The sequence below is a fragment of the Roseobacter sp. HKCC-CH-9208 genome (assembly GCF_037805125.1).
Lineage (GTDB): Bacteria > Pseudomonadota > Alphaproteobacteria > Rhodobacterales > Rhodobacteraceae > M30B80.
Genome location: NZ_JBBLYK010000001.1, coordinates 1,334,183 through 1,448,084, shown reverse-complemented (window position 1 = coordinate 1,448,084; position 113,902 = coordinate 1,334,183). Strand labels below are relative to the sequence as shown.

Annotated in this window: 108 protein-coding genes, 1 tRNA gene and 1 pseudogene (2 of these 110 cut by a window edge); 55 read left to right on the top strand and 55 right to left on the bottom strand. The window is 55.9% G+C overall.

Going from position 1 to position 113,902, the window contains the following annotated elements; translation table 11 throughout:
- Positions 1-268: the 5' portion of a hypothetical protein gene (locus AAC621_RS07225; protein ID WP_340253769.1), read on the bottom strand. The gene continues 77 nt to the left of window position 1, outside the view; only the first 268 of its 345 coding nucleotides appear in the window; its start codon is at positions 266-268; its stop codon lies beyond the left edge, outside the window.
- A 9-nt stretch (positions 269-277) separates the two neighbouring features.
- Positions 278-1,618: a glycosyltransferase gene (locus AAC621_RS07220; RefSeq protein ID WP_340253766.1), complete on the bottom strand. Its 1,341-nt coding sequence runs from the start codon at positions 1,616-1,618 to the stop codon at positions 278-280.
- A 189-nt stretch (positions 1,619-1,807) separates the two neighbouring features.
- On the opposite strand from AAC621_RS07220, the gene AAC621_RS07215 reads away from it, so the two are divergent.
- Both AAC621_RS07215 and AAC621_RS12265 read left to right on the top strand, forming a co-directional pair.
- Positions 1,808-3,208, top strand: coding sequence for an amidase (locus AAC621_RS07215; RefSeq protein ID WP_340253763.1), 1,401 nt, complete (start codon positions 1,808-1,810; stop codon positions 3,206-3,208).
- Positions 3,209-3,450: 242 nt separating this feature from the next.
- A pseudogene (locus tag AAC621_RS12265) lies at positions 3,451-3,867 on the top strand (MarR family transcriptional regulator); the annotation flags it as partial.
- Between the two features lie 191 nt (positions 3,868-4,058).
- Here the strand turns inward: AAC621_RS12265 and AAC621_RS07210 are convergent.
- The 4 genes from AAC621_RS07210 to AAC621_RS07195 form a co-directional block, all read right to left on the bottom strand.
- Positions 4,059-4,134, bottom strand: a tRNA-Thr gene (locus AAC621_RS07210).
- Positions 4,135-4,192: 58 nt separating this feature from the next.
- Positions 4,193-5,764 (bottom strand): heme biosynthesis protein HemY, encoded by a 1,572-nt coding sequence (locus AAC621_RS07205; RefSeq protein WP_340253760.1) that lies wholly within the window; start codon positions 5,762-5,764, stop codon positions 4,193-4,195.
- A gap of 13 nt (positions 5,765-5,777) precedes the next feature.
- Positions 5,778-7,037: a COG4223 family protein gene (locus AAC621_RS07200; protein WP_340253757.1), complete on the bottom strand. Its 1,260-nt coding sequence runs from the start codon at positions 7,035-7,037 to the stop codon at positions 5,778-5,780.
- Between the two features lie 113 nt (positions 7,038-7,150).
- Entirely contained in the window at positions 7,151-7,879 is a 729-nt protein-coding gene (locus AAC621_RS07195) for a uroporphyrinogen-III synthase (RefSeq protein ID WP_340253754.1), read from the bottom strand.
- A 91-nt stretch (positions 7,880-7,970) separates the two neighbouring features.
- Between AAC621_RS07195 and tsaD the strand changes: the two genes are divergently transcribed.
- Genes tsaD through AAC621_RS07175 form a run of 4 tightly spaced genes read left to right on the top strand, consistent with a single transcriptional unit; the run spans position 7,971 to position 10,691 of the window.
- Entirely contained in the window at positions 7,971-9,062 is a 1,092-nt protein-coding gene (gene tsaD, locus AAC621_RS07190) for a tRNA (adenosine(37)-N6)-threonylcarbamoyltransferase complex transferase subunit TsaD (protein ID WP_340256391.1), read from the top strand.
- Positions 9,059-9,997, top strand: a complete 939-nt coding sequence (locus AAC621_RS07185) for an NAD(P)H-dependent glycerol-3-phosphate dehydrogenase (protein ID WP_340253751.1) — start codon at positions 9,059-9,061, stop codon at positions 9,995-9,997. The genes tsaD and AAC621_RS07185 overlap by 4 nt, the downstream gene beginning before the upstream one ends.
- Before the next feature lie 5 nt (positions 9,998-10,002).
- Complete coding sequence (locus AAC621_RS07180; RefSeq protein WP_317657184.1) at positions 10,003-10,275, top strand: YciI family protein; 273 nt, start codon at positions 10,003-10,005, stop codon at positions 10,273-10,275.
- Positions 10,275-10,691 (top strand): EVE domain-containing protein, encoded by a 417-nt coding sequence (locus tag AAC621_RS07175; RefSeq protein WP_317657183.1) that lies wholly within the window; start codon positions 10,275-10,277, stop codon positions 10,689-10,691. The genes AAC621_RS07180 and AAC621_RS07175 overlap by 1 nt, the downstream gene beginning before the upstream one ends.
- A gap of 225 nt (positions 10,692-10,916) precedes the next feature.
- On the opposite strand, the gene AAC621_RS07170 is transcribed toward AAC621_RS07175, so the two are convergent.
- On the bottom strand, positions 10,917-11,261 hold the full coding sequence (locus tag AAC621_RS07170; protein ID WP_340253748.1) for a DUF2853 family protein: 345 nt from the start codon (positions 11,259-11,261) through the stop codon (positions 10,917-10,919).
- 155 nt (positions 11,262-11,416) lie between these two features.
- A complete protein-coding gene (gene ahcY, locus AAC621_RS07165; protein WP_340253745.1) occupies positions 11,417-12,802 on the bottom strand; it encodes an adenosylhomocysteinase in 1,386 nt (461 codons plus the stop codon).
- Positions 12,803-12,965: 163 nt separating this feature from the next.
- On the opposite strand from ahcY, the gene AAC621_RS07160 reads away from it, so the two are divergent.
- Positions 12,966-13,565, top strand: a complete 600-nt coding sequence (locus tag AAC621_RS07160) for an HD family hydrolase (protein WP_340253742.1) — start codon at positions 12,966-12,968, stop codon at positions 13,563-13,565.
- A 3-nt stretch (positions 13,566-13,568) separates the two neighbouring features.
- Here AAC621_RS07160 and AAC621_RS07155 read toward each other — a convergent pair whose 3' ends face one another.
- Both AAC621_RS07155 and AAC621_RS07150 read right to left on the bottom strand, forming a co-directional pair.
- Entirely contained in the window at positions 13,569-14,126 is a 558-nt protein-coding gene (locus AAC621_RS07155; protein WP_340243822.1) for an ActR/PrrA/RegA family redox response regulator transcription factor, read from the bottom strand.
- A 139-nt stretch (positions 14,127-14,265) separates the two neighbouring features.
- Positions 14,266-14,949, bottom strand: coding sequence for an SCO family protein (locus AAC621_RS07150; protein ID WP_340253739.1), 684 nt, complete (start codon positions 14,947-14,949; stop codon positions 14,266-14,268).
- Positions 14,950-15,042: 93 nt separating this feature from the next.
- Here AAC621_RS07150 and regB point away from each other — a divergent pair, with 93 nt between their 5' ends.
- The 7 genes from regB to trxA all read left to right on the top strand — a co-directional run bounded on the left by regB (position 15,043) and on the right by trxA (position 26,028).
- Positions 15,043-16,467 carry a sensor histidine kinase RegB gene (gene regB, locus AAC621_RS07145; RefSeq protein ID WP_340253736.1) on the top strand — a complete coding sequence of 475 codons (1,425 nt, stop codon included), beginning with the start codon at positions 15,043-15,045 and terminating at the stop codon, positions 16,465-16,467.
- Positions 16,468-16,750: 283 nt separating this feature from the next.
- Positions 16,751-16,918, top strand: coding sequence for a hypothetical protein (locus AAC621_RS07140; protein ID WP_340253733.1), 168 nt, complete (start codon positions 16,751-16,753; stop codon positions 16,916-16,918).
- A 93-nt stretch (positions 16,919-17,011) separates the two neighbouring features.
- A complete protein-coding gene (gene tsaE, locus AAC621_RS07135; protein WP_340253730.1) occupies positions 17,012-17,542 on the top strand; it encodes a tRNA (adenosine(37)-N6)-threonylcarbamoyltransferase complex ATPase subunit type 1 TsaE in 531 nt (176 codons plus the stop codon).
- Positions 17,539-19,218, top strand: coding sequence for a phosphotransferase (locus tag AAC621_RS07130; RefSeq protein ID WP_340253727.1), 1,680 nt, complete (start codon positions 17,539-17,541; stop codon positions 19,216-19,218). Before tsaE ends, AAC621_RS07130 begins: the two co-directional genes overlap by 4 nt.
- Complete coding sequence (addB, locus tag AAC621_RS07125) at positions 19,215-22,193, top strand: double-strand break repair protein AddB (protein WP_340253724.1); 2,979 nt, start codon at positions 19,215-19,217, stop codon at positions 22,191-22,193. Before AAC621_RS07130 ends, addB begins: the two co-directional genes overlap by 4 nt.
- Positions 22,190-25,645, top strand: coding sequence for a double-strand break repair helicase AddA (gene addA, locus AAC621_RS07120; protein ID WP_340253721.1), 3,456 nt, complete (start codon positions 22,190-22,192; stop codon positions 25,643-25,645). Before addB ends, addA begins: the two co-directional genes overlap by 4 nt.
- Positions 25,646-25,707: 62 nt before the next feature.
- Entirely contained in the window at positions 25,708-26,028 is a 321-nt protein-coding gene (gene trxA / locus AAC621_RS07115; RefSeq protein ID WP_340253718.1) for a thioredoxin, read from the top strand.
- Between the two features lie 107 nt (positions 26,029-26,135).
- Here trxA and AAC621_RS07110 read toward each other — a convergent pair whose 3' ends face one another.
- Both AAC621_RS07110 and AAC621_RS07105 read right to left on the bottom strand, forming a co-directional pair.
- Positions 26,136-27,464, bottom strand: coding sequence for an ammonium transporter (locus AAC621_RS07110; RefSeq protein WP_340253715.1), 1,329 nt, complete (start codon positions 27,462-27,464; stop codon positions 26,136-26,138).
- A gap of 31 nt (positions 27,465-27,495) precedes the next feature.
- The gene (locus AAC621_RS07105; RefSeq protein ID WP_317657167.1) at positions 27,496-27,834 is read right to left on the bottom strand and encodes a P-II family nitrogen regulator; all 339 of its coding nucleotides are present in this window, start codon (positions 27,832-27,834) and stop codon (positions 27,496-27,498) included.
- Between the two features lie 246 nt (positions 27,835-28,080).
- Between AAC621_RS07105 and AAC621_RS07100 the strand changes: the two genes are divergently transcribed.
- Entirely contained in the window at positions 28,081-30,255 is a 2,175-nt protein-coding gene (locus AAC621_RS07100) for a transglycosylase domain-containing protein (protein WP_340253712.1), read from the top strand.
- On the opposite strand, the gene AAC621_RS07095 is transcribed toward AAC621_RS07100, so the two are convergent.
- On the bottom strand, positions 30,256-30,858 hold the full coding sequence (locus AAC621_RS07095) for an MlaC/ttg2D family ABC transporter substrate-binding protein (RefSeq protein WP_340253709.1): 603 nt from the start codon (positions 30,856-30,858) through the stop codon (positions 30,256-30,258).
- 14 nt (positions 30,859-30,872) lie between these two features.
- Positions 30,873-31,709, bottom strand: coding sequence for an MlaA family lipoprotein (locus tag AAC621_RS07090; protein ID WP_340253706.1), 837 nt, complete (start codon positions 31,707-31,709; stop codon positions 30,873-30,875).
- 215 nt (positions 31,710-31,924) lie between these two features.
- Between AAC621_RS07090 and AAC621_RS07085 the strand changes: the two genes are divergently transcribed.
- From AAC621_RS07085 to AAC621_RS07075, 3 genes are all read left to right on the top strand, one after another.
- On the top strand, positions 31,925-32,392 hold the full coding sequence (locus tag AAC621_RS07085; protein ID WP_340253703.1) for a RidA family protein: 468 nt from the start codon (positions 31,925-31,927) through the stop codon (positions 32,390-32,392).
- An 88-nt stretch (positions 32,393-32,480) separates the two neighbouring features.
- Positions 32,481-33,668 carry a GNAT family N-acetyltransferase gene (locus tag AAC621_RS07080; protein ID WP_340253700.1) on the top strand — a complete coding sequence of 396 codons (1,188 nt, stop codon included), beginning with the start codon at positions 32,481-32,483 and terminating at the stop codon, positions 33,666-33,668.
- On the top strand, positions 33,665-33,964 hold the full coding sequence (locus AAC621_RS07075) for a 4a-hydroxytetrahydrobiopterin dehydratase (protein WP_340253697.1): 300 nt from the start codon (positions 33,665-33,667) through the stop codon (positions 33,962-33,964). The genes AAC621_RS07080 and AAC621_RS07075 overlap by 4 nt, the downstream gene beginning before the upstream one ends.
- Before the next feature lie 37 nt (positions 33,965-34,001).
- Here AAC621_RS07075 and AAC621_RS07070 read toward each other — a convergent pair whose 3' ends face one another.
- Entirely contained in the window at positions 34,002-34,490 is a 489-nt protein-coding gene (locus AAC621_RS07070) for a peroxiredoxin (protein WP_340253693.1), read from the bottom strand.
- A gap of 92 nt (positions 34,491-34,582) precedes the next feature.
- Here AAC621_RS07070 and AAC621_RS07065 point away from each other — a divergent pair, with 92 nt between their 5' ends.
- The 5 genes from AAC621_RS07065 (at position 34,583) to yaaA (ending at position 39,943) form a co-directional block, all read left to right on the top strand.
- Positions 34,583-35,791, top strand: a complete 1,209-nt coding sequence (locus AAC621_RS07065; protein ID WP_340253690.1) for an NAD(P)/FAD-dependent oxidoreductase — start codon at positions 34,583-34,585, stop codon at positions 35,789-35,791.
- Positions 35,791-36,351: a 16S rRNA (guanine(966)-N(2))-methyltransferase RsmD gene (rsmD, locus tag AAC621_RS07060; protein WP_340253687.1), complete on the top strand. Its 561-nt coding sequence runs from the start codon at positions 35,791-35,793 to the stop codon at positions 36,349-36,351. The genes AAC621_RS07065 and rsmD overlap by 1 nt, the downstream gene beginning before the upstream one ends.
- A 2-nt stretch (positions 36,352-36,353) precedes the next feature.
- Entirely contained in the window at positions 36,354-37,013 is a 660-nt protein-coding gene (locus tag AAC621_RS07055; protein WP_340253684.1) for an HAD family hydrolase, read from the top strand.
- Positions 37,014-37,074: 61 nt separating this feature from the next.
- On the top strand, positions 37,075-39,117 hold the full coding sequence (gene recQ / locus AAC621_RS07050; protein ID WP_340253681.1) for a DNA helicase RecQ: 2,043 nt from the start codon (positions 37,075-37,077) through the stop codon (positions 39,115-39,117).
- A 52-nt stretch (positions 39,118-39,169) separates the two neighbouring features.
- Complete coding sequence (gene yaaA / locus AAC621_RS07045; protein WP_340253678.1) at positions 39,170-39,943, top strand: peroxide stress protein YaaA; 774 nt, start codon at positions 39,170-39,172, stop codon at positions 39,941-39,943.
- Here the strand turns inward: yaaA and AAC621_RS07040 are convergent.
- Positions 39,940-40,236: a DUF1244 domain-containing protein gene (locus AAC621_RS07040; RefSeq protein ID WP_340253675.1), complete on the bottom strand. Its 297-nt coding sequence runs from the start codon at positions 40,234-40,236 to the stop codon at positions 39,940-39,942. The genes yaaA and AAC621_RS07040 overlap by 4 nt on opposite strands.
- Positions 40,237-40,259: 23 nt before the next feature.
- Positions 40,260-41,030 carry an N-formylglutamate amidohydrolase gene (locus AAC621_RS07035; protein ID WP_340253672.1) on the bottom strand — a complete coding sequence of 257 codons (771 nt, stop codon included), beginning with the start codon at positions 41,028-41,030 and terminating at the stop codon, positions 40,260-40,262.
- Positions 41,031-41,225: 195 nt separating this feature from the next.
- Here AAC621_RS07035 and pyk point away from each other — a divergent pair, with 195 nt between their 5' ends.
- From pyk to pheT, 6 genes are all read left to right on the top strand, one after another.
- Positions 41,226-42,674, top strand: a complete 1,449-nt coding sequence (gene pyk / locus AAC621_RS07030; RefSeq protein ID WP_340253669.1) for a pyruvate kinase — start codon at positions 41,226-41,228, stop codon at positions 42,672-42,674.
- 15 nt (positions 42,675-42,689) lie between these two features.
- Positions 42,690-42,908, top strand: coding sequence for a hypothetical protein (locus tag AAC621_RS07025; protein WP_340253666.1), 219 nt, complete (start codon positions 42,690-42,692; stop codon positions 42,906-42,908).
- 112 nt (positions 42,909-43,020) lie between these two features.
- Positions 43,021-43,221: a 50S ribosomal protein L35 gene (rpmI, locus tag AAC621_RS07020; protein ID WP_317657150.1), complete on the top strand. Its 201-nt coding sequence runs from the start codon at positions 43,021-43,023 to the stop codon at positions 43,219-43,221.
- Between the two features lie 12 nt (positions 43,222-43,233).
- On the top strand, positions 43,234-43,593 hold the full coding sequence (rplT, locus tag AAC621_RS07015) for a 50S ribosomal protein L20 (RefSeq protein ID WP_340253663.1): 360 nt from the start codon (positions 43,234-43,236) through the stop codon (positions 43,591-43,593).
- 155 nt (positions 43,594-43,748) lie between these two features.
- The gene (gene pheS, locus AAC621_RS07010; protein WP_340253660.1) at positions 43,749-44,819 is read left to right on the top strand and encodes a phenylalanine--tRNA ligase subunit alpha; all 1,071 of its coding nucleotides are present in this window, start codon (positions 43,749-43,751) and stop codon (positions 44,817-44,819) included.
- Positions 44,820-44,974: 155 nt separating this feature from the next.
- Entirely contained in the window at positions 44,975-47,383 is a 2,409-nt protein-coding gene (gene pheT, locus AAC621_RS07005; RefSeq protein WP_340253657.1) for a phenylalanine--tRNA ligase subunit beta, read from the top strand.
- Here pheT and AAC621_RS07000 read toward each other — a convergent pair.
- From AAC621_RS07000 to ilvD, 5 genes are all read right to left on the bottom strand, one after another.
- Positions 47,380-47,592, bottom strand: coding sequence for a hypothetical protein (locus AAC621_RS07000; protein ID WP_340253654.1), 213 nt, complete (start codon positions 47,590-47,592; stop codon positions 47,380-47,382). The genes pheT and AAC621_RS07000 overlap by 4 nt on opposite strands.
- A 9-nt stretch (positions 47,593-47,601) precedes the next feature.
- Entirely contained in the window at positions 47,602-47,751 is a 150-nt protein-coding gene (locus tag AAC621_RS06995) for a hypothetical protein (protein ID WP_340253651.1), read from the bottom strand.
- A gap of 16 nt (positions 47,752-47,767) precedes the next feature.
- Positions 47,768-48,544, bottom strand: a complete 777-nt coding sequence (locus tag AAC621_RS06990) for a DUF6478 family protein (RefSeq protein WP_340253648.1) — start codon at positions 48,542-48,544, stop codon at positions 47,768-47,770.
- Positions 48,545-48,630: 86 nt separating this feature from the next.
- Positions 48,631-49,491 (bottom strand): hypothetical protein, encoded by an 861-nt coding sequence (locus AAC621_RS06985; protein WP_340253645.1) that lies wholly within the window; start codon positions 49,489-49,491, stop codon positions 48,631-48,633.
- On the bottom strand, positions 49,472-51,205 hold the full coding sequence (gene ilvD / locus AAC621_RS06980) for a dihydroxy-acid dehydratase (protein WP_340253642.1): 1,734 nt from the start codon (positions 51,203-51,205) through the stop codon (positions 49,472-49,474). The genes AAC621_RS06985 and ilvD overlap by 20 nt, the downstream gene beginning before the upstream one ends.
- A 155-nt stretch (positions 51,206-51,360) precedes the next feature.
- On the opposite strand from ilvD, the gene AAC621_RS06975 reads away from it, so the two are divergent.
- The 6 genes from AAC621_RS06975 to AAC621_RS06950 all read left to right on the top strand — a co-directional run bounded on the left by AAC621_RS06975 (position 51,361) and on the right by AAC621_RS06950 (position 57,080).
- Complete coding sequence (locus AAC621_RS06975; protein WP_340253639.1) at positions 51,361-52,275, top strand: CPBP family intramembrane glutamic endopeptidase; 915 nt, start codon at positions 51,361-51,363, stop codon at positions 52,273-52,275.
- A gap of 61 nt (positions 52,276-52,336) precedes the next feature.
- Positions 52,337-53,251 (top strand): acetyl-CoA carboxylase, carboxyltransferase subunit beta, encoded by a 915-nt coding sequence (gene accD / locus AAC621_RS06970; protein ID WP_340253636.1) that lies wholly within the window; start codon positions 52,337-52,339, stop codon positions 53,249-53,251.
- A gap of 2 nt (positions 53,252-53,253) precedes the next feature.
- Entirely contained in the window at positions 53,254-54,528 is a 1,275-nt protein-coding gene (locus AAC621_RS06965; protein WP_340253633.1) for a bifunctional folylpolyglutamate synthase/dihydrofolate synthase, read from the top strand.
- Between the two features lie 40 nt (positions 54,529-54,568).
- Positions 54,569-55,516: an AEC family transporter gene (locus AAC621_RS06960; RefSeq protein WP_340253630.1), complete on the top strand. Its 948-nt coding sequence runs from the start codon at positions 54,569-54,571 to the stop codon at positions 55,514-55,516.
- Positions 55,517-55,533: 17 nt separating this feature from the next.
- Positions 55,534-56,160, top strand: coding sequence for an HAD family hydrolase (locus tag AAC621_RS06955; RefSeq protein WP_340253627.1), 627 nt, complete (start codon positions 55,534-55,536; stop codon positions 56,158-56,160).
- Positions 56,157-57,080 (top strand): ornithine cyclodeaminase family protein, encoded by a 924-nt coding sequence (locus AAC621_RS06950; protein ID WP_340253624.1) that lies wholly within the window; start codon positions 56,157-56,159, stop codon positions 57,078-57,080. Before AAC621_RS06955 ends, AAC621_RS06950 begins: the two co-directional genes overlap by 4 nt.
- Here the strand turns inward: AAC621_RS06950 and AAC621_RS06945 are convergent.
- Entirely contained in the window at positions 57,077-58,324 is a 1,248-nt protein-coding gene (locus AAC621_RS06945) for an MFS transporter (RefSeq protein WP_445322515.1), read from the bottom strand. The genes AAC621_RS06950 and AAC621_RS06945 overlap by 4 nt on opposite strands.
- A gap of 81 nt (positions 58,325-58,405) precedes the next feature.
- On the opposite strand from AAC621_RS06945, the gene zapE reads away from it, so the two are divergent.
- Together zapE and AAC621_RS06935 are read left to right on the top strand one after the other, a co-directional pair.
- Positions 58,406-59,536 (top strand): cell division protein ZapE, encoded by a 1,131-nt coding sequence (zapE, locus tag AAC621_RS06940; protein ID WP_445322495.1) that lies wholly within the window; start codon positions 58,406-58,408, stop codon positions 59,534-59,536.
- A 63-nt stretch (positions 59,537-59,599) separates the two neighbouring features.
- Complete coding sequence (locus AAC621_RS06935; protein WP_340253618.1) at positions 59,600-60,217, top strand: TetR/AcrR family transcriptional regulator; 618 nt, start codon at positions 59,600-59,602, stop codon at positions 60,215-60,217.
- Here the strand turns inward: AAC621_RS06935 and AAC621_RS06930 are convergent.
- On the bottom strand, positions 60,214-60,720 hold the full coding sequence (locus AAC621_RS06930; RefSeq protein WP_340253615.1) for a GNAT family N-acetyltransferase: 507 nt from the start codon (positions 60,718-60,720) through the stop codon (positions 60,214-60,216). The two genes, AAC621_RS06935 and AAC621_RS06930, sit on opposite strands and share 4 nt — an antisense overlap.
- A gap of 168 nt (positions 60,721-60,888) precedes the next feature.
- Here AAC621_RS06930 and rimP point away from each other — a divergent pair, with 168 nt between their 5' ends.
- From rimP to infB, 4 genes are read left to right on the top strand one after another with little or no spacing between them, the layout of a single operon-like run.
- Positions 60,889-61,473, top strand: a complete 585-nt coding sequence (gene rimP / locus AAC621_RS06925; RefSeq protein WP_340243892.1) for a ribosome maturation factor RimP — start codon at positions 60,889-60,891, stop codon at positions 61,471-61,473.
- A 6-nt stretch (positions 61,474-61,479) separates the two neighbouring features.
- On the top strand, positions 61,480-63,075 hold the full coding sequence (nusA, locus tag AAC621_RS06920; protein WP_340253612.1) for a transcription termination factor NusA: 1,596 nt from the start codon (positions 61,480-61,482) through the stop codon (positions 63,073-63,075).
- Between the two features lie 23 nt (positions 63,076-63,098).
- Positions 63,099-63,737: an RNA-binding protein gene (locus AAC621_RS06915; RefSeq protein ID WP_317657129.1), complete on the top strand. Its 639-nt coding sequence runs from the start codon at positions 63,099-63,101 to the stop codon at positions 63,735-63,737.
- Positions 63,734-66,223: a translation initiation factor IF-2 gene (infB, locus tag AAC621_RS06910; protein WP_340253608.1), complete on the top strand. Its 2,490-nt coding sequence runs from the start codon at positions 63,734-63,736 to the stop codon at positions 66,221-66,223. The genes AAC621_RS06915 and infB overlap by 4 nt, the downstream gene beginning before the upstream one ends.
- A 47-nt stretch (positions 66,224-66,270) precedes the next feature.
- On the opposite strand, the gene tspO is transcribed toward infB, so the two are convergent.
- Genes tspO through AAC621_RS06895 form a run of 3 tightly spaced genes read right to left on the bottom strand, consistent with a single transcriptional unit; the run spans position 66,271 to position 69,368 of the window.
- Complete coding sequence (gene tspO / locus AAC621_RS06905; RefSeq protein WP_340253605.1) at positions 66,271-66,741, bottom strand: tryptophan-rich sensory protein TspO; 471 nt, start codon at positions 66,739-66,741, stop codon at positions 66,271-66,273.
- Positions 66,742-66,759: 18 nt separating this feature from the next.
- Positions 66,760-67,782, bottom strand: coding sequence for a 15-cis-phytoene synthase (gene crtB / locus AAC621_RS06900; protein ID WP_340253602.1), 1,023 nt, complete (start codon positions 67,780-67,782; stop codon positions 66,760-66,762).
- Positions 67,779-69,368 (bottom strand): phytoene desaturase, encoded by a 1,590-nt coding sequence (locus AAC621_RS06895; protein WP_340253599.1) that lies wholly within the window; start codon positions 69,366-69,368, stop codon positions 67,779-67,781. Before AAC621_RS06895 ends, crtB begins: the two co-directional genes overlap by 4 nt.
- Positions 69,369-69,538: 170 nt before the next feature.
- On the opposite strand from AAC621_RS06895, the gene crtA reads away from it, so the two are divergent.
- Genes crtA through bchO form a run of 4 tightly spaced genes read left to right on the top strand, consistent with a single transcriptional unit; the run spans position 69,539 to position 73,834 of the window.
- Positions 69,539-70,261, top strand: coding sequence for a spheroidene monooxygenase (gene crtA / locus AAC621_RS06890; RefSeq protein WP_340253596.1), 723 nt, complete (start codon positions 69,539-69,541; stop codon positions 70,259-70,261).
- Positions 70,258-71,262 carry a magnesium chelatase ATPase subunit I gene (gene bchI, locus AAC621_RS06885; protein ID WP_340253593.1) on the top strand — a complete coding sequence of 335 codons (1,005 nt, stop codon included), beginning with the start codon at positions 70,258-70,260 and terminating at the stop codon, positions 71,260-71,262. The genes crtA and bchI overlap by 4 nt, the downstream gene beginning before the upstream one ends.
- On the top strand, positions 71,259-72,968 hold the full coding sequence (locus AAC621_RS06880) for a magnesium chelatase subunit D (protein ID WP_340253590.1): 1,710 nt from the start codon (positions 71,259-71,261) through the stop codon (positions 72,966-72,968). The genes bchI and AAC621_RS06880 overlap by 4 nt, the downstream gene beginning before the upstream one ends.
- Entirely contained in the window at positions 72,965-73,834 is an 870-nt protein-coding gene (bchO, locus tag AAC621_RS06875) for an alpha/beta fold hydrolase BchO (protein WP_340253587.1), read from the top strand. Before AAC621_RS06880 ends, bchO begins: the two co-directional genes overlap by 4 nt.
- A 52-nt stretch (positions 73,835-73,886) precedes the next feature.
- Here bchO and AAC621_RS06870 read toward each other — a convergent pair whose 3' ends face one another.
- From AAC621_RS06870 to bchF, 15 genes are all read right to left on the bottom strand, one after another.
- Positions 73,887-74,330: a c-type cytochrome gene (locus AAC621_RS06870; protein ID WP_340253584.1), complete on the bottom strand. Its 444-nt coding sequence runs from the start codon at positions 74,328-74,330 to the stop codon at positions 73,887-73,889.
- Between the two features lie 91 nt (positions 74,331-74,421).
- Complete coding sequence (gene hemA, locus AAC621_RS06865; RefSeq protein WP_340253581.1) at positions 74,422-75,633, bottom strand: 5-aminolevulinate synthase; 1,212 nt, start codon at positions 75,631-75,633, stop codon at positions 74,422-74,424.
- The gene (puhE, locus tag AAC621_RS06860) at positions 75,630-76,469 is read right to left on the bottom strand and encodes a putative photosynthetic complex assembly protein PuhE (protein WP_340253578.1); all 840 of its coding nucleotides are present in this window, start codon (positions 76,467-76,469) and stop codon (positions 75,630-75,632) included. The genes hemA and puhE overlap by 4 nt, the downstream gene beginning before the upstream one ends.
- Positions 76,466-77,584, bottom strand: coding sequence for a magnesium-protoporphyrin IX monomethyl ester (oxidative) cyclase (gene acsF / locus AAC621_RS06855; protein WP_340253575.1), 1,119 nt, complete (start codon positions 77,582-77,584; stop codon positions 76,466-76,468). Before acsF ends, puhE begins: the two co-directional genes overlap by 4 nt.
- Complete coding sequence (locus AAC621_RS06850) at positions 77,581-77,877, bottom strand: hypothetical protein (protein WP_317657116.1); 297 nt, start codon at positions 77,875-77,877, stop codon at positions 77,581-77,583. Before AAC621_RS06850 ends, acsF begins: the two co-directional genes overlap by 4 nt.
- 3 nt (positions 77,878-77,880) lie before the next feature.
- On the bottom strand, positions 77,881-78,354 hold the full coding sequence (gene puhC / locus AAC621_RS06845) for a photosynthetic complex assembly protein PuhC (RefSeq protein ID WP_340253572.1): 474 nt from the start codon (positions 78,352-78,354) through the stop codon (positions 77,881-77,883).
- A gap of 13 nt (positions 78,355-78,367) precedes the next feature.
- Entirely contained in the window at positions 78,368-79,006 is a 639-nt protein-coding gene (gene puhB, locus AAC621_RS06840; protein ID WP_340253569.1) for a photosynthetic complex putative assembly protein PuhB, read from the bottom strand.
- 30 nt (positions 79,007-79,036) lie between these two features.
- Positions 79,037-79,798, bottom strand: coding sequence for a photosynthetic reaction center subunit H (gene puhA, locus AAC621_RS06835; protein WP_340253566.1), 762 nt, complete (start codon positions 79,796-79,798; stop codon positions 79,037-79,039).
- A gap of 26 nt (positions 79,799-79,824) precedes the next feature.
- Positions 79,825-81,246, bottom strand: a complete 1,422-nt coding sequence (locus AAC621_RS06830) for a PucC family protein (RefSeq protein ID WP_340253563.1) — start codon at positions 81,244-81,246, stop codon at positions 79,825-79,827.
- The gene (gene bchM, locus AAC621_RS06825; protein ID WP_340253560.1) at positions 81,243-81,935 is read right to left on the bottom strand and encodes a magnesium protoporphyrin IX methyltransferase; all 693 of its coding nucleotides are present in this window, start codon (positions 81,933-81,935) and stop codon (positions 81,243-81,245) included. Before bchM ends, AAC621_RS06830 begins: the two co-directional genes overlap by 4 nt.
- A complete protein-coding gene (gene bchL / locus AAC621_RS06820; RefSeq protein ID WP_340256384.1) occupies positions 81,935-82,777 on the bottom strand; it encodes a ferredoxin:protochlorophyllide reductase (ATP-dependent) iron-sulfur ATP-binding protein in 843 nt (280 codons plus the stop codon). Before bchL ends, bchM begins: the two co-directional genes overlap by 1 nt.
- A gap of 131 nt (positions 82,778-82,908) precedes the next feature.
- On the bottom strand, positions 82,909-86,469 hold the full coding sequence (locus AAC621_RS06815) for a magnesium chelatase subunit H (RefSeq protein WP_340253557.1): 3,561 nt from the start codon (positions 86,467-86,469) through the stop codon (positions 82,909-82,911).
- The gene (gene bchB, locus AAC621_RS06810) at positions 86,459-87,991 is read right to left on the bottom strand and encodes a ferredoxin:protochlorophyllide reductase (ATP-dependent) subunit B (protein WP_340253554.1); all 1,533 of its coding nucleotides are present in this window, start codon (positions 87,989-87,991) and stop codon (positions 86,459-86,461) included. The genes AAC621_RS06815 and bchB overlap by 11 nt, the downstream gene beginning before the upstream one ends.
- Positions 87,988-89,271, bottom strand: a complete 1,284-nt coding sequence (locus tag AAC621_RS06805) for a ferredoxin:protochlorophyllide reductase (ATP-dependent) subunit N (protein WP_340253551.1) — start codon at positions 89,269-89,271, stop codon at positions 87,988-87,990. Before AAC621_RS06805 ends, bchB begins: the two co-directional genes overlap by 4 nt.
- Positions 89,268-89,747: a 2-vinyl bacteriochlorophyllide hydratase gene (gene bchF, locus AAC621_RS06800; protein WP_340253548.1), complete on the bottom strand. Its 480-nt coding sequence runs from the start codon at positions 89,745-89,747 to the stop codon at positions 89,268-89,270. The genes AAC621_RS06805 and bchF overlap by 4 nt, the downstream gene beginning before the upstream one ends.
- A 210-nt stretch (positions 89,748-89,957) precedes the next feature.
- Between bchF and AAC621_RS06795 the strand changes: the two genes are divergently transcribed.
- The 6 genes from AAC621_RS06795 (at position 89,958) to idi (ending at position 96,466) form a co-directional block, all read left to right on the top strand.
- Positions 89,958-90,977 carry a cobalamin B12-binding domain-containing protein gene (locus AAC621_RS06795; protein ID WP_340253545.1) on the top strand — a complete coding sequence of 340 codons (1,020 nt, stop codon included), beginning with the start codon at positions 89,958-89,960 and terminating at the stop codon, positions 90,975-90,977.
- Positions 90,978-90,998: 21 nt separating this feature from the next.
- Positions 90,999-92,435: a transcriptional regulator PpsR gene (gene ppsR, locus AAC621_RS06790; RefSeq protein WP_340253542.1), complete on the top strand. Its 1,437-nt coding sequence runs from the start codon at positions 90,999-91,001 to the stop codon at positions 92,433-92,435.
- Between the two features lie 97 nt (positions 92,436-92,532).
- Positions 92,533-93,447, top strand: a complete 915-nt coding sequence (gene chlG / locus AAC621_RS06785; protein WP_340253538.1) for a chlorophyll synthase ChlG — start codon at positions 92,533-92,535, stop codon at positions 93,445-93,447.
- Positions 93,448-93,451: 4 nt separating this feature from the next.
- Positions 93,452-94,744: a BCD family MFS transporter gene (locus tag AAC621_RS06780; protein WP_340253535.1), complete on the top strand. Its 1,293-nt coding sequence runs from the start codon at positions 93,452-93,454 to the stop codon at positions 94,742-94,744.
- A 1-nt stretch (position 94,745) separates the two neighbouring features.
- Complete coding sequence (locus tag AAC621_RS06775) at positions 94,746-95,930, top strand: geranylgeranyl diphosphate reductase (RefSeq protein ID WP_340253532.1); 1,185 nt, start codon at positions 94,746-94,748, stop codon at positions 95,928-95,930.
- A 14-nt stretch (positions 95,931-95,944) separates the two neighbouring features.
- Positions 95,945-96,466, top strand: coding sequence for an isopentenyl-diphosphate Delta-isomerase (gene idi, locus AAC621_RS06770; protein WP_317657098.1), 522 nt, complete (start codon positions 95,945-95,947; stop codon positions 96,464-96,466).
- On the opposite strand, the gene dxs is transcribed toward idi, so the two are convergent.
- The 13 genes from dxs to AAC621_RS06705 form a co-directional block, all read right to left on the bottom strand.
- Positions 96,463-98,412 (bottom strand): 1-deoxy-D-xylulose-5-phosphate synthase, encoded by a 1,950-nt coding sequence (gene dxs, locus AAC621_RS06765; protein ID WP_340253529.1) that lies wholly within the window; start codon positions 98,410-98,412, stop codon positions 96,463-96,465. The genes idi and dxs overlap by 4 nt on opposite strands.
- Before the next feature lie 165 nt (positions 98,413-98,577).
- Positions 98,578-99,678 (bottom strand): photosynthetic reaction center cytochrome PufC, encoded by a 1,101-nt coding sequence (gene pufC, locus AAC621_RS06760; RefSeq protein ID WP_340253526.1) that lies wholly within the window; start codon positions 99,676-99,678, stop codon positions 98,578-98,580.
- A 1-nt stretch (position 99,679) separates the two neighbouring features.
- Positions 99,680-100,681 (bottom strand): photosynthetic reaction center subunit M, encoded by a 1,002-nt coding sequence (gene pufM / locus AAC621_RS06755; protein ID WP_317657096.1) that lies wholly within the window; start codon positions 100,679-100,681, stop codon positions 99,680-99,682.
- Positions 100,682-100,684: 3 nt separating this feature from the next.
- Positions 100,685-101,545, bottom strand: a complete 861-nt coding sequence (gene pufL, locus AAC621_RS06750; protein WP_340253523.1) for a photosynthetic reaction center subunit L — start codon at positions 101,543-101,545, stop codon at positions 100,685-100,687.
- 139 nt (positions 101,546-101,684) lie between these two features.
- Positions 101,685-101,840 carry a light-harvesting antenna LH1, alpha subunit gene (gene pufA / locus AAC621_RS06745; protein ID WP_340253520.1) on the bottom strand — a complete coding sequence of 52 codons (156 nt, stop codon included), beginning with the start codon at positions 101,838-101,840 and terminating at the stop codon, positions 101,685-101,687.
- Between the two features lie 10 nt (positions 101,841-101,850).
- Positions 101,851-102,003 carry a light-harvesting antenna LH1, beta subunit gene (pufB, locus tag AAC621_RS06740; RefSeq protein WP_213674587.1) on the bottom strand — a complete coding sequence of 51 codons (153 nt, stop codon included), beginning with the start codon at positions 102,001-102,003 and terminating at the stop codon, positions 101,851-101,853.
- Positions 102,004-102,216: 213 nt separating this feature from the next.
- Positions 102,217-102,435, bottom strand: coding sequence for a cytochrome PufQ (gene pufQ / locus AAC621_RS06735; protein ID WP_317657094.1), 219 nt, complete (start codon positions 102,433-102,435; stop codon positions 102,217-102,219).
- Positions 102,435-103,913: a chlorophyllide a reductase subunit Z gene (gene bchZ, locus AAC621_RS06730; RefSeq protein ID WP_340243944.1), complete on the bottom strand. Its 1,479-nt coding sequence runs from the start codon at positions 103,911-103,913 to the stop codon at positions 102,435-102,437. Before bchZ ends, pufQ begins: the two co-directional genes overlap by 1 nt.
- Positions 103,913-105,499 carry a chlorophyllide a reductase subunit Y gene (gene bchY, locus AAC621_RS06725; RefSeq protein ID WP_340253514.1) on the bottom strand — a complete coding sequence of 529 codons (1,587 nt, stop codon included), beginning with the start codon at positions 105,497-105,499 and terminating at the stop codon, positions 103,913-103,915. The genes bchZ and bchY overlap by 1 nt, the downstream gene beginning before the upstream one ends.
- Positions 105,500-105,505: 6 nt before the next feature.
- Positions 105,506-106,510: a chlorophyllide a reductase iron protein subunit X gene (locus AAC621_RS06720; RefSeq protein ID WP_340253512.1), complete on the bottom strand. Its 1,005-nt coding sequence runs from the start codon at positions 106,508-106,510 to the stop codon at positions 105,506-105,508.
- Complete coding sequence (gene bchC / locus AAC621_RS06715; protein ID WP_340253509.1) at positions 106,507-107,442, bottom strand: chlorophyll synthesis pathway protein BchC; 936 nt, start codon at positions 107,440-107,442, stop codon at positions 106,507-106,509. Before bchC ends, AAC621_RS06720 begins: the two co-directional genes overlap by 4 nt.
- Before the next feature lie 133 nt (positions 107,443-107,575).
- Positions 107,576-108,727, bottom strand: a complete 1,152-nt coding sequence (locus AAC621_RS06710; RefSeq protein WP_340253506.1) for a methyltransferase — start codon at positions 108,725-108,727, stop codon at positions 107,576-107,578.
- Between the two features lie 3 nt (positions 108,728-108,730).
- Positions 108,731-109,603 carry a polyprenyl synthetase family protein gene (locus AAC621_RS06705; RefSeq protein ID WP_340253503.1) on the bottom strand — a complete coding sequence of 291 codons (873 nt, stop codon included), beginning with the start codon at positions 109,601-109,603 and terminating at the stop codon, positions 108,731-108,733.
- Positions 109,604-109,735: 132 nt separating this feature from the next.
- Here AAC621_RS06705 and crtD point away from each other — a divergent pair, with 132 nt between their 5' ends.
- The 4 genes in view from crtD to hslU are tightly spaced (at most 46 nt apart) and all read left to right on the top strand, a layout consistent with a single transcriptional unit that may run on beyond the window.
- Positions 109,736-111,277, top strand: coding sequence for a 1-hydroxycarotenoid 3,4-desaturase CrtD (gene crtD, locus AAC621_RS06700; protein WP_340253500.1), 1,542 nt, complete (start codon positions 109,736-109,738; stop codon positions 111,275-111,277).
- A complete protein-coding gene (crtC, locus tag AAC621_RS06695) occupies positions 111,274-112,149 on the top strand; it encodes a carotenoid 1,2-hydratase (RefSeq protein ID WP_340256381.1) in 876 nt (291 codons plus the stop codon). Before crtD ends, crtC begins: the two co-directional genes overlap by 4 nt.
- Positions 112,150-112,195: 46 nt before the next feature.
- On the top strand, positions 112,196-112,750 hold the full coding sequence (hslV, locus tag AAC621_RS06690) for an ATP-dependent protease subunit HslV (RefSeq protein WP_340253497.1): 555 nt from the start codon (positions 112,196-112,198) through the stop codon (positions 112,748-112,750).
- Positions 112,747-113,902 carry the 5' portion of an ATP-dependent protease ATPase subunit HslU gene (hslU, locus tag AAC621_RS06685; protein WP_340253495.1) on the top strand. The gene runs 158 nt beyond the window's last position, so 1,156 of the gene's 1,314 nt are visible here — the first part of the coding sequence; it begins with the start codon at positions 112,747-112,749; the stop codon falls past the right edge of the window. Before hslV ends, hslU begins: the two co-directional genes overlap by 4 nt.

The window sequence follows — 113,902 nt, the reverse complement described above, 5'->3', positions numbered from 1 at the left end:
ACAAATCTGACTGCTTGTCCCCTGTTGGCGCTGTTTCAATCAACTCAAGCTGGCCATTCTCATGTTCGGCAATCGCGTGATGCGGCCCGTCACGGCGCACCCATGAGCCACAATTGGCGAACACACCCCCGCCGGCTTGGCTCAATTCAGGCATATGACTGTGGCCGCAAATGATGCCGTCCAACCCGTCACGCGCAGCGCGCTCAAGCGCGAGCCGTTTGAAGGACTGACCCAAAAGCGGCATCCCCCCTTCAATGGATTTGCGCAAAATCAATGGTCAGAGAACCGTGGGTAAAATCTCGCGCAACTTTTCGTCATGATTGCCCGTGATGACCGTCACCCGCACACGTTCATCGCGGCGCAGGCGTAATATCTCGCTCAACACGTTCTGACAATCGTCATTCCAGAACCAACGCTTTTCTAATTTCCAGCCATCAATCACATCGCCAACCAAAAACAGGTTGCGGAATTCATAGCGCGCCAAGAGCCGCCGAACGGCCGCAAGATCAGCCGCTTTGTGGCCCATATGCATATCAGAGAGAAACAAACTTCTGATCTTGATTGGCTGACGGCGCGGATCAACCATGGCTCTCGCAGACAAGGTTCTTGTGGAACACATCGGCCACTTCTGGCCATGAATAGCGTGCCTTGGTTTTTTCATGCCGTTCTTGCGGGCTACCTTTGGCAGCAATAGCGCGGCGCACAGCATCCTCAAGATCAGTGTCACTGATCGCCCCAAGGGTCGGATCGTGACCCACAATGTCGGATGGCCTGGTTCGTCAAAGGCCGCAATTGGCAGGCCTGAGGCCAACGCCTCAATCAAAACAATTCCAAACGTGTCAGTGCGCGAAGGAAATACGAAAACATCCGCATCCCGATAGGCATCTGCCAAAGCGCGCCCTGTTAAGCTGCCTGTAAACCGCACGCTGCCATAGTCTTTGCGGAGATGTGGCAAAAGCGGGCCATCCCCCACAACGATTTTTTCCGCTGCAATGGGAAGATCGAGGAAAGCTTCGATATTCTTCTCTTTCGATACGCGCCCCACATAGAGAAGCCTCAGAGGCTCGGCGCGCTTTGGATGGGGGGCGGGATAGAACAGATCATAATCTACACCACGCAACAACCGCACCATCGGCGCGGTAAACCCGCTATCTCGCAACTGCTGCTCAATCCGCGCAGTCGCAACAAATACGCAGGTCGAGGCATTGTGAAATTTACTTAGAACGGCCATGATACTCCGCTCAGCGAAACTGCTCAAAAATTTGGGAACGCACAGCGCAATATATCGGGCAAAATCGGTGTGGAAGGCCGTGGTGAATGGAACGCCGCGCGCCGTGCAATAGCGCCAAGCCGCCCAACCCAGTGGGCCTTCAACCGCGATATGGATTGCATCTGGCGCATAGTCTTCAATCAATCGGCGCAAAAGGCGCGCAGGTAAGATTGCCAGTTCTATCTCTTTGTAAAACGGCAGCGCGATCCGCCGAAAATCTTCTGGGCCAATGACCCGAACATCCACATTGCGCGCTTCAAGCGCAGCGATGATATTTTGGTAAGTGCGCACCACGCCATTGATCTGGCCGCCCCATGCGTCCGAAATGATCAAAACACGTTTTGGCATTGGCGCTGTTGAGGTGCCGCCCATAGTCGCCCCGCTGATCCGCCATCAAACTTCGTCCCAGATGGCGCGTCTTTGTGACAGGTGCGCGTCAAATTGTGCAAAAAGCCAAAAATTTCTGAGATTTGCTATATCTTCACAACAGCGCAAGCTTCGGTCTTTATGGGGCAACCACATTTTGCGAGATGGATCATGACGACAGCTTATCGCCCCGCCCATGAATTGATGGATGAAATCGCCAAAGGCAGTCTTTCTCCAAGCGCGCTGATGGAAGAAAGCTTGGCGCGCATCGCGGCGATCAATCCCAAGATCAATGCCATCGTAGCGCTCCGTGATGAAGCTGCCTTGATGGACGAGGCCCGCGCCATGGACGCGGCCCCTCAAAAAGGGCCACTGCATGGCCTGCCCTTTGCTGTGAAAGATTTGGTTGCCACCAAAGGGATCACAAGCAGCTGGGGATCACCGATTTTCAAAGATTTCGTACCAAGCAAAGACGACCTTGTTGCAGCGCGCCTCAGGGCCGCTGGTGCGATTTTAATCGGCAAGACGAATGTGCCTGAGTTCGGTTTAGGATCGCACAGCTTTAATCCCATCTACGGCATAACCAAAAACCCGTATGATTTAGAAAAATCGGCAGGCGGGTCATCGGGCGGCGCAGGTGCGGCTTTGGCGGCGGGTTTGGTCGGTCTTGCCGATGGATCAGACATGATGGGCAGCCTGCGCAATCCGGCCGCATGGAATAATCTATATAGCCTAAGACCCACGCATGGTCTGGTGCCCGGCGAACCCCAAGGCGAAATGTTCATGCATCCCTTGTCTACCGATGGACCAATGGCACGCAACCCACAAGATTTGGCGCTTTTGTTGAATGTCCTTGCAGGGCCTGATCCGCGCGTCCCGTATCATTGGCCCAAATGTGACTTTCAAAACCTGCCGCATTTCTCTGGCGCCAAAATTGCATGGCTTGGCGATTGGGGTGGATCCTTAGCTTTGGAGCCTAGCCTGATCACCCATCTCGAGGCATCTTTGGCAGTTCTGTCCGAAGCAGGTGCCACAGTTGCGCCAGACAAACCACCTTTCCCATTCGAGAAGATTTGGGCCTCATGGTGCAGGCTTCGGCATTTTGCAATCTTGGGAAAATTGGGGGGCTATGCGTCCAATCCTCTTCAACGCGACCTGCTAAAACCCGAAGCGATTTGGGAGATTGAGGGAGGTCAATCTCTAACCCCTGCCGATATTCTCGCCGCAAGTGCGGATCGATCTGACTGGCTACGGGCCGCTGCGCGCAGCTTTGAAACCGTTGATTTCCTAGCCCTCCCCGCAACGCAGACATGGCCCTTTGCGGCAGAGCTACGCTATCCCGAGGCGATCAATGGGCGCGCAATGGATACCTATCACCACTGGATGGCGGTCGTCACACCCGCAAGCCTTGGCGGCTTACCCGCCCTAACCCTGCCAGCTGGTTTTGGTGAAACAGGCCTTCCCGCGGGCATTCAAATCATCGGGCCAAAAGGATCAGACGCGCAGCTTCTGGCGCTTGCCAATGCCTATCACAGCGTCAATCCGTGGAAGGACAAACGCCCCACCCTGTAACCGCCGCCACTCGATCAAGATCCGCGGCAAGCGATGAAGGCAATATCTAACGCCGCCTTCCAACCCGTCCAACTGGGGCTTTGGATTGGGGGTGGCGAATATGTGGGCCATATCACTTTCAGGCCGCCGTAAACCGAAGTTATAAATTCAAAGTTTGGATCAAACATAGGGGGCTTGACACTATCCGCCACGCCAGCTTGTCAGAAAAAAACTATGAGGAGACAGAGGCTGAATTTGCCCCTATGCGGCGGCTAGCACACGATTTGGACCTCGCCCTCATGGTTGTTCACCACACACGCAAAGATAGCGGCAATCCGTCAACACCGATCGAGCGCATAATGGGCTCCCAAGGGATTGGTGCCACGATTGAAACCGCTATTGTTTTAGAACAGCGGCCTGGGTCCAAAGACATAATCGCCCATGTTGTAGGCAAGGAAGTTGAAGGCGGTGAGTTTGCATACCGCTGGGACAGCCCTGGCTTCAGTTTCCAAGGCACTCCAGATGTTGCAACGCTCGGGTCGTTTCAAGAGAAATGCTACGCCTTCATAAAGCAGCATCCAAGATGCATGCAAAAGGCAATCGTTGACGCCCTGGACACAGATAAAGGATCGGTCTCTCGGGCGGTCGCCAAGCTAATCGAACGAGGATTGGTGGAGAAAGATCAGCGTGACGCGTTGATGGCAAGTCAAAATAGCGCAACCATTAAAACATGTTCGGCTTGTGCGCGAGCAAAAGCAAACACGCAGCCACGCGCGCCTGGGACGCACAACAAAAAGGTGGATAAAAGGGTAGATGTAAGTCTACGGATCTTACATAAAGATATGTTAAATAATGATTTTTTTTCTTGGAGTGGTGCCGCTGAAGGGACTCGAACCCCCGACCCCATCATTACGAATGACGTGCTCTACCAGCTGAGCTACAGCGGCCACGGGCGCGCTCATAGCAAGGTTGTGCGCGCTTGTGTAGACATAATGTAATCCGTGTTTAATTTACGCCACGGGCGGCCTGCACCGCGTCTGCTCCCTTACTGGCGTCCTCCTCATCATCAATTCGGAATTCAGGACCCAAAGTTAACGTATCCTCGTCCGATACGGGCTCGACCATAGGCTCAAATGGGGCTGTCTGCTGCGGGGTTGCAACTGTTTCAGGCGTTTCTACCGCAGCAGGGCTTGGGCCATCCAAGGCACCCACGATCAAAGGCAGCATTTGTTCAGGCCCTTGGAGCGCGGCTTCACTTTGCGGTGGCACCGCCCAATGCAATGTATCGAACCCATCACAATGGGTGCAGGTTGGGCGCCATTCGGCATGAACATGGCCACAGGCCTCGCACAACCATTGCGGCCCACGCGATGCTGTAACTGCTTTTGCAAGCCAAGCCCGCACCAGACGATCTTCACCGCCTTCGCCGCGCTCAATGGCAGCCATAACAGTCAGGCTGCGCGCATCTGGCTCATCCTGTGCCAAACTGCCAAGGGCCTTGCGGGCCTCATCAAATTCCTTGGCGGCGATTTGCAATTCCGCCTCCAAAAGGCGCGCCTCACGGTGGCCTTGATGCTGCTTTAACAAAGGACGGAAGCGTTTGATCCGCGCCTCTGGCGTTTCTTCGGGAACGATTTCGGCAAAAGCCGCGGCTAGATCAGGGTGCGGCGCAAGACCCCATGCTTTTTGGATCACCGATGCGGCCTGCTTTGCCTTACCCTCGGCAATCGACATGCGCGCCGCCATCACTGCGGCGGGCACAAGGCTTGGAGATTGCCGATTGGCGGATTTTGCCAGCTCTGTCGCGCGGGCAATTTGGCCATCTGCCAAAGCCTCACGCGCATCGGCAAGGGCCAAGACAGCGTCACGGCGCTTATGCACATCGCGCGGCAAAGTGCCTGACCGCAGTTTTGCATTCAATGTGGCCCGTGCCCCTGCCCAATCTTCATATTGCGCCTGAAGACGCAGCAAGGTGTCCTGCATATCCGCATTTTTGGGTCGCAGGGCGAGGGCCTTTTCGGCGAGTTTCAAAGCGGTGTCGGTGTCTCCTGCGGCCAGTTTCTGCTGCAACAAGCCCCGAACACCGACAAAGCGGGTGCGCTCATCTTGAACCAAGGCTTTGAATGCTTCGGTCGCGCGGGCCTTGTCGCCCGCCATTTCCGCCCCTTGGGCAATCAATAAATTCGTCACCTCTGGCCGCGCCAGCAGCTTCGCCGCGCGCTCTGCTTTACGGATGGCCAAATGCCCTTCACCCGCTGCAAGGGCGAGGATCGAGTCGGACAATGCCTCAAACCCACGTTTTTCGCTGCGGCGATTGAAATAACGGGTCAATGCAGTTTCATCGCCATTGAGGAAACGGATACCCGCCACGATCAAGCCCGTGAGGCGCATCAAGATCCACACCAAAACCAAAGCGGCCAGCGCCAACAGCACCGACACAAAAGGTGTCAGAACAAATTCGCGCCCTGCCACCGTGATTAGCGCCACATCACCGATCTCGAGCAGATAGGTGGCCCCAATCGCCAAAAGGGCGGTGGCAGCTACGAAAATCAGCGCCTTGAGCATGGACCACAACATCACATCGCCCCCCTTAACCCGCTTGACCGATTGCGGCGCGATAGGTTTCGAAGGCCTCAGTCACAGAGAGACGCGCCTCAACCTGAGCGACCCAATCCGAAAATACGGCTTGGGCAGGGGCAGGCAGGGCCGAAAGTTCAGCCAAAGCCAAAGACAAATCGCCTTGATCAACGGCCCCTTGGGCACGGGACAAGATTGCATCTGGGTCATCCCCATCACGCGGGCTGAGCGACCGACCACCAATTTGGCCTTGCAGGAACGCCCCCACGCGCGCGCTCACCTTATCGCCTGCCGTTTCGCGCAAGGCAATTGGCAGCGCATTGCGCGCCAAGGGCGCAAATTCCGTGCGAAGCTGCGACAGGCGCACCAGTCCCGTCTCGGCCGCAGCGTGCAACAGAGCGGGGGCGGAGATGCCTGATCCTGCCTCCGCATCAGATAGCGCCGCTGCAAATGGCGCACCGCTTTCCATCGCCAATGTCAGGCGTACAATCGCGCTGCTGGCCTGCAGGCGTGCCACTTCACTGGTGATCGTCTCACGTAACGCGGCGAGTTCGGTTTCAGCATCTTGTGAAACGGCCTCAAGCGCGCCCCGCTGGCTGTCTACTAGGGCCTGCAATGTGGCAATCTGCTGATCCAACGCGACACCATTTGCCCCTAAAAGTGAAACATCTGTACCTTCAGGGCGGGCTTCAAGCATGGCAATGCGCGATTGCAGATCGGAGAGCGCATTGGCTTGCGCCGCAAGATCGGCGTCAAGCGCATCAAGCTTGGCGGTCATCGGGGTCAAATCAACCTGCGGCACCGAGACTGAATCAAGATCCGTACGAAGATCGGCCAAACTCGCCTCAAGCGGCGCAAGATCGACTGTGGCTGCCCCTTGGCCTGCGAGGCCTGCGCGCAGTTCATCCTGTGTTGCCTCAATAGCAGAGAGACGCGCAGCAATATCATTGGAGGGCTCCGCGCTTGGCAAAAGACTGGCCGCAACGAAGCCAAGCCCTGCAGCAAGACCACCCCCTAAAACCATCGGCCAGACCGAATTGCGCGGCTTTGGTAAAGGCGGGGCAGCAGGCGCTGTATCGGATTGGCTTGGAACAGCATCCGTTGCGGGCTTTGTTGCCGCTTTCGGCGCAGGTTTTGCAGTGGCCTTTGTGGTGGTCTTTACAGCCGCTTTGGGTGTCACCTTCGCTGAGGTCGATTTGTGCGCCTGTGATGGTGTTCGCTTTGAACGCGACCCTGTCGAAGCCTGCGAAGATGTTGATTTTTTTTCCGCCATACAGACCTCTTACCCGTCAGAATCATGCTGTCCAGTTACATTGACAGCGTTTTTCAGCAGCTTAGAGCAGCCATCCCATGCGCTCAAGCCTTGCAGGCGACCCGATCGCGCCTTTAGCGAAGATATCTCACTAGCGCATCAATCATCGCGCCTGCATTAGGGGATTGCGCCACAGATACCCGCGCGTGAAACGCGGCAGGGATGGCGTCAGCAGTTGCTGCACTGATCGCAACAAACCGCAAATCCGCACGCATGTTCTCTGGCAAGGCCGCAAAAAACAAGGCTGCAGAGCGGGGTGAAAACAGCGGGACGACAACCGACCTATCACTTTGAAAAATTGAGGTAAATTCACTATCAGGCGCCAGTGCAACCTGCTCGTATATCGCCAAGTGATCAGCAGTCTGGCCTGCAGCTTGCAAGACCGCGCACAGATCGCCCGCTTGGTGGTGCCCATGCAGATGGATCACCCGCGCCGAGCGCGGCAGATCGGCCAAGATCAACGCTGAAAGATCGGTGACATCACCCTCCGCAGATCGCGCCATGAAACCCAAAGCCTGCGCCGCTTGCGCAGTTTTTTGCCCAACACAATAGGCTGTGACCCGCAAAGCTGCGTCAGGTTCCTTTGACAATTTAGCAAAGGCAGAAACCCCGTTTTCCGAGGTGAACACGACCGCATCATAGCGCGAGATATCCACATCCACTGGGATCACAGACATCGTCATCAGCGGATGGATCGAAAGCGCGGGACGCTGACCCAAAGCCGCCGTCATATCATCAGCAAACCGCTGCGATTGCGCAGCAGAACGGGTCAGAAGGATCAAAGGGCAAGCATTGTCAGCCATAGTCTGCAATGATACCTGCCTTGCGAAGCGCTTACAATTGGCTTCCATCGCAGATATCTTTGGTCTGCAATGGGCGAAGGATCCACTGGGCATGACCGCAGGGCAAAGACTAACCATCTTGGGGCTGGAATCGAGCTGCGATGATACAGCCGCTGCGGTGCTGCGCCGCGAGGCTTCGGGGGATCTTGTTCTTCTGTCTTCTGTTGTGACAGGTCAAACATCCCTGCACGCCGAATTCGGTGGCGTGGTTCCCGAACTGGCCGCGCGCGCCCATGCTGAAAAATTGGATCACATGGTCGAAGAGGCTTTGGCGCAGGCAGATATTCCCTTAGCCGACATAGACGCCATCGCGGTCACTGCGGGCCCTGGTCTCATTGGCGGCGTTTTGTCAGGCGTCATGGCCGCCAAAGGATTGGCTTATGGTCTCGGCAAGCCACTGATTGGGGTCAATCATTTGGCAGGCCACGCCCTGACCCCACGCCTGACAGATGAGATGCGTTACCCCTATCTGATGCTCTTGGTTTCAGGAGGGCATTGCCAGTTTTTACATGTCAAAGGCCCTGACAATTTCACGCGCCTCGGGGGCACAATTGACGATGCCCCAGGCGAAGCCTTCGATAAGGTTGCACGGATCATGGGATTGCCCCAGCCCGGCGGGCCATCAGTGGAAAAGGCGGCACAATCTGGGGATGCCCACCGATTTTCACTTCCCCGTCCGCTCTTGGATCGCGAGGGCTGCGATATGTCATTCTCAGGCCTAAAAACGGCTGTGCTGCGCCAACGTGATCAATTGGTTGCCGCCCAAAATGGGCTTTTTGAACAAGACCGCGCGGATATTTGTGCCAGTTTCCAAGCTGCAATGCGTGATGTTTTGGCCGAGAAATCACGCCGCGCCTTGGCCTTGGCAGACGGGATCACGGGCTTCGCTGTGGCGGGTGGGGTGGCCGCAAATCAAACCCTGCGCAAGGCGCTTGAGGCTGTCTCGGATGAGGCCAATACGCCATTTGTCGCGCCACCATTGGCCCTATGCACAGACAATGCTGCTATGATCGCTATGGCGGGGCTAGAACTCTATCTCGAAGGGGCGCGGGATGACATGACGTTATTCGCACGCCCACGCTGGCCCTTGGATCAAAGCGCCGATGCCATGCTTGGCTCGGGAAAAAAGGGGGCGAAGGCATGATTGATATCGCAGGCGCCGGCGCCTTTGGCACAAGCCTTGCCATAGCATTGGCCCGTGCGGGTCGGCCCGTACGCCTTTGGGCTCGCGATGGTGCCGAATACATGCGCCAATCCCGCGAAAATACGAAACGTCTGCCCGATATCCGCTTGCCTGACCAAATAGAAGTCACGGATGATTTAGACGCGCTGAGAAGCGATATTTTGCTACTGGCCATTCCCACGCAAAAGCTTGGGTCATTTTTAGATGGCTATAAGCCGCACGCGGGTCATCTTGTCTCCTGCGCGAAGGGGATTGATTTGACCACGGGTCTTGGCCCTGCATCACTGCTGAGCGCGCGATTTCCAGACAAAGTCGCGGCACAGCTCACGGGTCCCAGTTTCGCGGTCGATATCGCGCGCGGCCTGCCAACTGCCCTGACCTTGGCGTGTCAGGATGCGACCGCCGTGACTACGCTGCAAAAGGCGCTATCCACGTCCAATCTACGCCTTTACGGAAGCACCGATATTATCGGGGCAGAGATGGGGGGCGCCCTAAAAAATGTAATCGCAATTGGGGCAGGTGCAGTCATGGGGCGGGGCTTGGGCGAGAGCGCGCGCGCCGCTCTTATGGCCCGCGGCTTTGCCGAAATGCGCAGGATCGCACGCGGGTTTGGCGCGATAGATGAAACGCTTTCAGGACTGTCGGGACTTGGCGACTTGATCCTGACCTGCACTTCGGAAAAATCGCGCAATATGCGCTTTGGCCTCTCCCTGACCCAAGGCACAGCTTGGTCGGAGGACAGCACAGTTGAGGGGGTTGCGACCGCGCGGGGCTTGGCCGCGCGGGCCGAAATTGACACACCCCTTGTCGATGCCGTGGCCAAGCTGAGCGCAGGTGAAGTAGAGTTTGACGAAATAACAGAGGCGCTTTTGGCGCGCCCTTTGACCATGGAGTAAAGAAAATGCGTTACGCGTTGATGTGCACAGACAAGGCCGAAGCCCTACAAACCCGCCTTGATAACCGCGAGGCCCATTTGGCCTATATCGCCGAGACAGGCGTGGTTGAAATGGCAGGCCCACTTTTGGATGAGGCAGGCAAGATGATCGGATCGCTCGTCATCATCGAGGTTGAAACCCGCGCAGACGCCGAAGCTTGGGCCACAAATGATCCTTACGCAAAAGCAGGGCTTTTTGCGAAAACCCGCATCGAAGCATGGAAAAAGGTCATCGGCTGATGGCGTATTGGCTGTTCAAATCCGAACCCGACACGTGGAGTTGGGCGCAGCAATCTGCCCGCGGGGATCAGGGAGAGGAATGGAACGGCGTGCGCAATTATCAGGCGCGTAACTTCATGCGGCAAATGGAAATCGGGGATCAGGGGTTTTTCTATCATTCCCAGACCGAAAAGGCCGTGGTGGGCCTTGTCGAAGTCATCGCCACAAGCCACCCCGACAGCACCACGGACGACCCGCGTTGGGACTGCGTGGACATAAAAGCCCTCCGCCCCATGCCCCGCCCTGTGAGTTTGGAAATGGTTAAGGCCGAGCCTCGTCTTGCCGAAATGGCCTTGCTGCGCCAATCGCGCCTCTCGGTGCAACCCGTGACACCAGAGGCCTGGGATATCATCTGTAAAATGGGTGGGCTGGAATAAAGAAGGAGGGCCCCGATCAGATCGGAACCCTCCGCCACCCACGCGCTCTTCTCGCTTCGCACGTGTTCGAATGAGGGCCCGCCATACTGATCAGGCAGGGTGTGGATAACATAAACCCCTGCGAGCAATCAAAAAAAAGCACGTCGAATTTTATCGATCACATAAGAAGGCCCCGAACACCGCCGTGGCAGTTGGGGGCCTGTTTGACTGATAAAGCGGTCAGGTTCAGCGATAGACGCTTTCTTTACCGAAATGCTTGACCAGCATGTAATAGATCACCGCGCGGTATTTGTTCCGCTCTGAGCGACCATAGGTTTCGATGACGCTATTGATCGCATCCATCAACTGAGGGCCATCGGCCAGACCCAGTTTCTTGATCAGAAAATTATTCTTCACCGTTTCCAATTCTGACGGTTGGCTGCCTGCCACTGTTGAGGCATCTGCATTATAAATGGACGGCCCTAGACCAATCGTCACCTTGGTCAGAAGATCCATATCCGCATCCATGCCGCATTTGTTTTTCAAATCGCCCGCATATGTGGCGATTAAATCATCACGTTTGCCCGTCACAAACTCCCCCTAAAGACACATTGGCCCGAAGGGTAATCCCATCGGGCTAAGGGCAGACTGGCAAGTCAAAGATAAAAAATAAACCTAAAAATAAAAGATCGGGCGCTTTTGCCCGATCTTTCAATCTTTTCAGCCATATCGCGCAGGGTCGCGCGTCAGTAGCGGTAATGCTCTGGCTTGAATGGGCCTTCAGGCTGAACACCGATATAATCCGCTTGGGATTTATCCAGCTTGGTCAGCTTCACGCCAATCCGATCCAAATGCAGACGGGCCACTTTCTCGTCCAAATGCTTGGGCAGAATGTAAACCTCGTTCTTATAATTTCCGCCATTCTTCCACAGTTCAATCTGCGCAAGCACCTGATTGGTGAAGGAAGCGGACATCACGAAAGAAGGATGGCCTGTGGCATTGCCAAGGTTCAACAAGCGGCCTTCAGACAAAAGAATGATGCGGCTGCCCGAGGGCATTTCGATCATATCCACCTGCTCTTTGATATTCGTCCATTTGTGGTTTTTCAAAGCCGCAACTTGGATCTCATTGTCGAAATGGCCGATATTGCCCACGATGGCCATATCCTTCATTTCGCGCATATGTTCGATGCGGATGACGTCCTTGTTGCCCGTGGTGGTGATGAAGATATCCGCGCTTGCGACCACATCTTCCAACAGCACCACTTCGTACCCGTCCATCGCGGCCTGAAGCGCGCAAATCGGGTCAACCTCGGTGACTTTAACGCGCGCGCCCGCGCCGCGCAAACTCGCGGCGGAACCTTTGCCCACATCGCCATAACCACAGACGACAGCAACTTTACCTGCCATCATCATATCAGTCGCGCGGCGGATACCGTCAACGAGCGATTCTTTACAACCGTATTTATTGTCGAATTTCGACTTGGTGACGCTGTCATTGACGTTGATCGCAGGGAAGGGCAACTGACCCTCACGCACCAATTGATAAAGGCGGTTCACGCCTGTGGTGGTTTCCTCAGAAACGCCCTTGATCTGGTCGCGCACTTTGGTGAACCAGCCCGGGCTTTGCGCCATGCGCTTTTTGATCTGCGCTTTGATCACTTCTTCTTCTTCAGATTGCGGGACGGGGATGATGTCCTCACCCGCTTCGGCGCGCGCGCCCAAAAGAACATAAAGCGTGGCATCACCGCCATCATCCAAGATCATGTTGGGGCCATCCTCAAAGAGGAAGGATTTATCAAGATAATCCCAATGCTCTTCCAAGGTTTGGCCTTTGATGGCGAAAACGGGGATGCTGGCCTTGGCAATCGCGGCAGCCGCGTGATCTTGGGTCGAGAAGATATTGCAGCTTGCCCAACGCACATCGGCACCCAAAGCCGCCAATGTTTCAATCAGAACGGCAGTCTGAATGGTCATATGCAAAGAGCCAACAATGCGCGCGCCTTTGAGGGGCTTTTCGGCGCCATATTCCGCACGCAATGCCATCAGGCCTGGCATTTCCGTTTCAGCAATGTCCAATTCTTTGCGGCCATAATCGGCAAGGGCGATATCTTTGACGATGTAATCGTTCACGAGTGCAGCCTCCTTGAGGGCGGATAATCATGTCTCTAATTTGGCGTGGCCATAGCAGCCTTGCGGCCCCACAGCAATGGCGCTGCGTCCATTCGCGCGGGATGCGTTGCATCTGAAGCGAAGGGCTATATGGTTTCGCAAAACGTGAAGGACAAAAGAACCTATGCCGCGCTCAACACCCATCCGTGCTTGGCAACGAATGTTATCGGGTCGAAGGCTAGACCTGCTTGACCCCACACCCGTTGATATCGAGATCGAGGACATCGCCCATGGCCTCGCATTCGTAGCGCGTTGGAACGGTCAAACGCGCGGCGATTATCCGTATTCCGTGGCTGAGCATTCGCTCTTGGTTGAACAGATTTACGACCTGCAACATCCCAACGGCCCCTTGAAATGGAATCTGGCTGCGCTTTTGCACGATGCGCCCGAATATGTGATTGGCGATATGATCAGCCCCGTTAAATCCGCCGTGGGGCCTGGATATGCGGAGTTGGACGCGCGCTTAACCGCTGCAATTCATCTGCGGTTTGGCCTGCCTGCAGAATTGCCCAAAACGGTCAAAACACGGATCAAGCAAGCGGATCGCATCAGCGCGTGGATCGAAGCCGTGCAAATCGCGGGCTTTTCAGAAACTGAAGCAGATCAATTTTTTGGCAGGCCCGAAGCCAAGCTTCTGGCGCAAATCACCCTTGCGCTGCGCCCGCCCGCAGAGGTGCGCGCAGATTTCACAGCACGGCACAACGCGCTCATCGCTCGGATTTAAGACTTACTTAGGGCTGCGCTTCGCCAAAATCCGTTGCAACGTGCGGCGATGCATATTCAAGCGCCGTGCCGTCTCAGACACATTGCGATCACATAGCTCATAAACGCGTTGAATATGTTCCCAACGCACGCGGTCAGCACTCATCGGGTTTTCGGGCGGTGGGGGGAGATCATCATCACTGGCCAAAAGCGCGGCGGTGATGTCATTTGCATCCGCTGGTTTCGACAGATAATCAGTCGCGCCAATCTTTACCGCAGCAACCGCAGTTGCAATCGCGCCATAACCGGTCAAAACGACAATTCGCGCATCGGGCCGTTTCGCGCGGAGTGTTTCCACAACATCCAAGCCATTGCCATCTTCAAGCCGCAAATCGACAACCGCGTAAGCAGGCGGGCGGGCCATCGCGATGGCTTTCCCCGCTGTCACAGTTTCGGCGGCTTCGACCTCAAAGCCACGCTTTTCCATGGCGCGCTGCAATCGGCGCAGAAACGGCTCGTCATCATCCACCAAGAGAAGTGACTTATCAGGCCCGATATCCCGTAAACTGCGCTCTTGCGACATTGGTGTTCCTCCCATGGAGCCAGTCTGCCCAAGGCTCTGGCGGCCAAAATTGGTCTGTATAGCTTAATTAGGGAGAAAATCTGCGCGGGTCAAATGCACGATGTCCGTGACCCACGCAAAGTGATTTGCAAGCAAAGGTTTAGCTGCTTGCATCGAGGAAACACTGCACCGCATCTGCCATCTCTGCAGGGGCGGTATCGCGGCGGAAGAATTCGACAAACCCTGCATCAGGCAACACCAAATAGGTAAAAGTCGAATGATCCACCAAATAATATGGATCGCTTCCATCGTCATGGCTGTTGTAATAGGTGCGATACGCACGGCTTGCAGCGGCAACTTGTGCGTCACTCCCCGTCAGGCCGATCATATCGGGGTGAATGTTTTCGGTAAATTCGCGCAACCGTTCGGGCGTGTCGCGCTTGGGATCAATTGAAATAAAAACCGGCAAGACGGCTTCACCGCGTGCGGCGAGAATATCCACCACTTCTGCATTGCGCACCGTGTCCAGCGGGCAAACATCAGGACAAAACGTGTAGCCAAAATAAAGCAAGGTTGGCTCGGTGATCAGCGCCTCGCTTGTGACCAACGCGTCGTCCTCGGTGATCAATTCAAACGGACCGCCAATGGTATCAGACCCGCCCGCGATAACGGTTGAGCGGCATTGCGCATAGGCATCCTCGTTTTGAACAAGCCCCGTGCCGCCAAGCGCGCTTGGTTGTTGAAACAATGTCAAAGGCGAGCGCCCTTGCAAGATCAATGCCGTTGTCCCGCCCAAAACCAGAACGAGAATTGCAAAGGCACCAATTGCAAAATACCGTGTCATGAAGCAGCCTTTCACCGCGTTAGTCCCATGTGGGGCAATCTATTGCGAGACCCGCAGAAATTCATCCCCACCTGACTGTGACAGAAAGCCCCAATGACCAAAGACCCCGCTCAAAGATTATTTGCCGATGATGCGCGCAGCGATTGGGTGCGATTAGAGACGCTGTTGCTATTGCGCTGGTTGGCGATCATTGGCCAGACGATCACTGTCGCCATTGCCGCCTATTTCATCGGCCTTCGGGTGGAATTGGGCCTGTGCTTTTTGGCCATTGGCGCGAGTGTCATCTCCAATCTTGTCGCGATGGCTATTTTCCCACGCAGCCAGAGATTATCTGATCGCGATGCGATGCTTACCCTTCTTTTTGACCTCACACAGCTGGGGTTTTTGCTGTTTCTAACAGGGGGGTTAAACAATCCTTTCGCCTTGTTGATCTTGGCACCTGTAACCATTTCGGCCACCGCGCTGACGCTAGGTTCAACTGTCATGCTTGGCGGGATTGCCATTGGTCTGATTACAGTTTTGGCCTTTTACCATGTGCCACTGCGCAGTTTGGACGGATCAGTTCTACAAATCCCCCCGCTTTTCTTGCTCGGGTTTTGGACTGCGATTGTCATCGGAATCGTCTTTCTATCCTCCTATGCGCGGCGCGTGACCAAAGAAACGCATTCGATGAATCAGGCGCTCTTGGCCACGCAAATGGCCCTCGCGCGGGAACAAAAGCTCACTGATCTTGGGGGCGTGGTCGCCGCAGCGGCCCATGAACTGGGCACACCCTTAGCCACGATAAAACTTGTCTCGAGCGAATTGGCCGATGAACTGGCCGAGGCGCTATCAAGCCGACCAGATTTGTTTGAGGATGCAAAATTGATCCGTGACCAAGCGGATCGGTGCCGTGATATCCTTCATTCCATGGGGCGTGCGGGCAAGGATGATTTGCAAATGCGTTCCGCCCCCTTTGGCGAGGTGCTCCGCGAAGCTGCGGAACCCCATGCTGATCGGGGTATTGACCTGCTCTATGATCTCGCGCCCGCCCTACCCGATGTCGCCGATGAGGACAGTGCCCCGCCTGTGATCTATCGCAAGCCTGAAATCATCCACGGCCTGCGCAATCTTGTCCAAAACGCCGTAGACTTTGCCAATGCGACAGTCTGGATTGAGGCAACTTGGGATTTGGCCGAAATCCGTCTTTGCGTCATTGACGATGGCATGGGCTTTCCCCCTGAGGTGTTAAGCAGGCTGGGCGATCCATTTTTACGCCGCCGCTCCAGACAATCGAACAGCCCGCAACGTGTCGGGTATGAAGGCATGGGACTTGGCCTATTTATCGCCAAAACCCTATTAGAGCGTTCGGGCGCGCGGGTTAGCTTTCGCAATTCCAGCGACCCATTCCTAACGGCTGCGGAAAAAGGCGCCAAGAGCGGCGCGGTGGTTGAGGTTGTTTGGCCAAAGTCGCGGATTTGTTTGTCTGAAGAGGAACGAAATACGCCCCTAGGACAAAACAAACCTTTTTCTCCGTGAAAAACCCTCAAAATTTACGATAATTACCAGAATATTAAGATTTAATCCCCAGTGTTATCCCCAAGGGGTGTTTATGCCCTTCACGCAGCGCGCGTTCATTCTGCACAGTGAGCGCGCCAATATTAATTGGACGATGCACATCTCTGGGGGGTAAGGGTATGGCCGCAATCGGCGCAAACCCGCTATTCATTGTCGGTGGTGTCAGCTTCTTGGCGGCTTTGGTGGCTAGCCTGATGGTTCAGTTTGTCATTTTGCAACAAGGCCGCAAACTGGGGGGGGGCGGATGGATCGCATCCCGCAAGATGCGATGCGGAAATATGTGTTTCGCGAAAATTACCTGATTTCAGATGTCGAAGGGACTGATTGGTATTTGGCCGATCCCGAGGATCGCGCAGGCGCTTGGCGCAATCTTGCCCTAGGCTTAGAGCATCTGCACCAATCACAATGCTGATGAATTACGCCACATCACAAAACGGGTAAATATCGAAGGCCGATCCCTTCTCTATGGCTTGCGCCCCGTCTGATCCCTTGTAAACTTGGCGCAATGTCTGATGGATCCGCTGCACCCCTCTCTGATTTGCCACCTTGCCATGCACATCTGCGCTTGGCTTCGCCGGAAGCCATGTCAGAATTTACAGAGGCCCTCGCGCCGCTTTTGGAGCCAGGTGATGTTTTGGCGCTTTCTGGTGATCTTGGCGCAGGTAAAACCCATTTCGCGCGTGGGGTGATCCGAACCCGACTCGCGCAAATCGGACGCGTGGAGGACATCCCCTCCCCAAGTTTTACGCTGGTGCAAATCTACGAGGCCCGCCCCTGTGATATTTGGCATGTTGATCTGTATCGCCTCGGTGATCCGCGTGATGTGGATGAGTTGGGCCTTATAGATGCGTTTGAAACGGAAATATGCCTGATCGAATGGCCCGAACGGATGATGGCCGATCTCCCAATGCGCACAATCTGGCTTTCGTTTATATATGACCAAAGCGCCCCTGATCAGCGTCATATCAGGCTCTGTGCGTCCCAAGATCATCCCAAACTTCCGCAACTTTGCGCCTTGGCTGAGAGGTATCCATGACCACGCTCTCACCAGAGGCTTGCGCTTTTCTCGACCGCATGGGATGGGGCATGGCCAAGCCAAGCCCAGTTGCAGGCGATGCTTCGGCGCGCAGCTATACCCGCCTGCATCTCTCAGACGACTATAGTGCGGTTCTGATGCAGACGCCTAAAAGCGAAATCAAAAGCCAAGCGGCGTTTCGCTATGTGGCCGCCTATTTGCGCGGCTTGGGCTTGTCGGCGCCCACAGTTTTTGGCGCAGATGTTGATGCAGGCTTCCTCTTGGTTGAGGATTTTGGCGATCAAACCTACAGCGCAATTTTGGATCAAGGCCTGACCCATGAGGTTGAGCTTTATCACACCGCGCATGATCTTTTGGCGGTTTTGGCGCGGACGGGCGCAATGGGTGGGCTACCCATTTTGGCCGCCGCTGAATTGGCGCGATTGACCGCAGTCACCTTTGAAGAATTGCCCGAAGACCATGCGCTGAAATCTGAACAAGCCGCCTTTCAAAACGAGCTACAAGGCCTTGCAACATGGATCTTGCGGGGCGTGCCTGTGACGGTGTTGCGCGATTTCCATGCGGGAAATCTGATTTGGCTGCCTGACCGCACAGGGTTGCAACGTGCGGGCGTTATTGATTTTCAAGACGCACTCTGCGGCCCCAAAGGCTATGACCTCGTCTCGCTGATTGATGATGCACGGCGCGATCTGTCGCTTGAATTGCGCACCACATTGATCCGCGATCATGCGCATATTTTGAACATCAGCGAAGATGATATAATCCTGAGGACAAGCCTGCTCTCGCTGCAACGCAACTTCCGTATTTTGGGGCTGTTCCGCCGCCTCGCGCGGACTGGAAAACCAGAGTATCTGCGGCATATGCCACGGGTTGCCGCCCATATTCTTCGCGCTTTAGACCATCCAACGCTTGCGCCCTTGGCCACAACAGCGCGTGCGATCTGCGCGCATTATCTGCAATCCACCGCCGATCACGCCCCCCGCGGTGCAATGATCATGGCCGCAGGGTTTGGCACGCGTATGGGGGCGTTAACCAAAACCACGCCAAAGCCATTGCTGCGGGTGGCGGGACGGGCCTTGATTGACCATGCGCTTGATGTTACGCGCGTGGGGCATGCCGCGCCATGCGTGATCAACACCCATTATCACGCCAATCAAATGCGCCACCATCTACGCAACGCAGAGGTCATCCTCAGCGAAGAGCAGCCAGAGATTTTGGAGTCAGGCGGCGGTATTCGCCATGCCCTGCGCTACTTCTCGGATACTGCGATTTTTACACTGAATTCTGACAATGTTTGGACGGGCCCAAATCCCTTTGCCACGCTGTCTGCTGCTTGGCGGCCTACAGAAATGGATGCGCTGATGCTGCTTGTCCCACGGGACAAGGCCACAGGCCGTCAGGGGGATGGTGACTTGGGCCTTGATGCCACAGGGCGGGTTTTGTTTGACGATCCCCAAAAGCCCTATGTGTTCACAGGCGCACAAATCCTAAAGACCGCACCAATCGCCGCCATGGATATCCCCAAATTCGCCCTTCGGATGCTGTGGGAAACCCTTGCGCAAGAGGGGCGGCTGTTTGGTGTCATCCATCAGGGCGGATGGGCCGATGTGGGGCATCCAGAGGGGATCGCGTCAGCAGAAGAATTGCTTGCCACCGAAAAGGTCGCCGTCACATGAGCGGGCGAAACCTCTTTGCCACCCCCATTGGGGTAGAGTTTACCTCAGCATTGATTGCAGGGCTGGACGCGCGGCTTGCAGGGCAGCCACCCGAGGCGATTGCGCGCGTGGAAATTTGGGTGAACTCCGCCCGAATGGAACGAAATCTGCGCGCCCAATATCTGCGCAAAGAGGCGGCATTTTTGCCCCGCATTCGGCCATTCGAGGCCATGGCGCATCTACCTGATTTGGGTGGTATGGCACAACCTGCCTCAGATTTGCGGCTGCGTTTGCATCTGGCGCAACTGGTCGGGCGGCTTTTGGATGCAGCCCCTGATTTGGCACCGCGTGCCTCGATCTGGTCGCTTGCCGATAGCCTTGCCAATCTATTGTCGGAAATGCACGAAGAACGGGTCGCGCCCGAGGTGCTACAGCGTCTGAATGTCGAAGGACATTCAGAACATTGGCAGCGCAATCTAGAGTTCATCAAAATCCTACGGCACTATTTTGAGGACAACCCCGACCTGCTCACCCAAGCTGCACGCCAAAGCAGTTTGATTGATCGTTTAGCGCAACATTGGCAGGACAACCCACCTGACCATCCCGTTATTATTGCGGGCTCAACAGGGTCACGCGGGGCCACCGCGCGCCTTATGAAGGCGGTTGCAGGGCTTAATCACGGCGCGGTGGTTCTGCCAGGATTGGATTATGATCTACCGCATGACATTTGGCAGGCGCTTTTGTCGGGCGATGGCCCCACGGGCGGCCTGACGGGGCAAGACCATCCGCAATACCGATTGGCAAAATTTGCGCATGACTTGAATGTGAACCCTTGGGAAATCCCCCGTTGGATTGAAACCACGCCCCATAATGAAAACCGCAATCGCCTTGTATCCCTTGCCCTAAGACCTGCCCCACAAACGGATCAATGGCTTGAGGAAGGGCCAAAACTTAGCGATCCCCAAGGCGCTCTGCGCGATGTGACCTTGATTGAAGCTGAAACCCAGCGCGAGGAGGCGATGAGCATCGCACTCGGACTGCGCCACGCCATCGAGGCGGACAAACGGGTCGCGTTAATATGCCCAGATAGGATTTTGGTGCGTCAGGCCTGTGCCATCCTTGCCAGATGGTCGCTCTATCCTGACGATTCTGCAGGCGTGCCCTTGGGGGAAACGGCAACGGGGCGCTTCTTGCGCCATGTCAGTGATCTGATGCTTGCGCCTTTGACGGGCGAGCAGTTGTTGATCATGCTCAAACACCCCCTTTGTCACTCTGGCGGCGAAGATCGGGGCGCGCATCTGCGCCGCACCCGCAAGCTAGAACAAAAGATGCGGCGGTGTCTGTGGGCGTTCCCAAAACGATCTCAGATTATGGATTGGGCGGCTGAGCAAACCGATGATCCAGACCTGATGATCTGGGCGGACTGGGTTTGCCGCGAATTGATAGATCGGCCCGTCTTGCCACAATCAGGTGCGATGGCTGAGTTCGTGCGCGCCCATATCGCTTGGGCCGAGCGTTTGGCAGCGGGCCCTCAGGCCACTACCGAGGCCGAAGCATCGGGCGCACTTTGGCGCCAAAATGCGGGCGAGGAGGCGCTACGCCTGATGAACCGCTTAGGCGAAGAAGCCGATGCCGCAGGCGCAGTGAGCTTGCGTGATTATCGTGACCTCTTTTCTGGCATCCTCAGCGAGGCCCTTTTGCGCAACCCCGTCCGACCACATGCAGATCTGTTGATCTGGGGGCCGATGGAGGCGCGGGTGCAAGGCGCAGATCTTGTAATACTTGCAGGCCTGAACGAAGGGGTTTGGCCCAATTCAAGCGGCGCTGATCCATGGCTTAATCGCGCCATGCGGGCTGAGGCGGGGTTGCGCCTCCCAGATCGGCGCATCGGCCTTGCCGCGCATGATTTCCAACAGGCACTCGGCGCGCAAGAAGTTTGGCTCACCCGCGCCAAACGCGATGCAGAGTCCGCCACCATCCCGTCCCGATGGCTCAACCGCTTGGTGAACCTCCTTCGTGGCAGCAGCGATGCAAGCCGCGCGGCCTTGAGTGAAATGACCGAACGAGGCGCGTTTTGGTTAAGCCTTGCCGCAGAGATCGACAGACCAGAGGCGCAAGACCTAAAGCCACGCGCCAAACGACCTGCACCGAAGCCCCCCGCCGATGCGCGACCAAAATCCCTTTCGGTGACGCGCATAGAGACCCTCGTGCGCGACCCTTATGCAATTTACGCCCGCTATGTATTGGGTCTGTATAAATTGGGCGAATTAAACGCCCTGCCCAATGCCGCAGATCGGGGAACCGCGCTGCACCGCGTGTTGGAGCGCTTCGTCGACCAATGCCGCAGCGCCGAAGACTTCGGCGACCTGACATCCGCCCGAACAAAACTTTTGACCATGGCCGATGAGGTATTTGCCACAGATGTCCCATGGCCCTCGGCCCAACGGATGTGGCGCGCCAAGGTCGTTAAATTCGCCGATTGGTTCGTTATAGGGGAATTGCAACGGCGCCAAACCCAAACCCCAGAATTGCTTGAGGCCAAAGGATCTTGGCCGATTGCCGAAATTGATTTCACCCTCACAGGCAGTGCAGATCGAATTGACCGCGATCAAAACGGGAATTTATGGATTTACGACTATAAGACAGGATCCGCTCCAACGCCCAAGCAAGAAGCGAACTTTACGAAGCAACTTTGGCTTGAGGCGTTGATGGCCGAAGCGGGCGCGTTTACGGGCAAACCTGAAACCGTTACAGGTCATGGCTATCTTGCACTTGGGAAACAATCGGATGGCAGCAATTACATCACTGCAGATGATCTGCGCGGCATGTATGAAAGCTTCCTGACACTCATCCGCGCCTATCAGTCGCCCGACAAAGGCTATATCTCGCGGCGTGCCGTGTTTGATCAGAATTTTGACGGCGATTATGATCACCTCGCGCGCTACGGGGAATGGGACGAAACAGAGCTTCCACCACAGGAGGCTGACCCAGAATGACCCTGACGCCCCCAAAATTTGACGAAGCCACGCTGGCGCAGGTGATTTCAGCGGATCCTTTGCGCTCGACTTGGCTGTCGGCCAATGCTGGCTCCGGAAAGACGCGGGTTCTGACAGATCGCGTATCGCGCCTCTTGCTGCAATCTGTGCCGCCTGAACGGATTTTATGCCTGACCTATACCAAGGCTGCCGCGGCAGAGATGCAAAACCGCCTTTTCTCGCAACTTGGCAAATGGGCGATGTTAGCCGATGCCGAGTTAATCAAAGCCTTGGCGAAATTAGGGGTAGCCGAGGACGACCTTGGCACAGACACGCTCGCCCATGCCCGCACGCTGTTTGCGCGGGCGGTTGAGGCACCAGGCGGTTTGAAAATCCAGACAATCCACTCCTTTTGCGCCTCAGTTTTGCGGCGCTTTCCTGTTGAGGCGCACATATCGCCCGCCTTTGAGGAAATGGATGATCGCGACCAGACCGACCTCATCTCGAAAATCCTCGAAGATATGGCGACCGATAGTATCGGACAGGGCCGTATCGCATTGGATGCGGTCGCCCCGTTTGTGTCTGACCTCGATGGGCACGAACTGGCCAAGGCGGTCATCAACAAGCGAGAGGCGTTTGATCCTGCCGCCACAGAAACTCAACTACGCCAGTTTTTTGAGCTTGGAACCAAAACTTTTGCAGATCTGATATCTGAGACATTCATGGGGGATGAACAGGCACTTTGCGATAAATTGGCCAAGCTGTTGAGCTATGACAACAACAGGCAAAGAAAGTCCAAGATCACACTAGAATCCTATGATTGGTCAAAACACAGCCTTGCTTCCATCGCTGCGATAGAAGATGTTTTCGTCAACGGATCAACGGCGAAAAACAATCCAGATCAGGCCAAAGGCGCCGCAATTTTCAACACAGATGTGCGCAAGGAAATGGGGGATGATTTCCCAGCCCTTTGTGATTTCATGGAGCGACTTGCAACAGCGCGGCAGACCCGCCGCGCCTTGATCATGTTTGAAAAATCAAACACGCTGCATCAATTCGCGGCAGAGTTTCTCGCCCGATATGATCGCGCCAAGGAACGGCGTGGTTGGCTTGATTTTGACGACCTGATCCGCCTGACCAATCGACTTTTAACCAAAACCAGTCTGGCCCAATGGGTGTTGTTCCGCCTTGATGGCGGCATCGACCATATGCTTGTGGATGAGGCGCAAGATACCTCTCCCGCGCAATGGCAGATCATTGCAAAACTGGCTGAAGAATTTGCGGCGGGCCAATCCGCGCGCGATGGTTTGACCCGCACAATTTTCGTTGTGGGGGATAAAAAGCAATCCATCTATTCTTTCCAAGGGGCCGATCCCGAAGGGTTTGATCGCATGCGCGATGAGTTTGATCATCGCCTTGCCGCGGTTCAGTCGAAACTCCATAAAAACGTGCTGAAATATTCCTTCCGCTCGGCGCCAAGCATTTTGCAATTGGTTGACCGCGTGGCCGCCGATCAAGCCTATGCGGGTTTGGGCCAAGATGTGGAACACTCGGCCTATTTTAGCGACCTTCCCGGGCGGGTGGATATTTGGCCCGCAATTCCAAAAACCGAAAAAGCGGATATCCCCGAATGGGACAGCCCCGTAGATTTGGTTCATGACAGCCACCACACCGTGATTTTGGCTGATCAAATCGCTGATTTCATCGCGCAGAAAATCAATTCAAAGCAGATGATCCGCCTGAAAGGGGTAGACCCGCGTCCTGTGCGACCGCGTGATTTTTTGATATTGCTGCGCAAGCGCAGTGATTTGTTTCACCAAATCATCCGTGCGCTCAAGTCACGGAATTTGCCCATCATGGGCGCAGATCGCTTGCGCATCAGCGCAGAACTGGCTGTGCGCGATCTCACGGCATTGATGAACTTTCTTGCGACACCAGAAGACGATCTTTCACTGGCCGCCTTTTTGCGCTCTCCCCTTGGCGGTTTGAGCGAAGACCAACTTTACGAGTTAGCCCATGGCAGGGCGGGCGCGCTGTGGCAGGCGCTCTCTAACCACTCTGCTTACGCGGGGATCGTGTCCACGCTGAGGGAGTTACGGAACAAGGCCGATTTTGAGAGGCCCTACGAGATTCTGGAAAATATCCTCACCCAAAAAGGTGGTCGGCGCGCTTTGATTGCGCGGTTGGGTCACGAGGCCGAGGATGGGATCAACAGCCTGCTACAACAGGCGATGAGCTATGAGCGCCACGATGTGCCTAGCATTGCGGGATTTGCTGCATGGCTTCGGCGCGGGGATGTGACCATCAAGCGGGACATGTCAGGGGATGATGACCAAATCCGCGTCATGTCCATTCACGGGGCCAAGGGTTTAGAAGCCCCGATTGTGATCCTGCCCGATACGGCGCGACCGAAAAGTCGCGGCGGGGGTGGGGTTAATCTGCTTCAACCCAAAGACGGGCCACTGATTTGGGCGAATTCGTCAGACGACCTCGATGCCGATCTGCGCGAAGCCTACGATGCGCGCAAAGCCGCGCAGGATGAGGAAGAAAACCGCCTTCTTTACGTTGCAATGACCCGCGCAGAGACTTGGTTGGTCATCGCCGCCGCAGGTGATTTATCCGCAAAGTCGGGCGACAAACTATGTTGGTATGATCAGATTTGCGCCGCCGCAGAAAGCCTGCCCAACGTCCAAGCCATAGACATGGCAGGGCAAACGGGTCTGCGACTGGAGAATGGCAACTGGGATAGTCACGCTCACGACACATCTGAACCCGCCTCGCCTCAAGGTGCTTCTGCACAGGTGAAAACAGCCCTCGCCTCATGGGCGCGAGAAGCACCGCCTTCTAAAGCAAAAGACAAACCAGTGCTCAGCCCTTCAGATTTGGGGGAGACACCCGCACCTAGCCCACAAGAGGCGGCCCTCAAGACCGAATGGCGCGATGCGGAGGCAGCCAAACTGCGGGGGCGGCGTCTGCATCTGTTGTTAGAGCATTTGCCCAAAACAACCCCCGCCGCATGGGCTGCAACCGCGCCCATGATTTTGGCGGCTGAGGGCGATTGCAGCCCAGAGGAATGCGCAGCCCTCTTGAGAGAGGCAGAGCGCGTCTTGACCCACCCCAATTTGCGTGAGCTGTTTGTGGGGGATGCCTTGGCCGAAGTGCCGCTGACATCCTTTAGCAAAAAATTGAACCATCAGGTCTATGGCGTGATCGACCGCTTGATCCTGCACGATGCAGAAGTGTTGGCAGTGGATTTCAAATCCAATCAAATCGTGCCGCAAAGCCCTGCTGAGGTTTCCGAAGGTTATCTGCGCCAAATGGCGGCCTATGGAGAAATGCTAAGGGCGCTATATCCCACACGGGTCGTGAAATTGGCCATTTTGTGGACAAGCGGGCCAAGCTTGATGGAGCTGCCCTATAATCTGTTAGAACAAGCGCTGCAAAGAGCCGCAGGGAAAGGTGTGGGTTCTTGACGCAGGGCAACGGCATTCATAGGTTCCGTTTTAACCACTGTCATCCCAAGGAGGGCTATATCATGGCCACGACCGCAGTTACCGATGCGACCTTCGATAGCGAAGTTCGCCAATCCTCTCTCCCCGTCATCGTTGATTTTTGGGCAGAATGGTGTGGCCCTTGCCGCCAAATTGGCCCCGCTTTGGAAGAACTTTCGTCTGAGTTTGAGGGCAAGGTGAAAATCGTCAAAGTGAATGTTGATGAGAACCCATCCTCGCCGATGGAGCTGGGCGTGCGCGGCATCCCTGCATTGTTCATGTTCAAAGATGGCGAAGTGATTTCAAACAAGGTCGGCGCAGCGCCTAAAGCCGCGCTTCAGAAATGGATCGAAGACACGATCTAATTCACTTCTCAGACGTGATCAAAAGGGCGCCCTGATGGGGCGCCCTTTTTCGTATGCCTCTGCCTGAAGGGAGGGAGGGAGGATCAGGCAGAGGTAGCGTTCTTTACTCAGCCTTTGGTGAAGTCAGGATAGGCTTCCATGCCCAGCTCTGCCACATCAAGGCCACGGATCTCGTCCTCCTCGGATGGGCGCAGACCCATAATGCCTTTGAGGATGATCCAGACGATCAGCGAGGTTACAAAGACGAAGGCACCGATTGCCGCGATACCGATGATCTGCGCGCCCCAGTTGCCTGTGTAGAAGGCAACGGCAAGTGTGCCCCAGATACCTGCTACAAGGTGAACAGGGATTGCACCCACGACATCGTCGATCTTCATTTTGTCGAGCATTGGCACCGCAAAGACCACAATGACACCACCCACAGCACCTGTCAGCAGAGCGCCGAACAAGGACGGAGCGAGAGGCTCGGCAGTGATCGACACCAGACCTGCGAGAGCGCCGTTAAGCACCATGGTCAAATCAACCTTACCAAATAGAACCTGTGTCAGGATCAGGGCGGCAACGGCACCTGCTGCTGCGGCCATATTGGTGTTGGCGAAGATACGGCTTACATCCGCAACGTCACCCACAGTGCCCATGGCCAACTGCGAACCACCGTTAAAGCCGAACCAACCCAACCACAGGATGAATGTGCCGAGCGTGGCCAAGGCAAGGTTAGAACCAGGCATTGGGTTCGTCTTGCCGTCTTTGAACTTGCCCAAACGGGGGCCAAGGACGATGGCACCTGCTAGTGCGGCAAAGCCACCTGCAGCGTGCACAAGGGTCGAACCCGCGAAGTCGGAGAACCCAAGTTCAGACAACCAGCCACCGCCCCACTGCCAAGATGCTTCAATCGGGTAGATGAAGCCAGTCAACACGACAACGAAGACCAAAAACGGCCATAGTTTAATGCGCTCGGCCAATGTGCCCGAAACAATCGAAGCCGTCGTGGCGCAGAACATCAACTGAAAGAAGAAGTCGGAACCGACAGATGCGTAATCCAATGCGGTATCTTCCGGGGACACGCCGACAGGCTCAAGTGAGGTTGGCGCAAAGGCCCCAAGCCAGCCGCCGATGCTCCAACCATCGCCTGGATACATCAGGTTAAAGCCAACCAACCAATACATGATCGCAGCCAAAGAAAAGAGCGCGATATTTTTGGTCAGCTGCATGGTTACATTCTTGGAACGCACCAGACCCGCTTCCAACATGGCGAAACCTGCCGCCATCCAGAACACGAGGAAACCACCCATCAAGAAAAGAAGGGTCGTCAGAATATAAGAAGTGTGAAGCGCAGGTTCACCCGTAGCAACGGTGGCGTCCTGTGCAAGCCCCATTGAAGGCAGCGCGACCGAAGCGGCCACGGCGGCGAGGGGAAGGAGGGATTTAGTATTCATTGGAATGATGTCCTTCTTGTCGAAAGAGCGCTCAAAGCGCATCGTCGCCAGTTTCGCCCGTGCGCACGCGCAACGAAGACGCAACGTCCAGAACGAAAATCTTGCCATCGCCGATTTTGTCGGTTTTGGCGGTTTTGTGGATGGTGTCGACCACCTGGTCGGCAAGACCATCAGCGACCACGATTTCCAGTTTGACTTTCGGCACGAAGTTCACGGCATATTCCGCGCCGCGATAGATTTCAGTATGACCAGATTGCGAGCCAAAGCCTTTGATCTCGGTCACCATCATGCCGCGCACGCCGATCGAAGTGAGCGCTTCGCGCACTTCTTCCAGCTTGAACGGTTTAATTGCTGCAATGATGAGTTTCACGTCATTTACCCCTTGCGGTTGATGCTGTCCCCTAAGGACGTCACGGCTTCACAACACAGTGAGACGGGGGTGGCGACAATAAAACGGGCGGTTTCCAAGGGGCTGGAACGGGAAAAATGCAAAAATTTTGCGCAAATTTTGGTATCTGCCCAATTATTAATCACATGATTTATGACTTCTTTGGCCCCGCCCCCCTCCACAAGTGAGTCGAAAAGGCCTATTTTGTAGAAAAATTGGCAGGTCAAAATGAGCAAAGCCCCTTCAGGCAGACGGCCCCTCGTGGCCCCGCGCCGCAGTTCCGCTTCTGCATCACGCAGTGGCAGCGGTGCAGCTCAGTCTGCGCGGCGCAGTTCCAAGAAGAAGAAAAAACTAAGCGGCAATCATTCGCTGCTTGGGCGGTGTTTCCGTTGGATTGGACGTATGGTGTTTGCCGTGGCGTGGCGTGGCACGCTTTTGCTTGCGCTGATCCTATTTGGCTTCACCTTGTACTATTACAGCAAGCTGCCCCCCGTGTCCGACCTGTTAGACGCGCGCGCGCGCGGCTCAGTGACGATGTTAGATCGCTACGGCGAGGTTTTCGCATGGCGCGGCGAGCAATTTGGCGGCGCAATCACACCTGACACTGTCAGCCCTCATCTCTTGCATGCGGTGATCGCAACCGAAGATCGCCGTTTTTACAATCATTTTGGCGTGAGCCCGCGCGGCATTTTGGGCGCAATGATCATTAATATGCGCGAGGGACGCGGGCCCTTGCAGGGGCATGGTGGCTCAACCATCACGCAGCAGGTGGCCAAGCTGATGTGTTTGGGCACACCCTATGATCCAGAACTCTGGGACAGCGAAGCCGCCTATGAGGCCGATTGCCGCGAAACAACCATCGCCCGCAAATTACAAGAAGTGCCCTTCGCCCTCGCAATGGAGTGGCGCTACAGCAAAGATGAAATCCTAAGCCTTTATTTCAATCGCGCCTATTTGGGTGCGGGCACTCGGGGGTTTGAGGCGGCAGCGCAGCGGTATTTTGGAATATCCGCCGCCGAAGTTAACGCACCCCAAGCCGCAATGTTGGCAGGGCTTTTGGTGGCACCTTCCTATTTCGCTCCCACCCGCAACTTGGAGCGTGCGCAAGAGCGGGCCAAAGTGATTTTGGGCCTCATGGCGCGCGAAGATTATTTGACGGCTTCTGAATTGTCCGCCGCGCGAGCCAACCCTGCCACGCTTTCGGATGCAGCCCGCGACAATATGGGGGGATATTTCGCCGATTGGATCATGTCCGAAGGGCCAAGCTTTCTGACACGCGACACCACAGAAGATGTGATCCTGCGCACCACCTTTGACCCCGCCATGCAGCGCGCCGCTGAAGACGCAATCAATGATGTCTTTACCAACCAAGTCCGCGAAGGATCAGAGGCGCAAGCCGCAATTGTTGTGATGAGCGCCGATGGGGCTGTGCGTGCCATGGTCGGGGGCCGCGATCTGCGGGGGGCAGGTTTGTTCAACCGCGCAACACAAGCACAGCGGCAGACAGGCTCCGCGTTCAAGCCCTTTGTCTACGCAACCGCGCTGGATTTGGGATGGCGTTTTGACGACCTTATTCTTGATGCGCCGCTGACATTGAACATTCCAGGCTCTGGCGCATGGTCACCTGAGAATTACTCGGGGGAATTTTATGGCGAGGTCACCCTGACCGAGGCCCTTCAAGCCTCGCTCAACACCGCTGCGGTGCGTTTGTCTGAACAGGTGGGCCGCGATTTGGTGCGGCAGGTGGCCAGTGAATTCGGCATAGACAGCGATTTGGCGGCTGGCCCTGCCTTGGCGCTTGGGGCTTCTGAATCAAGCCTCTTGGAAATGTCGGGCGCCTATGCAGGTATTTTGAATGGTGGCTCTGCGGTTACGCCTTATGGCTTGTTGGAATTGCGCCTCATGGGGGAGGACACTCCCTTAATGGGCCAAACAGGCGGTATTCGCGAGCGCGTGATCACGGATAATGCAGCGCGCCAATTGATCTATATGATGAACCAAGTGGTCGAAAATGGCACAGGGCAACGGGCCAATCTTGCCAATGTTGAAGTAGCGGGAAAGACGGGCACCACCAACTCAGCGCGGGATGCTTGGTTTATTGGCTTTACCTCCGATTATGTCGCAGGCGTTTGGATGGGCTATGACGACAACCGCCCTCTAACAGGTGTCACAGGCGGCGGATTGCCCGCCGAGTTGTGGCGCCAAACAATGGAGCGTATCCAAGCAAATCAACCCGCCTCGCCTTTGCCGATGATTGACCCAATCGCCGAAGGCAGCCGCGGACCAAATCGTGTGTTGAGCAACAATGAGGGTACAGGCCAAGTCCTAGACGGCGCGGCTGATCTTGCAGAGCAAATTTTGATGCAGGTTTTGGGCGGGCTTTTGGGGCGCGGCGGCCAATAATCAGCTGGCGTTGAGCGCCGCAATGAGGGCGTCAATGCTGCCGCCATTGGCATCGAGAATCGAGCGCATTTCTTGGCCTTCGGTGCTGCGAAGGTCGATGCCTTCAATCAAGATATTAAAGATGCGCGGCTGCCCAGATCCATCAGAAACGAGCCAAATCACCTCAACAGGTGACTGCCCTGCAAGACGCGCGCGGGAGCGCACTTCGAAAAAGCTGCGGATCGGACGCGCACCCGTCACTTCGATTGAGCCGCCCTCAAATTCGTGGAAACGCGCGCCGTATTTACGGGCAAGATACCCGCGCAAGGCCTGTGTGAACGTGCGCCGCTGCGCATCTGACGCACTGCGCCAATCCACCCCCAAGACAGTTTGGGCAATGATCGGCATATCCGCATAGCGATCCAAAATGCGCTCGAACTGTGCGGGCGAAGCCGCGGCACTGCCCGATGCAATGGCGTTCAAATCAGCGCTGACGGTCTGGATCAATGCAGCCGCATCGCCCTCGTTCATCGCGGCTTGCGCCATATGCGCTGTGGAAAGCGCGAAGGACGAGGCCGCAATCAAGGCTGTCAACACAGCACGGCGGTTTGGACGGTCAAACATAGCGCGGCCACCTTTCACTGTGCATAAGGATCCGCATAGGGATCCAGATATGGATCAGCATAGGGGTCAGATGCGGATGCAGCCTCCCCCTCACCACTCACGGTTTCCAAATCACCACTTGCGAAATCGTTCAACTCAAACCGTCTGTTCTGCAGATAAATTAGTCGTGACTGCGCATAGCTATCCGCGCTGTCGTAAAGCACTGTATCAATTGTGCCGCGCAACGCGTAGCGGAGGCCAACCGTGTCAGCCACGCGCACCCGCCGCGCAGCAGACAGTGCATCATCACTGGGGCTGAGATGCCCTAAGGGGTTCATGGCAAAGTCAACAATAAGCCCCGTTGCATCCCGTGTGGTTGAGGGGCCGAAGAAAGGCAATTCCAAATACGCCCCCTCGCCCGTGCCCCAAACATGGAGCGTCTCACCGAAATCGGCGGGTTGCCCCTCGATCCCCATCAGGGTTGCGACATCAAACAGACCGGCCACGCCGATGGTCGAGTTGATCAAAAACCGCGCCCCATTGGTTGCCGCCTGATCCAAACGGGCCTGAAGAAGATTATTCACGAAATTCGAAGGCTCGCCCAAATTCGAGGCCATATTACCGATACCCGTGCGCACAGGCGCAGGGATAACCGTGCCGTAGACCATCGAAACAGGGCGCAAAACAACCGTATCGACACCTTTGTTAACCGCGTGGATACCGCGATTAACGGGTTCCAAAGGATCATTGTCGCTGCGGGTTGCCGCACCATCGCCTACGATCGAGCAGCCTGCTAGAACGGCAAAAAGAACTGCGCCAAGCACAGCTCTTACTCCCCGCTTTTGCGATGTAAAGGTCTTCACAGCCGCCACTTACCAAAATCCTATGAGTCGCACACTCAAGACAGTACATTAGTGCTGCCTGTTGGCCAGCCCAAGGCGAGAAACAATATTTTTTAATTTAATCGCCGATGTGTGCCCATTTGGCCAAGTTATTTGCAGCTGTATTAAAATGCGTTGCAATTGCCAATTGGCAGCGGCTGTGGCAGCGGTAGGGTCAAAGCAATGTTATCACAAGGGATACTGCAATGAGCCAAACCTACGAAGCCCGTCTTGCCGAGCTGGGCGTGACCCTTCCAGACGCGCCCGCCCCTGCCGCCAATTACGTGCCATTCGTGCAATCGGGCACCATGGTCTATGTATCAGGCCAAATCTCGATGAAAGATGGCGCGCTGATTACAGGCAAATTGGGTGCCGATCTTGATGTGACCGAAGGCGCGGCTGCCGCCAAATGCTGCGCTATTGCCCTACTGGCCCAAGTTAAGGCGGCCTGTGGCGGCGATCTTCAGCGCCTGCACCGCGTGGTGAAACTGACGGGGTTTGTAAACTCCACCCCAGATTTCACCGACCAGCCCAAAGTGGTAAACGGCGCCTCGGATTTTCTGGTTGAGGCCTTGGGGGATGCAGGGCGTCATACCCGCTCTGCGGTTTCCGCTGCAGCTTTGCCGTTGAATGTGGCAGTGGAAATCGAGGCGATTTTCGAAATCTCCGCCTAAAGCTGACTCGCACTGCGCGGGTCTGCCTTGACCCGCGCGGGCCATGCGCCACATTTCATACTCTGACAAAAGGGTCATAGCGCGCGCAATGAGCAACGACAATCTCACCATCGAAACGCATGATCGGATCAGCGCAATTGATGCCGAAGATTGGGATCCTTGCGCCTGCCCAGAAGCGCGCGATAGGGGCAGGCCCCTTGATCCTTTTACAACCCACAGATTTCTTGCGGCGCTTGAGGATAGCGGCTCCGTTGGGGCGGGTACAGGATGGCAGCCGCTCTATCTCAGCGTCAAATCTGAGGGGAAAATCATCGCCTGCGCGCCGATGTATGCCAAGTCGCACAGCCAAGGCGAATATATCTTCGACCATGCCTTTGCCGATGCCTATATGCGGGCGGGTGGACGCTATTACCCCAAGCTGCAAATCGCCGTGCCTTTTACCCCCGCCACAGGGCGGAGATTGCTTGTCGCCCCAGAAGCCGAAGGTGTTGGGGATCGCGCGCTGATCACAGGTGCGCTTTCGGTGATGGAAGATCATCACCTATCTTCGCTTCATATCACCTTTTGCACCAAGGACGAGGTGGCCGCCCATGCCGATGCCACCCTCTTGCCACGCAAGACCCAGCAATTTCATTGGCACAATCAGGGCTATCAAACCTTCGATGATTTTCTTGCGGCGCTGTCCTCGCGCAAGCGCAAGAACATCCGCAAAGAACGGGCAGAAGCACAGAATTTTGGGGGCGAGATTGTGCTTTTGACGGGTGATGAGATCGAACCGCATCACTGGGATGCATTCTGGGAATTTTACCAAGATACGGGCGCGCGCAAATGGGGGCAGCCCTATCTAACACGGCGCTTTTTCGATATCGCCCATGAAACCCTGCGTGACGATATGCTGTTGGCCCTTGCCATGCGCGCGCGGCAGCCCGTGGCGGGGGCGCTGAATTTCATCGGACGCGAGACGCTTTATGGCCGCTATTGGGGCTGTGTCGAAGACCATCCCTGCCTGCATTTTGAGCTGTGCTATTATCAGGCGATTGAGTGGGCGATTGCGCAAGGTCTGTCACGGGTCGAGGCGGGCGCACAGGGCGGGCATAAACTGGCGCGCGGATATCTGCCCGTTGAAACCTATTCGCTGCATGCGATGCGCGAGCCCAATTTTTCGGGCGCTGTGGCGGAATATCTCAAGGCCGAGGCCCGCGCGATGGAGGAGGAAATCGAGATCCTCACCAGCTATGGCCCGTTTCGGAAAACAGCCGTGGAGGAACAGGAATGAGCATTGCAAAACTGACCCAAGCCGAGCGCGATAGTGATCTGGCCAGCCTTATAGAAAACGGATGGTCACTTGTGGATAACCGCGATGCAATCGCGAAAACCTATCAATTTTCCAATTTTATTGCTGCTTTTGGATGGATGACCCGCGCTGCGCTACAGGCGGAGAAACTGGATCATCATCCCGAATGGTTCAACGTTTACAACCGTGTCGAAGTGGTTCTGTCCACCCATGATGCAGGCGGCCTGACAGGTTTGGATATCAAATTGGCCCGCGCCATGGATCGCCTTGCAGGCTGAACGCCCTGCCCAAAGCGAGGCAGGGCTCGCTCGTCGTCTAGATCGCAGCTAAAAGGGCTTCGCCGCCTGAGATCTCGCAGGTGCCAGGGCTTTCCTCTGGATGAAATACTTTCACGATGCCGTTTTCCGCATAGAGCGCATAACGTTTTGAGCGGTCGTAAAAGCCCACAGGTTCAGCAGTAAAATTCATACCCACTGATTTGGTAAATGTTGCTGCTGGATCAGCAAGCATTGTCAAACCTGCGGCCTTTGCCCCAGTTATCTCTGCCCATGCTTTCATCACGAAAGGATCATTCACAGAGATGCAGATAATCTCGTCCACACCTTTTTTATCAAATTCTGCCTTAGTGCGAATAAAGCTCGGCACATGGGCAGAGGTACAAGTGCCAGTATATGCGCCAGGCAGACCGAAGATCACAACTTTTCGATCCGCCAGTTTATCGGTCAATGCGATAGTTTCAGGACCATTTCCACCAATTTGCAGAAGGGTTGCTGGTGGTAGCTTAGAGCCAACGATGATCGACATTTTTTGGGCGTCCTTCGCTTGTAAAATTTCTGCGTAACTTTATAGGGTGAAGTCAAAACAACGCCAGACCAAATCTGACGAAGGGCGCGCAAATGGCAGGGATTGCAATTATTGGGGCCGGGCAGGCAGGGGCGGCGCTTGCCGCGAAACTGCGCAGCGGAGGGTATGAGGGCGAAATTGCGCTCTTTGGCCGTGAGCGCGTGCCCCCCTATCAGCGCCCGCCCTTGTCAAAGGCCTATCTCTTGGGAGAAAGCCCGAAAGAGCGCCTATTTCTTCGCCCTGAAACTTTCTACGCCGATCAGAACATCACTCTGCATCTTGGGCAGAGCATCACCGAAATTGATGCCGCAGCACAAAGCATCACCACGGCTGAGGGGGCGGTTTTCACCTATGACCAACTTGCCTTTACCACGGGTGCAGAACCCCGCCGCCTAAGTGCCGAACAAGGGGGCGGTTTGGGTAATGTCTTGACCATGCGCAGCATGGATGATGCCGATAGGCTTGCGCCCCTATTGGAGGACGGCAAACGCGCTGTGATTATCGGAGGCGGATATATCGGTTTAGAGGCCGCCGCCGTCTGCGCCAAGCGCGGGATGCAGGTTACCGTGATCGAGGCCGCCCCACGCATCTTGGGCCGTGTCGCTTGTGAAGAAACCGCCACCTATTTCCGCGACTTGCATGAGGGCAATGGTGTCACCATCCGCGAAGGCGTGGGGCTTGATCGGCTCAGTGGCACCGATGTGGTGCAGGCGGTGTATCTCACCTCGGGCGAGACTTTGGCGGCGGATTTGGTTCTGGTCGGCATAGGGATCATACCTGAAACCCAACTGGCCGAAGCCGCAGGGGTTGCGCTCGATCGCGGGATCGCAACAGACGAGATGGGGGCAACCTCGCTTGCGCATATTTGGGCCGCTGGGGATTGCACAAGCCTACCCTATCGAGGGGAACGTATCCGCCTTGAATCGGTGCAAAACGCGATTGATCAGGCCGAGGCCGTGGCCTGTAACATGCTTGGGGCCGCAACACCTTATGTCCCAAAGCCTTGGTTCTGGTCGGATCAATATGACACGAAACTGCAAATCGCAGGATTGAACACGGGCTATGATCGCATTGTCATTCGCGACAATGGTGAGGGTGCGCGCTCGCATTGGTATTATCAGGGCGACACGCTCTTGGCGGTGGACGCGATGAATGACCCCCGCGCTTATATGGTGGGCAAGCGATTGATTGAAGCGGGCAAAAGCCCCGATGCCGCAGCCATTCAAGATACAAGCGGCGATATAAAATCGCTCCTGCGCTGATGCGGATTATTGGTGGGACATTGCGCGGCAAGAAATTGGCCGAGCTTGGCGCGGGTGATCTGGCCGCACATTTGCGACCGACCTCTGACCGCGTCCGCGAAAGCCTGTTCAATCTTTTGATCAACGGGGCGCGCGGAAATCTTGTGTCGGAGGCCCGCGTCCTTGATCTTTTTGCGGGGACGGGCGCCTTGGGGTTGGAGGCGCATAGTCGCGGTGCAAGCTATGTGCAATTTGTGGAAAATGGCGCAAAATCAAACGCCATTCTGCGCGAGAATGTCACTACCTGCCGCGCCGAAGCGACCACCCACATTCACCGAATGGACGCGCTGAAACTGGGGCGCGCGACATTGCCCCCCTCGACCCTTATCTTCCTCGATCCGCCCTATGGAAAATCCATGGGCGAAGCAGCCCTTGCCGCAGCCCTTTCGGGCGGTTGGATCGCGCCCGAGGCCATTGTGGTTTGGGAGGAAAGCACCCCCCCCGTTTTGCCACCAGAATTCACCCTTCTTGATCAGCGCAGCTATGGTGGCACGCTGATTACCCTAGCCCAAAGAATTTGATCATGTCCCTCTCTGCTGCCCCTCATCTTGTGATTTTCGACTGCGATGGCGTCTTGGTGGATAGTGAGCCAATCACGAACCAAATCTTGGTCGACAATCTGGCGCGTTATGGTTTGCAGGTATCCCTTGCCGATTGCATGACGCTTTTTGTGGGCGGCACGATGCGGGGGGTAGAGACCCGCGCGCGCGAATTGGGGGCCGACTTACCCAAAGATTGGATTGATGAGATTTACGGCGATATTTACGCGCGCCTGCGCCAAGGCCTGCCATCCGTTCGCGGAATCGAAGCTGTGCTTGATCGGCTAGAGGCGGCAGATATTCCCTATTGTGTGGCCTCAAATGGCAGCGAGGAAAAGATGGAGATCACCCTTGGCGCAACGGGGCTTGCGCGCCGCTTTGAGGGCAATCGCTTTTCGGCCCATACGCTTGGCGTGGCCAAACCTGATCCGCGCTTGTTTTTGATTGCGGCTGAGAAAATGGGGTGCGATGCCGCCCATGCCGCAGTGATCGAAGACAGCCCCACAGGCGCAAAAGCGGCCGCGCGGGCGCATATTCCCTGCTTTGGCTATGCGGAACATGATGACGGCGCGCGCCTTGCTGCGGAAGGGGCCTACGTGTTCCACGATATGGCAGATTTGCCTGCGCTTTTGCGCTTGCCTTAACCTTGTGCCTTTGGCTCCGATATGGGACATAAGGGCCAAAGCAGCAAAAAAATAATCAGGCATGAGCAGCGCTGAGGCCCTTTTATCCCGTGTATTCGGCTTCCAAAGTTTCCGCCCTGGACAGGCGGAGATTGTCGAGGCCGTGGCCAAAGGTGAAAACGTCCTTGCCATTATGCCGACAGGTGGGGGGAAATCCCTTTGCTTTCAGTTGCCCGCCTTGATGCGTGATGGCGTCACTTTGGTCATTTCGCCCCTGATTGCATTGATGCGAGACCAAGTGCGGGGCTTGCGCGAGGCAGGGATCAATGCAGGCGCACTTACCTCAGGCAATACGGCCGAAGAAACCGATGCCGTCTGGGACAGTCTGTCCAAAGGCGAATTGAAACTTCTCTATATTGCGCCAGAACGCTTAGCCTCGGGCGGGATGGAGCGAGTTTTGGCAAAATCGAATGTCAGCTTGATTGCCGTGGATGAGGCCCATTGTGTCAGCCAGTGGGGCCATGACTTTCGGCCTGATTATCTGAAAATTGGCGCTCTCAGGCGCAGCCTTGATGTGCCGCTTGCGGCCTTTACCGCGACAGCAGATGCCGAAACCCGTGCCGAGATTGTGACGCGGCTCTTTGATGACCAAGCCCCCCAAACTTTTTTGCGCGGCTTTGACAGGCCAAATTTGAGCCTTGCCTTCGAGGTGAAAAATCAACCACGCCAACAAATCTTATCTTTTGCAGCAGCGCGCAAAGGACAGTCAGGCATTGTCTATTGCGGCACACGCGCAAAGACAGAAACCTTGGCACAAGCCATGCGCGAGGCGGGGCACAATGCCTGCTTTTATCATGGCGGTATGGAGGCCGAAGATCGGCGCATCGTTGAAAGCCGCTTCGCCAATGAGGATGGTTTGGTTGTGGTTGCCACCATCGCCTTTGGAATGGGGGTCGATAAACCCGATATCCGTTGGGTGGCCCAAGCCGATCTGCCCAAATCCATCGAAGGCTATTACCAAGAAATCGGGCGCGCAGGTCGCGATGGCGCACCTGCGGACACGCTCACACTTTACGGCCCCGATGATATCCGATTTCGCCGCACCCAAATTGACGAGGGGCTTGCCCCGCCAGACCGCAAAGCGGCAGATCACGCACGGCTGAACGCGCTTTTGGGGTTGGCCGAGGCTATTTCTTGCCGCAGGCAGGTCTTGCTGCGTTATTTCGGGGAAGACAGCGCGCCTTGCCAGAATTGCGATCTGTGCCAAACCCCGCCCGCGTTATTCGAGGCGGGCGAAGCCGTTCAAAAGGCGCTATCGGCAATTTTGCGCACAGGCGAAAGTTTCGGCGTTGGCCATCTAACCGATATTCTGGTCGGCAATCCCACCGAAAAAGTGCGCGAGCGGGGCCATGACAGTTTGCCCACATTTGGGGTCGGGCGCGAATTTGATACGCGGGGATGGTCAGCCGTTTTTCGGCAAATGATGGGCCATGATTTGGTGCGCCCTGACCCGACACGGATGGGCGCCTTGCGGATGACTGAGGCCGCGCGACCGATATTGCGCGGGGAACAGGGCATCACACTGCGCCGCGATACGGTGCAAAAAACAACGCGCCAACCGCAGGTCAAAACACTCGTTTCCGAGGATGATGCGCCCCTATTATCTGCCCTGAAGGCCAAGCGCCGTGCATTGGCCGAGGCAGGCGGCGTGCCACCCTATGTCATTTTCACCGACAAAACCCTGATCGAAATGGCGCAAACGCGGCCCCAAGACCTTGACGCTATGGCACGCATCTCAGGCGTAGGCGCGGTTAAACTGGAACGCTATGGCGCGGATTTTCTAGCCATCATTACAGGGGAAAGCAGCGCCAAGCTGCATCCCGCACGCCGCAAATTGGCGGGGCAGGCAGGAGCTGATCTCTATGATCAATTGCTCGAATGTCAGGCGGGGCTCTATTACGGGGCAGATAACACCGAAAAACCCTTAAGCTGCACCGCTGCGCAAATCGCGAAAATTGCGCAAATGCGTCCGCGAGATGCGCAGAGCCTGTCGCGGATTCTGGATGAAAAGCGCATCGCACGATTTGGTGACGCTTTTCTCGAAATTTTGCGCACGGGTGGATAATCACCGCGCCTAACCCTAAGTTAGGGTCAAGGTCTGGTTCAGGAGGTTTGATATGCTGGTCGTCATTTCCCCCGCAAAGCGTCTTGATTGGGCTGCGCAAGAGGCAGCCACAACCGCACCCGCCTTCGCGGCGAACGCGCGCGAATTGGCGGCTGTGGCCAAGAAACTGAAACCCGCTGATCTAAAAAAGCTCATGTCCATCTCTGATGATTTGGCAAAGCTGAACCATGAGCGGTTCCAGAATTTTGAGACCGAAACCGATCTGCGCCCCGCAATCTATGCTTTTGCAGGGGACACTTACACGGGACTAGAGGCGCAAAGCCTCTCTGACGGTGGTTTGCGCTATGCTCAAGACCATTTGCGAATTTTATCAGGCCTTTATGGCGTTCTGCGCCCGTTGGATGCCATTGCGCCCTATCGCCTTGAGATGGGCAGCCGCATGAAAAACGCCAAAGGGGCCAACCTCTATGCCTATTGGGGGGATCGTTTGGCGCAAGCCCTAAACGAGCAGGCACAAGCCACTGGCAGCGCATATTTGGTTAACTGCGCCTCGGTCGAATATTTCGGCGCGGTGGATGAAAGCAGCCTCGCCCTGAAGGTCATCACCCCCGTTTTCATGGAGGACAAACCCGCAGGGCCAAAAATCGTAAGTTTTTTCGCGAAAAAGGCACGCGGTGCAATGGCGCGGTTTATCGTTGAAAACCGCATCACCGACCCTGAAGGCCTCAAGGATTTTGATCTTGGCGGCTATAAATTCGCGCCAGAGCTCAGCACAGTAGGAAAGCCGACTTTCCTGCGGGATGAGGCCGCTGCAAAGGCGGCTTAATCGGCGGGTTTGTTCTTCTCGAAATCAGCAAATTGCGCGGCGCTGGCATCGGATTGATACTGCGCTTTCCAATCGTCATAGGGCATTCCGTAAATTGCTTCGCGGGCCGTTTCTTTGTCGATGGAAAGACCCTGTGCCTCAGCCGCTTCTTGATACCACCGCGAGAGGCAATTACGGCAGAACCCTGTCAGGTTCATCATATCAATATTCTGAACATCTTTGCGGCTATCAAGATGCGCAAGTAAGCGGCGAAATGCGGCGGCTTCAAGTTCGGTGCGGGTATGCTGATCCATTCTGCACTCTCCTTTATCTTACGCTAAACTTGGGCATCGCGAAGGGCTTGGTCAAGCAAAGGGGCCAATCGCGCGGTCCATGCTTTTTGATCCTCAGGGCGTTCAATCAAATCATTGCGCAATTCAATCAACACATGGGGTCGCCCTGTCTGTAGGCCATGGCGATCCATTGCATCCCCACCCAAGGCCCCTGAATAGGGTTGGTTATCACCCACACAAAGATCCGCTTCGCCACGCAATAGATCAAGCAGTGGCGCAGCCAAGCGCGTGTCTTGGGCATAGAGCACCCCAACCTGCCACGGGCGCAGGGCGCGACCGCGGAATTGCGGGGTAAAGGAATGCACGGCCAAAAGAACAGGGTTGGGCCGCGCGGCAATCACTTGGGCCAAAGCATTGTGATAGGGGCGGTGGAACTTCGCCAAGCGGCGCTCAACCTCAACCTCGTCCACATAGCGATTGGTCGGAATAATGGTGCCATCATACAGCTTCATCACCAAGGTCGGATCATCCTCGCCCCGATTGGGATCAATCACCAAACGTGAAAAGGTCGAGGCGACAACGGGCGCATCCATCAGCACACCCAAATGGCGCGCGACACCCAAAGCACCGACATCATAGGCGATATGGCGCGCCATATCTTCGGGCGCGATTTGAAGATCACCGCCGTTGACACAAGGCGGCACCGCATTGGACGCATGATCCACCGAAATTACCCAACGAGAGGGACGCATTTCCCCCTCGACTGTGACGGGCGCAAAATCAGGATCCGATATTTGCAGGTTTGACTTAGCCATCGTCACGGAATGCTCACGCTTGTTTGTCAGATTGGGGTTAAATATCAATCGAACTGACAAAGGGCTAGGTCATCAATTCGAATTGAAGATAGATTGCTCTTATGCGCGCTTCGTCTATAAGAGGCGCAAGATGTGAGCGCTAACATTTGCGCAAAACAGAGCCAGACCAAGAGAGCGGCCAGAGGGGAAGATCGAATGAAACGGATGCGGAATGTGAAAATTGTTGCGACATTGGGGCCTACCTCCAGTGACGAAGCGACAATTGAGGCGCTGTTCGAAGCGGGCGCGGATGTGTTCCGCCTTAATATGAGCCATGGCACGCAGGACGACATCGCCGCCCGCCATGCGATTATTCGCCGTATCGAAGAAAAAACAGGCCGCCCCATAGCAATCTTGGCCGATTTGCAAGGGCCAAAACTACGCTGCGGCGTGTTTGAGGGCGATGCCGCGCAAGATCTCGAAGAGGGGGCTGCCTTCCGTTTTGACCTCGACAAAACACCGGGCGATGCGACCCGCGTTTGTCTACCCCATCCAGAAATTTTCGAAGCCTTGGAAGTTGGCGCGCATCTGTTGGTCAATGATGGCAAGCTTAAACTGCGCGTCACCAAATGCGGCAAGGATTTTGCCGATTGTGTCGCTCTCAATGCAGGCACAATTTCGAACCGCAAGGGCGTGAACGTGCCTGATGTGGTGCTGCCTTTGGCGGCGCTTTCGGCAAAAGACCGCAGTGATCTGGAATTTGCTTGCGAATTGGGGGTGGATTGGTTGGCGCTGTCCTTTGTGCAGCGTGCCGCTGACGTTGAAGAGGCCCGTGGATTGGCGAAGGGCCGTGCGGCGATCTTGTCGAAAATTGAAAAGCCCGCGGCCGTGAAGGCGTTTGATGAAATCCTTGCCGCCTCAGATGGCATCATGGTGGCACGCGGTGATTTGGGCGTGGAATTGCCAGTGCAAAACGTGCCGCCCATCCAAAAACGTCTGGTGCGCAAATGCCGCTCTGCGGCAAAGCCCGTGATTGTGGCAACCCAGATGCTTGAATCCATGATCGAAAGCCCCGTGCCAACCCGCGCCGAAGTCTCGGATGTGGCAACCGCGATTTACGAGGGTGCGGATGCTGTCATGCTCAGCGCTGAATCAGCGGCCGGCCAATATCCGATTGAGGCCGTGCGCACGATGGACGCGGTCGCGCGCGAAGTGGAAAGTGATCAAACCTATCGCGAAGTTATTGACGCGTCCCGCCGTGTGAACCGCGCCAGTGTTGCGGATGCAATCGTGGTGGCCGCGCGGGAAATCGCCGAAACCACCAACATCAAAGCGATTTGCTGCTTCACCCAATCAGGCACCACCGCCGCCCTTGTGGCGCGCGAGCGGCCTTGCGTGCCCGTGATTGGCCTGACGCCCGTCTTACGCGTGGCGCGGCGGATGTGTTTGACATGGGGAACAACCTGCGTGCTGACCGAAAAGGTCGAGCGGTTCAAAGGCGCCGTCATCAGCGCCGCGCGCGCCGCGCGTGAAGGTGGGTTTGCCGAAGCTACGGATCAGATTGTGGTGACCGCAGGCGTGCCGTTTAACGTGCAAGGCACAACAAATATTCTGCGGGTCGCCCCTTGTGATGAACGGCTGATTTATTCTGCCGATCCTGAGTAAATTTGAATGCCCCTCGTGAACCTACTTTTGGTGACAGGGACACTCTGTGTAGGGCTCGGCGCGGTTGCGGTGATCTCAGCTTGGGCAAATCGCAAACGAAACGTCACCGCGGCGGGCGTTTTGGGGGCAGGGCTGGCGATGCTGATTGCGGTTTATACCCTCGGCGGTCTTCCCATCGGATGGGCGCCATTTGCAGCAAGTTTTGTTGAGGTGGCGGCACTTATACTCCGCTGAAGAGGGGTTGCGCTTTCACCGTTTTGGGGGTAAGCGGCGCTTTCCAACGGTGCGATCGGCCAAAAGTGGCATGCCGAATCGCGCTTGAACGTTGCCTAAGAAGGAGACGAAAATGCCCAAGATGAAGACGAAGTCGAGCGCCAAAAAGCGCTTCAAAATGACGGCGAGTGGTAAGGTCAAAGCTGGCCAAGCTGGCAAGCGCCACGGCATGATCAAGCGGACAACCAAGTTCATCCGCGACGCGCGCGGCACGACAACATTGTCGGCCCCTGACGCGAAAATCGTCAAAACCTACATGCCATACGCTCGTTAAGGAGGCGCTGAGATGTCCCGCACAAAAGGTGGTACCGTCACCCATCGCCGTCACAAGAAGGTTCTTGACGCGGCAAAAGGTTATTATGGCGCGCGTTCGCGCAACTTCCGCACTGCAACGCAGGCGGTCGATAAAGCCAATCAATACGCAACCCGCGATCGCAAGGCGCGTAAGCGTCAATTCCGCGCTCTGTGGATTCAGCGCATCAACGCTGCCGTGCGCAGCTTTGACGCCGATCTGAGCTATTCGCGCTTCATCAATGGCCTTGCAAAAGCAGGAATTGAAGTCGACCGCAAGGTTCTGGCTGATCTCGCTGTGCATGAGCCAGATGCGTTTGGGGCGATTGTTGCACAGGCGAAAGCCGCGCTCTAATCTGCGCCAAAATTTGGTAAGTGAAGCCCCTGCCAACGATTTGGCGGGGGTTTTTCTTTGCTCAACACGCAGCCAAAAGCCGTTGCCCCTGTTGCAGGCCTTGCATTTGAGGGTTCTTGTGATAGCTCAAGCGGCAATTCTACGGAGACAAACCCATGACCGCATTTGATGACCTGCGCCACCTTTGGCTTGATCGCATTGCTCAGGCCTCGGACGAAGCCTCGCTTGAAGAGTTGCGCGTGGCTGCCCTTGGCAAAAAAGGTGAGATCAGCCTGAAGATGCGCGAGCTTGGGCAGATGAGCGCCGAAGAGCGTCAGGTGGCAGGCCCCGCGCTCAACGCGCTGAAGGATGAGGTCAACAGCGCGCTTGTGGCGAAGAAAGCCGCGCTTGGCGATGCCGCTCTAGATGAACGGCTCAAGGCAGAATGGCTAGATGTGACCCTGCCCGCCCGCCATCGCCGTCAGGGCAGCATCCACCCCGTGAGCCAAGTCACCGAAGAAGTCACCGCGATTTTCGCGGATATGGGCTTTGCCGTGGCAGAAGGCCCGCAGATTGAAACGGATTTCTACAATTTCGATGCGCTGAATATTCCAGGCCATCACCCTGCCCGCGCTGAGATGGACACATTCTACACCCACCGCGCCGAAGGGGATGACCGCCCGCCCCATGTGCTGCGCACGCATACAAGCCCCGTGCAAATCCGTTATATGGAGGCCAATGGCGCGCCTTGCCGCATCATTGCACCTGGTCGCGTCTATCGCGCCGATTACGACCAGACCCATACACCGATGTTCCATCAGGTCGAGGGCTTAGCAATTGATAAAGATATCTCCATGGCCAATCTGAAATGGGTGTTGGAAGAATTCTTTTCGGCCTTTTTCGGCACGGCAGTCAAAACGCGCTTCCGCGCCTCGCATTTCCCCTTCACCGAACCCTCTGCCGAGGTGGACATCCAATGCTCATGGGAAGGCGGCACGGTGAAGGTGGGCGAGGGCAATGACTGGCTCGAGGTGTTGGGGTCAGGCATGGTGCATCCTAAGGTTCTGCAAGCAGGTGGGATTGACTCCAATGAATGGCAGGGCTTTGCCTTCGGCATCGGGATCGACCGCTTGGCAATGCTGAAATACGGCATCCCCGATCTGCGCGCGTTTTTCGACTCAGACCTGCGCTGGCTGCGCCATTACGGCTTTGCCGCCTTGGATATGCCGAATTTGCATCGGGGGTGAGGGGATCAATCCCCACGCCCCGCCCGAATAGCGCCGAAGGCGCCGGGCGAGCGCCTGCCCGCCGCACCGGGCTGGCGCGCGCCCTCATTCCACCCTTCCAATCACGCGCGCCGTGGTTTAATCGACATCCGACCGCTTAAACGGAGGCCCGCGCCATGAAATTCACGCTGTCTTGGCTGAAAACCCATCTCGACACCACCGCTTCGGTTGAGGACATCGCCGATGCGCTGACTGATCTTGGGCTTGAGGTGGAAGGGGTCGAAAACCCCGCCGCGAAATTGGCAGGGTTTCGTCTGGGCCGCGTCAGCCATGCCGAACAGCACCCAGATGCGGATCGTCTGCGCGTCTGCACTGTGGCCACCGATGAGGGGGACAAGCAAATTGTCTGCGGCGCGCCGAATGCGCGTGCGGGCATCACTGTGGTTGTCGCACGCCCTGGTGACTATGTGCCGGGCATTGATGTGACGCTTTCGGTTGGTAAAATCCGCGGGATCGAAAGCCACGGGATGATGTGTTCCGAGCGGGAATTAGAACTTTCGGACGAACATAACGGCATCATCGAATTGCCCTCAGGTGAGGTGGGTCAAAGCTTTGCGGATTGGTTGGCGGAGCATGATCCCGAAAAGATTGACCCTGTGATTGAAATTGCCATCACCCCGAACCGCCAAGATGCGCTTGGCGTGCGTGGCGTGGCGCGGGATTTGGCCGCGCGCGGTCTTGGCACGTTGAAACCCTATGAGGTCGCCCCCGTCAAAGGCAGTTACCCCTGCCCGATCTCCGTGACGATTGACACCGATACGCTTGATGGCGCGCCGCATTTCACGGGCCGCGTGATCCGTGGCGTAAAGAACGGGCCATCGCCCGCATGGTTGCAAGCGCAGCTCAAAGCCATCGGACTGCGCCCTATCTCCGCCTTGGTCGATATCACCAATTTCTTCACCTATGACCAAAACCGACCCTTACACGTTTTTGATGCCGATAAGGTCAAAGGCGGCTTGCGTGTTCATCGCGCCAAAGGTGGCGAAGAATTATTGGCCTTGGACGAGAAAACCTACCGCTTCGGCGCGGGCCATATGGTGATATCCGATGAAAATGGCCCCGAAAGCATCGCGGGCATCATGGGCGGTGAAGAAACGGGATGCACGGATGAAACCGTGAACGTGTTTCTTGAATCGGCTTGGTGGGATCCTGTGCAAATCGCCTATACAGGGCGTGATCTGAAAATCCATTCGGATGCGCGGTATCGCTTTGAGCGGGGGGTTGACCCTGAATTCACCCGTGACGGGCTTGAGGCGGCAACGCAGATGATTCTTGATCTCTGCGGCGGTGAAGCCTCAGATGTGGTTGAGGCGGGCGCGGCGTTGAAAACGGCGCGCAGCTACAGCTTGAACCCTGCGCGCGTGATCAGCCTTGTCGGTATGGACATCCCGCGCGAGGAACAGGTGCGCATCCTGACCGCGCTTGGTTTTTCGGCCAGCGGCAGTGGCGAGACACTTGAGGTTTGGGTGCCCTCGTGGCGGCGTGATGTTCAAGGTGAGGCGGATTTGGTGGAAGAAGTGGCGCGTGTCGCCTCGCTCACCAAACTGGCGCCAAAGCCCTTGCCCCGCCTCAGCACAGGCGTGACCCGCGCCGTCCTGACCCCAATGCAAAAACGTGAAGCCACGGGGCGGCGCACCCTTGCCGCTTTGGGGTATAATGAATGTGTCACCTATAGCTTTATTGATCAAAAATCTGCGGCGCTCTTTGGCGGCGGCACGGATGTGGTGCGTTTGGAAAATCCGATTTCTTCAGAAATGAGCCATATGCGTCCCGCGCTTTTGCCTGGCCTTTTGCAGGCAGCGGCCCGCAACCAGGCGCGCGGCATGACAGATTTGGCCTTGTTTGAACTGGGGGCCGCGTTCCATGGCGGGGAACCTGAAGAACAGCACACGCAGGCCGCCGGTCTTTTAACCGGTCAAACGGGCCCGCGTGATCCGCATGGGGCACGCCGCGCTGTGGATGTGTTTGATGCCAAAGCCGATGCTGAAGCCGTCCTTTCGGCCATGGGTGCGCCTGCGCGGATGCAAATCATGCGCAGCGATGATCCTTGGTGGCATCCCGGACGGCATGGGGTTCTGTGCCTTGGCCCTAAGAAAATCTTGGGCGTATTTGGTGAAATTCACCCCAAAATCTTGCGCGAGATGGATGTGAAAGGCCCTGCGATGGGGTTTGTTCTTTATCCAGCTGAAATTTCATTACCCAAGAACGTTTCGGCCAGCCGTGGCGCCTTGGAAATCAGCGATCTGCAACCCGTGGAGCGCGATTTCGCCTTTGTCACCGATGTCACGACCGCTGCTCTTGATCTGGTCAATGCGGCCCTTGGTGCAGATAAGGCTTTGATCACCGATGTTAGCGTCTTTGACGAATTCATCGGCGGCTCACTTGGGGAAGGGCGCAAGTCAATCGCGCTGACTGTGCGGATGCAGCCGCGCGACAAAACATTGACCGAGGACGAAATCGAAGCCACTGCCGCCAAAATCATTGAAAAAGTGGGTAAGGCGACAGGGGCAACCTTGCGCGGTTAATCTGCGCCCGTTTCGCTGCAATGGCGGCGAAAGGCGGATTTCAGCAAATCAAATTCTGCGCGCAGCATGTCCAACTCTGCGTGCAGATCCCCCGCAATCTGGGGATCACAGACCACAGAAAACCGATCTAACACCGCCCCTGTCTCGTGGCGGATGTCGACAATTTGCACCTGCGCCCCAATCAGATGTGCTGGCAGCTCAAGGCGCAATAGACAGGCTTAACCCGTGCCACGCGTGGCCGTTCCGATGGCAATCACCTGCCCGTTCACAACAGCCTCAAAGCGCAATGCGTCCTCGGTCATATGGGCCACTGTGGCCTCATAAACCCCATCTTTAACGCCCAACCGCGCAAGCGTCAGTTCCGTCATGCTTTGATCCCCTTACTCAAAGTTCGGCGCGCGGCATGCACACCACAAGAAAATCGCCCAACTGCAATAAGTTCATGCTGGGGCGCTCAAAAATCAGATCAATCCAGATTTTTTCGATCCGTTTGTCGTTTACTTTGGAATAGGCCATGTCGAATTCGGCACTGAGCCTGCCGTTGTGCCATTCCATTTTGCGCACCATTTGCTCGGAATTCGGGCCATGGATCACATTGACCCGCGCATAAAGATCAATCGGGAAATCCATGCTGATATCGAGCGAAACTTGAAGAATATCCGACAGCTTAACGCTCGCCGCCCGCGCGCGGAGCACATCAAGCGCCATGGATAAAAACGATCCATCAAACCGAAAAACTTCTAAGGAAATGGCAAAAGGGGCGCTTGCGTGAGGATCATTGCGCGGGGTTTGGCGCAAAATAATCACTGATTGTGTGCAATCATGAAAAATCTTGAGACCCCCTGTCAGATCAAAGGGGCTTTGCACCGCAACTGTGGTCGCGGGTTCAATCGGTTGAAACAAGACATCAGGGCGATACCCCCAATGCGCAATTTCAGGCAAACCCTCTTGGCGGTCTTGTCCAATGGCGCTGCGGCGCAAATCCTGATCCGCCAATCGCGCCAAGGTCATCAAATCACCTGCATAGGCGATGGCCTCAGCGCGGCGCTTTTGCAATTCCGATAGGGACAGTTTGCCAAGCCGCGCTTTCAAAGCCGTAATATCGGCGTTGAATTTTATCCATCTGGCCTGCGAAAATGACGGCCTGCGCCAGAACCCCATCCCATTGCCCTCAAGCTTGGCCCGCCCCTCCCAGTCAGAGGGGGGCCTTTTCCAGTTTAGCAAAGATAGAGGTAAGGGGATTTTCTCTAATTGAAAAGCCTACGCAGCAATCCAACCGTATCAAGTGTGCGCACAACGGTGCGCGCTGCCCGTGCGGGTGACACGGTGCGGGTGGTTGGGCGGGTTGGGGCACTGCTTCCTGAACCATCGCCGCTTTGCGCGGTGGCTTGATCGCTATCATACGGGCCATCAGGCAAGGGGGTTGGTTCCGCCTCGGCCAAAATTGCGGGCTGTAAACTTGTTTGATTATTGGCCGTAGCGATTTGACCCGCAAACGCGCGCAACGTCTCAAGGCTTTGCGCCTCGGTGAGGTTACTGTCTTCGAGCGCAAGAACACTGAGCGTGGCGATGCGGTTGCCCACATCCATATAGACGCGCCAGTAATCTTCTTTCACACTCCGAATGCTGCTGGCCGAACTGTCGCGCGCATTCAAAAAAAACACATCGCCTTGATGAAACATATCCAGAATTTCAACCGAATTTGGATCTTGGTCGCGGCTTAACAATCCACGCCCTTGCTCGGAGGTGAAAAATGCAGCCATTGCAGGGATATTGCTGCGCAAACTGCCCTCTGGCCCTGCCTCGGAAATGGCGGCCGTCAGGATTGAGGGATGTTCTGGCTGTGGCAGGCGCGGTGAATTTCCAATAGCCGCGCAATTTCCCAAAAGCACAAAGGCGCTTATGCCGCGATCTTGGGTCGCCGCTGGATCTATGCAAAACCCATCAGGCCCAGTGACCACCAAGCGGTCACTGGTTACGGCAATTTCTGTATCCACATCTGGAGGGGGCCCCGCATAAGGCGCCCCACCGCCCGAGCAGCCGAAAAGAAAAAGGCCCGCACCCAAGAGGGTGCAGGCCTGAACGGATTTAGATGTCCATATAGACATGCTTCTCCTCTTTGCCGCCTGGATGCGTGACCGCCCCATAGCGCGCTGAACCCACCTGCTGCGCATATTTCCAAAGCGCACCCGTGGCGTAGATTGTTGGCTTTGCGCCTTGCCAATCGGCGCGGCGGGCTTCCAATTCAGCGTCAGACAGATCAACGCTGATCTCCCCATTGATCGCGTCAATCGTGATCATATCCCCGTTTTTCAAGAGACCGATTGGCCCACCATGGGCGGCCTCTGGCCCAACGTGACCGACACAGAAACCACGGGTCGCACCCGAGAAGCGGCCATCGGTGATCAGCGCCACTTTCTTACCCATGCCCTGACCAGACAGGGCCGCCGTGGTTGCCAACATCTCACGCATACCTGGCCCGCCAGACGGGCCTTCATTGCGGATAACAATGACTTCGCCTTCTTTGTAATCGCGGGTTTGAACAGCCGCGAAAGCGTCTTCTTCTGATTCAAACACGCGGGCAGGGCCTGTGAATACAAGCTGCTCTTTTGCCATACCCGCAACCTTGACGATGGCACCATCTGGGGCAAGGTTCCCTTTCAGACCGACCACGCCGCCTGTTGGCGACAAGGGTTTCGCGATGGGATAGATCACGCGACCATCTGCTTCGCGGGTGATGATGTCGATCTCTTCACCAATGCTGCGGCCTGTTACCGTCAAGCAATCCTCATGGATCAGACCCGCTTTCCGCAATTCTTTGAGAACGACAGGAACGCCGCCCGCCTCATACATATCTTTAGCCACATATTGGCCACCGGGTTTGAGGTCGACAAAGTAGGGGGTGTCTTTGAAAATCTCGCAGACATCAAACAGGTCGAAATCAATACCCGCCTCATGGGCGATGGCCGGCAAATGGAGGCCTGCATTGGTCGAGCCACCTGTGCAAGCCACAACGCGCGCCGCGTTCTCAAGACTTTTGCGGGTCACGATATCGCGGGCGCGGATGTTCTTTTCGATAAGCTTCATCACAGCTTCGCCCGAAGCCACGCCATATTGGTCGCGGGACTCGTAAGGCGCAGGCGCACCCGCTGAATTGGGCAGCGCCAAACCGATGGCCTCAGATACACAGGCCATGGTGTTTGCCGTAAACTGACCGCCACAGGCACCTGCCGAAGGACAGGCCACACGTTCCAAAATAGCGAGCTGTTCGTCAGAGTAATTGCCCGCCTGATGTTGACCCACCGCCTCAAAAACGTCTTGCACGGTCACATCTTTGCCGTCCAACCGACCCGGCAGGATGGAGCCGCCATAGATAAACACCGATGGCACGTTGAGGCGCACCATGGCCATCATCATACCAGGCAGGGATTTATCACAGCCCGCCAATCCCACCAGCGCGTCATAGCAATGCCCGCGCATGGTCAATTCGACAGTATCCGCAATCGCTTCACGCGATGCCAAAGAGGAACGCATCCCCTCATGCCCCATCGCGATCCCATCAGTCACAGTGATGGTGGTAAATTCGCGCGGCGTGCCATTGGCGTGCTTTACACCCAATTTCACCGCCTGCGCCTGACGGCTGAGCGCAATGTTACAAGGCGCTGCTTCGTTCCAGCAGGTGGCGACACCCACAAAAGGCTGCGCGATTTCGTCCTCGGTCAAGCCCATCGCATAGTAATACGAGCGATGCGGTGCGCGCGCAGGCCCTTGCGTCACGTGACGGCTTGGCAGTTTGGACTTATCGAATTTGCTCTGCGACATGGCAGCCTCCCTTGGGGTCGATAGAAATGTTACACTCGGCATAAACTTTGGGCCCCTGCGGCACAAGCGCGATTGGAAAAGACCCATGAAACCTCAGTTTCAGACTATAGAAGGGCCATTTATGGGTTCAAGCGGAATGGGGATTTAAAGCGCTGATGCTTCGGGTATTTTTTGCACCACAAAATCAGCCCAATTTGATGGTCGAAGCCGCGCGGGCGCAACCTGCTTTGTGGCGGGTGATTGTGGGCATGGTCATCTGCCTTTTGACCTATGTCTTGGGGCTGTTGGCCTATTTCTATGCAATGTCGCATTTGATCGGCACAAAATTCGAAGCCGTATGGACGGCTGACCCGCAAACATCTGGCCCGAGCCTGACGCTGATCCTTCTGGGCAGTTTCGTGACCATGATGGTTGGCCCGTTTTTTGTGGCATGGCTGCTGCATGATCGTAGCCCATTGTCACTATTTGGCCCATTGCGCCAAATGCACCGACAGTTCTGGATTGCGGTGGCGGTGTTTTCTGCCCTCGCGACACTCAGCGCGCTGATCCCGACCGATTTTGCCCTTGTGAAAAGTCTGGGCCTCAAACAATGGTTGCTTGTGCTGCCTCTCGCCCTTGGGCTGATTGCCATCCAGACTGGGGCTGAAGAACTTCTGTTTCGCGGCTATCTTCAAAGCCAACTGGCCGCGCGGTTCAAATCCCCAATCATCTGGGCAGTTTTGCCGTCCCTTCTGTTTGGTCTTGCCCATTTTGCAGCAGAAGAACATGGCAGCGCGGCGTGGTATCTTGTGTTGGCCACAGGCGTTTTCGGGCTTTGCGCCGCTGATTTGACCCATCGCTTTGGCACAATCGGGCCAGCGTGGGGATTTCACTTTGCGAATAATGTGATGGCAATGTTGGCTGTTTCGCTGCCCGGTGCTTTGGGGGGGCTTGCCCTTTATCATTTACCGATTGCAGCCAATGATGCCGAGGCGATGGTTCCCCTCATCTTGCGCGACATTGCTGTTACAATTGTGATTTGGCTTGGCATCCGTTTTGCCCTGATATGGCGCGAAAATGCCCATCGCTGATTGCAATCTGCTGCGCCATTGCCTATTGCGAGTGTAAGGATCGGCCAATGGAAAAGACCCAATGAACTGGATCACCAACTACGTCCGCCCAAGGATCAATTCGATGTTCTCGAAGCGCGATATGCCCGAGAATCTTTGGACGAAATGCGATGAATGCGGAACCATGCTGTTCCATCGTGAATTGAGCGACAATCTGAATGTCTGCACAAATTGCGATCATCACATGGTCATCACCCCGCGAGAGCGGTTCAATGCCTTGTTCGATGGTGGTATTTTCACCGAGGTCGAAGTGCCAAAGCCAATTGCAGACCCGCTGCAATTCCGCGACCAAAAGCGCTATCCCGACCGCATGAAGGCGGCACAGAAATCCACGGGCGAAACCGATGCGATGCTTGTGGCCGAGGGTGAAATGGGGCGCACACCCATCGTGGCCTGTGCGCAAGATTTCAGCTTCATGGGCGGCTCAATGGGGATGTATGTTGGCAATGCCATCATTGCTGCTGCCGAGCGCGCGGTTAAATTAAAGCGCCCTCTGATCCTGTTCTCCGCCGCAGGTGGCGCGCGGATGCAAGAGGGTATCCTCAGCCTGATGCAAATGCCCCGCACCACAGTTGCGGTAAATATGCTCAAAGAGGCGAACCTGCCTTATATCGTGGTTCTGACCCATCCAACCACAGGGGGCGTAACCGCCTCTTATGCGATGCTCGGCGATGTACAGATTGCCGAACCAAATGCGTTGATCTGCTTTGCTGGGCCACGGGTGATTGAGCAAACCATTCGTGAAAAATTGCCCGAAGGGTTCCAGCGCGCCGAATATCTGTTGGATCACGGAATGCTTGACCGCGTGACCCATCGCACCGCGTTGCGCGATGAGTTGATCTCGATCCTTCGGATACTGATGGGCATGGAACCCCCAGTCAAAGGGGATCTGCCCGCCCCAACTGAGGCTGCGCCAAACGAGGCGGAGGCAAAATAAAAGTGAGCACCCCCCGCTCGGATCTCTTGTTGGAGCGCATGATGGCGCTTCACCCAAAGATCATTGACCTGACGCTCGATAGAATGTGGCGGATCTTGGCCGCCCTTGGTGATCCGCAACAGGCGTTGCCGCCTGTCATTCATATCGCGGGCACCAATGGCAAAGGGTCGACCCTCGCCTATATTCGCGCGGGGCTTGAGGCGGCAGGGAAAAGCGCACATGCCTATACATCACCGCATTTGGCACGGTTTCATGAACGCATTCGGTTGGCGGGAACGCTGATTGACGAAAACCACCTATCTGACATTCTTGATGAATGTTTGGCGGCCAATGGCCCAGATGCGATTACCTATTTCGAAATCACCACCGCCGCCGCGCTTTTGGCATTTGCCAGAAATCCTGCCGATTACACGCTGTTAGAGGTGGGTTTGGGTGGACGTTTGGATGCAACCAATGTCATCGATAGCCCCGCATTAAGCGTGATCACCTCCGTTGATCTCGACCATCAACAATATCTTGGCGATACAATCGAGGACATCGCGGGCGAAAAGGCGGGCATTATCAAGCGCGGGCGTCCCGTAATTGTTGCCCCGCAGCAAGGGGCCGCACTGGAGGTGATCGAAGCACGCGCCGCGCGGCTTGGCGCGCCCATCTATGCCTATGGCCAACACTGGCATGTTACGACCGAAGCAGGGCGATTGATTTTCCAAGATGAAACAGGCCTTTTAGACTTGCCGCTGCCCGCCCTTGCGGGCCCGCATCAAATCCAAAATGCAGGCACGGCCCTTGCCGCAATGCGGGTATTGGGTTTGGACGAGGCGGCCTGCGAGGGTGCCATGCGCAACGTCACTTGGCCCGCGCGCATGCAGCGCCTGCGCCACGGGCCGCTGTTTGACACTGCACCCGATGCTGAACTTTGGCTTGATGGGGGGCACAACCCCCATGCCGCGCTTGCCATTGCGGCCACGCTCAAAGGCTTGCCCCAGCGCGAGACGCATTTGATTTGCGGCATGCTGAACACAAAGGATGTGACAGGTTTCATGGCACCGCTTGCGCCCTTCGCCTCATCGCTGCACGCTGTCTCAATTCACGGCCAAGCCGCAACACTGAGTGCCGAGGACACAAAGGCAGCCGCAACCCGTGCAGGTATAGCGGCCCAAACCGCACCAGATGTGATCAGCGCGTTGCGCGACATCTGCGCCATAACCCCGAATGCGCGGGTTTTGATCTGTGGTTCCCTTTACTTGGCGGGCGAAATTATAAAAGAAAACGGCTAGGCTACTAGACAGCGCCTGCACTCTGGCCTAGCCCTATTTCATGCTCGCGATATTCCTCAAAACACTTCCATTTTTTGCGCTGATCGGTGTGGGTTTCCTCGCCGCGTATCGTGGGTTTTTCACGCAAAGCGCGACTGCCTATCTGACAAAATTCGTGTTTTACTTCGCGCTATCGGCCATGTTGTTTCGCTTTGCCTCGACCTTATCGCTTGGCGATATTTTCGATTGGAATTTCATCGGGGCCTATCTGTTTGGATGTTTTGCGATTTATGCGCTTGCGACTGTCGTTGCCTTGATCCGAAAGCGGCCCGCTTCGGAAGCTGCGATTGAAGCGCAATGTGCCGTGATCGGGAATACAGGGTTCTTGGGCGTGCCGATGTTGGTAGTTTTGATGGGGCCTGCGGCAGCGGGGCCTGTCTTGATGATCTTGGCCACTGATTTGATCGTTTTCTCAAGCTTGATCGTGATCATTATCACGGCAAGCCGTGATGGCCGCATGAGCCTAACAATTTTCCGCTCAATCGCGATTGGGTTGGTAAAAAATCCGATGATTGTGTCGATGGTCGCGGGGCTATCCGTCTCTGCCGCGGGGCTAAGCCTTCCTGCACCTGTGGATGAATTCATGACACTATTGGGCGCGGCGGCGACCCCATGTGCGCTCTTCACAATTGGGGCGTCATTGGCAGGCAAATCAACCGAGCGGGCTTCGGTCGCGCTTTGGCTGTCATTCGCCAAGCTGATCTTACACCCTGCCGCTATTGCCATTGGTGCGCTTATAATTTTCGAGGTTGATCCCTATGCAGCTGCGGTGATGATCGCGGCCTCCTCGCTGCCTGTGGCAGGAAATATCTATATGCTGGCGCAGCATTACAACGTGGCCCCGCAACGGGTGTCTGCCTCGATTCTTATGTCGACCGCCATTTCCATCCTCACTGTGTCGCTTGTGATCGGATGGCTGTCTCAAATGGCGGGCCTAAGCCTGCCTTGATCGCGAAAGGTTTGATCATGCCCAAGATTGAAGCGGTGATTTTTGACATCGGCAATGTGCTGATTGAATGGCAGCCCGAGCGGTTCTACGACCGCACCATCGGGGAAGCGCGCCGCCGCGAGATGTTTGCCACTGTGGATTTGCAAGGTATGAATGACCGCGTGGATTTAGGTGAAGGGTTCCGCGATATCATTTATGAAACGGCAGAAGCCTATCCTGAGTTTCGCGCGGAAATTCGGATGTGGCATGATCACTGGTTGGAATTGGCAAACCCTGTGATTGATCATTCCGTGATGCTCTTGCGCCGCCTACGTTCCAAGAATGTGCCCGTCTTCGCATTGACCAATTTCGGGATCGAAAGCTTTGCCTACGCGCAAGAGCATTTCGATTTTTTGAACGAATTCGACCACGCCTATGTCTCTGGCCATATGGGGGTGATCAAACCCAACCCAACCATTTATCAAATGGTCGAGGATCATTGCAAAATCGCACCAGAAGCGCTTTTGTTTGCAGATGACCGCCCTGACAACATCACCGCGGCCGAGGCCCGCGGATGGAATGCGCATCTGTTTACAGCGCCGCACGGATGGGCCGAAGTCTTGGTCGACCATGGCCTTCTAACCAAGGATGAAGCAGGACTATGACACAAGCCCCCTTCCAAATCATCGGGCCTGACGCCGAAGCCAAGCTTGATTGGCTCAAACTTGGCGCGGTGTTGGAAGCGGGGCATATGCTACCGAGTGCGGAAATTTCGGATAGTTTTCTCTATCGCGGCAAGGACACGTTGCTCAATCGTGCCGCATGGATTAACGGGCTTGGCCTCTTGGTGAAATCAGCCACAATCTTTCCTGAGAACGCCGCGCAAAATTTGCCCGCTGTGAATGGCGGTGCGGCGCTTTACAGCGATAAGAATGGCCTTCTTGAGGCTTTGGTCGATTTCCATCTTTTGACCAAATATAAGACCGCAGGCGATAGCCTATTCGCCGCGATGAAACTGGCGCGACCCGAGAGTAAAACCATTTTGATCGTTGGCGCAGGCACAGTTGGTCGCTCGTTGCGCGCGGCTTATGGCGCGGGGTTTCCTGAGGCGCGCTTCTTGATCTGGAACCGCAATATAGCGCGGGCCGAGGCCCTTGCCCGTGATTTCCCCAATACGGATGTCGCCGAAAGCCTAGCGGATGCCGTGCAGCAGGCCGATATTGTCACCTGTGCAACCATGGTGACAGAGCCCATCTTGCAGGGTGAATGGCTGAAGGCGGGACAGCATATTGACCTCATCGGGGCCTATCGCCCCGATATGCGCGAGGCGGATGATGCTGCGCTCAAAAAGGCGCGCATCTTTGTCGACAGCCGTGCCACCACGATTGAGCATATTGGCGAATTGAAACGCCCCATCGCGGCGGGGGTGATCACAGCAGATGATGTTGTGGCCGATTATTACGACATCGCCTCTGGCGTCTTTGCGCGGGGCAATGACACAGAAATCACGCTGTTCAAAAACGGCGGCGGCGCACATCTTGACCTCATGACCGCCGCCTATATCCGTGACGCGGTGAAAGGTTAGGCGGCCAGCGCCCGCTCGCGCAGGGGGCTTTCTTTCACGGGCAAATGGACGATGGCCGAAAGAAGCCCCACGCCAACACCCACCCACCAAACCGTGGTGTAGGTGCCATGCAGGTCATACATCCAACCGCCAAGCCAAACCCCGATGAAGCTGCCCAATTGATGGCTAAAGAACACGATACCATAAAGCGTGCCCATATAGCGCAGCCCATAAATATACCCCACAAGTCCTGAGGTCAGCGGCACTGTGGCTAACCACAACGCGCCCATCGTGACCGAAAACACAATTACCGTCAGGGGCGTGATCGGCATTAAAATGAACGCCGCCGCAATAATGGTGCGGCCAAAATAGATGCCCGCAAGCAGGTATTTCTTAGAATAGCGTTTGCCCAAATAGCCCGCCAAAATCGTGCCACCAATGTTGGCCAAGCCAATCAGCGAGATCGACACAGCCCCAAGCGCAGATGTGGTCGTGATGCCCAAAGAATGTAGGAAAGACCCAGGCTCGATTGGGCCGCAAAGTTCAGTCACAAAGGCGGGAAAATGCGCGGTGACAAAGGCAAGCTGATACCCACAGGAAAAGAAGCCGATAAAAATCAGACTGAAAGAGGGATCGCGAAATGCTTTGCCCAAAATCACGCTCATGCTTTCTTCAAGTTCTGCCTTGGATAGGGGCACGGGCGCGCGCAGCATGGGAAGGAACAAAAGCGCGGCCAAAATTGCCGCTGCAAAGATCAAAAAGACGCTTTGCCATGGCATCACGGCCAACAGCGCCTCTGCCACAGGCGCACCAAAGACCTGACCTGCAGAGCCCGCCGCAGTCGCAATCCCAAGCGCGAGTGAGCGATGCTCATCCGATGCGGTGCGGCCCACAATCGCCAAGATCACGCCAAAGCCCGTGCCCGCAACGCCAAAGCCCACAAGAATTTCCAAAAGCTGATGCGCGCCGGGCGTGATTGCATAAGCCGAAAACACCAAACCCGCCGCATACATCAAAGCGCCAATGATAATGGCTTTGCGATCCCCAAATTTCTCGGCAATCGCGCCAAAAATCGGCTGCCCCACGCCCCAAGCAAGGCTTTGAATGGCAATGGCCAAAGAAAATTCGGCGCGCAGCCAACCAAATTCGTCCGCTATGGGAATTTGAAAAACCCCAAAACTTGCCCGAATGGCAAAGCTGATCATAATGATAAAACAGCCCCCGATAAGGACGGGGGTGAAAATCGAATTGCGCTGCATCTTCATTTGTCCTGTCAAAGGCCGCAGGCCTGTCATGCTGCGACAGAGATTGCGCCGCAAACCCAAGAGCGTCAATGCTGATCGCGCATGCAATCCCTCTGGCCAGAGGGGCCAGAGATGTCCTATGAGGCGCTTATGTCGCAACATTTAACCGCCATATACGACACCCGCGTCAGCGAAGGCTTATTGCGCGCAGACCCCGCCCAACGCGAGGTTTTGCATCGGTTTGAATCCTTGCGCGAAACGCTTGAGGCGCGACCAAAATCAGGGCTTCTTGCACGTTTCTTTTTGGAAAAACCACAATCTGGCCAACATAGTCGCGGATTTTATGTCTGGGGCGGGGTTGGGCGCGGGAAATCCATGATTATGGATTTGTTCTTTGCGCACACGGCGATTAACGGGAAACGCCGCGTCCATTTTCACGCCTTTATGCAAGAAATCCAATCAGCCCTGCACGAGGCGCGTAAAACAGGCACAGATGATGCGTTGAAACCCGTGGCCGAGGCGATTTCAAAAGACCTGCGCCTGCTGTGTTTTGACGAGATGCAAATCACCGATATCACCGATGCCATGATTGTAGGCCGCCTCTTTGAGGCATTGTTCAAGGCAGGGGTGAGCATCGTCACCACCTCCAATCGCCCCCCAAAAGATTTGTATAAGGACGGGTTGAACCGACAGCTATTTGTGCCGTTCATCACGCTTTTAGAGCAAGAATTAGAGGTGATTGAAATGCAATCACCCACCGATTACCGCCAAGACAGATTGTCAGGCGAAACCACTTATTTCACACCCATCACCGCCGCCACGCGCCAAAGCCTTGATAAGATTTGGCACGATCTGACCCATGGGCAGGAAGAACCCCTCGATTTAGAGATCAAAGGCCGCCATGTCATCATCCCGCATTATTGGGCGGGCATGGCCCGCGCCGATTTCTGGGAGCTGTGCGGCAAACCTTTAGGCGCGGGTGATTATTTGGCGCTCACTGGGGCGGTGAAATTGCTGATGTTGGAAAACGTCCCGCGTCTTGGCATCGACAATTTCAACGAGGCAAAACGCTTTGTCACCCTCATTGATGCGCTTTACGAGGCAGGTATCCGCGTGATCCTATCTGCCGATGATGTGCCAGAACATCTTTACGCCGAGGGCACGGGCAGTTTCGAATTTGAACGCACCGCTAGCCGCCTGCGCGAGATGCAATCGGCGGATTGGGGCCAATAGATCGCGGCAGGGCTTGCAAAAACTGAACTGATCGGTTTACAATGGGGTTAGGGAGTATGCGCCATGAACATGCAAGCACAGACACGCAAAGGTCGAAAATTCGATCAAGTCATTGATGGCGCGCGTAATATTTTCCTAAGCCAAGGGTTCGAAGGGGCAAGTGTCGATGTGATCGCGCGCCAAGCGGGCGTGTCCAAAGCCACGCTTTATTCGTATTTCCCCGACAAGCAGGCGTTGTTTATGGCGGTTCTGAACCAAGAATGCGACCTGCAACGCCGCGCGCAAATGGATATCGAATTTCTGCAGCGCGATGTGCGCGATGCCTTGCACCATTTGGCCTATTCGATGCTTGAATTCCTGATGTCGGACGAAGGTGTCTCGATCTTCCGTGTCTGCGTGGCTGAGGCCCAAAGGTTCCCCGAATTGGGGCGTGCTTTCTATGAAACAGGCCCTTCAACGGCCATGTCCCATGTCGCGGGCTATCTCAGCACGCCAAAGGTGGGCAACATGCTGGATATAGATGACCCGATGAAGGCGGCGGATTTGTTCATGAAGCTGTGCCGTGGTGATCTAATGCTGCGCCGTCTTTTATGTGTCAGCAGCGAAGCCACCCATCAAGAAGTGTCCGAAGCGGCAGATGAGGTGGTGGCTACATTTATGGCACGGTATCGCAAGGGCTAATCTACAAGAGATTTGAACATCACAAGGGCGTCCACCAAGCCTTTGCTTGGATGATCAAAGGCTTGTGGCAAACGGCCCACAATCTCGAAACCTGCCTTTTGCCATGTCGCAACCGCGCGCCTGTTTTCGGAGACGACAAAGTTATACTGCATCCCGCGATAACCTTCGGCGCGGGCAGTCTGGAGCGAATGCGCCAACATCGCGCGCGCAATCCCGCGCCCCTGCGCCGCTGCAGCAGTGATATAGCCACAATTGCAGATATGGGCGCCGCCGCCCGCCTGATTGGGACGGATGTAATAGGTGCCAACGACCTCACCCCCCTGTTCCGCTATGAACACGGACTTTTCGGGGGCCGTCCAAAAGGCCAAGGCATCAGCCTCGGATATGTCAGGGTCGACTGTATATGTATCACCCGCCCGAAACACAGGCAGCAAAAGGGATACAAGTGCCGCATCATCTTGGGCCGTTTTTGGGCAAATTGTGATTTCGGTTTTCGCGTTCATGTTGTGCAAATGGCCACGCCGCGCCCGAAAGCGCAAGATGGCAGCTTGCTATAACCCCCGATTCTCTCTATATGACAGCTCAACAGGTGCTTGGCGGTCCAAACTCCACGCTCCACCCTAGATGCTTCCGCGGGCCCTGTGGCCCGTTTTTTTATGTCCATAGGTCTTATGTCCAACCTGATCGCAAAATCGAGCATTGATCGCCGCATGGCTGAGATCATTACCCCTGTCATCGAAGATATGGGGTTTGAATTGGTGCGCGTGCGCCTGATGGGCGGCGAGACAAAAACCCTGCAGGTGATGGCAGACCGCCCCGATGGCGGGATCAATGTGGATGATTGCGCCGATATCTCAACGGCGATTTCGGCAAGCCTTGATGTCGAAGACCCGATTGAGGGGGCCTATAACCTCGAAGTTTCTAGCCCCGGTATCGACCGGCCGCTGACGCGGTTGAAGGATTTCGATATCTGGCAGGGCTATGAAGCCAAACTTGAAACAAGCGAAATGATCGATGGCCGTAAACGCTTTAAGGGTGTTTTGGCCGGGATCGAAAACGATGAAGTGCTTATCAATGTTGAGCAAGGTGGCGAGACAGTCACCCTTGGCCTCAATTTTGATTGGCTTTCAGATGCGAAGCTCGTTCTGACCGATGACTTGATTGCCGAGATGCTGCGCCAGCGCAAAGCCTCGGGGGTCATTGACGAAACCCAATTTGATGAAATCACGCAAGAGCCCGAAGAGGCGGAGGACTGAAAATCCATGGCTATTACATCAGCAAACCAACTTGAGCTGTTGCAAACAGCAGAGGCCGTTGCCCGCGAAAAGATGATCGACCCCGATCTGGTCATCGTGGCAATGGAAGAAAGCCTCGCCCGCGCCGCGAAATCGCGTTACGGCTCGGAACTGGATATCCGCGTTTCGATTGATCGCAAGACAGGCCGCGCGACATTTACCCGTGTCCGCACTGTGGTTGAGGAAATCGAAAACCATTTCGTTGAAATGACACTGCGCGATGCGCGTGCCTATAAGGCGGATGCAGAAATCGGTGACGAGATCATTGACGAAGTGCCCCCTGTTGAAATGGGCCGTATCGCCGCGCAAAGCGCCAAGCAGGTGATCCTGCAAAAAGTGCGCGAAGCTGAGCGTGATCGCCAATATGAAGAATTCAAAGACCGCGCAGGCACAATCATTAACGGTGTCGTAAAGCGCGAAGAATATGGCAATGTGATTATCGATATTGGCCGTGGCGAGGCCGTTTTGCGCCGTAATGAAAAAATTGGGCGCGAAAGCTATCGCCCCAATGAGCGCATCCGCTGCTATATCAAAGATGTCCGCCGCGAGGCGCGCGGCCCTCAGGTCTTCCTCAGCCGCACCGCGCCCGAATTCATGGCGGAATTGTTTAAGATGGAAGTGCCTGAAATTTACGATGGCATCATCGAGATCAAGGCCGTTGCCCGTGACCCAGGCTCTCGCGCGAAGATCGCGGTGATTTCCTATGATAACTCGATTGATCCCGTTGGTGCTTGTGTGGGTATGCGCGGCAGCCGAGTGCAGGCTGTGGTGAACGAGTTGCAGGGCGAAAAAATTGACATCATTCCATGGAATGAGGACGCCCCAACCTTCCTTGTGAACGCGCTGCAACCTGCCGAAGTGACCAAGGTGGTTTTGGACGAAGATGCAGGGAAAATCGAAGTTGTTGTTCCTGACGAACAGCTGTCACTTGCCATCGGGCGCCGTGGTCAAAACGTGCGTTTGGCAAGCCAGTTGACAGGCCTTGATATCGACATACTCACCGAAGAAGAAGAAAGCGCGCGCCGTCAGGCCGAATTCGCCGAACGCACCAAGCTGTTCATGGACACATTGGATTTGGACGAATTCTTTGCCCAACTTCTGGTATCCGAAGGCTTCACCTCTTTGGAAGAGGTTGCCTATGTCGAGCAAGAAGAATTGCTTGGCATTGATGGTGTCGATGAAGCAACCGCAGACGAGCTTCAGGCCCGTGCGCGTGACTATATCGAAGAGCAAAATCGCAAAGCCCTCGAAAGCGCCAAGGCGCTTGGTGTCGAGCAAAGCTTGATCGATTTCGAGGGGCTAACGCCACAGATGCTTGAGGCGCTTGGCCAAGATGGGGTCAAAACGCTGGAAGACTTCGCAACCTGTGCTGATTGGGAATTGGCAGGCGGTTGGACAACCGTAAACGGCGAGCGCGTCAAAGATGAAGGCGTGCTTGAGAAATTCGATGTTAGCCTCGAAGAAGCCCAGAATATGGTCATGTCCGCCCGTTTGGCCTTGGGTTGGGTGACCGAAGAAGACCTTGCATCTGACCAAGAAGACGCAGGCGAAGAAGAAGAGTAAGCCCGATTTCAGGAGCCAAAACCATGTCCCGTGGCGGTGCCACCAAAACCAAAGACACGTCCGAGCGGCGCTGTATCGCAACAGGCGACACAGCGCCAAAGGCGGGGCTGTTGCGTTTTGTGGTCAGTCCTGAGAATGTGGTGACGCCCGATATCCTTGAACGCCTACCAGGTCGAGGCATATGGTGCAGCGCTGATCGCGCGGCGGTGGAATTGGCGGTCAAGAAAAACCTCTTCTCCCGCTCAGCCAAAGCGCAGGTGACTGTGCCAGATGATTTGGTGGGCACGCTTGAAACCCTGCTTGCGCGGCGCATTGGCGATTTGATTGCCTTGGCACGCAAATCTGGCGATGCCGTTGCAGGGTTCGAAAAGGTCAAAGATTGGCTTGCCACGCGCCCTGTGCGGGTACTGCTGCAAGCATCGGACGGGTCTGAACGAGGCAAGTCCAAGCTTTGGACGCCTGAGGGCGCGCGTTACTTCGATTGCCTGACCGCTTTTGAATTAGGTTTGGCATTCGGGCGAGAAACTGTGATACATGGCGCGCTGGCGACTGGCGGACTCGGCGATCGTGTTGTAGAGGAAGCAGCAAAGCTGCAAGGGCTGAGGCCCAAAACCAGCTTGAACAACGGCAAGACCGTTGGGAAGGACAAGAAAGACGCATGAGCGATCAAGACGGAAAAAAACCACTCGGACTATCTGGCGGCGCCCGCAGCGGGCGCGTGAACCAGAGCTTTTCGCGTGGACGCACGAAAACGGTTGTTGTGGAGACCAAGCGCAAGCGCGTGATGGTTCCCAAATCGGGTGCAGGCGGCAAAGACGATGGCACGGGTGATATGGAGGGGGGCAACGCTTCCGCCAATCCAGAACTCGAACGCCGTATGAAGGCCGTAATGGCCGCCAAGTCCCGTGAGGCCGAAGAAGAAGAACAGCGCCAGCGCGAAGAGCAAGAACGCGAAGAAGAGCGTCTACGCCGCCGCGCCGAGGCCGAAGCCCGCGAACGCGAGGAGCGTGAACGCGAAGAGGCCATCCGCGCCAAGGAAGAAGAAGAGCGCCGCCGCCTTGAGGAATCAAAGGCCACAAAGTCCCGTAAAGCGGACAGTGCCCCCGTGGTGACATCCCCCGCAGATCTGCCTGATCCTGCGGTCGCGGCTGCCCGCGCGAAATCGGCCGCAGCGCCTGCGCGCCGCGATACGGATCGGGACGACAAGCGCGAGCGCGTCTCGAAGGGTGATCGCGACAATGATGGCCGCCGTTCTGGCAAGCTGAGTGTCAATCAGGTTTTCTCTGATGGCGAAGGCGGGCGTCAGCGCAGCCTTGCTGCCATGAAACGCAAGCAGGAGCGTCAGCGCCAAAAGGCGATGGCATCCCAAGGTGACCGCGAAAAAATCGTTCGCGATGTGCAAATTCCAGAAACCATCGTGGTTTCCGAATTGGCCAACCGCATGGCCGAGCGCGTGGCCGATGTGGTTAAATCGCTGATGCAAATGGGCATGATGGTCACGCAGAACCAATCCATCGATGCCGATACGGCGGAATTGATCGTCAGCGAATTCGGTCACCGCGTGCAGCGTGTATCTGACGCGGATGTGGAAGATGTGATCAAGGTCGAAGAGGACAGCCCAACCGAGCTGCAACCACGGCCACCCGTCATCACCATCATGGGCCATGTTGACCACGGCAAGACTTCGTTGCTTGACCGCATTCGCAAGGCAAATGTCGTCTCTGGCGAAGCAGGCGGGATCACGCAGCATATCGGGGCCTATCAGGTGCGCACCGAAAGCGGCGCGCTTTTGACCTTCCTTGATACGCCGGGTCACGCGGCCTTTACGTCCATGCGGGCGCGTGGGGCGAATGTCACGGATATCGTGGTGCTTGTGGTTGCCGCCGATGACGCGGTGATGCCGCAGACCATCGAAGCGATTAACCACGCCAAGGCGGCCAAAGTGCCGATGATCGTGGCGATTAACAAAATCGACAAACCCGCAGCCAATCCTGACAAAGTGCGCACCGATTTGCTTCAACATGAGGTGATCGTTGAGAAGATGTCAGGTGAGGTGCAGGATGTTGAAGTTTCCGCCGCCACTGGCCAAGGTTTGGATCAATTGCTTGAATCCATCGCACTTCAGTCCGAATTGCTTGACCTGAAGGCGAACCCTGACCGCGCAGCCGAAGGGGCCGTCATCGAGGCGCAGTTGGATGTGGGCCGTGGCCCTGTTGCGACTGTTCTGGTGCAACGCGGCACGCTGAAACAAGGCGATATCTTCGTTGTGGGCGAGCAATGGGGTAAAGTCCGCGCGCTGATCAACGATCAGGGCGAGCGCGTTAAAGAAGCGGGGCCATCCGTTCCCGTTGAGGTTCTGGGCCTGAACGGCGCACCCGAAGCGGGTGACGTTTTGAACGTGGTGCAAACCGAAGCACAAGCCCGCGAGATTGCGGATTACCGCATCCAAGTTGCCAAAGACAAACGCGCCGCAGCAGGTGCTGCAACAACCTTGGATCAGCTTTTGGCGAAGGCCAAGGCGGATGAAAACGTCAAAGAATTGCCCATCGTGGTCAAAGCTGACGTTCAAGGTTCGGCCGAAGCCATCGTTCAGGCGATGGAAAAAATTGGCAATGACGAAGTGCGCGTGCGCGTTCTGCATTACGGGGTGGGCGCGATCACAGAATCCGATATCGGCTTGGCCGAGGCTTCGGGTGCGCCTGTCATGGGCTTTAACGTCCGTGCCAATGCCCCTGCGCGCAATTCCGCCAACCAAAAGGGAGTGGAAATCCGCTATTACAGCGTGATCTATGACCTTGTGGATGATGTGAAGGCGGCAGCCTCGGGTCTGCTTGGTGCTGAAATTCGTGAAAACTTCATCGGCTATGCCCAGATCAAAGAGGTGTTCCGCGTCTCTGGTGTTGGCTCGGTTGCGGGCTGTCTGGTCACCGAAGGTGTCGCGCGCCGCTCGGCGGGTGTGCGCCTGTTGCGCGATGATGTCGTGATCCATGAAGGCACGCTGAAAACGCTGAAGCGCTTTAAAGACGAAGTCAAAGAAGTGCAATCGGGTCAGGAATGCGGCATGGCCTTTGAGAATTACGATGACATCCGCAAAGGCGATGTGATCGAGATTTTCGAACGGGAAGAAGTCGAGCGTAAGCTCAGCTAAGCTGTTCGGAACACGACAAAAAAGCGCGCCCCGCGGGGCGCGTTTTTTTATGCCGATCCTTTGGCAACCTCAGGGTTCAACCGCCAAACCTCAAAATTCAAAGCGCCTGCAATAGTGACCCAAAGCAGGTAGGGCGCAATCAATACGCCCGCGACCGGATCAAGCGCCCAGAAACTGATAATTGTGCCACAAACCGCAACCCACAGCGCGCCGAGGATGACCATACCCGCGCGAATGCGGCGCAAGCCAAAGAAAACGGGGCTCCATAGCGTGTTCAGCGCGATTTGCAGCGCCCAAAATCCCATCGCATGGCCATTCTCCGCCACCAATGCCACGCGCGCCGCTGCATAGGCGGAGGCGATATAAAGCACTGTCCAAGCAACGGGAAAGAGCCAATTCGGCGGCGTGAAAAATGGCTTTCGTAAATCCCGATACCACGCGCCTGGGGGAAACATCGACCCCGTGGCCGCAGCAGCAGCGCAGGCGGCAAAAAATAATATGAAAACAGACCAATCCATGACGGGTCAGTTAGTGCGTTATGGGTTCGGTTCCAGTATGCGCCCGCGATCTTGCGCCTCTAATTGCGTCAGAACGGATATGACCTGATCACTCCATCCTGTGCGATCTGGTTGCCGCTTGGCGGCGGCATCGACCAAAAATCGGGTTTCTTCCAAAGGGGGGGCATAAAGCATCGGGCTGCGCGGCGCCAAAGTGATGATTGCGGCCTGAATCGCTGAATAGCTGAGCAACCCAAATTTTTGTCGCGCCGTTGTGAAAGCGCGTTGCGTGACACCATCATACCCGCGCCGCGCCACAGCAGCGCCAATCGCATCATAGCAGTGCCGCGCCGCCAAAATCCCCGCACGGCTGATCAAGGGCAGTTGGGACACACCCGCCTCGGAGCGTTCATAAAGCCTGCGCGCCTCAGCCAAGAGCCTGCGATTGATCCGCCGAAGGGCAGGCGAAATACGCGGATCGGAGAGAAAGCGATCAAGGTTAACACCTTCTTCCTCAAGCCAATCTAGGGGCAAATAAACGCGCCCCGCGCGGGCATCTTCGCCCACATCGCGGGCGATATTGGTTAATTGCATGGCGACGCCCAAATCACAGGCGCGCGCCAATGCATCGCCCGAACGCACCCCCATCAACACGCACATCATCGCCCCGACAGCCGAGGCAACCCGTGCCGAGTAACCACGCAAATCTGAAAGCGTGTCATAGCGCCGCTCGGTCGCATCCCATGCGAGGCCCTCAAGCAGGGCTTCGGGCAAGGCGCGGGGCATTTCGAAATCCTGCACCACCGCAGCAAAGGCACGATCAGCGGGACAGTCGACAGGCCGCCCACGATAGATACGATCCAACCGATTACTAAGATCAAGAACGGCATGTGCCTTGTTCTGACTGAAATCCACTGCATCATCGGAAATGCGACAGAAAGCATAAAGTGCCAGCGCAGGATCGCGCACAGTGCGCGGCAAGATGCGCGATGCAATATCGAAGGAATGTGACCCTTCGGCAATTGCCCCGCGGCAATAGGCAAGATCCTGATCGTCAATCATTCTGCGGCCATCTTTATCTCATGGCCAGATGAGACGGAAACCGCATCTGGCACCAGTTTTGCCAACACTTCAGCCGATGAAATGACCCCAGGCAAACCCGCCCCAGGATGCGTGCCTGCCCCAACGAGATAGAGACCCTCCGCCTCCTCCGACACGTTATGGGGACGAAAATAAGCGCTTTGCAGGATACGCGGCTCGATTGAGAAGCCAGATCCGTTGGGGGAAAGATAGCGACTTTCAAAATCTGCTGGGGTCAGCACCTCGGAGGCGGAAAGATGCGCGCCCAAATCAGGCAAAAGTTGATCTTCCAAAACCTGCTGCACCTTTTGGCGATAGGCTTCGCCCATCTTGGCCCAATCCACAGGATCATCAAACCCCAGATGCGGCACAGGTGAAAGGGCGTAGAACGTATCATCCCCCTCTGGCGCGCAGCTTGGATCAGTCACCGAGGGGCGATGAACATAAAGGCTCATATCTTCGCTAAGTTTGCCTTTGATAAAGATATCTTTGACCAAACCACGATACCGCGGGCCGTTGAGGATCGTATGATGACCCACATCCGCCCATTTGTTGCGCGTGCCCCGTGTTCCGAAATACCACACAAAAAGACCCATCGACCAACGCGCGCGGGTTAATTTTCCATCCGTCCAACGGCGGCGGGGGCGATTGCGCATCAAATGCTTATACGTATGACCCGCATCCGCGTTTGAGACGACAATATCCGCCGCAACAGTCTCGCACGTGGCAAGGCGCACACCAGTGGCGCGGTTATCGTGAAAGGTGATTTCATCCACAACGTGATGAAAGCGAAGCGCGCCGCCTTGATCCTGAACAACGCGGGCCATGGCCTTAGCAATCGCGGCGACACCGCCCATCGCATAATGGACACCGAATTCTTTCTCGAGATGGCTGACCAAGATATACATCGAGGTCACGTTAAACGGATCCCCCCCGATAAAGAGCGGATGGAAGCTAAACGCCATCCGCAGTCGTTCATCCTTAAACCGCTTTGCCGCATGCGCATAAACCGAGCGATCCGCGCGCAGCATGCCGAATTTCGGCAAAACCTTGATCAAATCCCATAGCTTGTGCATGGAACGGCGGCCGAGATCTTCGAACCCAAACCAATAGCGCGCGGCGCTATCCTGCAAGAACCGCTCATAGCCCTTGGCATCTTGCGGCGAGAGGCGCGCCACTTCGGCGCGCATCGCATCGGTGTTTTGGCTGGCGGTAAAATGTGACCCGTCTGGCCAACGGATTTCGTAAAATGGCTCAATCGGGCGCAGATCAACATCCTGATCGAAATCGCGCCCGCAGGCCGCCCATAATTCCCGAAACACTTGCGGCACTGTGACAATGGTCGGGCCGAGGTCAAAGCGATGCCCGTTCTGATAGAGCGCAGAACCACGCCCCCCCGCCATATCCAATTTATCAATGACCGTGACGCGATAGCCCTTCGCCCCCAACCGCATAGCCGAGGCCAATCCACCCAACCCCGCACCAATCACAATCGCATGAGGGCGAGCATCGCCCGCATTTGGGGCAAAGCCTGATTGAGGATCGCTATGCACTCGGTGGTCATCCATCATAGGCCCTATCGTAAACTGTCTAGTTTAATTTACAACACGAATTCACAGTTAAAGCTGATCACGAATAGAAGCACCCCAATAAACAAAAGAAATCATTGAAATATATTGCTCCCTTTCCTTTATTGGCTAAATCTGTCACTATTAGTTGACAGATAAAAAGATCGACCATGCAATCTGTAACGCTAAGCTTATTTCGATTTGGAACCGTCTCCGCACGGATGTGGGCCTTTGCCCAAATGGCAACGGCACGATTCGCCTTGCGTCGTGAGGCAGGGATCGGCTTTTTCAAATTGCTTGGCTCAGGCACGGGTGAGGGATTTACGCCCATTCCGAATGTTTCGGTTTATGCCATTCTTGCCACTTGGCCCGACCATGTGACCGCACAATCTCAGATTGCAAAAAGTCCAACCTTCCGCCGCTATCGCGCACATGCAGTCGAAGATTGCACCCTGTATCTCACCCCCAGCACAGCGCGGGGGGAATGGGATGGGCAAGCGCCGTTTATCACCGATGCTGAGCCAAAAAACGGCCCGATTGCGGCGTTGACCCGCGCCACAGTAAAGCCCCTCAATGCGCTGCGCTTTTGGCGGCGCGTCCCCGATATTTCGCAGGTCATTGGCGATGATCCTAACGTTCTGTTCAAGATCGGCGTTGGCGAAGTGCCTCTGCTGCATCAGGTCACGTTTTCAATTTGGCCAGACACGCAAACCATGGCGCGTTTTGCACGCCATGACGGCCCGCATGCCCGCGCCATAAAAGCTGTGCGCGATGGCGCATGGTTCAAAGAAGAACTCTACGCCCGCTTTGCCCTAAAAAATATCGAAGGCACGTGGGAGGGCGGCTGTCCCCTGCAATCCCGTATCCCGACCTATGAAAGGCCCATTATATGAGCCACGCTTTTCCTTTTTCTGCCATCGTAGGCCAAGATACGATGAAACAAGCCATGCTTTTGACCGCTATTGATGCGGGTATTGGCGGCGTTTTGGTTTTCGGGGATCGCGGCACGGGGAAATCAACCGCTGTGCGGGGCTTGGCCGCTTTGCTGCCTCCGATTGCGGCGATAAAGGGGTGCCCTGTGAATTCTGCCAGTGAGGCAGACATACCTGATTGGGCCAATGTTGCGGATCGCGAGGTGGTCGAAAAACCCACACCCGTGGTCGACCTGCCGCTTGGCGCAACAGAGGATCGTGTGGTCGGGGCCTTGGATATCGAAAAGGCGCTCGCCAAAGGTGAAAAGGCCTTTGAAGCAGGGCTTCTTGCGCGGGCCAATCGCGGCTATCTCTATATTGACGAGGTCAACCTGCTCGAAGATCACTTGGTCGATCTTTTGTTGGATGTGGCGCAGTCTGGCGAAAATCTGGTCGAGCGAGAGGGCCTCTCAATCCGCCACCCTGCCCGATTTGTTTTGGTGGGTTCGGGCAACCCAGAAGAAGGTGAATTGCGGCCCCAACTTTTGGATCGTTTCGGCCTTTCAGTCGAAGTGAAAAGCCCAAAGGATATCGATATACGCATTGAGGTCATCAAGCGCCGCGATGCCTTTGATCAAGATCGTGCAAAATTTGTGAGATCATGGACGAAATCGGATGAGGCTATCCGCAAATCCATCATTGCCGCGCGCAAACGCCTGTCAAAAATCCGCACAAGTGATGAGATCTTAAAGGATTGCGCCGCCTTGTGCCTTGAACTTGGGTCAGACGGGTTGCGCGGCGAATTAACCCTGTTGCGCGCCGCCCGCGCGCAAGCCGCGTTTGAGGGATCCTCCGAAATCACACGCGCCCATTTGCGGGCTGTTGCACCCATGGCGCTGTCCCACCGCTTGCGCCGCGACCCGCTCGATGAGGCAGGCTCAACCACACGCGTGATGCGCACAGTCGAGGCTGTGCTGCCATGACAACAGCACAGGACAGATGGGCCAGTTTCAATCTGGCCATCGCCCTGTTTGCGATTGACCCCGCACCCCTTGGGGGTATTTGGCTTCGGGCCCGCGTTGGCCCCGTTCGGGATCGGATTATTCAGGCTCTAAACACCGCGTTAGAAACTGATTTTTTTCCGCGCCTTCACCCAAATATCAGTGATGAGGCCCTGTTTGGGGGGTTAGACCTAAGCGCAACTTTGGTAACTGGGCGCCCTATTCAAACAGAGGGACTTCTCAACAAGGGCGGCACAGTAATCCTAACAATGGCCGAACGTGCCGAATCCGCGCTTTTGGCACGATTGGCGGGAGCGTTGGATGCTGAGACGGGCTTGTCGATTATTGCCCTAGATGAAGCCGCCGAAGAAGGCGAAGGGTTGAGGCATAGCCTCAGTGATCGCCTCGGACTGCATCTGCAGCTTGATGCCATTCCACAATCGGCGGCGCAGGAAATGGAATTTGACGGCACAGCTTTGGCCGAGGCGCGTGCGCGCTTACCCCATGTGCGACATGCGCCTGACGATTATCGTGATCTCTGCTTGGTGGCTGAGGCGCTTGGCGTCACATCTTTGCGCGCCGTTCAGCACGCACTGCGCCTTGCCCGCCATTCGGCGGCCTTGATCGGGTCGGATCAGGTCGAACAGGCGGATTTGCAACTGGCTGTGGAATTGGCCCTTGCCCCACGCGCCACGCAAATCCCCGAAACAGCCCCACCTGAACAATCGCCTCCCCCACAACCACAAGAACCCGAGGCGCAACAAAGCCCATCTGACCCCGAAGATCGGCAAAAGGAGGGGGAGGATCTTCCCCCCTTTGAGGCGTTGATCGAGGCGGCAAAGGCCATGCTTCCGCCCGACCTCTTGGCACGATTGGCAGCACAGCGCGCCGCACGGCAAAGCAAAGGCAGCGCAGGAACGGGCAACCGCAAGAAGGGCAATCACCGTGGCCGTCCCGTTGCCTCGCGCAGTGGCGAATTGGGGGGCGGCGCGCGGATTGATTTAATGGCAACCTTGCGCTCCGCTGCCCCATGGCAAGGGCTGCGCGCCCAGACGACAGCGCCCAAGCCGCGCGGCCTGCATATCCGCAAAAGTGACATCCGCGTAAAGCAGTTTGAACAAAGCTCTGACAGGGTGATTATCTTTGTGGTGGATGCGTCTGGCTCTAGCGCGATGTCCCGCATGGCCGAGGCCAAGGGGGCGATTGAGTTGATGTTGGCAGAGGCCTATGCGCGGCGCGATCATGTGGCCTTGGTTGCGTTTCGCGGCGCAGGCGCGGATATTTTGCTAAACCCCACGCGATCCCTCGTGCAGACCAAACGCCGCTTGCAAGACCTACCAGGTGGGGGCGGCACACCGCTTGCCGCAGGGCTGAAATCGGCCCTTGATCTGGCGGTTCTCACAAGTGGAAAGGGAATGACGCCGTCCATTGCGGTTCTGACGGATGGGCGCGCGAATGTCAGTCTTGATGGCAGCGTAAATCGCGCGCAGGCGGGTGAAGATGCAAACAGTATGGCAAAGGCCCTGCGCGGTCGCGGTGTTCCCGCGATTGTCATCGACACGGGGCAACGCCCAACGCGAGGGCTGGATGATCTGGCCAAGGTGATGGGCGCGGCCTATGTGCCGCTTCCGCGCGCAGATGCCAAATCCCTCAGCGCCGCTGTCGAGGCGGCACTGCCAAGCGCATGAGCGGGCTTGCGGATATTCCAAGCAACTGGCCGTGGCGCGCCCATAGCCAAATCATCGCGTCACATCCGCATCGGTGGCATGTGCAGATTATGGGCACAGGCCCTGATCTGGTTTTGATCCATGGTGCAGGCGCATCTACGCATTCTTGGCGGGCCATGATGCCACTTTTGGCACAAACTCATCGCGTCATTGCCTTTGATCTGCCAGGTCAGGGCTTTAGCCGTGCTGGCACCCGCAGTCGGTCATCCCTGTCCTTGATGGCGCAAGACGTTTTGCGGCTTTTGCAGGGCCAAGGCATCACGCCTGAGGTGATTATTGGCCATTCTGCGGGGGCCGCGATTGCCTTGCAACTGATGCTGCTTGCGCCTGATACTGCACAAGGGGTCGTGGCGATCAACGGGGCGCTTGAGAATTTCTCTGGTGCTGCGGGTTGGCTCTTTCCGATCATGGCAAAAATGATGGCGATGAACCCACTCACGGGGCTTTTCTTAGGCTCAGGGATGAGTGACCGCAGGCTGATTGCGATTTTGCAAACAACAGGCTCGGAACCTAACGCAGAAACCTTGGGCCATTATCGCGAATTGATGCGCAAACGCGCGCATATCGAGGCAACTTTAGCAATGATGGCGCAGTGGGATTTAGAGATGCTGCACCGCAGCCTTCCCCAGATCACTGCGCCGATCCTGTTCCTGCATGGCACCAAGGATCAAGCAGTTCCACTAGAGGTCGCGCAGCGCGCCCAAGGAATGGTGCCGCAGGGCGCCCTGAAGGTGATTTCGGATGCAGGGCATCTTTTGCCTGAATCACATCCCGCCGAGGCGGTTGCTGCGATCGCCGACTTCGTGCAATCGCTTCGCAAAAAATGAAAAAGGGCAGATCAATATCTGCCCTTCTCAATGCCGTCACAAAACGATGCGGTTACTGCGCCGCAAGGCTTGCGAGATATGCATAGACGTTTTTCGCGTCTTCTTCACCACGGGCACGGAACGCCATAGCGCTGCGTGCGCGGTTGTCACCGGTTGCTTCTTTCAAAAAGGCGGTCGGGTCTTGCACATAGGCCACAAACGCCTCTTCCGTCCAAACAACCCCTGCTTCACCTGCCGCGGTGATAGATGGAGAATAACGGAAATCTTCGACCGAAGCCGCAGGACGACCTGCAACGCCGTAAAGATTTGGGCCTGTGCGGCCATTGCGGCCTGCCAGAGTTTCACCTGCATCGTTTGCCACCACGTGGCAGGCGACACATTGATTGAAGACACGCTCACCTGCAGCCGCATCACCCGATGCGCCATGGCCATCCGCGAAGGCGGACGTTGCAGCGCATAGTCCTGCGACTGCTGCGATGATTGCAGATTTTTTCATGGTTCTCTCTCCCTCGGTTAAAGGTAACCGCTCAGCAACCTAGCCCTTTTTCAAGCCGCTCCAAGGGCAATTTACAGAAAACTTGTCACATCTACGCGACTGCATGCGAAACAGCGCATTGTTTCCAGAGTGTTTTCAGGGCCAAAACGAGATATTCGATGTCCTCATCCGTGTGCAAAGGGCCAGGGGTAAAGCGCAGGCGCTCGGTGCCTTTGGGAACTGTAGGATAATTGATTGGCTGCACATAAATGCCGAATTGTTCCATCAAAATATCCGACAACATTTTGCATTTCACGGGGTCTTTCACCATCACAGGAATGATGTGGCTGGCATTGTTGACATGCGGGATGCCTTCGGCATCAAGGCGGGCGCGCAAACGGGCAACTTGGCGTTGCTGCATGTCGCGCTCATAGCTTGAGTTTTTCAGATGATGAATCGAGGCGCGCGCGGCCGCCGCAACGGCAGGGGGCAGCGCAGTTGTAAAGATAAACCCGCTGGCAAAGCTGCGGATGAAATCCACCAATGCATGGCTGCCCGTTATATAGCCACCGACCACACCATAGGCCTTGCCAAGCGTGCCTTCGATCAGGGTGATGCGATCCATCAGCCCTTCGCGCTCGGCGACGCCGCCGCCGCGCGGGCCATACATGCCGACCGCGTGAACCTCGTCAAGATAGGTCATCGCGCCGTGCTTTTCAGCCACTTCGACGATCTCGCGGATCGGCGCAATGTCACCATCCATCGAATAGACCGATTCAAACGCGACAATCTTGGTCGCATTGGCGGGCAATTCTGCCAATTGCCGATCCAAATCAGCGACATCGTTGTGCTTCCAAACCCGCTTTTCGCATCGTGCATGACGGATGCCCTCAATCATAGAGGCGTGGTTCAACGCATCCGACAAAATCACCGCATTCGGAAGACGGCTGCCCAAAGTCGACAAGGCGGCCCAATTTGAAACATAGCCCGAGGTGAACAGAAGGGCCGCTTCCTTACCGTGCAGGTCAGCCAATTCCGCCTCGAGCAATTTGTGGTGATAGGCATTGCCCGAGATATTGCGCGTGCCACCTGCACCCGTGCCGCAGGCCTCGACTGTGTCGATCATTGCCTTGATCACATCGGGGTGCTGGCCCATGCCCAAATAGTCATTCGAGCACCAAACAGTGACTTCTTCTTGACCTTCGCCGTGATTTTGGACGCGGGGGAAATCTCCACATTTGCGCTGCAATTCTGCGAAGACGCGATAATTGCCCTCTTGTTTCAGGGTGTCCAACTGGCTCTGAAAGAGTTTGTCAAAATTCATCGCACGTCCTCATTTTGCAAAATGGCGATCTGGGGGCCGTCTTGGCCATTGCTTTGGCGAGACGGAAGCATCCACCGCCACAGCCGTTCATCAGGAAGGGGCAGAACCATGAACCAATGCTCTAACAAAGCGAGCATGGTCAGGGCTGCCAATAAAGCGAAACCAATCTCTTGCGACATGGTTTGCGCGCTCCAAATCCGCTCCATCCAACAGGCAGCGGCAAAGCTGAGGCCCGTGATCGAGAGCGGAAACAGCCAATTCATCCGCGCGGTGCGAAAGTGACTTGGCAAATGGTTCAGGGGTTCGGGAATAAATTCCACATTGATTTTCCGCACCCCAAGATAAAGGTTCAGCTTGGCGCTGATCCGCGCGAAAAACAGAATTGCGAATGTCCACATCCCAAAGGGGTTCACGGCGTCCAGACTAAACAGGATCATCGTCACCATCATGAACACCAACAGAAGCTCATGATAGGCAATGGTGCCCCATGCGCGGATAAAGCGTTCCCATTCAGGAACCCCATCCCTCAGGCGGTTGCGATTGGGGCCCGTGATGACACCCGTCAAAAAGGCAAGCTCGATCCACCCCCAAAGCGCGATGGCAGATAAAAACGCTACATAAACCCCGGCTAGGCTCTCGTCATAGCGGGATTCCAAGAACCCAACCGCACCCAAGATCAAAAAGGGCAGGTTCATCAAAACGGCCCAAATTCGGGCCTGACGGCCTGCCTGATCTGCGCGCCGCACAAGAAAAAGGATTGCCCCTGTGGAAAACCACCACAGGAACAAGGCGACCAAGGCCGCCACCCAAGGATTATGCAGCGCAGCCGCGATCAATAGACAGGCTCCATCCGCGTGCTGACAGGCACGGCATGAGATTTCGCAGGGATCGTGAACAGGTTCACAAAGGCCAGACCCGCACGAATGCTGGCGCCAATTCGCTTGAAGAATTTGCCGTGCGCCTTGGCATCGGCCAAATCCGCATTGGCGGCTTGCAAGGCCGTTAAACCTTTCTGCCAACGAGGATGATCAATGTCCAAAGTGATTGGGAAAATCTGCTTTGAGATGTCACTGGTCTTGCGGAACACTTCGTGGCCATACCGATCGGGATCTACACCCAAAGCCTCGTGAAAGGCGGGGCGTTGGTGGTCGCGCACATACATCGTTGCGAAAACGGCGGTGAGGAAGAATTTGATCCACAAGACATTCACGCCGCGCGTCAGCTTGGGATCAGTTTTCATCAACAGCGCGAATGCCTCGCCATGGCTAAACTCATCATTGCACCATTCCTTGAACCATTTGAAAATCGGATGGAACCGATGTTCAGGATGCGCCTCAAGATGGCGGAAGATGGTGATATAGCGCGCATAGCCGATCTTTTCAGACAGATATGTGGCGTAATAAATGAATTTCGGTTGGAAATAGGTGTATTTCTTGGCTTGGGTCAAAAAGCCCAAATTCACCGCAATCCCAGCTTCCCGCAGCGCGTCATTGATAAAACCTGCATGGCGGGCTTCATCACGGGCCATCAGCTGGAACAATGTGGTGATATCCTCATTGCTGCCGCACCGTTTCATTTCTTTGTAGAGAACACAGCCCGAGAATTCGGCCGTGCAGGAGGAAACAAGAAAATCAATGAATTCCTTTTTCAGCTTTGGCTCCATTCCATCCCAGTCGATGTGATCCCAATCTTCGTTTTTCTTGAAATGGCCCTTATTGGGGTCGGATTTCATTTGATCAATCAGCTGATCCCAATCGCTGCGGACTGATGAAACATCAATCGCATCCAATTCGTCAAAATTGGTCGTGTAAAACCGCGGGGTCAAAAGCGTGTTTTGCATCGCAAGCGCGGTTGCGCTTTCACTGTCAACCACCGCTTGTTCGTAATTGCGTGCCGCCAAAGCGTCTTCAACGGTGGTCGCATCTGCGGAATGTTTTGCTTGGACATTCATAGCGAAACCTCCTCTGAGAAACTAAATTCGCACAGCTCCATGAACTCAAAATCACCTGTCATTTTTGTCCAAAGCTGTTCGATTTTGCTGGCGCGGGTGATCGTGGCGGTGCGGGTTTCGCACACCACTTCGCCATAAGGCGCCATCACTGGCGCGCCATGCACCAATACCTCGTCACCTGGATTAATGGTTGCGCCGTTCAAAAATTTCACATGCGCGTGCAGGCTTTCGAATTTGTGGCTTACCTCAACCTCGCAAGGGGCCGTTTCGGTCGTTCTGGTCATCCATCCCATGGGTCATTCCTCCATGATGCGGGCAAAAACCCGCTCGTTATCCGCGCCAAAGCCATAAAGCTCGGTGCGGAAATCCGTCAGATCATCGCGTAGGGCGAGGCGGCCATCGGCCATTCGAACCAAACGGATTGGATCGCTGCCAGATGCGCCAACAGCGCCACGGCGGCGTTCAAGCACGCGATAAATCCCCGCGACAAAGCCACCTTCCTCTTTGCTCAAGGTGACAATCACATTGCCTTCGGTATCCATCACGCGTGCTGATCCATCCATAGTGCCGAAAATCTGGATCAACCGCTCTTCCACAACGGGCAGTTCATCAGCGGATGGGGGCATTGCCGCGAGCGGGCGATCCGTCAGCTTGGCATAGGTCACGATGACAAGAACGCTCACGCACAGCACAAACATTGCGCGCACCAGAACCTTGGGCACCATTTCGCGGTCACGTTCGACCAGTTTGTCTTCAGGGCTCATTGCCATAATCAGATCCCCCTTATTCTGCCGCAACCGCGCCACTTGGCGCAGGATCACGTTTGACAACGGGCTGGCTGACCACGGTTTCTGCCGCCTCAGACAGGATCGCAGCCACGTTTTGCGCATCAGGAATGCAACGCAACGCAGGTTGGGTGTTTTTCATCACCCATGGCCGCACATGGGGCCATGTGTTCAGATAGGACAACCGCACATTGGATGGCATCAATTCCAAGGCAATCGTGCCAGTCCCATCCTTACGCAGTCCCAAATTCGCATTGGCCACCTGACGGTAGGGCAAGTTCAACGTCATCGTCAAAGCTGCACCAATCCGCATCGCAACACGGCGGTTTGTGATTGTGTAAACCGTTGCTTTGGCTTGGACATAGGCCACACCCAAAAGCAGAACCGCCACAATCGCGCCAAGCACCAAGAAGAAGGATGCAGCAATCGCACTGTCGGCCCATGAGGTGACGGCAGCCCCAGATGTGGTGCGCCAAGCGAAGAGGAATATGAAATATCCAACGACCCACCAGAAACTCAGCGCGTCTTTCGCCAGAGCAAACCAATGGGGTGCGCCCTGCCAAAGAATTTCTTCTCCAGCAGGGGGCTTTTCGGGCAAACCACGAACAGGCTCGGTCTGAAAGTCGTCATGTGGCATGGGTCGTCCTCCTTTAGAGGTGGTGAGAAATTACAAAAGCGGGTCTGTCCGCTCTTGGGAGGCGTAGAGCGTGCCGCCACCGTAGAAGCCTGAGATTTTATCTTCCTCAAGCAAGGTCACTTGATTGGGTGACTTGGTGACAGGAACTTTGGTGAAATGCTCTGCAAAGATCGAATTGACGACAACGCGGTCAGATTTGATCTTGGCCATCTGGATCGGAACCAAGCGAGCGGTTCCATCAGCAACTTCAACCTCAAGATACCGCACCAATTGCTCAGGCGCATCGACCCACATATCGGTCACAGTGCCTGCCGCAGCGCCATCCCCCGCGATAACCGTAAGGCCACGCGGATCACGACCCGCTGAAACGCGGTAATCATCCATCTGCCCCATAGGGACAATTTTCGGATGACCATGGCCGTCCAATTCGGGCAGGTCACGGCGCTTTGCCCAGCTTGCGGGGCCAACACCATCAACCATTGGATCGCCAGTGGGCTCAAACGGATAGCCATTCGCAGCATTGGTCTGACGCAGGGCCAGATTGTCACGCGCTTGCACATCCTTGCCTGGAACAGTGACCTCACCGCGGCCATGCATCAGTTTGAATGTCTTTTCCTTTGGCAAAGGAAAAGGCCCCTGATTGGCGGCAACGCTGCCATCATCATTTTCCAGCGGATAACCTTCCCGCATATTTTCAGTTTGCAGATAGTAAATCAGTAGGGCGAAGAAGATCCAAAACAGCCAAATAGACAGGCTGGCCAGATCAAAATTGCCGAAAAATGCATTTTCCATGGATTTTATCCTCCTAGGTTCGGCGGTTACGTGGGCAGGTCGGCGAGCCCGATCTTGCCGGCCTCCCCGCGCGAGTATGTGCTTTGCGTCCGCACAAGCGGGCCCAAAGCGACAAGGGTGAAAAACAGAAGCAAAATTTCAAAATGATAGACGACCGAATAGCCCGTGGCAGGGCTATTCAACGCCTCGCCCAAGCCACCAGAGATGGCGATCTGGTTAATCGTGTCACGCAGGCCACCACCGATTGCGATGGACAAACCTCCGGCCGTTGCCTGAGCCGCGCCCCACGCGCCAAGCGCCAAGCCACGGCCCGCGCTGCCCTCGGCGGGCATGGTCATTGCGGCGGTGAGCGTTGAAACTGAAAACAAGCCGCCGCCAAAACCAATGAGGCAGGCGCCCAAGAAGAACATAAATTCAGACGCCATCGGATTTGCAAAAATCACAGCGGAAAACGCGGCAAGCCCCGCCAATATCCCGCGCGCGCCCATCCGATAGGGGTTGATACCGTCTGACAGCCAACGCGCGGCCAACGCGAAACCAACCAAGGCCCCCGCTGACCATGTCGCGGTCAAAAGCGTTGTTTTCGATACGCTCAACCCAAGGATTTCGCCGCCATAAGGTTCGAGCAAGACATCCTGCATATTGAAGGCCATGGTGCCAAGGAACACCACAACCAAAAGCCTGCCCGCAGGGCCGCCGCGCGCAAAATCGCGCCATGCGTCGCCAAAACTTGGCGCAGGCTCTTCCCGCTCGGCCTTGGTCATCGGACGGACTTTTTCCTGCTTCCAAAGGGCAATCATATTCAGCACTAAGGTCGCAACAGCGGCGCCTTGCACTACACGGATCAGGGTCAAGCTCGAGAAATCGCGCAGCAGCCAGCCAATTACGAGGGCTGAAACCGCCATGCCCACCAAATACATGACATAGAGCAACGCCACGACCCGTGGCCGTGTGTCCTCGGTCGCGCGATCTGCAGCCAAAGCAAGCCCTGCAGTTTGGGTCATATGCATCCCCAAACCCGTCATGACAAAGGCAAGCCCCGCAAGAACCTCCCCTGCAAAGGGCACCTCGTGCACAACATCACCGCCCAAAACCAACAGGCTTGCGGGCATGATGGCGAGACCACCAAACTGCCACAGCGTGCCAAACCACAAATAAGGGATCCGCTTCCACCCCAACGCGCTGCGATGGTGATCCGATTTGTGACCCAAAAAGGCACGAAACGGCGCAATCAACACAGGCAAGGCGACCATGATCGCCACCAATGTTGCGGGCAATGAAAGCTCTACGATCATCACGCGGTTCAGCGTGCCCAAAAGCATCACCCCCGCCATCCCAACGGAGATCTGAAACAGGGACAAGCGCAGCAATTGTGCCAAAGGCAGCGCGTCACTTGCGGCATCTGCAAAGGGCAAGAATTTGGTGGAGATGCGAGACAAGGCGCTCATTTCACATACTCCAAACAAGAAGAGATATAAAACCCGCGCGAGACCCGCGCGACCTCTGAAATCGAGCCTGTTGCGCCTGTTCGTGACGTATGATGACGCAGATATTTCGCCGTGTGCGGGATCATCACGGGCGAGCGATCCGAGCGCGGGAACAATTTTCCCAAACCCCAAAAGGCCATCAAAAACGCTGTGCGCGGCGCAACAGTGAACACGACCTTACCAGAAACGCGCGGACAGAGCTGCGCCAAGGCGCGGCCCAAATCTTGCGCCTCGTAATAGATCATCGAGTCCATCGCGATCACATGATCAAAGCTGCCCAAATCAGGGGACAGCATATCGCCTGCGCGAAACTCGACCTGAGATTGCAAAGTTTCTGGAAGGCGCTTTTTCGCGATTTCGACCAAGGAGGGCGAGATATCAATCGCGACTACATATGCGCCCCGCGCAGCCAGTTCAGCGGTCATCTGCCCCGCACCACAGCCTGCATCCAAAATGCGCAATCCCGTCAAATCCTCGGGCAATTGTCCAAGCATTATCGCGCGCATCTGATCACGCCCTTCGCGCACGGTTTGGCGCACGCGCGAGACAGGCGCGTCCGAGGTCAGCCGCTCCCATGTTTTGGTGGCGGTTCTGTCGAAATATTCTTCAACACGGGCGCGGGTCGCGCCATATGTCGGCGTTGCGACCATCAATCAAACCCGAGCAATTCGAAAATACGCCGATCCTCCAAGGGTTCAGGCGCAAGTGGTTCTGTGCCAGCCCAAAGCGTTTCAGCCAAACGGATATATTCTGCACGGCATTGAACGATATCCTCATCATCGGGCATCTCGAACAATGTCTTTTTCTTGAGGCGGGAACGGCGAATGGCATCCACATCAGGCATATGACCAATGCGGCGGAACCCCACCTCTGCACAGTAACGATCCACCTCATCGGTGTCGCGCGAGCGGTTCGCGACACACCCCGCAAGACGGACGTTGTAATTCTTGGATTTGGCCTGCACTGCTGCAATGATGCGGTTCATCGCATAGATGCTGTCAAAATCATTGGCGGTGACAATCAGCGCGCGGTCGGCGTGCTGTAAGGGTGCAGCGAACCCGCCGCAGACCACATCGCCCAGAACATCAAACAAGACGACATCCGTCTCGTCTAACATGTGGTGCTGTTTCAGCAGTTTCACTGTTTGACCCACAACATAACCGCCGCAGCCCGTGCCAGCGGGGGGGCCGCCTGCCTCGACACACATGACGCCATTGTAACCCGTGGTCACGAAATCCTCGGGGCGCAGTTCTTCAGCGTGAAAATCGACATCCTTCAAGATATCAATCACAGTCGGCTGCAAATGCCCCGTCAGGGTAAATGTGCTGTCATGTTTTGGATCACAGCCGATTTGCAGAACGCGCTTGCCCAATTTGCTGAACGCGGCAGATAGGTTTGAGGAGGTTGTGGATTTGCCAATCCCACCCTTGCCATAAACCGCAAAGACCTGCGCGCCTTCGATCTTCAGGCTTGCATCCTGATGCACCTGCATCGATCCATCCCCATCCTCGCCCTTGCGCAAAATTGGGGGGGTGGCCAAGCCCCGCTTGGCCAGTCCTTCGGCCTCTCGCGCGTTTGCGCGGGCGGCTGGGGGATTTTTATGGTCAAGCATCGTGGTCTCTCCTATTCCGCTGCAACATCCAGGCCTTCGAGTCGGTCTTCCAACTCATCGGCACTGGCCTGAAGCGCGGCCAAAGTTTCATCATCGGGCTGCCAGTAATTGCGTTCAAACGCCTCAAGAAGGCGGTTTGCCATCCGCACAGAAGCCTGTGGGTTCAGCGCCGACAAACGCCGCCGCATCTCTTCATCCAAGACAAAGGTTTCAGACAGGCGTTGATACACCCAAGGTTCGACCTGTCCTGTGGTCGCCGACCACCCAAGCGTGTTGGTCACTTGCGCTTCAATCTGGCGCACGCCTTCGTGGCCATGTTTCAACATCCCTTCGAACCATTTCGGGTTCAGACTGCGCGACCGCGTCTCAAGCGCCACTTGGTCTTGCAGGCTGCGCACGATGCCCGCACCGCGGGTTTGATCGCCGATGAACACAGGCGCATCGCTGCCTTTTGCCCGTTTAACCGCACGCGAAATACCGCCCAAAGTGTCGAAATAGTGATCAACGGTGGTGACGCCCAATTCGACCGATTCAAGGTTCTGATAGGCCAAATCAACATCGCCCAAAGCGGCCTGAAGGAGGCTTGCGTTTTTCTTGGCCTTCCCGTCACGGCCATAGGCAAAACTTTTGCGCGCTTCATAGGCATCGGCCAGTTCGTCCTCTTCACCCCATGCGCCACTATCGACCAAGGCGTTGACATTCGACCCATAGGCCCCTTCAGCATTTGAGAACACGCGCAAGGCAGCGTCCTCGATATCGCAGCCCATTTTCTGCGCATAATCGAGGGCATGGGCGCGGATGAAATTTTCTGTGCAGGGCTCATCCGCCGTTGCAGCCTTATAGGCCGCTTCTGCCAACATCCGTGTCTGAAGGGGGAGAAGGTCGCGGAAGATACCCGACAGCGTCATCACAACATCAATGCGCGGACGGCCGAGTTCGGCAAGCGGGATCAAATCAGCCCCGCAGAGGCGCCCATATCCATCAAATCGGGGGGCAGCGCCCATCAGCGCCATCGCCTGCGCAATCGGCCCACCATCAGATTTAATGTTGTCAGATCCCCAAAGAACAATCGCCACTGAACGGGGCAAATCACCCGCCGCATCGAGCAAACGCTGCGCTTGTTTCGCACCGTCCTGCATCGCAAACGCGGTGGGCATACGGAACGGATCAAAAGCGTGGATATTGCGCCCCGTTGGCAAAACATCAGGGCTGCGGATGAGGTCGCCACCCGCAACAGGCGCGATATAGCGCGCCGAAAGGGCGCGCATCAGCGCAGGCAATTCGTGATCCTCTTGCAGCAATTGATCGATCCGATCCAGCGTTTCAGGGTCTGTTTCGGCCATCACGCGCACATGTTCCGCCCGTTCCGCATCCCCCATGGGGCGGCCCATGACATGCAAGCCGTCTGGGATCAGCGCCGTTTCCGTTTCAAGCAGGGTCAACCACAGATGATCGGGGTTGCTGCCATCCAAATCGACCGCTTCGGCCTGCATCGCAATCAGCGCGGCAAGGTCGGCGCGCTCATGCGCATCAGGAGCAAGACTGCGATAGCGCGACAGGCTATCTTTTAGCTCGGACAGGCCCTTATACAGACCCGAAGCCGCCAAAGGTGGGGTCAAATGCGTGACTGTAACGGCATTAGAGCGCCGCTTGGCCAAAGTTGCCTCGGACGGGTTATTTGAGGCGTAAAGATAAATATTCGGCACTTCGCCGATTAAACGATCAGGCCAATCGCGCGCGCCAAGCCCCGCCTGTTTTCCAGGCATAAACTCAAGCGCGCCATGCATGCCAAAATGCAAAATCGCATCTGCCTTAAACGTATTGCGCAACCAAAGATAAAATTGCGCAAAGGCATGGGTGGGCGCAAAACCTGTCTCAAACAACAGGCGCATTGGATCACCTTCGTAGCCAAAGGTGGGCTGCACACCGACAAAGACATTGCCAAAATGGGCACCTAAAATGAACACACCGCGGCCGTTTGACTGCACCTTACCAGGCGCGGGGCCCCACGCCGCCTCAATCGCGGCCAAGGGGGGCGTGTTGCGCAAGATCGTGTCTGCATCAACAATATCGGCCACATTGGCCTCTTGCCCATATTGCGCCGCGTTGCCCTTAAGAACCGCTGCGCGCAAATCATCGACAGAAGCGGGCAGGTCAACCTGATACCCTTCGGATTTCAGGGTCGAAAGCGTATTATAGAGACTTTCAAAGACACTAAGATAGGCCGCGGTTCCCACAGCGCCCGCATTGGGCGGAAAACCAAAGAGAACAACCGAAATCCGTTTGTCGCGGTTCGCCTTACGCCGCAAAACCGCCAGACGTGCGGTTTTTTCAACCAATGACGCGATACGCTCATGGCACGGGGCCATCGCCTTTTGACAGGCACTGGCTTGGCACATATGGCTGCACCCTTGGCAGCCTTCCGCACCATGGCGACCACCAAAAACAGTGGGATTTGTCGCGCCATCAATCTCGGGCAGCGCAACCAGCATCGTAGTCTCAACTGGGCCAAGCCCACCACCTGATGCGGCCCATTGGCCCAAAGTCTGAAATTCAATCGGGTGCGCCGCGATATAGGGCAAATCGAGATCGCGCAGCACCTCAACCGCCGCCGCGCTGTCATTATAGGCGGGGCCACCAATGAGGCTAAAGCCCGTCAACGACACCATCGCATCCACGCGATCATTCGTGAAATACTCGGAAATTGCAGGACGGCCATCCAACCCACCCGCAAAGGCGGGAACCACGGCTAAACCTGCTGCCTGCATTTGACGGATCACGCCATCATAATGGGCGGTGTCAGACGCCAGAATGTAAGAGCGCATCATCAACAAGCCGACTGTCGCAATCGGATTTTCAGGCTGGGGCAAATCAGCGAGATCGGTGGTAATGCCATTATGCGGCAAGTCAGGGTGATAGAGCCCAAGTTCTGGGTAATCAATCGGCGCTTCAGCCTCTGCACCATGAAGATCACATTGGCTGGAATAGCGACCCACCAAGAAGCGGATCATTTGCTCGACATTATCATCCGAGCCACCCAACCAATATTGCATCGTCAAAAACCATGCGCGCAAATCCTGCGCCTTACCGGGAATAAAGCGCAGAATTTTTGGCAATCGGCGCAGCATGGTCATCTGCTTATGCCCAGAATTGGCGTTTGGTTTGGATGAGCCACGCAGCTTCTTCAAAAGCTTCATCGCGCCTGAGGCGGGCTTGAGCATATCCAACTCACCCATACGGGTCAGCGATACGACCTCTTTAGCCGAGATCACCCCAATCATCGCATCACAGGCATCACGGCGGGCCTGCAAGTCGGGCAAGATTGCGGTGATATGCTCCTCAATGAACAAAAGATTGGCAACAATGATATCGCCATGGCGCACAGCCAAACGCGCCTCTTCCAAGGCGGCGGGGTTTTCGGCCCATTCGGCACTGGCATGGACGGAGAGAGACAGCCCTGGAAACTCGCCCGACAACCGTTCGCTGACGCGGGCAGCAGGGCCTGCGGCGTGGCTATCCAACGTGACGATGACCACGCGATAGCCGGGGATATGATCACCATCACCGCGCATAATGGGCCTTCGCCTCATAAAGCGTATCTACGCTGATCTCAGACATGCCGCGCTCGGCTGCGAATTTTTCGGTATTCCGTTTGGCCTTACCCCGCACAAAAAACGGGATTTTCTTCAATTCTTTTTCCGCACAAGCGAGCCAAACCATGACATCAGAGCCCGTGTCTTGTGCATGTTCGTGAACCTCGGGCGTAGGGGCAGAGGGCGCCACAGCCTTACCCCCGTGGTGACTGGCGCCCGCGTCATCATGGAATTCGAAATCTTCGCGGAACATGGTCAACAAATGTTCCTCAAGACCCATCACAAGCGGGTGAATCCATGTATCGAAAATGACATTTGCACCTTCCCATCCCATCTGGGGCGAATAGCGGGCAGGGAAATCTTGCACATGCACAGGGGCCGAGATCACGGCGCAGGGGATACCCAAACGCTTGCCGATATGACGCTCCATCTGGGTGCCAAGGATCATCTCGGGCGCGGCTTCTTCGATGGCTTGCTCAACGGCGAGATAATCGTCACTGATCAGGGCCTCTAGACCAAACTCTTTGGCCAAGGCACGGATGGGCCGGGCAAATTCGCGGTTGTAGCAGCCAAGCCCAACCACCTCGAACCCCATCTCATCACGGGCAATGCGGGCGGCGGCGTGCACATGGGTCGCATCCCCGAATAGAAACACGCGCTTGCCCGTCAGATAGGTGCTGTCGACTGACTTACTCCACCAAGGTTGGCGAAGGCGGGTTGTGTCGATTTTTGGCTCTACACCGCAGATTTGAGCCAGTTCATTCACGAAATCATGGGTCGCGCCTACGCCAATCGGCACAGTTTTTGTGTAAGGTTGATCGCAGACCCGCTCAAGATGCCGTGCCGCAGCCTCGGCATGTTCAGGATACATCAGGATATTGGCATGGGCCGCACCCAATAGCGCGATATCCTCAGGCGTTGCACCAAATGGGGCAACAACATTCACGGCAATGCCCATTTGTGCCAGAAGATGTTTGATTTCTTCAATATCGTCTCGATGCCGAAACCCAAGCGCCAAGGGGCCAAGAAGATTGACCGAAACCTCCGCACTGCGCGGCATGGGTTTGGCCAAGGCTTTTACGATTTGAAAGAACGTTTCATCGGTGCCGAAGTTTTCTTTGCGCTGATAAGACGGCAGTTCCAATGGGATCACAGGGATAGGCAGACCCATGGTTTCAGCCAAGCCACCGGGATCATCTTGAATCAATTCCGCGGTGCAAGAGGCCCCCACAATCATGGCTTGAGGCACAAACCGCTCATAGGCCGCGCGGCAGGTATCGCGGAAGATACCCGCGGTATCTGCGCCCAAGTCGCGCCCCTCAAATGTTGTATATGTGACAGGCGGGCGGTGGTCGCGCCGCTCAATCATCGTGAATAACAAATCCGCATAGGTATCACCTTGCGGCGCGTGCAGCACATAATGCAGACCGCGCATCGCGGTCGCGACACGCATGGCACCAACATGGGGTGGGCCTTCATATGTCCAGACGGTCAATTTCATCGCGCGGCCCCCTGCTCGAGGATCGCGCGGCGGCGCAAGGGGCGTGAAAAGAGCCCTGCCAAATCACCCGCCTGTTCGTAGAAATGGACGGGGGTAAAGACCAGCTCAATCGCCCATTTTGTGCTCAGACCTTCGGCCTCAAGGGGATTTGCCAAACCCAGACCGCAAACCGTCAAATCGGGTCGCGCAGCGCGCACGCGGTCAAGTTGGACATCAACATCCTGCCCTTCTGAAATGCGCGGCCCCTCAGGGATCAACGCCAAATCAGGGCCAACCAAGCCACGATGGATATAGGGCGCGCCGATCTCAACGGCCTCCATTCCACATTCACGGGTCAAGAAACGCGCAAGTGGGATTTCCAACTGGCTGTCGGGCATGAAGAACACGGATTTCCCACGCAAAGCCGCGCTTGCATTCTCAATGGCCTTACGGGCGCGCGCGCGCGGGGCCTCCGTAACACGGGCAAATGTGGCGTCATCTACGCCAAACTCATCGGCGATGGCGCGCAGCCATAGGGTTGTGCCTTCCTCCCCAAAGGGAAACGGCGCCGTAATCCGCCGCGCGCCGCGCCGCTCAAGTGCGGCTGTCGTGTCGCCCAAAAACGGTTGGAGGCAGGCAAAGACGGTATTTTCACCAATCTCAGGCGCACCCTCAGCACGCGAGGACGGAAGAACACGGATCGGGCCAATGCCCATCTCCGACAAAAGCGTGATCGCCTGATCTTCGACCACATCGGGCAAGGCGCCAACCAAGACCAATTCCCGCGCTTGGCTTTCCGTCAGAACAGGCACCATCGCGGCAAGGCAAGCATCCTCGCCTTGAGTAAATGTGGTTTCAATCCCGCTGCCCGAATAATTCAGCACCCGCACATGGGGGGCGTGGGCGGTCGTCAAACGCTCGGCCGCGCGGGCGAGATCCAACTTGATCACCTCAGAAGGACACGAGCCCACAAGGAAAAGCTGCTTGATATCGGGACGGCGCGACAACAGCCGTGCGACCTCGCGATCCAATTCGTCATTGGCATCTGCCATGCCCGCCAAATCGGTTTCTTCGAGGATTGCCGTGCCAAAACGGGGTTCGGCAAAAATCATCACACCCGCCGCAGATTGCAAAAGATGCGCGCAGGTGCGGCTGCCGACAACGAGGAAAAACGCATCCTGCATTTTACGGTGAAGCCAGATGATGCCCGTCAGGCCGCAGAATACCTCGCGCTGTCCGCGCTCTTTTAGAACGGGCGCATCGGCGCAGCTTTGGGCCTTGATTGGTGCAGGGGTGTTCATCTGTCCCCCTCCAGCCGTGCTTGGCGCAGCTTATAGAGGAACTGCGTCGCGTTGATTACATAGGCCGCATAGGCCGCGAGCGCGATCCACATTTGCTGAACCGCAGGCACCCCTTGGATCAAAGCCGCCACATAGGCCAAATGCAATGCGATCACGAGAAAGCTGACCACATCCTCCCAAAAGAATGCAGGGGCGAAAAGATATTGGCCAAACACCACTTTTTCCCAAATCGCGCCTGTCACCATGATGGTCAAAAGCACCGCCGTTTTGGCAATGATGGAATATGTGGCGAGGTCATAGCCCGCGCCCGTGATCAAGAATCGTCCGACCAGCGCAAGCGATACAAGAAAGACAACAAACTGAATCGGCGCAAGAATCCCCTGAACCAACGTCCAGATGGTTGCGTCACGCCTTGCGCGCTCATCCACGCTGTAAAGCTTGCGTGACGGGCTTACTGTCAGACTATCCGATGGCATTTGTCTTTGATTCCAGTCTGTCAATTAAGGAAAGGCTAGCCCTCAAAGGGGTAAAGTGTCAATTAAAACTTACAGTCTTGAACTTGACAGTCGCCAGTTTTGCAAGGGTAATGGCCCTGTGCACGAGCGCTAATTTCCCAATATTTTTTGCATCCAAGGCGCCCATCGGCGCTTTGGCGCTTGTTGACGCAAGGGAATTGTCAATTTTCTTTGACAGATGCGGTCGTTTGCGAGACACTTGCAGGCGAAACAACTGCCCTTGAGACAGGGCAGCGGTTGTGCAACACACGCGGCGGACAGATGACGGGCCGCGACTATAGCGGCCAATACAAGGAAAAAGATCGCCCCGATCTTTTAACACAGGCCAGTAAGACTGCCTTCTCTTCAGTCTTGTTGGTGGTGAGGAGCCGAATGACCCAAGACGGTGACGCTACGTCCCGCAAAGGGACGGAAAAACGCACGGCAGAAATTACTTCGCTGGCCAAGGCCGCGATTTCTGTTTTGGCGCGTCAATCAGCACCCACCCCCGAGGGCCTCGCGCGCCGCCTTGAAACCTTATCAGAGGCATTCATCTCGCCCGAAGAGGCGCATCGTCACGATGCCCTCACCAAGCTGGCCCAAGAAGGTGTCAGCATCGAGGATACCATTGACTATGTCATTCCCGCGACCGCCCGTTTGATGGGGTTCCGATGGGCCAATGACAGTTTGAGCTTTGCCGAAGTTTCCATCGGCTCGGCCCGATTGCAGGAAACAGTGCGTGGACTGACCACGCAGCAACGCCGCGAAATTGTCAAAAACCGCGGCACGATTCTATTGGTTATTCCGTATCCTGAGCATCATACGCTCGGTGTATTTGTTGTTGCCGATCAGCTTAGACGGCGTGGTTACGATGTTCATATTTCCGTGTCTCAACACGCACGGCAGGTTGCCGAGCGGGTGAAGCGTTTTAAGTATGACATGATAGGTGTCACGGCGGCTGGACGCAGAACGCTTGCATCCGTAAGGGATTTGGTGGAAATAATAAAGCAGAGCGTTCCTCGTATAACGCCCGTCATCGTGGGGGGGTCTATTATTGACTCTGGCCTCGATACGGTCGGCATCACAGGGGCGGACTTCGCGACCGCTGATATCGAAGCTGCGCTTGAATTTTGTGGGCTAACAAAAACAGACGTTGGGCCCGCCGAAGCGTTGCAAGGCACTGAACGAAACGATGCGACCGAGAACAGGTAACGGAAACGGACGGAACGTCGTATGAACACGCGCGGAACAGATTTTTGGGATCAGCCCGCAGGCTCGCCTATCGCACCTGAGCATTTTAACGATATTGTCGCGACTGCGGCGGATTTAGCGATTGTGCTAGACACATCTGGTCTTGTGCGTTCGGTTATCACCAATCCCCTGAACCCCAGTTTGGGCCGTCTCGACCATTGGAAAGACCGCGATATTCGCGAATTCATGGCCGAAGATTCGCTATCCAAACTAGAGGCACAGCTCGAGGCCTATCGGGGCGGCAAGAAAAACAAAGTCGAAGCGATTGAGGTCAATCACCACGACAATGCCAGTTGGGAATTCCCAATTCGCTACACGCTCCACAAAACGGGGCGGGATGATGTTATTCTCATGCTTGGCCGCGATCTGCGCCCAATTGCGGAATTGCAGCACCGCTTGGTCAAAGCACAGCTTGCCCTTGAAAAAGATTACGAAACCCACCGCGATTACGAAACACGCTACCGCGTGATCATGGAAGCCGCGCGCGATGCGCTTATTTTGGTGGATGTGAATTCTGGTCGGATCACCGATCTTAACACCGCCGCCGCGCAGGCGCTGGGTGGCACAGCTGATAGTCTAACTGGCGCCACCTTTGCCACTGAATTTGAAGGCAAACGGCGGGTTGAATTCATCGAAACCTTGGTGGCGCGCGCAGGTGACAGCATCGGTGGGCCGATGATTGTCACGACCAAGCGACAGAATAAATCTTTATCGCTTTATCCATCGCTGTTCCGTGCTGCGGGCGACAATACATTGCTCTGTCGGATTGAAGTTGATGGCACCTCTGAGGTGATCGCTGCCGAGCTGTCTGAGGCGATGGCAATCCTCTATCAACATGGTGCAGATGCGATTGTCTTTACAGATAACCACGGCACCATAAAATCTGCGAATGACGCGTTCCTTGGCCTCTGCGATACAGCGCGGCTGAGCGATATTCGCGGAAAATCCCTCAGTGAGTTTTTGATCCGCGGCAGCGTTGACATGAAAGTGTTGATCGACAACGCCTCGCGCGCGGGGAAAATGCGAGTTTATTCCACGCGGCTTGAGGGCAGCTATGGCTCAGAGCTTTCGGTCGAGATTTCTGCAACCCACATGATGGGTCAATCCATGGGCGGTTTTGCCTTTGTGATCCGTGACACATCTCGAATGGAAGTTGTGCGCGAGCCAAGCTCACCGCTTCCTGCAGGCGCGCCTGTAGGTGATGATGCGATGCGCAATGTGATGGACTTGGTGGGCTCCGCACCCCTCAAAGAAATTGTCGCAGCAACCACCGATGTGGTTGAGAAGATGTGCATCGAAACCGCCGTAGAATTGACGGATAACAACCGCGTTGCAGCCGCCGAGATGTTAGGCCTGTCGCGTCAGTCACTCTATGTGAAACTGCGCAAATACGGGCTTTTGAACAAGAACAGCCAGTAAATCCCCCTTAAAACTTGGGCATAGCGCGTCTTTTGGCGCGTGCGTCAAGTATAGTTTACACTTGCCGAGTCGCTTACTGTCAGTGTAACTTGACAGTATGAGCGTAACGACCGACACGCATACCCGCCAGACCCCGCGTGCCTTTCCTGAACCACGCGCCGTCTTGACGCTCCTTAAACCCATTACATGGTTTCCCCCAATGTGGGCTTATCTTTGCGGCGCAATTTCTACAGGAGCGGCAACTTCAGGCCATTGGTTGGGCTTGGCTTTGGGTATTATCTTGGCGGGGCCGATTGTCTGCGGGATGAGCCAAACAGCCAATGATTGGTGCGACCGACATGTGGACGCGATCAACGAACCCTATCGCCCCATCCCTTCGGGGCGCATCCCTGGGAAATGGGGATTGTGGATTGCAATTTTCATGTCAGGCGCCGCCGCCATCATCGCGCTTGCGCTTGGCCCTTGGGGATTTGGCGCAACGCTTGTGGCGATCGCCGCTGCTTGGGCCTACTCCGCCGAGCCTGTGCGCCTGAAAAGATCTGGCATTTTGGGGCCTGGATTGGTTGGTCTGTCCTATGAAAGCTTGCCTTGGTTCACGGGCGCTGCGGTTTTATCGGCAGGTGCGCCGTCTTGGCCCATCGTGATAACGGCGCTTCTATACGGGATTGGCGCGCATGGGATCATGACGCTCAACGATTTTAAGGCCTTGGAAGGCGACCGCCAAATGGGCGTGAATTCGCTGCCCGTAACCCTTGGCCCACGCCGCGCCGCATTAGTGGCGGCATGGGTGATGGCCATTCCCCAATTCATCGTCATTCTTTTGATGTTCCACTGGGACAGGCCTTGGTTCGGCTTTTTCATAACGGCCTCGCTGTTGGCGCAAATCGCCGCGATGCAGGTTTTAATGCAAAACCCAAAAGAACGCGCGCCTTGGTATAATGCCACAGGCGTCTCGCTTTATGTCTCGGGCATGATGATCGCGGCCTTTGGCCTGCGCGGCTTGGGGGGATAGCGGCATGAGCCTGACATGGGTGCAGATTATTCGACTTGGGTTTATTCAGCTGTGCCTTGGCGCAATTGTGGTTTTAACAACCTCGACCCTAAACCGCCTAATGGTTGTGGAATTGGCCCTGCCTGCGATCCTGCCCGGCCTCTTGGTTGGGTTGCATTACGCCATTCAAATCACTCGACCCCAATGGGGTTATCGCTCCGATACAGGCCGGTCACGTAGCCGTTGGATCATCGGGGGCATGGCTATTTTGGCGAGCGGCGCAGTTTTGGCGGCCTATGCGCTGTCGCTTTTTGCAAGCCATTACATGCTCGGCCTATCCGTCTCCATCTTGGCCTATGTGATGATCGGTGTTGGGGTTGGGGCATCTGGCACATCACTTTTGGCGCTTTTGGCAACCGCAACCGACCCTGCGCGCCGTCCTGCTGCGGCCACCATCACATGGCTTTTGATGATATTCGGCATTGCCGTAACCGCTGGGGTCGCTGGTCAATTCCTCGACCCCTATAGCCATACGCGACTGATGGCTGTGGTCAGCGTGGTATCATTTGGCGCGGTGGGTCTGACGATTTTGTCGATCTGGGGTATTGAAGCGAAGGTCACCGCCCGCGCCAAAGAACAATCCGCGCCCTTTTTGGAGGGCTTGCGCGAAATTTGGGCCGAGCGCAAAGCGCGCCATTTCACGATCTTCGTGTTCCTCAGCATGTCTGCCTATTTCATGCAGGAATTGATCCTAGAACCCTATTCGGGCCTCGTGTTTCACTTCACCCCAGGTCAATCAACCTCCCTCTCTGGCGCACAAAATGGCGGCGTGTTTTTGGGTATGGTCTTAGTGGGCGTTGCGGGAACCGCGCTGCGCCTTGGCAGCCTCCGCCAATGGGTGGTGGGGGGGTGTTTAGGGTCTGCTGCCGCGCTCCTCGTGATTGCATGGCTTGGTCAAATCGGGCCAAGCGCACCGCTTTTGCCCGCTGTGGTGGTCATGGGGTTTTTCAACGGCGTTTTCGCTGTTGCGGCCATCGGATCTATGATGGCGCTTGCAGGCGAAGGCCGCGCCGCCCGCGAAGGCACAAGAATGGGCCTTTGGGGGGCAGCCCAAGCAATTGCCGCAGGGTTTGGTGGTCTGATCGGCGCCGCCCTTGTTGATCTGGCGCGCCCTGTGATGGGCGATGCCGATGGGTTTGCCGCCGTGTTTTTATTCGAGGCCGCGCTTTATATCGCATCCGCCCTTATGGCGGCACGCGTGATTAAAGGGCCCGCGCAACCAAGACTTTCCACGCCCCTTTCAGTGCCAGGAGAATAAAATGGATTATGATGTTGTAGTCGTAGGGGGTGGCCCATCAGGGGCGACCGCCGCACATGATCTGGCGCTGTCTGGCCATCGTGTTGCTTTGTTGGATCGCGCAGGACGGATCAAGCCCTGCGGCGGTGCAATCCCACCCCGCTTAATCGCTGATTTCGACATTCCAGACGCGCAGATCGTTGCGAAGATCACAACGGCGCGGATGATCTCACCAACAGGGCGCAAAGTGGATATCCCGATTGAAAACGGCTTTGTTGGCATGGTGGATCGGGAAAATTTCGATGAATTTCTGCGTGCCCGCGCCGCCGACGCAGGGGCCGAGCGTTTCACAGGCACCTACACAAAGATCGAACGCGATGCACAAGGCACACATGTCATCTATCGCGACAAAGAAACAGGCGACACCCGCCGTTTGACCTGTGCGGTGGTCATTGGGGCGGATGGCGCGCGCTCGAACGTAGCGCGGGACGAGGTCAAGGGCGGTGATCGCATTCCTTACGTCATTGCCTATCACGAAATTGTCGAGGCCCCCGAAGGCGGCACCGATGCTTATGACCCGGATCGTTGTGATGTGGTCTATGACGGACGGATCAGCCCTGACTTCTATGGTTGGGTTTTCCCACATGGGAAATCCGCATCCATTGGTATGGGGTCGATGGATAAAGAGGTTGATTTGAAAAAAGCCACCGCTGATTTGCGCGCGTTTTCACATCTAGCCAATTGTAAAACCATTCGCCGCGAGGGGGCGCCTATTCCCCTCAAACCGCTCGACCGTTGGGACAATGGGCGCGATGTCGTGCTTGCGGGCGATGCAGCAGGGGTGGTTGCCCCCTCTTCGGGCGAGGGAATTTATTATGCCATGGTGGGTGGCCGTGTGGCGGCCACAGCCGCCGCAGCAAAGCTGCAATCAGGCCGTATCAAAGACCTAGATCTGGCGCGGCGGTTGTTCATGCGCGAACATAAGGGCGTGTTCAAAGTTTTGGGTGCGATGCAAAACGCGTATTACCGATCCGACGAGCGGCGTGAGCGGTTTGTCAGCCTGTGTCACGATATTGATGTGCAGCGCCTGACCTTCGAGGCCTATATGAACAAGAAACTGGTCAAAGCGCGGCCTTTGGCGCATATCAAGATCGGTGTTAAAAATCTGGCCCATTTGACGGGTTTAATTTCTGCGACACGTGTGTAGCGATGGATGATGTCATGATCCCTGCATGGATCGGGGATGAGCTAAAACCCGTAGACAAGCTGTTGGCGCATCAGCGCGGACTGCGTCATAAGGCGATTTCCGTCTTTCTGATGCGCGGGACAAAGGTATTGATGCAGCGGCGCGCCTTGTCCAAATACCATACACCTGGACTTTGGACGAACACCTGCTGCACCCACCCACATTGGAACGAAGATGCACTTAGCTGTGCGCAACGCCGATTGGGCGAGGAACTGGGCCTACCCATCATTGCGTTGGAAAAACGCGATCGCGTGGAATACCGAGCAGATGTTGGCGGCGGGCTCATCGAGCATGAACTTGTCGATATATTTGTCGGCGCGTTGCCCCCTCAGATTGAGCCAACACCCAATCCCGATGAGGTGGTCGATATTGCTTGGATGGATCTCGATGGTCTATCGGCCCGCGTCAAAGCAGCGCCGCAGAGCTTTACCCCTTGGCTCAGGATCTATCTTGAGGAACACGCGGCAAAGATTTTTGGCGCTGACGCAAAGGTCTAGCGTTTCAATTTTGCGACTTTGCTGTCTTGCTCAAAATTCGGCGCGGCAATGCCAAGCGCGGCCAAGCCTGCGCGCATAATATCATCAGCCGCCAATCCCGCATCGCGATACATCGCCTTGGGGCTTGCATGTTCAATGAACCGATCAGGCAGATGCATAGTGCGGATAGACACGCCACCATCCAAACGGCCTGTGGCGGCAAGATGATGTAAAACCAAGGCACCAAACCCGAGTGCAGAGCCTTGTTCAACGGTGACAATAGCCTTGTGATGGGCGACCAGATCATTCACCAAATCTGTATCCAGCGGCTTGGCAAATCTTGCATCCGCGATGGTGACAGAGATGCCGCGCGCGGCCAAGGCGGCGGCAGCTTCCTGCACTTCGGACAAATGCGCCCCAAGGCTCAGCAGGGCAACATCACTGCCTTCTTGCAGAATGCGGCCCTTACCAATTTCCAATATCTGCCCGTTTTCAGGCATGGCAACGCCAGTGCCCTCACCGCGCGGATAACGCAGCGCAATTGGCCCATCGTCATAGGCGACAGCGGTCGCGATCATATCGACCAACTCCGCCTCATCCGCACAAGCCATCACCACCATATTGGGCAGGGCCGCGAGGTAATTGATGTCAAATGCGCCTGCATGTGTCGGGCCATCGGCGCCCACCAATCCTGCGCGATCAATCATAAAGCGCACAGGTAAATTTTGCAGCGCCACATCATGCACAATCTGATCATAACCGCGCTGAAGGAAGCTAGAATAAATCGCACAAAATGGCTTGAGGCCACCTGCGGCCAAAGCGGCGGAAAATGTCACCGCATGTTGTTCAGCAATACCCACATCGAAAATACGATGTGGCATGGCCTGCTGCATTACGTTCAGACCCGTGCCGCCTGGCATGGCCGCTGTGACACCAACGACTTTGGGGTCATTTTGCGCCTCAGCCAAAAGGCGTTTGCCAAAGACGCCCGTATAACTAGGCGCATTGGCGGTAGCCTTTTGCTGAACACCAGTTTTCGGGTCAAATTTCGCCACACCATGATAGCAATCATCCGCCATTTCGGCAGGCGCATATCCCTTGCCCTTTACTGTCACCGCATGGATTAAAACAGGGCCAGTGGCATGGGTTTTCGCATGGCGCAGCGTCTCTAGGAGCGCGCCCATATCATGACCATCAATCGGGCCGATATAGTCAAAACCCAAATGCTCAAACAGGTTTTCCCCATGCGGCAGATCGCCAATTTGCGCTTTTACCAATTCTCGCGCACGGGTCGCGCCCGCACGAAATGGCTCGGGCAAAAGGGGCACCATGCCATCGGCAATATCCTTTAATGCCGAAAGCGGCGAATGTTTCGCCAAATCTTGCAGATAGCGGGACATAGCCCCAACTGGGGGCGCAATGCTCATATCATTGTCATTCAGGATCACGAATAAGCGCCGCCCTAAATCGCCCGCGTTGTTCATGGCCTCATAGGCCATACCTGCGGAAATCGATCCATCGCCGATGACGGCAATAGCGTCTCCAGTGGCCTCACCCAATTCACGCGCCATGGCAAAGCCCAGCGCAGCAGAAATTGAGGTGGAGCTATGTGCCGCACCGAACGGGTCAAAAGCCGATTCACTGCGTTTTGTAAAACCCGACAAACCACCCTCTTGGCGCAAGGTGCGGATGCGATCACGCCGACCTGTCAGGATCTTATGCGGATAGCATTGATGCCCAACATCCCAGATTAGCTTGTCATAGGGAGTGTTGAACACCGCGTGGATTGCCACAGTGATCTCAACGACACCAAGGCTTGATCCCAGATGGCCACCCGTTTCCGACACAGCGGAGATCGTCTCAGCGCGCAACTCATCCGCAAGGCGGGCCAATTCGTCATCGCTCATGCGGCGCAAATCTGCGGGGCTATGAATGCGGTTTAGAAGCTCGGTCGTTGGTCGTGTCATCTTTCCAGCCCTCCCAAGCCAGAAAAAACCACGGGTGGGTAAACCCCAAACCCGTGGCAAGGCGCACCTACGAAGGGACGATAGGTGAGTTCTGATGGTCTGATCTGTTCTGCGATATAGTATCTATACCGCAGAACAGGGTTTTATTTTGGCCGCAGCCAAACATCACTGAAAGGCCGAATAGTCAGGCTCGCCTGATGTTGTGGCAAGCTCAGGCCAATTCGCGATCACGTTCAAGCCACGCAGTGGACGCTGCTGCCCTTGGTGACAGGTGCGACAGGCCAGTTTAGGCACATCACCATGCACAGGCCCAAGTCGTTCTGCAGGAAGAACATCAGCCAATGGCAGGATGTAGAGGTCAAGCGCCTCTTGCACCATCTGAATGCCAAGCGTTGCGGTCGCCCATTGTGGGGTGACCTGTGCCGCATCGTAAAAGGCCCGCGTGTTGTGACAGAAGGTGCAGTTCACGCCCAAAGAATTCGCAATGTAATTCATGAAGGCATAAGTGCGTTCTGCATGTTGGATCAGCGGATCCCCGTCCATCTGCTGCACGCGCGAAGCTAGATCATGCACACCGATGCGGTTATACTGGCCATCTTCGTTCAAGAGCAGGTAGGTTTCCAGATAATCCGAGGGCAATGATGTCGAGTTTGACACCATCGTCACGCGGTTCTGGTTTGCTGACCAACCGCCTGCGTTTTCATTCACAGGCGACACTTCGAACCAGATATTATTTGGCACGGGCTGACCACGGTGACAGGTGTAGCAGGTGACACCCACTTCCGCATTGGCGTTAACGTGACCCCCCCAGAATTCATTAATATTCTGGGTCATCTCGATCATGTTCCGCGCCACCACGGTTTGGTAGTTTTCCTCGCCTGCAAAGAGGTCGGGGATGCCTGTCCAAATACGCATTGCCTCGACCAATCGATCATAATTCTCAGGTGTCAAATAACCCAAGGTTGGCTCTGCATCTGCACGCACGATACGGATCGGACGCGCATTGGCTTCGGGAACAATTGGCTCGGTGGTGTAGAAATTATCCGCGTCAGGATAAGAGGCCGCCAAATCGGCTTGGAATTCAGGCACACCCATCCCTGTCCCGCGCGGGCCAGTTTGCAGCGTGTCTGTTTTGAACGGCTGACCGAAATTCACCAGCATTGCTGCTACAAAGACCGCAGCTCCGGCCGCACCAACTAAAATGGCAGGGCCAAATACATTAGTTGGATTTTTCTCGTTCCATTCGTTGAACCATTTAGGCAACATCTTAGTTTCCTCCCGTGGTTTGACCAAGGAAGCCCTCGTAGCTACCGTAAGCTTCATAACCATAGGGCGCGAGATACTCTGGTGCAAAATTATGCTCCTGCGCCCAGATGAACCAATTATCCACCACGGTTCCTGTCAAAAGGATGCCGATGCCACCTGTGATCGGGGTTAAGACCGCAAACCACCAAGCCCAACGGTGAATCCCCTCCATTGTGGCGTTAAAGCCCATCGTCCAGCGCCAGAACAAAGCGGCGCGTTCGGATGCCGTGCCACGATCATAGATCTGTTCCAATTCACGGTCGCCACCAAAGCGCGACACCGCCAGAATGGTCGCGCCATGCATCGCAAAGAGCAGCACCGAGCCATAAAGGAACACAATCGAAAGTGCGTGGAACGGGTTATAGTAGAGGTTCCCGTAACGGATTGAGAAGGCTGTCGTCCAATCAAGGTGTGGGAAAATGCCGTAAGGCACTGCCTCACTCCACTGGCCCATCAAGACGGGACGGAACAGACCCAACACAAGGAACAACCAAATCGCTGCCAGAAAGGCCCAGGCGATATGTTTGCCCATCTTATGCTGTTCAGCCAAAAGATAGGTGCGCAACCACCAAGACATCACCGAAACAAGCAGAAAGAAGCTTGCGATGATATACCAGCCGCCTTCGTTCAGCGGTGGAATGCTCAGACCATATTCAGGCCCAGGAGGTTCAAGCGCCAACCAGAACAGTTGACGAATAAACTCGGGGATCGACCAACCCACTTGGGACAGCATGTTGAGGCCAACGATGTTGAACCACAGCAAACCTGTCGCCAAGCTGATCGTGCCTGCCCAACCCAGATAAACGGGGCCAAGCTGCGCGTTGCCAATCAAACCTGCGAGGGTCGAGAAGGAGGCCGACTTCGTGCGCTCGGCCGCCAAGTTGTTTTCATTGTCCATCCCCATCTCGGGATGGCCCTGCACCTGCACCTGCGTGAAGATGTTTTGATATTCGAAATAGGCCATGGTTTACATCCCTCCCGAAACCGCGTGGATCGGGCTTGGATCTGGCCAGATCGGCAGTGTCAGCCACCAATTCCACCATTCAGGCCAACCGCTTGTCCAAACGGGGCCAGAGATCACGATACAAACCGCGCTCCAGAAACCAGCATTCAAAGCCAGCAACAGACCCAGGCGGTGGATGCCCAAAGTGCCTATGGAATAGCCGATGAAATCACGGAAGAACGTGTCTTCGTGATCAGGGCTTTTCGCTTCTTCACCTTTTTCAGGGTTCGCCGCGGATAGGATCAAACCACCATGCAGCGCCAAGGCAAAGGTCGTGGTGAAGAAGAAGGTCACCGCGATCATATGGGCTGGGTTATAGTGGAAATGCAGATAGGAATACCCAACGTTGGATACCCAATCGAGGTGGCTAAAGATGCCGTAGGGGAAGCCATGTCCCCATGCGCCAAGCAACAAGGGGCGCACAACAACCAATGTCACATAAGCCAAAATCGCGAAGCTAAAGGCAAATGGAACATGATAGCCCATGCCAAGCTTTCGGCTGATTTCAACTTCTCTTAAGGCCCAAGATACAAAGGCACCAACGGCACAAATCGTGATGATTTGCCAAAGGCCGCCTTCGAGCAGCGGGGCCATGCCCAACCCGTATGAGAGGTCAGGTGGGGCTATATTGATCGTCCAAGGGTTGAACGTGCCTTGCATGGCCGCCCCCCAGAAGATCAGGATGGTTCCAAGGGCAGCGAAGAAGATCGTGGTCACCCCAAAGAAGCCCACATAGAAAGGGCCAACCCAGAAGTCGAACAGATCGCCGCCAATCAGCGTCCCTCCGCGGACGCGATATTTTCTTTCGAAGCTTAGCAAAGCCATGCGTCTGTCTCCGCGTTTGGCGGCTTTGGATCATCTCCACTTAGCCGTCCGTTATTGGTCGGTTAGCTGCGGGCGGGCAGCCCGCCCGCAGCGATGTCATAAGGCATATCAGGCGCGCCGCAGGCGGCGGGCCTAACTCTTACATGCCTGCTGCAGCTGCAGCCTCAAACCAGTTGAGACCCGAGCTCAGAACCACCAAGTGGATCATTGCAGCGAGCAAGAAGAGAAAGACGCCCTGAGCCACGAAGACGCGGCGCGGGTCGAAGATCAGCCAGATTTTGTAAAATTTGGACATGTCTTTCTCCTCAGCCGAACCACGGGCGCCAGATATACGTGGCGATATGAGCAAGCAGGGCGATACCTGCGAACAGCCAAAGGCCGCTCATATACACCGAGTGGAGCTCTTGCGCCTGCTCGTCGGTCAGACCTGTAAAGGACAGATCGGTGTTACCAGCCATGAACTTTCCTCCGGAACGTTTGACTAGTGCCGCACACCCTGCGGCCGGGCCCCGACAAAACCTCATTGTCTTGTCGGCATTCCACCCACGCGGGTAGTCACCCCGCATTGGCGAACTTGTGTCGGCTCCGGTCGTCACGCCGAGAATTTTATCGTCTCACCTATGCGCCTTGACTGGGTCTAATCAGTCTCGAACGGCGGCTGAGTGAGAGGATCAGGCCGAAAAAATCATCGGCGTGATAATCCGCGCTTGGCTCCAAGCGCGCTTTACGGGGCCTTTTTCCGTCAAGCTTCCTGTGCGCAGCGCAGCCAAGCCCCAAGTGAGCGTGGCAAGCGGCAAGGTCGCGAGAAAAATGATCCCGAAGTAAATCATGAACTCCGTTTTGGGCGGCTTTGACCGCGCAATCTGGGTGTTGGAGCTAATATCTGTCATTATACGCCTCCCTCGTTCAGCGTCTCAAAACGGCGCGGCGCGAGTTGCGCCACCGTTTCTTTCACGACCCGCTCAGCCCCGCTTTCAAGCGCGGCTTTTTCTGCGGCATCGCGTAAAGTTTTGGCTGCCGAAATCCGTGTCAAAACGGGGTGTTCGGCAACAATTTTGTCGAGCAACGCCTGCGCATCAGCGTCCCATGGGAAATCGCGGCGCAATGTTGTCGGGGTTGCTTTGGCGCTGTCCATCTCGCTGCCAAGCGGAAGAATATGGAACAAGGCATCAAACAGGCTGTTGCAGATTTCCTGCAAAAGATAAGTGGCGCCTGCATATCCCATGAAGGGCGTGCCCGTGGCGCGGCGGATCGCGGCGCCAGGGAAACTTGCAGGGATGAAAGACGGGCGAGGGCCATGACCCGCGCTCATTTCCGCGAGATACATCTTCTCGTTGATGGATCCCATCAAGACCAAGGGACGCTTTGCAGAAATCAGGCTGCGCACTTCGTCATTGTTGGTTTTTTTGCCTGCTGTGCGTGCCACGGCAAAGGCACAGGGCAACCCAAGATCACTTTCAAGGAAATGCCGAATGCCGCGGGTATAGGTTTCATTCGCCACGATGCCAAAATTGGCCGTTGCGAAGAAATCTTGCGTGACCGACCGCCACAAATCCCAAACAGGCTTGAGGGTCGAATGCTTTTCGCGGGTGATAAAAGGCTCGGGATCTAGGCCCAGCATCTCGCCCAATTGGCGCAGGAATTTCGTGGTCGACTCAACCCCAATGGGCGCTTGCAAATAGGGCTTGCCCAAAACCTCGGCCAAACCGCGCCCAAATTCGCGATACATCACGATATTGGCATCGGCATTAACCAAGTTGCGCATTTCGGCCAAATGGCTGCCCAATGGCATGACCATATTCACTTCGGCCCCGATACCTTCCACAAGGCGGCGAATTTCGTGCAGATCAGAAGCCATATTAAAGGTGCCATACATCGGCCCAAGAATATTGACCCGCGGCGCAGACCCTTCTTCACGCTGTTTCTCGGGCGGCATACGCCCCTTGGTCATACCAAATTCCGTGAAAATCCACGTCATGGCACGATCTGCGGCCTCCCATTGATCCTCATCAATGGTGCGCGGCAAAAAGCGTTGAATATTGGTGCCTTGCGGTGTGACCCCCCCGCCAATCATCTCGGCAATCGAGCCCGTGACAACAACGGCAGGAAGCGCGGGGTCTAGCGTGCCCCACGCGCGCTTCATCGCGCCCTCAGTGCCATCACGGCCCAATTCTTCCTCGCCAAGACCCGTGGTCACAATCGGCAATTCATGGGGTGGCAACGCATCGGTGTAATGCAGAACCGATGTGACGGGCAGGTTTTCACAACCCACTGGGCCATCGATGACCACCTGCAATCCTTTGACGGCGGTAAAGGCGTAAACCGCCCCCCAATATCCGCCCGCGCGATCATGATCTTGGATCAACATCAGATCATCTCCTGCGCTTTGGCGGCACGGGCCGCTTTGTCGAGTTTTTTCTGATGCGTGGCGCGGAAATCAGGCCGCTCATTTGGGCTGCCTTCCCAAATGCCTGCTGTATCCGCGTGACCAACACCTTCAAAGAAGGCGCGCATATGATCCATGCGGTCTTTGTTTGACATGGCAGCGTTGACCACCTGCGCCAAAGACCCTGCACCCGCTGGCCCCATCAAAGGACGCGCGGAAATCAAATTGGTGAAATACAGGCTTGGGATGCCAAGCTCTTTTCCCTTCTGCACAACAGGGGTCGTGCCGATAGCAAGATCAGGCTTGATTGCTTCCATCGCGGCGCAGTCATCTTCGAGACTTGCGCGGAATTTAACCTTAACGCCCTTAGCTGTTAGCCAGTCCAAATCAGGCTCTGACCAAGGTGTTTTAGGGCAGGCCGTGCCAACATAGGGCACATCGGCCCCACTCTCGATCAACAGGCGCGCGACCAAAAGCTCTGACCCCTCATAGCCCGACAAGGTGATCGTTCCGTTGATCTTTTGGGCGGCAAGCGCACCTTTGATCGCGGGCAAAAAGGCGTTTTGTGCAGCAGCAATCTGATCCGCCGCAACACCATAAGCCGCACCAATCGCAGACAGCCATGCGGCTGTGCCGTCATATCCAACGGGGGCGCTACCAATAATCGTGCGGCCTGCGGCCTGAAATTCTCGGATGGCGGATGTGTAAAACGGGTGGATTGCTGCCACCACTTCGCTATCCAAGGCAGAATAGAGCTCGCGCCACTCACGGCAGGGAACGACCGGACCTGCCGCCAGACCGAGCGGCGCGAGCATCCCACCAATCCCAATGGGATCAGCTGGGAACATCTCGCCCAACAGGGTCACTGTCGGGCGATCTGATTTGCCCGAAACAGGGGCTTGGACGGGGCCAGCCTCCACCTCTTTACGGGCATAATTCAACATAGCGCCTGCAAGCACATCTTTGGCTTCGGCATGGGTGGGAATTCCAAATCCTGGCACATCAATGCCCACGATCCGAACACCGTTAATCTCCTGCGGCAGGAGACGCAGCGGAACACCAGAGGCGGTCGGAACGCAAAGATTGGTCACCACAATCGCGTCATAGCGCGCGGGATCTGCCATCTCGTGAACGGCATCCCGAATATCCTCGAAGAGCTTGCCCGTAACCAAACTTTCCGAGTTGAAAGGCACATAGCCGACTGAACGGCGCGCGCCATAAAAATGGCTGACAAAGCTGAGGCCATAGACACAGCAGGCCGAGCCAGACAAAATCGATGCCACGCGGCGCATCCGCAACCCTACACGCAAACTGCCAAAGGCAGGGCACATGCTTTGGGGTTTATCATGCGGCCCCTGCGGGTAATCGCGGGCATATTGATCAAGAATTTCGGATTTCCCCGCCATGCGCGCGGCGGCTTCCATTTCGGCCACCCCTGCATGGCAACCCATACCCTGCCCCAATTCGGGCGGGGTCTGCCCATCCGAAGCGGCAGATGCATCAGCGCGATCTTGGCCGAGGATTACCTCGACCTCATCGGCGGCATCATATCTCACTTCTTCGGACATTCTTCCTCAAACCTCGTCATAAATTACTTCAAGCGACTTTTTCGGCGCGGCGTTCTTGCCGCGCATATCGGCTTCGGTTGCAGGCTCTAGGACAATGCCCGCACCTGTATCCTTGCCATCGAAAAGGCCGATCAATTCATCTTGGCTCAGCGCCGTTGGTCGCAACGGCGGCGCTTCGCCGACATTTTCACCCAAAGCCGCAAAAAGCGCGCCCCATTGGCTTTGGTTCGTCCCAACGATTTGGTAATTCGCAGATTTCTTGCGCAGATCATCATCCGCAGGGATCGAGGCCAAAACGGGTATATTCACCGCATTGGCAAAGGCCTGAGCCTCGCCCGTGCCGTCATCTTTGTTGATGACCAAACCCGCGACACCCACATTGCCGCCCATTTTGCGGAAATATTCCACCGCCGAGCAAACATTGTTCGCCACATACAGAGATTGCAGATCATTTGATCCAACCAGAATCACCTTCTGCGCCATGTCACGGGCAATCGGCAGGCCAAACCCGCCGCAGACCACATCGCCCAAGAAGTCGAGCAGGACATAGTCAAAATCCCAGTCGTGGAAGCCTAGCTTCTCAAGCAGCTCAAAGCCGTGGATGATCCCACGCCCACCACAGCCGCGGCCAACTTCTGGCCCACCAAGCTCCATCGCGTAGACACCGCCACGCTTGAAGCAGACATCCCCGATTTTCACCTCCTCGCCTGCCAATTTCTTTTTGGTCGAGGTTTCAATGATCGTTGGGCAGGCTTTGCCGCCAAAAAGCAGGCTGGTCGTATCGGATTTCGGATCACAACCAATCAAGAGAACCCGCTTTCCTTGCTCGGCCATGATATGGCTGAGATTGGCAAGGGTGAAACTTTTACCGATGCCGCCTTTCCCATAAATCGCAATGATCTGCGTTCTCTTGGTGGGTTCGCCCTGAGGCACTTCGAGGGTCGGCTCCTGCTGCGCCTCATCGCGCAGGCGGGCATCGAAATCCTTGAGATTGGGAACATCGAGGGTCATTCTGGCTTCTCCCAATTCAAAATCATTTTCAGGCAAGTGGCATCTTCAAAGGCTTGAGGATAGGCGAGGCTTGCCTCTGCGGCGGGCAGTTGATGCGTGATCAAACCACCAAGGCTGAGCTGTCCCGCTTCGATCAAATCGCGGGTAGCGACCAAGTCGGCGCGCGTCCATTCCGCCGCGATCCGCAGCCGCGCCTCACGCATGAAGGCGGGCGGAAAGGCGAATTCGAGAGATTCGGGATAGAAACCTGCCAAGACGACTTCACCGCCCTTGGTCAGGCGCCCGATCATTTCATCCAACAACGCCGCCACGCCCGAAGCATCGTAGATGCAGCGATAATCACGGCGCGTATCATCGGTGGAATTGGTAACGAGATATCCCTCTGCGCCTGTAACACGGGCAGGATTAACCTCCCATACAGTCGGGGCGGGGCCGCCCAGCGCCAAAGTAAGACGCGCCAAGAGACGACCAAATACGCCATGTCCCACGATCAGATCAGGCAAGTCATGGCCCGCGAGCGCATGATAGGCTGTGGCAGCCAAAGCCAAAAGCGCGCCTTCAGGGCCGCTTGCACGATCAATACGCACGGCGCGCTCTGGCGCTGTAACCAACATGGAAGACGCGCCGCCAAACAGGCCACGCACATCGCCGTAGCAATTCGCGCCCGGAACAAAAACATGATCACCAACCGAAAATTCACAATTTTTCGGTGTTGAAACGACCTCACCAGCGGCTTCATAGCCGGGGATCAGGGGATAACCCATGCCTGGGAAGGGCGGCATGCGGCCAGACCAGAACAGTTTTTCGGTTCCCGTGGAAATGCCAGAGTGACACACGCGCACAACCATATCCTCAGGCGAAGGCGCCACGAGGCTAACCTGTCCGAGCCCTATTTTCTTAAGCCCTTCGAGTATGACGGCGGTCGCGTGCACTGTCGCACTTCCCCTTGGTTTTCGGATCAAATCACACCTCAAGACGCAATGAGATTCCACTTTGAGTCATGTGTCAGTTTAATATTACAGCACTGTATGTCAATTAAAATGGACAGTTTACACAAAAAGATTGTCAGCTTTTGTTGACAGTCTTTTCAGCTGTAACGATCCGCGTCACAAATGGACGCCCCGTTTTGACGGGCGAAACCCGCGCAAACCCTGCTTTCGACAATAATTCGCCGATTTGGGCGGCACTGCGGACTGTGCCTGTGCCCATCGCCATACAATAGAGCGCGAAATACGCATCCGCGCTGCGATCTGGCGTTTGCCCGCCTGACATCGGCTCGGCGATGACGATCTTACCGCCTTCGGGCAAAGCGGCATGAACCGATTTTAACAATCGAAGGACGGTTTCATCTTCGTGATCGTAAAGAACGCGGATGAGGGTAATAAGATCTGGCCCAATTGGCAAAGGATCATCGCGGAAACTGCCCGAGACAATCGTGGCCCGCGCGGCAATGCCTGCGCGCTCAAACCGATCTTGGGCCAGTGCCGCCACCTGCGGCAAATCAAAAAGGGTCACTTGAACATCTGGATGGGCCTTGGCGCAGGCCGCCAAGAACACACCCGTGCCACCCCCGATATCCATGACATGCTGCGCCTTCCCAAAGGACAGACTTGAGAGGATTTCGTCACTTACAAGATTTTGCGTCTCTGACATCAAATGCGAATAGCGCTCTGCCGTAGCAGGATCTTCCGCGGCGGCGGCCCCAAAAACATAGGGCCAAAACCGTGCAAGGTCTGGGTCTGTTTCCCCCCGAAAAAACCCTTCGGCAGGGCCCAAATCGCGATATAGAATATCGTGGTGCAAGATCATGTCGCGCAGGCCACCCACGCCATTGATCGCGGCCCCTAACCGCGCCAAGGCATAGCGCCCATCCCGCAAACGGGTCAAAAGCCCAAGACTGGCTGCGGCCTGACATAAGACAGAAATCCGTCTTTCGGGCGCATCCAACTTCGCGGCCAATTCGGAAGGATAAGCAGGGCGGGCGCGCAAATGGCGTGGCAGATCAAGCGCAACAAAAGCCTGCAAAATCTGGCTATAGGTAAAGCCTGCCACCAAATCAAAGAGCCGCTCGCCATCCCGTTTTGCAGTCGCACGCGTAAAAAGGGAATGCGCGGCCCATGATTGAAATGCAGCCGAACCCACCAAATCCAAATAGCGCGCGCGCCATTTATCCCAAAATTTTGGGCGCGGTTCGTCACTTGGGGAAATAGCAGCCATATCTCATTCGGCCGCGTGATGTGCGGGCAAAACAGGCGTAAGCCGCTCTGCATATACGCGCACCATGTCACACAGCGCCGCTTCACCCGCACAAGACGGGATCGAGGCAATCGCGCCAGATAAAATATCCTCCAACCGCGAAACAGCGCCGCGCACGCCCAGTTGTGAAACAGCATTGGGTCGCCCGTTGAGATCATCCTGACCCACAGGCTTACCCAAGGTTTTTTCATCGTAAAGCGCATCACGCAGATCATCGGCAACTTGGAATGCCTCACCAATCCGAGCTCCCAGTTCTGTCCAAGGTTCGGGATCTTCTCCCGCAGCAGCGGCACCCATTTTGGTGGCGGCAACAAACAGCGCGCCTGTTTTCGACCGATGATAAGCGGACAGGTCTATCTTATCTTCGCTTTCCCAGCCTTGGCCTGCGCAAATTCCATTGGGCATGCCTGTGGCTTGGCTTAGGATTTTGATCATCTCAACTGCCCGCAGTGGATCATCCACCGCGGCACGAGCCAAGACCTCAAAGGCCAAAACAATCAACGTATCACCCGCGAGAACCGCAATGGGTTGCGAATAGGCGATATGCACCGTGGGCTTTCCGCGCCGCAAATCTGCATTGTCAAAACAGGGCAGGTCATCATGAACGAGGCTGGCGCAGTGGATAAGCTCAATCGCCGCGCATGCCGCATTGGAAAGATTCGGCTTATCATCCCCACAGGCCTTCGCCACAGAAAGCGAGATTGTCGGCCTGATCCGCGCACCGCCCGGATTGACGGCATGATCCAAGGCTTGCGCCAATTTGCGCGGTGCAGGCTCTTTCATGGCTAAAGAGAGGGCAGCAGAGATCGCTGATTCTATGCGGGCGGACAGGGACATGGTCACTCAGCCTTCATCGAGGTTTGCGCGGAGGATCCCACGCATATGTAAATTAGACTGGACAGTTTACGGGAATATGTCAACAATATCTGACATAATCTCGAGAGTGGCCCTAATGAAAGACGCAACACTGTGACCCGCCCTATTGCACCTGTCAGGCCCCGCGCCGTCGTGATCGGTGCAGGTATGGGCGGTCTTTCAGCCGCGCTGCGCCTCGCGCATGCGGGATGTCAGGTCACAGTCTTTGATGCGATGCCCCATGTCGGCGGCAAAATGCGGCAAGTGCCATCTGCTGCGGGGCCGATTGATGCGGGGCCAACAGTGCTGACGATGCGCCATGTGTTTGACGATCTGTTTCAAACATTAGGTTTGAGGCTTGAGGATCATGTGACCCTAACACAGGATGACATCCTTGCCCGCCATTTCTGGCCAGATGGCAGCGAGTTAGATTTTCATGCTAATCTCGAAGAAACGCTTACAGCTATTGATCACTTTTCAGGTTCCAAGGCACGCGGCGAGTTTCTCAAATTCCACCAAGATACGGCCACGCTTTTTTCAGCATTCGAGAGGCCAATGATGCTGCGCGCTCATCCGCGACAAGCGGATTTGACGCTCACGGTCTTGAAATCACCCCATCTGATGCGCGCAATGGCCCCGCACCAAACTTTGGCGCAAGCGGTTTTTAAGCGGTTCAGCGATCCCCGTTTGGCACAAGTTTTTGCGCGCTATTCCACTTATGTCGGCGGCAACCCTTATCTTAGCCCCGCGCTGCTTTCGCTGATTTGGCAATCCGAGGCGGCGGGTGTGTGGCGGGCCAAAGGCGGCGTGCATCAACTGGCCCGCGCGATGCAAAATATCGGGCAATCCATGGGTATCGAGTTTCAGCTTGGGCAATCCATCGAGGCCATTACAAAAGATGCGGATCATGTCACTGGCGTCACCCTTTCAGATGGTCGGCATGTTGCGGCAGATATTGTGGTGTTTAATGGTGACCCGCGCGCGATTCATATTGGGCTTTTGGGCCAAGACCACGCGCCGCGTGTCACACGCGCACAGGTCGAACCGCGCAGCCTATCTGCCTATGTTTGGAGTTTCGCCTCCCGCGCTTGGGGCAAGACCCTGGCCCATCACAACGTATTTTTTGGTGATGACCAACGCAGCGAATTTGACCCTATCGAAAATGGTGCGCTGCCGCGTGATCCAACGCTTTATATATGCGCTCAGGATTCTGGGCTCAACTCTAACACAGATACGGCGCTGCAAAGATTTGAAATTATCATGAACGGCGCGCCGACCGAGGCCCCAACAGAAAGGGAGGTGGCCGCATGTCGTCATCTGACATTCCAAACATTAGCGGATCGCGGGTTGATCTTTCCCGACCCGATCCCCGACAGCGCATTGATGACACCACAGGATTTCGCAACGATGTTTCCCGCCTCGCGCGGATCCCTTTACGGGCTGAGCCCACATGGAATGACGGCAGCATTGAAACGGCCACGGGCGCGGACCTCTCTCAAAGGTCTATACTTGGCGGGGGGCGGCACCCATCCGGGGGCGGGAATTCCGATGGCCTGCCTCTCAGGACGGCACGCGGCCGAGGCGATCTTGACGGACCATGCTTTAACCTTGCCGTCCCGCCCAACGGCTATGCGTGGTGGTATATCGACGGCATAAGCGATGACGGAACCAAGGCTATTTCGATCATCGCCTTCATCGGTTCAGTTTTCTCGCCGTGGTATCGTTGGTCGGGGCGCAAAGACCCCGAAGATCATTGCTGCTTGAATGTTGTCACCTATGGCAAAGGCGGCCGTTGGACGATGACAGATCGGGGCCAAGATGCGCTAGAGCTTTCGGAAACAGAAATGAAAATAGGCCCTAGTCACCTGTCTTGGGACGGTTCAGCCCTCACCATTCATATTGATGAACGCACAACACCACATGGCGGGCGGTTGCGCGGCAAAGTAACACTAACCCCACGCGCAGTGACGAATGTGGAATTGCCGCTCTGCGATGATGGTGCGCATATTTGGCGCCCTTTCGCACCCGTTGCCGATATCCAGGTTCGTCTCGAAAATGCAGGTTGGTCATGGTCTGGGCATGGATATTTTGATGCCAATTTTGGCACTCGCGCCTTGGAGGAAGATTTTGATTACTGGACATGGGGCCGCTTTCCAACGCGAGAGGGCGCTTGTTGCTTCTATGATGCAACGCGCTGCGATGGCAGCAATCTTGCGGCCGCCATTGCCTTTGATGAAACGGGCAACGCATCACCCGTTGATGCGCCGCGCACTGCAAGGTTTAAATCCGCTTTTTGGGGGGTGCGCCGTGAAACCCGCGCGGATCCAGATTTTGCCCCACATGAGGTTCGGCCCATGTTGGACGCCCCATTTTACAACCGTGCCATGGTGCGAACCAAAATCAATGGTGAGACCGTGACAGGTGTTCATGAATCGCTTGATCTTAATAGATTTCGCAAAGCATGGATGATGCCGATGCTGGCCTTTCGTGTGCCCCGCCGCAAAAATTGGCCAAAGCGGTGGTTGTGATCTGATCGCGCCGCTTTCATATTGGGCGGAACATGAAAGGGTAAACATGTCGAATAGTTTTCCAGATTGGCATGGCACAACCATTATCGGTGTGCGCAAGGGTAACGAGGTTGTGGTTGCAGGTGATGGTCAAGTCAGTCTTGGCCAAACCGTGATCAAAGGCACAGCACGCAAAGTCCGCCGCCTTTCCCCGGGCGGGTATGAGGTGGTCGCAGGATTTGCAGGATCGACAGCAGATGCATTTGCCTTGCTTGAGCGTCTCGAAACAAAGCTTGAGGCAACACCAGGCCAATTACAGCGCGCCAGTGTTGAATTGGCGAAAGATTGGCGCACGGATAAGTATTTACAAAAGCTCGAGGCGATGTTGATCGTCACAGATGGATCCGAGCTCTATGTCATCACGGGCGCGGGCGATGTTTTAGAACCAGAACACGGTATTGCCGCGATTGGGTCGGGTGGAAATTACGCATTGGCCGCGGCCCGCGCGATGATGGATAGCGATAAATCCGCCGAAGATGTGGCCCGCCGCGCAATGGAAATTGCGGCTGATATTTGCGTCTATACCAATGGCAACCTCACAGTAGAGCGGATCGCAAAATGACCGACCTAACCCCTCGCGAAATCGTATCGGAATTGGATCGTTTCATCATCGGGCAAGCCGATGCAAAACGCGCGGTGGCGGTTGCCCTGCGCAATCGGTGGCGGCGCAAGCAACTTGGGGATGATTTGCGCGATGAAGTTTACCCAAAAAATATTCTGATGATCGGGCCGACTGGGGTGGGTAAAACAGAAATCAGCCGCCGTTTGGCGAAACTTGCCCGCGCCCCGTTTCTCAAAGTTGAGGCGACAAAATTTACAGAGGTGGGCTATGTTGGTCGGGATGTCGAGCAGATCATCCGTGATCTGGTAGATGCCGCGCAAATTATGGTGCGCGACCATATGCGCGAAGAGGTTACCGCCAAGGCGCACAAAGCCGCCGAAGATCGTGTGATCGAGGCGCTTGCGGGCGCCGATGCGCGCGACCAAACCCGCGAGATGTTTCGCAAGAAACTCCGCTCAGGGGAATTGGACGACACTGTCATTGAATTGGAAGTTGCGGATCAATCCAACCCAATGGCCATGTTTGAAGTTCCAGGTCAGCCCCAGATGGGGCCAATGGGCGGCGGCATGAACCTTGGTGATATATTCGGAAAGGCCTTTGGCGGGCGGAAAATCCGCAAGAAGATGACTGTGGCGGCGAGCTATGAAATCCTTATCGGTGAAGAAGCTGATAAGCTTTTGGATCAAGAAACCGTCACGAAAGAGGCCATTCGGGCCGTTGAAGAAAATGGCATCGTCTTTATTGACGAAATTGACAAGGTCGCCGCGCGCGCGGAAACCCGCGGGGCGGATGTCAGCCGCGAAGGGGTGCAGCGTGATCTATTGCCGCTGATAGAAGGGACAACAGTCTCAACAAAACATGGGCCTGTGAAAACAGACCATATCCTGTTCATTGCCTCTGGTGCATTTCACATCGCAAAACCCTCTGACCTGTTGCCAGAACTTCAGGGGCGCTTGCCCATTCGGGTGGAATTGCAGGCACTGACTGAGGATGATTTCACCCGCATTTTGACAGAAACCGATAATGCCCTGACCCGCCAATATTCCGCTTTGATGGCGACCGAAAACGTGACTGTTGAGTTCACCGAAGATGGGATCAAAGCCTTGGCAAAAATCGCGGCAGATGTGAATAAATCGGTCGAGAATATCGGTG

Excerpts from the sequence above, each read along its gene's own strand:
- AAC621_RS07220 (WP_340253766.1), bottom strand. The coding sequence starts at position 1,618 with ATGCCAAAACGTGTTTTGATCATTTCGGACGCATGGGGCGGCCAGATC.
- AAC621_RS07215 (WP_340253763.1), top strand. The coding sequence starts at position 1,808 with ATGACGACAGCTTATCGCCCCGCCCATGAATTGATGGATGAAATCGCC.
- AAC621_RS07205 (WP_340253760.1), bottom strand. The coding sequence starts at position 5,764 with ATGTTGTGGTCCATGCTCAAGGCGCTGATTTTCGTAGCTGCCACCGCC.
- AAC621_RS07200 (WP_340253757.1), bottom strand. The coding sequence starts at position 7,037 with ATGGCGGAAAAAAAATCAACATCTTCGCAGGCTTCGACAGGGTCGCGT.
- AAC621_RS07195 (WP_340253754.1), bottom strand. The coding sequence starts at position 7,879 with ATGGCTGACAATGCTTGCCCTTTGATCCTTCTGACCCGTTCTGCTGCG.
- tsaD (WP_340256391.1), top strand. The coding sequence starts at position 7,971 with ATGACCGCAGGGCAAAGACTAACCATCTTGGGGCTGGAATCGAGCTGC.
- AAC621_RS07185 (WP_340253751.1), top strand. The coding sequence starts at position 9,059 with ATGATTGATATCGCAGGCGCCGGCGCCTTTGGCACAAGCCTTGCCATA.
- AAC621_RS07180 (WP_317657184.1), top strand. The coding sequence starts at position 10,003 with ATGCGTTACGCGTTGATGTGCACAGACAAGGCCGAAGCCCTACAAACC.
- AAC621_RS07175 (WP_317657183.1), top strand. The coding sequence starts at position 10,275 with ATGGCGTATTGGCTGTTCAAATCCGAACCCGACACGTGGAGTTGGGCG.
- AAC621_RS07160 (WP_340253742.1), top strand. The coding sequence starts at position 12,966 with ATGCCGCGCTCAACACCCATCCGTGCTTGGCAACGAATGTTATCGGGT.
- AAC621_RS07155 (WP_340243822.1), bottom strand. The coding sequence starts at position 14,126 with ATGTCGCAAGAGCGCAGTTTACGGGATATCGGGCCTGATAAGTCACTT.
- AAC621_RS07150 (WP_340253739.1), bottom strand. The coding sequence starts at position 14,949 with ATGACACGGTATTTTGCAATTGGTGCCTTTGCAATTCTCGTTCTGGTT.
- regB (WP_340253736.1), top strand. The coding sequence starts at position 15,043 with ATGACCAAAGACCCCGCTCAAAGATTATTTGCCGATGATGCGCGCAGC.
- AAC621_RS07140 (WP_340253733.1), top strand. The coding sequence starts at position 16,751 with ATGGATCGCATCCCGCAAGATGCGATGCGGAAATATGTGTTTCGCGAA.
- tsaE (WP_340253730.1), top strand. The coding sequence starts at position 17,012 with ATGTCTGATGGATCCGCTGCACCCCTCTCTGATTTGCCACCTTGCCAT.
- AAC621_RS07130 (WP_340253727.1), top strand. The coding sequence starts at position 17,539 with ATGACCACGCTCTCACCAGAGGCTTGCGCTTTTCTCGACCGCATGGGA.
- addB (WP_340253724.1), top strand. The coding sequence starts at position 19,215 with ATGAGCGGGCGAAACCTCTTTGCCACCCCCATTGGGGTAGAGTTTACC.
- addA (WP_340253721.1), top strand. The coding sequence starts at position 22,190 with ATGACCCTGACGCCCCCAAAATTTGACGAAGCCACGCTGGCGCAGGTG.
- trxA (WP_340253718.1), top strand. The coding sequence starts at position 25,708 with ATGGCCACGACCGCAGTTACCGATGCGACCTTCGATAGCGAAGTTCGC.
- AAC621_RS07110 (WP_340253715.1), bottom strand. The coding sequence starts at position 27,464 with ATGAATACTAAATCCCTCCTTCCCCTCGCCGCCGTGGCCGCTTCGGTC.
- AAC621_RS07100 (WP_340253712.1), top strand. The coding sequence starts at position 28,081 with ATGAGCAAAGCCCCTTCAGGCAGACGGCCCCTCGTGGCCCCGCGCCGC.
- AAC621_RS07095 (WP_340253709.1), bottom strand. The coding sequence starts at position 30,858 with ATGTTTGACCGTCCAAACCGCCGTGCTGTGTTGACAGCCTTGATTGCG.
- AAC621_RS07085 (WP_340253703.1), top strand. The coding sequence starts at position 31,925 with ATGAGCCAAACCTACGAAGCCCGTCTTGCCGAGCTGGGCGTGACCCTT.
- AAC621_RS07080 (WP_340253700.1), top strand. The coding sequence starts at position 32,481 with ATGAGCAACGACAATCTCACCATCGAAACGCATGATCGGATCAGCGCA.
- AAC621_RS07075 (WP_340253697.1), top strand. The coding sequence starts at position 33,665 with ATGAGCATTGCAAAACTGACCCAAGCCGAGCGCGATAGTGATCTGGCC.
- AAC621_RS07070 (WP_340253693.1), bottom strand. The coding sequence starts at position 34,490 with ATGTCGATCATCGTTGGCTCTAAGCTACCACCAGCAACCCTTCTGCAA.
- AAC621_RS07065 (WP_340253690.1), top strand. The coding sequence starts at position 34,583 with ATGGCAGGGATTGCAATTATTGGGGCCGGGCAGGCAGGGGCGGCGCTT.
- rsmD (WP_340253687.1), top strand. The coding sequence starts at position 35,791 with ATGCGGATTATTGGTGGGACATTGCGCGGCAAGAAATTGGCCGAGCTT.
- AAC621_RS07055 (WP_340253684.1), top strand. The coding sequence starts at position 36,354 with ATGTCCCTCTCTGCTGCCCCTCATCTTGTGATTTTCGACTGCGATGGC.
- recQ (WP_340253681.1), top strand. The coding sequence starts at position 37,075 with ATGAGCAGCGCTGAGGCCCTTTTATCCCGTGTATTCGGCTTCCAAAGT.
- yaaA (WP_340253678.1), top strand. The coding sequence starts at position 39,170 with ATGCTGGTCGTCATTTCCCCCGCAAAGCGTCTTGATTGGGCTGCGCAA.
- AAC621_RS07040 (WP_340253675.1), bottom strand. The coding sequence starts at position 40,236 with ATGGATCAGCATACCCGCACCGAACTTGAAGCCGCCGCATTTCGCCGC.
- AAC621_RS07035 (WP_340253672.1), bottom strand. The coding sequence starts at position 41,030 with ATGGCTAAGTCAAACCTGCAAATATCGGATCCTGATTTTGCGCCCGTC.
- pyk (WP_340253669.1), top strand. The coding sequence starts at position 41,226 with ATGAAACGGATGCGGAATGTGAAAATTGTTGCGACATTGGGGCCTACC.
- rpmI (WP_317657150.1), top strand. The coding sequence starts at position 43,021 with ATGCCCAAGATGAAGACGAAGTCGAGCGCCAAAAAGCGCTTCAAAATG.
- rplT (WP_340253663.1), top strand. The coding sequence starts at position 43,234 with ATGTCCCGCACAAAAGGTGGTACCGTCACCCATCGCCGTCACAAGAAG.
- pheS (WP_340253660.1), top strand. The coding sequence starts at position 43,749 with ATGACCGCATTTGATGACCTGCGCCACCTTTGGCTTGATCGCATTGCT.
- pheT (WP_340253657.1), top strand. The coding sequence starts at position 44,975 with ATGAAATTCACGCTGTCTTGGCTGAAAACCCATCTCGACACCACCGCT.
- AAC621_RS06995 (WP_340253651.1), bottom strand. The coding sequence starts at position 47,751 with ATGACGGAACTGACGCTTGCGCGGTTGGGCGTTAAAGATGGGGTTTAT.
- AAC621_RS06990 (WP_340253648.1), bottom strand. The coding sequence starts at position 48,544 with ATGGGGTTCTGGCGCAGGCCGTCATTTTCGCAGGCCAGATGGATAAAA.
- AAC621_RS06985 (WP_340253645.1), bottom strand. The coding sequence starts at position 49,491 with ATGTCTATATGGACATCTAAATCCGTTCAGGCCTGCACCCTCTTGGGT.
- ilvD (WP_340253642.1), bottom strand. The coding sequence starts at position 51,205 with ATGTCGCAGAGCAAATTCGATAAGTCCAAACTGCCAAGCCGTCACGTG.
- AAC621_RS06975 (WP_340253639.1), top strand. The coding sequence starts at position 51,361 with ATGCTTCGGGTATTTTTTGCACCACAAAATCAGCCCAATTTGATGGTC.
- accD (WP_340253636.1), top strand. The coding sequence starts at position 52,337 with ATGAACTGGATCACCAACTACGTCCGCCCAAGGATCAATTCGATGTTC.
- AAC621_RS06960 (WP_340253630.1), top strand. The coding sequence starts at position 54,569 with ATGCTCGCGATATTCCTCAAAACACTTCCATTTTTTGCGCTGATCGGT.
- AAC621_RS06955 (WP_340253627.1), top strand. The coding sequence starts at position 55,534 with ATGCCCAAGATTGAAGCGGTGATTTTTGACATCGGCAATGTGCTGATT.
- AAC621_RS06950 (WP_340253624.1), top strand. The coding sequence starts at position 56,157 with ATGACACAAGCCCCCTTCCAAATCATCGGGCCTGACGCCGAAGCCAAG.
- AAC621_RS06945 (WP_445322515.1), bottom strand. The coding sequence starts at position 58,324 with ATGAAGATGCAGCGCAATTCGATTTTCACCCCCGTCCTTATCGGGGGC.
- zapE (WP_445322495.1), top strand. The coding sequence starts at position 58,406 with ATGCAATCCCTCTGGCCAGAGGGGCCAGAGATGTCCTATGAGGCGCTT.
- AAC621_RS06935 (WP_340253618.1), top strand. The coding sequence starts at position 59,600 with ATGAACATGCAAGCACAGACACGCAAAGGTCGAAAATTCGATCAAGTC.
- AAC621_RS06930 (WP_340253615.1), bottom strand. The coding sequence starts at position 60,720 with ATGAACGCGAAAACCGAAATCACAATTTGCCCAAAAACGGCCCAAGAT.
- rimP (WP_340243892.1), top strand. The coding sequence starts at position 60,889 with ATGTCCAACCTGATCGCAAAATCGAGCATTGATCGCCGCATGGCTGAG.
- nusA (WP_340253612.1), top strand. The coding sequence starts at position 61,480 with ATGGCTATTACATCAGCAAACCAACTTGAGCTGTTGCAAACAGCAGAG.
- AAC621_RS06915 (WP_317657129.1), top strand. The coding sequence starts at position 63,099 with ATGTCCCGTGGCGGTGCCACCAAAACCAAAGACACGTCCGAGCGGCGC.
- infB (WP_340253608.1), top strand. The coding sequence starts at position 63,734 with ATGAGCGATCAAGACGGAAAAAAACCACTCGGACTATCTGGCGGCGCC.
- tspO (WP_340253605.1), bottom strand. The coding sequence starts at position 66,741 with ATGGATTGGTCTGTTTTCATATTATTTTTTGCCGCCTGCGCTGCTGCT.
- crtB (WP_340253602.1), bottom strand. The coding sequence starts at position 67,782 with ATGATTGACGATCAGGATCTTGCCTATTGCCGCGGGGCAATTGCCGAA.
- AAC621_RS06895 (WP_340253599.1), bottom strand. The coding sequence starts at position 69,368 with ATGGATGACCACCGAGTGCATAGCGATCCTCAATCAGGCTTTGCCCCA.
- crtA (WP_340253596.1), top strand. The coding sequence starts at position 69,539 with ATGCAATCTGTAACGCTAAGCTTATTTCGATTTGGAACCGTCTCCGCA.
- bchI (WP_340253593.1), top strand. The coding sequence starts at position 70,258 with ATGAGCCACGCTTTTCCTTTTTCTGCCATCGTAGGCCAAGATACGATG.
- AAC621_RS06880 (WP_340253590.1), top strand. The coding sequence starts at position 71,259 with ATGACAACAGCACAGGACAGATGGGCCAGTTTCAATCTGGCCATCGCC.
- bchO (WP_340253587.1), top strand. The coding sequence starts at position 72,965 with ATGAGCGGGCTTGCGGATATTCCAAGCAACTGGCCGTGGCGCGCCCAT.
- AAC621_RS06870 (WP_340253584.1), bottom strand. The coding sequence starts at position 74,330 with ATGAAAAAATCTGCAATCATCGCAGCAGTCGCAGGACTATGCGCTGCA.
- hemA (WP_340253581.1), bottom strand. The coding sequence starts at position 75,633 with ATGAATTTTGACAAACTCTTTCAGAGCCAGTTGGACACCCTGAAACAA.
- acsF (WP_340253575.1), bottom strand. The coding sequence starts at position 77,584 with ATGAATGTCCAAGCAAAACATTCCGCAGATGCGACCACCGTTGAAGAC.
- AAC621_RS06850 (WP_317657116.1), bottom strand. The coding sequence starts at position 77,877 with ATGGGATGGATGACCAGAACGACCGAAACGGCCCCTTGCGAGGTTGAG.
- puhC (WP_340253572.1), bottom strand. The coding sequence starts at position 78,354 with ATGGCAATGAGCCCTGAAGACAAACTGGTCGAACGTGACCGCGAAATG.
- puhB (WP_340253569.1), bottom strand. The coding sequence starts at position 79,006 with ATGCCACATGACGACTTTCAGACCGAGCCTGTTCGTGGTTTGCCCGAA.
- puhA (WP_340253566.1), bottom strand. The coding sequence starts at position 79,798 with ATGGAAAATGCATTTTTCGGCAATTTTGATCTGGCCAGCCTGTCTATT.
- AAC621_RS06830 (WP_340253563.1), bottom strand. The coding sequence starts at position 81,246 with ATGAGCGCCTTGTCTCGCATCTCCACCAAATTCTTGCCCTTTGCAGAT.
- bchM (WP_340253560.1), bottom strand. The coding sequence starts at position 81,935 with ATGGTCGCAACGCCGACATATGGCGCGACCCGCGCCCGTGTTGAAGAA.
- bchL (WP_340256384.1), bottom strand. The coding sequence starts at position 82,777 with ATGCAGGTGCATCAGGATGCAAGCCTGAAGATCGAAGGCGCGCAGGTC.
- AAC621_RS06815 (WP_340253557.1), bottom strand. The coding sequence starts at position 86,469 with ATGCGCGGTGATGGTGATCATATCCCCGGCTATCGCGTGGTCATCGTC.
- bchB (WP_340253554.1), bottom strand. The coding sequence starts at position 87,991 with ATGAAATTGACCGTCTGGACATATGAAGGCCCACCCCATGTTGGTGCC.
- AAC621_RS06805 (WP_340253551.1), bottom strand. The coding sequence starts at position 89,271 with ATGAACACCCCTGCACCAATCAAGGCCCAAAGCTGCGCCGATGCGCCC.
- bchF (WP_340253548.1), bottom strand. The coding sequence starts at position 89,747 with ATGCCATCGGATAGTCTGACAGTAAGCCCGTCACGCAAGCTTTACAGC.
- ppsR (WP_340253542.1), top strand. The coding sequence starts at position 90,999 with ATGAACACGCGCGGAACAGATTTTTGGGATCAGCCCGCAGGCTCGCCT.
- chlG (WP_340253538.1), top strand. The coding sequence starts at position 92,533 with ATGAGCGTAACGACCGACACGCATACCCGCCAGACCCCGCGTGCCTTT.
- AAC621_RS06780 (WP_340253535.1), top strand. The coding sequence starts at position 93,452 with ATGAGCCTGACATGGGTGCAGATTATTCGACTTGGGTTTATTCAGCTG.
- AAC621_RS06775 (WP_340253532.1), top strand. The coding sequence starts at position 94,746 with ATGGATTATGATGTTGTAGTCGTAGGGGGTGGCCCATCAGGGGCGACC.
- idi (WP_317657098.1), top strand. The coding sequence starts at position 95,945 with ATGATCCCTGCATGGATCGGGGATGAGCTAAAACCCGTAGACAAGCTG.
- dxs (WP_340253529.1), bottom strand. The coding sequence starts at position 98,412 with ATGACACGACCAACGACCGAGCTTCTAAACCGCATTCATAGCCCCGCA.
- pufC (WP_340253526.1), bottom strand. The coding sequence starts at position 99,678 with ATGTTGCCTAAATGGTTCAACGAATGGAACGAGAAAAATCCAACTAAT.
- pufM (WP_317657096.1), bottom strand. The coding sequence starts at position 100,681 with ATGGCCTATTTCGAATATCAAAACATCTTCACGCAGGTGCAGGTGCAG.
- pufL (WP_340253523.1), bottom strand. The coding sequence starts at position 101,545 with ATGGCTTTGCTAAGCTTCGAAAGAAAATATCGCGTCCGCGGAGGGACG.
- pufA (WP_340253520.1), bottom strand. The coding sequence starts at position 101,840 with ATGTCCAAATTTTACAAAATCTGGCTGATCTTCGACCCGCGCCGCGTC.
- pufB (WP_213674587.1), bottom strand. The coding sequence starts at position 102,003 with ATGGCTGGTAACACCGATCTGTCCTTTACAGGTCTGACCGACGAGCAG.
- pufQ (WP_317657094.1), bottom strand. The coding sequence starts at position 102,435 with ATGACAGATATTAGCTCCAACACCCAGATTGCGCGGTCAAAGCCGCCC.
- bchZ (WP_340243944.1), bottom strand. The coding sequence starts at position 103,913 with ATGTTGATCCAAGATCATGATCGCGCGGGCGGATATTGGGGGGCGGTT.
- bchY (WP_340253514.1), bottom strand. The coding sequence starts at position 105,499 with ATGTCCGAAGAAGTGAGATATGATGCCGCCGATGAGGTCGAGGTAATC.
- AAC621_RS06720 (WP_340253512.1), bottom strand. The coding sequence starts at position 106,510 with ATGACCCTCGATGTTCCCAATCTCAAGGATTTCGATGCCCGCCTGCGC.
- AAC621_RS06710 (WP_340253506.1), bottom strand. The coding sequence starts at position 108,727 with ATGGCTGCTATTTCCCCAAGTGACGAACCGCGCCCAAAATTTTGGGAT.
- AAC621_RS06705 (WP_340253503.1), bottom strand. The coding sequence starts at position 109,603 with ATGTCCCTGTCCGCCCGCATAGAATCAGCGATCTCTGCTGCCCTCTCT.
- hslV (WP_340253497.1), top strand. The coding sequence starts at position 112,196 with ATGTCGAATAGTTTTCCAGATTGGCATGGCACAACCATTATCGGTGTG.